Source organism: Ruminococcus flavefaciens 007c, assembly GCF_000571935.1.
Lineage (GTDB): Bacteria > Bacillota > Clostridia > Oscillospirales > Ruminococcaceae > Ruminococcus > Ruminococcus flavefaciens_F.
In genome coordinates this window covers 5001-120343 of record NZ_ATAX01000028.1, presented here as the reverse complement: position 1 = coordinate 120343, position 115343 = coordinate 5001, and the positions used below count along the sequence as shown (strand labels likewise).

Annotated in this window: 123 protein-coding genes and 3 tRNA genes (2 of these 126 cut by a window edge); 85 read left to right on the top strand and 41 right to left on the bottom strand. The window is 47.0% G+C overall.

Annotation, left to right across the window (positions count from 1 at the left end; genetic code table 11):
• The 3 genes from RF007C_RS11390 to RF007C_RS11380 form a co-directional block, all read left to right on the top strand.
• Positions 1-893: the 3' portion of a hypothetical protein gene (locus tag RF007C_RS11390; RefSeq protein WP_037299915.1), read on the top strand. 256 nt of this gene lie to the left of the window's left edge; only the last 893 of its 1149 coding nucleotides appear in the window; its start codon lies beyond the left edge, outside the window; it ends in the stop codon at positions 891-893.
• 163 nt (positions 894-1056) lie between these two features.
• On the top strand, positions 1057-1914 hold the full coding sequence (locus RF007C_RS11385; RefSeq protein ID WP_037299912.1) for a VanW family protein: 858 nt from the start codon (positions 1057-1059) through the stop codon (positions 1912-1914).
• A 131-nt stretch (positions 1915-2045) separates the two neighbouring features.
• On the top strand, positions 2046-2612 hold the full coding sequence (locus RF007C_RS11380) for a haloacid dehalogenase-like hydrolase (protein ID WP_037299910.1): 567 nt from the start codon (positions 2046-2048) through the stop codon (positions 2610-2612).
• Between the two features lie 76 nt (positions 2613-2688).
• Here the strand turns inward: RF007C_RS11380 and RF007C_RS11375 are convergent, their stop codons facing one another.
• Together RF007C_RS11375 and RF007C_RS11370 are read right to left on the bottom strand one after the other, a co-directional pair.
• Positions 2689-3213, bottom strand: a complete 525-nt coding sequence (locus RF007C_RS11375; RefSeq protein ID WP_037299907.1) for a CHAP domain-containing protein — start codon at positions 3211-3213, stop codon at positions 2689-2691.
• Between the two features lie 159 nt (positions 3214-3372).
• On the bottom strand, positions 3373-4521 hold the full coding sequence (locus tag RF007C_RS11370; protein WP_037299904.1) for an MORN repeat-containing protein: 1149 nt from the start codon (positions 4519-4521) through the stop codon (positions 3373-3375).
• A gap of 329 nt (positions 4522-4850) precedes the next feature.
• Here RF007C_RS11370 and RF007C_RS11365 point away from each other — a divergent pair, with 329 nt between their 5' ends.
• The 13 genes from RF007C_RS11365 (at position 4851) to RF007C_RS16610 (ending at position 17516) form a co-directional block, all read left to right on the top strand.
• Positions 4851-5588: a glycosyltransferase gene (locus RF007C_RS11365; protein WP_051456647.1), complete on the top strand. Its 738-nt coding sequence runs from the start codon at positions 4851-4853 to the stop codon at positions 5586-5588.
• A gap of 178 nt (positions 5589-5766) precedes the next feature.
• Positions 5767-5976, top strand: a complete 210-nt coding sequence (locus tag RF007C_RS11360) for a FeoA family protein (protein WP_430344446.1) — start codon at positions 5767-5769, stop codon at positions 5974-5976.
• A 14-nt stretch (positions 5977-5990) separates the two neighbouring features.
• A complete protein-coding gene (locus RF007C_RS11355) occupies positions 5991-6212 on the top strand; it encodes a FeoA family protein (protein ID WP_037299895.1) in 222 nt (73 codons plus the stop codon).
• A 76-nt stretch (positions 6213-6288) separates the two neighbouring features.
• Positions 6289-8700: a ferrous iron transporter B gene (gene feoB, locus RF007C_RS11350; RefSeq protein ID WP_037299893.1), complete on the top strand. Its 2412-nt coding sequence runs from the start codon at positions 6289-6291 to the stop codon at positions 8698-8700.
• A 12-nt stretch (positions 8701-8712) separates the two neighbouring features.
• Positions 8713-8880: a FeoB-associated Cys-rich membrane protein gene (locus RF007C_RS17010; RefSeq protein WP_082316758.1), complete on the top strand. Its 168-nt coding sequence runs from the start codon at positions 8713-8715 to the stop codon at positions 8878-8880.
• A gap of 90 nt (positions 8881-8970) precedes the next feature.
• Positions 8971-9270, top strand: a complete 300-nt coding sequence (locus RF007C_RS11345) for a DUF2325 domain-containing protein (protein WP_019680047.1) — start codon at positions 8971-8973, stop codon at positions 9268-9270.
• Entirely contained in the window at positions 9257-9835 is a 579-nt protein-coding gene (locus tag RF007C_RS11340; RefSeq protein ID WP_037299891.1) for a DUF3793 family protein, read from the top strand. The genes RF007C_RS11345 and RF007C_RS11340 overlap by 14 nt, the downstream gene beginning before the upstream one ends.
• Positions 9832-10236: a flavodoxin gene (locus RF007C_RS11335; RefSeq protein WP_019680049.1), complete on the top strand. Its 405-nt coding sequence runs from the start codon at positions 9832-9834 to the stop codon at positions 10234-10236. The genes RF007C_RS11340 and RF007C_RS11335 overlap by 4 nt, the downstream gene beginning before the upstream one ends.
• Before the next feature lie 12 nt (positions 10237-10248).
• Positions 10249-11766, top strand: coding sequence for a hemoblobin-interacting domain-containing protein (locus tag RF007C_RS11330; RefSeq protein WP_037299889.1), 1518 nt, complete (start codon positions 10249-10251; stop codon positions 11764-11766).
• A gap of 72 nt (positions 11767-11838) precedes the next feature.
• Positions 11839-13179, top strand: coding sequence for an FMN-binding protein (locus RF007C_RS11325; protein WP_037299885.1), 1341 nt, complete (start codon positions 11839-11841; stop codon positions 13177-13179).
• Between the two features lie 241 nt (positions 13180-13420).
• A complete protein-coding gene (locus RF007C_RS11320) occupies positions 13421-14857 on the top strand; it encodes an NPXTG-anchored protein (protein ID WP_037299882.1) in 1437 nt (478 codons plus the stop codon).
• 88 nt (positions 14858-14945) lie between these two features.
• Complete coding sequence (locus RF007C_RS11315) at positions 14946-16274, top strand: FMN-binding protein (RefSeq protein WP_037299880.1); 1329 nt, start codon at positions 14946-14948, stop codon at positions 16272-16274.
• A gap of 387 nt (positions 16275-16661) precedes the next feature.
• The gene (locus tag RF007C_RS16610) at positions 16662-17516 is read left to right on the top strand and encodes a helix-turn-helix domain-containing protein (protein ID WP_051456646.1); all 855 of its coding nucleotides are present in this window, start codon (positions 16662-16664) and stop codon (positions 17514-17516) included.
• Positions 17517-17713: 197 nt separating this feature from the next.
• Here RF007C_RS16610 and RF007C_RS11305 read toward each other — a convergent pair.
• The 3 genes from RF007C_RS11305 to RF007C_RS11295 all read right to left on the bottom strand — a co-directional run bounded on the left by RF007C_RS11305 (position 17714) and on the right by RF007C_RS11295 (position 18036).
• Positions 17714-17789 (bottom strand) — tRNA-His (locus RF007C_RS11305).
• Positions 17790-17850: 61 nt separating this feature from the next.
• A tRNA-Arg gene (locus RF007C_RS11300) sits at positions 17851-17927 on the bottom strand.
• A gap of 35 nt (positions 17928-17962) precedes the next feature.
• Positions 17963-18036: transfer RNA gene (locus RF007C_RS11295), tRNA-Gly, on the bottom strand.
• A gap of 737 nt (positions 18037-18773) precedes the next feature.
• On the opposite strand from RF007C_RS11295, the gene RF007C_RS11290 reads away from it, so the two are divergent.
• From RF007C_RS11290 to deoD, 10 genes are all read left to right on the top strand, one after another.
• Positions 18774-19661 (top strand): carbohydrate ABC transporter permease, encoded by an 888-nt coding sequence (locus RF007C_RS11290; RefSeq protein ID WP_019680080.1) that lies wholly within the window; start codon positions 18774-18776, stop codon positions 19659-19661.
• Positions 19661-20551 carry a carbohydrate ABC transporter permease gene (locus RF007C_RS11285; protein ID WP_019680081.1) on the top strand — a complete coding sequence of 297 codons (891 nt, stop codon included), beginning with the start codon at positions 19661-19663 and terminating at the stop codon, positions 20549-20551. Before RF007C_RS11290 ends, RF007C_RS11285 begins: the two co-directional genes overlap by 1 nt.
• A 63-nt stretch (positions 20552-20614) precedes the next feature.
• Entirely contained in the window at positions 20615-22348 is a 1734-nt protein-coding gene (locus tag RF007C_RS11280; protein ID WP_037299878.1) for an RND transporter, read from the top strand.
• 13 nt (positions 22349-22361) lie between these two features.
• Positions 22362-23627 carry an ABC transporter permease gene (locus tag RF007C_RS11275; RefSeq protein WP_037299877.1) on the top strand — a complete coding sequence of 422 codons (1266 nt, stop codon included), beginning with the start codon at positions 22362-22364 and terminating at the stop codon, positions 23625-23627.
• Positions 23579-25999: an ABC transporter substrate-binding protein gene (locus tag RF007C_RS11270; protein ID WP_037299874.1), complete on the top strand. Its 2421-nt coding sequence runs from the start codon at positions 23579-23581 to the stop codon at positions 25997-25999. Before RF007C_RS11275 ends, RF007C_RS11270 begins: the two co-directional genes overlap by 49 nt.
• A 237-nt stretch (positions 26000-26236) precedes the next feature.
• Positions 26237-26611 (top strand): DUF4190 domain-containing protein, encoded by a 375-nt coding sequence (locus tag RF007C_RS11265; protein WP_019680085.1) that lies wholly within the window; start codon positions 26237-26239, stop codon positions 26609-26611.
• Between the two features lie 3 nt (positions 26612-26614).
• A complete protein-coding gene (locus RF007C_RS11260) occupies positions 26615-27010 on the top strand; it encodes a DUF2752 domain-containing protein (RefSeq protein WP_051456645.1) in 396 nt (131 codons plus the stop codon).
• Positions 27011-27117: 107 nt separating this feature from the next.
• Entirely contained in the window at positions 27118-27702 is a 585-nt protein-coding gene (locus RF007C_RS11255) for a DUF4190 domain-containing protein (protein ID WP_051456644.1), read from the top strand.
• A 141-nt stretch (positions 27703-27843) separates the two neighbouring features.
• Positions 27844-29271: a lipopolysaccharide biosynthesis protein gene (locus RF007C_RS11250; protein ID WP_037299871.1), complete on the top strand. Its 1428-nt coding sequence runs from the start codon at positions 27844-27846 to the stop codon at positions 29269-29271.
• 294 nt (positions 29272-29565) lie between these two features.
• Positions 29566-30276, top strand: coding sequence for a purine-nucleoside phosphorylase (gene deoD, locus RF007C_RS11245; protein WP_037299870.1), 711 nt, complete (start codon positions 29566-29568; stop codon positions 30274-30276).
• A gap of 282 nt (positions 30277-30558) precedes the next feature.
• Here the strand turns inward: deoD and RF007C_RS11240 are convergent, their stop codons facing one another.
• Positions 30559-31899 carry an ABC transporter permease gene (locus RF007C_RS11240; RefSeq protein WP_019680090.1) on the bottom strand — a complete coding sequence of 447 codons (1341 nt, stop codon included), beginning with the start codon at positions 31897-31899 and terminating at the stop codon, positions 30559-30561.
• Positions 31886-32617, bottom strand: a complete 732-nt coding sequence (locus RF007C_RS11235; RefSeq protein WP_242823099.1) for an ABC transporter ATP-binding protein — start codon at positions 32615-32617, stop codon at positions 31886-31888. The genes RF007C_RS11240 and RF007C_RS11235 overlap by 14 nt, the downstream gene beginning before the upstream one ends.
• A 456-nt stretch (positions 32618-33073) precedes the next feature.
• Between RF007C_RS11235 and RF007C_RS11230 the strand changes: the two genes are divergently transcribed.
• From RF007C_RS11230 to RF007C_RS11025, 42 genes are all read left to right on the top strand, one after another.
• A complete protein-coding gene (locus RF007C_RS11230) occupies positions 33074-36001 on the top strand; it encodes an extracellular solute-binding protein (RefSeq protein WP_082316775.1) in 2928 nt (975 codons plus the stop codon).
• 19 nt (positions 36002-36020) lie between these two features.
• On the top strand, positions 36021-37517 hold the full coding sequence (locus RF007C_RS11225) for a hypothetical protein (protein ID WP_051456642.1): 1497 nt from the start codon (positions 36021-36023) through the stop codon (positions 37515-37517).
• Positions 37514-38143, top strand: coding sequence for a Yip1 family protein (locus RF007C_RS11220; protein ID WP_037299868.1), 630 nt, complete (start codon positions 37514-37516; stop codon positions 38141-38143). Before RF007C_RS11225 ends, RF007C_RS11220 begins: the two co-directional genes overlap by 4 nt.
• Before the next feature lie 12 nt (positions 38144-38155).
• Entirely contained in the window at positions 38156-40948 is a 2793-nt protein-coding gene (locus tag RF007C_RS11215; protein WP_037299866.1) for a DUF5696 domain-containing protein, read from the top strand.
• 16 nt (positions 40949-40964) lie between these two features.
• Positions 40965-41906: a carbohydrate ABC transporter permease gene (locus RF007C_RS11210; RefSeq protein ID WP_037299864.1), complete on the top strand. Its 942-nt coding sequence runs from the start codon at positions 40965-40967 to the stop codon at positions 41904-41906.
• A gap of 11 nt (positions 41907-41917) precedes the next feature.
• Positions 41918-42940 (top strand): carbohydrate ABC transporter permease, encoded by a 1023-nt coding sequence (locus tag RF007C_RS11205; RefSeq protein WP_051456641.1) that lies wholly within the window; start codon positions 41918-41920, stop codon positions 42938-42940.
• Between the two features lie 96 nt (positions 42941-43036).
• Positions 43037-44851, top strand: a complete 1815-nt coding sequence (locus RF007C_RS16605) for a glycerophosphodiester phosphodiesterase family protein (RefSeq protein WP_051456640.1) — start codon at positions 43037-43039, stop codon at positions 44849-44851.
• Positions 44852-44950: 99 nt separating this feature from the next.
• Positions 44951-46267 (top strand): acyltransferase, encoded by a 1317-nt coding sequence (locus RF007C_RS11195; RefSeq protein WP_037299861.1) that lies wholly within the window; start codon positions 44951-44953, stop codon positions 46265-46267.
• A gap of 472 nt (positions 46268-46739) precedes the next feature.
• Positions 46740-47054 (top strand): 30S ribosomal protein S10, encoded by a 315-nt coding sequence (rpsJ, locus tag RF007C_RS11190; protein WP_019680098.1) that lies wholly within the window; start codon positions 46740-46742, stop codon positions 47052-47054.
• A gap of 110 nt (positions 47055-47164) precedes the next feature.
• Positions 47165-47797, top strand: a complete 633-nt coding sequence (rplC, locus tag RF007C_RS11185; protein WP_019680099.1) for a 50S ribosomal protein L3 — start codon at positions 47165-47167, stop codon at positions 47795-47797.
• 17 nt (positions 47798-47814) lie between these two features.
• The gene (gene rplD, locus RF007C_RS11180) at positions 47815-48438 is read left to right on the top strand and encodes a 50S ribosomal protein L4 (protein WP_019680100.1); all 624 of its coding nucleotides are present in this window, start codon (positions 47815-47817) and stop codon (positions 48436-48438) included.
• Complete coding sequence (gene rplW, locus RF007C_RS11175; protein ID WP_019680101.1) at positions 48438-48731, top strand: 50S ribosomal protein L23; 294 nt, start codon at positions 48438-48440, stop codon at positions 48729-48731. The genes rplD and rplW overlap by 1 nt, the downstream gene beginning before the upstream one ends.
• Positions 48732-48800: 69 nt before the next feature.
• Positions 48801-49634, top strand: a complete 834-nt coding sequence (rplB, locus tag RF007C_RS11170) for a 50S ribosomal protein L2 (RefSeq protein ID WP_019680102.1) — start codon at positions 48801-48803, stop codon at positions 49632-49634.
• A gap of 22 nt (positions 49635-49656) precedes the next feature.
• A complete protein-coding gene (gene rpsS, locus RF007C_RS11165) occupies positions 49657-49941 on the top strand; it encodes a 30S ribosomal protein S19 (RefSeq protein ID WP_019680103.1) in 285 nt (94 codons plus the stop codon).
• 20 nt (positions 49942-49961) lie between these two features.
• Positions 49962-50297, top strand: a complete 336-nt coding sequence (rplV, locus tag RF007C_RS11160; RefSeq protein ID WP_019680104.1) for a 50S ribosomal protein L22 — start codon at positions 49962-49964, stop codon at positions 50295-50297.
• A 19-nt stretch (positions 50298-50316) separates the two neighbouring features.
• The gene (gene rpsC / locus RF007C_RS11155; protein WP_019680105.1) at positions 50317-51099 is read left to right on the top strand and encodes a 30S ribosomal protein S3; all 783 of its coding nucleotides are present in this window, start codon (positions 50317-50319) and stop codon (positions 51097-51099) included.
• Entirely contained in the window at positions 51099-51524 is a 426-nt protein-coding gene (gene rplP, locus RF007C_RS11150) for a 50S ribosomal protein L16 (RefSeq protein ID WP_019680106.1), read from the top strand. The genes rpsC and rplP overlap by 1 nt, the downstream gene beginning before the upstream one ends.
• Positions 51524-51724, top strand: coding sequence for a 50S ribosomal protein L29 (gene rpmC, locus RF007C_RS11145; protein ID WP_019680107.1), 201 nt, complete (start codon positions 51524-51526; stop codon positions 51722-51724). The genes rplP and rpmC overlap by 1 nt, the downstream gene beginning before the upstream one ends.
• Positions 51725-51743: 19 nt before the next feature.
• Positions 51744-52004, top strand: coding sequence for a 30S ribosomal protein S17 (gene rpsQ / locus RF007C_RS11140; RefSeq protein ID WP_019680108.1), 261 nt, complete (start codon positions 51744-51746; stop codon positions 52002-52004).
• Positions 52005-52043: 39 nt separating this feature from the next.
• Complete coding sequence (gene rplN, locus RF007C_RS11135; protein ID WP_009984984.1) at positions 52044-52412, top strand: 50S ribosomal protein L14; 369 nt, start codon at positions 52044-52046, stop codon at positions 52410-52412.
• 18 nt (positions 52413-52430) lie between these two features.
• Positions 52431-52772: a 50S ribosomal protein L24 gene (gene rplX, locus RF007C_RS11130; protein ID WP_019680109.1), complete on the top strand. Its 342-nt coding sequence runs from the start codon at positions 52431-52433 to the stop codon at positions 52770-52772.
• An 18-nt stretch (positions 52773-52790) separates the two neighbouring features.
• Positions 52791-53330, top strand: a complete 540-nt coding sequence (gene rplE, locus RF007C_RS11125; RefSeq protein ID WP_019680110.1) for a 50S ribosomal protein L5 — start codon at positions 52791-52793, stop codon at positions 53328-53330.
• A 16-nt stretch (positions 53331-53346) separates the two neighbouring features.
• Entirely contained in the window at positions 53347-53532 is a 186-nt protein-coding gene (locus RF007C_RS11120; RefSeq protein WP_009984979.1) for a type Z 30S ribosomal protein S14, read from the top strand.
• Positions 53533-53556: 24 nt separating this feature from the next.
• Positions 53557-53955: a 30S ribosomal protein S8 gene (gene rpsH, locus RF007C_RS11115; protein WP_019680111.1), complete on the top strand. Its 399-nt coding sequence runs from the start codon at positions 53557-53559 to the stop codon at positions 53953-53955.
• A gap of 14 nt (positions 53956-53969) precedes the next feature.
• Entirely contained in the window at positions 53970-54515 is a 546-nt protein-coding gene (gene rplF / locus RF007C_RS11110; protein WP_019680112.1) for a 50S ribosomal protein L6, read from the top strand.
• 19 nt (positions 54516-54534) lie between these two features.
• Positions 54535-54894, top strand: coding sequence for a 50S ribosomal protein L18 (rplR, locus tag RF007C_RS11105; RefSeq protein WP_019680113.1), 360 nt, complete (start codon positions 54535-54537; stop codon positions 54892-54894).
• A 15-nt stretch (positions 54895-54909) separates the two neighbouring features.
• Positions 54910-55410, top strand: a complete 501-nt coding sequence (gene rpsE, locus RF007C_RS11100) for a 30S ribosomal protein S5 (RefSeq protein ID WP_019680114.1) — start codon at positions 54910-54912, stop codon at positions 55408-55410.
• A gap of 14 nt (positions 55411-55424) precedes the next feature.
• Positions 55425-55601 carry a 50S ribosomal protein L30 gene (gene rpmD / locus RF007C_RS11095; protein WP_019680115.1) on the top strand — a complete coding sequence of 59 codons (177 nt, stop codon included), beginning with the start codon at positions 55425-55427 and terminating at the stop codon, positions 55599-55601.
• A gap of 18 nt (positions 55602-55619) precedes the next feature.
• Complete coding sequence (gene rplO, locus RF007C_RS11090) at positions 55620-56060, top strand: 50S ribosomal protein L15 (protein ID WP_019680116.1); 441 nt, start codon at positions 55620-55622, stop codon at positions 56058-56060.
• 1 nt (position 56061) lies between these two features.
• Positions 56062-57402 (top strand): preprotein translocase subunit SecY, encoded by a 1341-nt coding sequence (gene secY, locus RF007C_RS11085; RefSeq protein ID WP_037299859.1) that lies wholly within the window; start codon positions 56062-56064, stop codon positions 57400-57402.
• A 16-nt stretch (positions 57403-57418) separates the two neighbouring features.
• Positions 57419-58057 carry an adenylate kinase gene (locus tag RF007C_RS11080; RefSeq protein WP_019680119.1) on the top strand — a complete coding sequence of 213 codons (639 nt, stop codon included), beginning with the start codon at positions 57419-57421 and terminating at the stop codon, positions 58055-58057.
• Positions 58057-58809, top strand: coding sequence for a type I methionyl aminopeptidase (gene map / locus RF007C_RS11075; protein WP_037299857.1), 753 nt, complete (start codon positions 58057-58059; stop codon positions 58807-58809). Before RF007C_RS11080 ends, map begins: the two co-directional genes overlap by 1 nt.
• 14 nt (positions 58810-58823) lie before the next feature.
• Complete coding sequence (locus tag RF007C_RS11070; protein ID WP_051456639.1) at positions 58824-59063, top strand: KOW domain-containing RNA-binding protein; 240 nt, start codon at positions 58824-58826, stop codon at positions 59061-59063.
• 15 nt (positions 59064-59078) lie between these two features.
• Positions 59079-59297: a translation initiation factor IF-1 gene (infA, locus tag RF007C_RS11065; protein ID WP_009984966.1), complete on the top strand. Its 219-nt coding sequence runs from the start codon at positions 59079-59081 to the stop codon at positions 59295-59297.
• Positions 59298-59348: 51 nt separating this feature from the next.
• Entirely contained in the window at positions 59349-59462 is a 114-nt protein-coding gene (gene rpmJ, locus RF007C_RS11060) for a 50S ribosomal protein L36 (RefSeq protein ID WP_009984964.1), read from the top strand.
• A 34-nt stretch (positions 59463-59496) separates the two neighbouring features.
• Complete coding sequence (gene rpsM, locus RF007C_RS11055) at positions 59497-59865, top strand: 30S ribosomal protein S13 (protein WP_024860932.1); 369 nt, start codon at positions 59497-59499, stop codon at positions 59863-59865.
• Positions 59866-59879: 14 nt separating this feature from the next.
• Positions 59880-60284, top strand: coding sequence for a 30S ribosomal protein S11 (gene rpsK / locus RF007C_RS11050; protein WP_024860931.1), 405 nt, complete (start codon positions 59880-59882; stop codon positions 60282-60284).
• Positions 60285-60305: 21 nt separating this feature from the next.
• The gene (gene rpsD / locus RF007C_RS11045) at positions 60306-60905 is read left to right on the top strand and encodes a 30S ribosomal protein S4 (RefSeq protein WP_019680122.1); all 600 of its coding nucleotides are present in this window, start codon (positions 60306-60308) and stop codon (positions 60903-60905) included.
• A 66-nt stretch (positions 60906-60971) separates the two neighbouring features.
• Complete coding sequence (locus RF007C_RS11040) at positions 60972-61937, top strand: DNA-directed RNA polymerase subunit alpha (RefSeq protein WP_019680123.1); 966 nt, start codon at positions 60972-60974, stop codon at positions 61935-61937.
• Between the two features lie 48 nt (positions 61938-61985).
• The gene (gene rplQ / locus RF007C_RS11035) at positions 61986-62327 is read left to right on the top strand and encodes a 50S ribosomal protein L17 (RefSeq protein ID WP_019680124.1); all 342 of its coding nucleotides are present in this window, start codon (positions 61986-61988) and stop codon (positions 62325-62327) included.
• 164 nt (positions 62328-62491) lie between these two features.
• Entirely contained in the window at positions 62492-63013 is a 522-nt protein-coding gene (gene yajC, locus RF007C_RS11030) for a preprotein translocase subunit YajC (protein WP_019680125.1), read from the top strand.
• Between the two features lie 51 nt (positions 63014-63064).
• Positions 63065-63466 (top strand): TIGR04086 family membrane protein, encoded by a 402-nt coding sequence (locus RF007C_RS11025; protein WP_019680126.1) that lies wholly within the window; start codon positions 63065-63067, stop codon positions 63464-63466.
• Here the strand turns inward: RF007C_RS11025 and RF007C_RS16600 are convergent.
• From RF007C_RS16600 to RF007C_RS11000, 6 genes are all read right to left on the bottom strand, one after another.
• Positions 63460-65058, bottom strand: coding sequence for a S1C family serine protease (locus RF007C_RS16600; protein ID WP_051456638.1), 1599 nt, complete (start codon positions 65056-65058; stop codon positions 63460-63462). The two genes, RF007C_RS11025 and RF007C_RS16600, sit on opposite strands and share 7 nt — an antisense overlap.
• A gap of 3 nt (positions 65059-65061) precedes the next feature.
• Entirely contained in the window at positions 65062-66537 is a 1476-nt protein-coding gene (locus tag RF007C_RS11015) for a sensor histidine kinase (protein WP_242836300.1), read from the bottom strand.
• Positions 66538-66594: 57 nt separating this feature from the next.
• The gene (locus RF007C_RS11010; RefSeq protein ID WP_037299851.1) at positions 66595-67302 is read right to left on the bottom strand and encodes a response regulator transcription factor; all 708 of its coding nucleotides are present in this window, start codon (positions 67300-67302) and stop codon (positions 66595-66597) included.
• A gap of 67 nt (positions 67303-67369) precedes the next feature.
• A complete protein-coding gene (locus RF007C_RS17510; protein ID WP_161634887.1) occupies positions 67370-67510 on the bottom strand; it encodes a hypothetical protein in 141 nt (46 codons plus the stop codon).
• Between the two features lie 70 nt (positions 67511-67580).
• On the bottom strand, positions 67581-68495 hold the full coding sequence (locus tag RF007C_RS11005; protein WP_037299849.1) for a zinc-ribbon domain-containing transport protein: 915 nt from the start codon (positions 68493-68495) through the stop codon (positions 67581-67583).
• Positions 68496-68520: 25 nt separating this feature from the next.
• Entirely contained in the window at positions 68521-69447 is a 927-nt protein-coding gene (locus RF007C_RS11000; protein ID WP_082316756.1) for a TIM44-like domain-containing protein, read from the bottom strand.
• 279 nt (positions 69448-69726) lie between these two features.
• Between RF007C_RS11000 and RF007C_RS10995 the strand changes: the two genes are divergently transcribed.
• Positions 69727-72165 carry a glycoside hydrolase family 9 protein gene (locus tag RF007C_RS10995; RefSeq protein ID WP_019680133.1) on the top strand — a complete coding sequence of 813 codons (2439 nt, stop codon included), beginning with the start codon at positions 69727-69729 and terminating at the stop codon, positions 72163-72165.
• A gap of 249 nt (positions 72166-72414) precedes the next feature.
• On the opposite strand, the gene RF007C_RS17765 is transcribed toward RF007C_RS10995, so the two are convergent.
• The 27 genes from RF007C_RS17765 to RF007C_RS10865 all read right to left on the bottom strand — a co-directional run bounded on the left by RF007C_RS17765 (position 72415) and on the right by RF007C_RS10865 (position 92925).
• Positions 72415-72588 carry a hypothetical protein gene (locus RF007C_RS17765; RefSeq protein WP_019680135.1) on the bottom strand — a complete coding sequence of 58 codons (174 nt, stop codon included), beginning with the start codon at positions 72586-72588 and terminating at the stop codon, positions 72415-72417.
• A gap of 32 nt (positions 72589-72620) precedes the next feature.
• Positions 72621-73316, bottom strand: coding sequence for a PspA/IM30 family protein (locus RF007C_RS10990; protein WP_019680136.1), 696 nt, complete (start codon positions 73314-73316; stop codon positions 72621-72623).
• Positions 73317-73473: 157 nt separating this feature from the next.
• Positions 73474-73743, bottom strand: coding sequence for a hypothetical protein (locus tag RF007C_RS17505; protein ID WP_019680137.1), 270 nt, complete (start codon positions 73741-73743; stop codon positions 73474-73476).
• Positions 73744-73875: 132 nt separating this feature from the next.
• Positions 73876-74496 (bottom strand): hypothetical protein, encoded by a 621-nt coding sequence (locus RF007C_RS10980; protein WP_019680138.1) that lies wholly within the window; start codon positions 74494-74496, stop codon positions 73876-73878.
• A 10-nt stretch (positions 74497-74506) separates the two neighbouring features.
• Positions 74507-75793 (bottom strand): phosphoribosylamine--glycine ligase, encoded by a 1287-nt coding sequence (gene purD / locus RF007C_RS10975; protein WP_037299845.1) that lies wholly within the window; start codon positions 75791-75793, stop codon positions 74507-74509.
• 28 nt (positions 75794-75821) lie between these two features.
• The gene (locus RF007C_RS10970) at positions 75822-76811 is read right to left on the bottom strand and encodes a hypothetical protein (RefSeq protein ID WP_037299842.1); all 990 of its coding nucleotides are present in this window, start codon (positions 76809-76811) and stop codon (positions 75822-75824) included.
• A 53-nt stretch (positions 76812-76864) separates the two neighbouring features.
• A complete protein-coding gene (locus tag RF007C_RS10965) occupies positions 76865-77374 on the bottom strand; it encodes a hypothetical protein (protein ID WP_037299839.1) in 510 nt (169 codons plus the stop codon).
• A gap of 11 nt (positions 77375-77385) precedes the next feature.
• Positions 77386-77901, bottom strand: coding sequence for a hypothetical protein (locus tag RF007C_RS10960; protein ID WP_019680143.1), 516 nt, complete (start codon positions 77899-77901; stop codon positions 77386-77388).
• 469 nt (positions 77902-78370) lie between these two features.
• Complete coding sequence (locus tag RF007C_RS10955) at positions 78371-79552, bottom strand: phosphoribosylaminoimidazolecarboxamide formyltransferase (RefSeq protein WP_037299837.1); 1182 nt, start codon at positions 79550-79552, stop codon at positions 78371-78373.
• Between the two features lie 35 nt (positions 79553-79587).
• Positions 79588-80457 (bottom strand): hypothetical protein, encoded by an 870-nt coding sequence (locus RF007C_RS10950; RefSeq protein WP_037299835.1) that lies wholly within the window; start codon positions 80455-80457, stop codon positions 79588-79590.
• A 23-nt stretch (positions 80458-80480) separates the two neighbouring features.
• Positions 80481-81194 (bottom strand): IMP cyclohydrolase, encoded by a 714-nt coding sequence (locus RF007C_RS10945; protein WP_037299834.1) that lies wholly within the window; start codon positions 81192-81194, stop codon positions 80481-80483.
• A 26-nt stretch (positions 81195-81220) separates the two neighbouring features.
• Entirely contained in the window at positions 81221-81787 is a 567-nt protein-coding gene (locus tag RF007C_RS10940) for a putative ABC transporter permease (protein ID WP_019680147.1), read from the bottom strand.
• 58 nt (positions 81788-81845) lie between these two features.
• On the bottom strand, positions 81846-82427 hold the full coding sequence (locus tag RF007C_RS10935; protein WP_019680148.1) for a putative ABC transporter permease: 582 nt from the start codon (positions 82425-82427) through the stop codon (positions 81846-81848).
• A gap of 4 nt (positions 82428-82431) precedes the next feature.
• Complete coding sequence (purN, locus tag RF007C_RS10930) at positions 82432-83055, bottom strand: phosphoribosylglycinamide formyltransferase (RefSeq protein ID WP_019680149.1); 624 nt, start codon at positions 83053-83055, stop codon at positions 82432-82434.
• A gap of 25 nt (positions 83056-83080) precedes the next feature.
• Complete coding sequence (locus RF007C_RS10925) at positions 83081-83545, bottom strand: DUF3592 domain-containing protein (protein ID WP_141630215.1); 465 nt, start codon at positions 83543-83545, stop codon at positions 83081-83083.
• Positions 83546-83550: 5 nt separating this feature from the next.
• Entirely contained in the window at positions 83551-84420 is an 870-nt protein-coding gene (locus RF007C_RS10920) for an expansin EXLX1 family cellulose-binding protein (RefSeq protein WP_019680151.1), read from the bottom strand.
• Positions 84421-84536: 116 nt separating this feature from the next.
• Positions 84537-85574 (bottom strand): phosphoribosylformylglycinamidine cyclo-ligase, encoded by a 1038-nt coding sequence (gene purM / locus RF007C_RS10915; protein WP_019680152.1) that lies wholly within the window; start codon positions 85572-85574, stop codon positions 84537-84539.
• A 107-nt stretch (positions 85575-85681) separates the two neighbouring features.
• Positions 85682-86134 carry a hypothetical protein gene (locus RF007C_RS10910; RefSeq protein WP_037299831.1) on the bottom strand — a complete coding sequence of 151 codons (453 nt, stop codon included), beginning with the start codon at positions 86132-86134 and terminating at the stop codon, positions 85682-85684.
• 58 nt (positions 86135-86192) lie between these two features.
• Positions 86193-87617, bottom strand: a complete 1425-nt coding sequence (locus RF007C_RS10905; RefSeq protein WP_037299829.1) for an amidophosphoribosyltransferase — start codon at positions 87615-87617, stop codon at positions 86193-86195.
• 3 nt (positions 87618-87620) lie between these two features.
• Positions 87621-88340, bottom strand: coding sequence for a phosphoribosylaminoimidazolesuccinocarboxamide synthase (gene purC / locus RF007C_RS10900; protein ID WP_082316755.1), 720 nt, complete (start codon positions 88338-88340; stop codon positions 87621-87623).
• A gap of 78 nt (positions 88341-88418) precedes the next feature.
• Positions 88419-88634: a DUF6440 family protein gene (locus RF007C_RS10895; protein WP_037299826.1), complete on the bottom strand. Its 216-nt coding sequence runs from the start codon at positions 88632-88634 to the stop codon at positions 88419-88421.
• Between the two features lie 27 nt (positions 88635-88661).
• Positions 88662-88871, bottom strand: coding sequence for a DUF6440 family protein (locus RF007C_RS17760; RefSeq protein ID WP_037299824.1), 210 nt, complete (start codon positions 88869-88871; stop codon positions 88662-88664).
• A gap of 20 nt (positions 88872-88891) precedes the next feature.
• On the bottom strand, positions 88892-89536 hold the full coding sequence (locus RF007C_RS10885; RefSeq protein ID WP_037299822.1) for an HAD hydrolase-like protein: 645 nt from the start codon (positions 89534-89536) through the stop codon (positions 88892-88894).
• Positions 89537-89540: 4 nt separating this feature from the next.
• Positions 89541-90197, bottom strand: a complete 657-nt coding sequence (locus RF007C_RS10880; RefSeq protein ID WP_037299820.1) for a DUF4272 domain-containing protein — start codon at positions 90195-90197, stop codon at positions 89541-89543.
• Positions 90198-90216: 19 nt separating this feature from the next.
• Positions 90217-90717, bottom strand: a complete 501-nt coding sequence (purE, locus tag RF007C_RS10875) for a 5-(carboxyamino)imidazole ribonucleotide mutase (protein WP_037299818.1) — start codon at positions 90715-90717, stop codon at positions 90217-90219.
• A gap of 92 nt (positions 90718-90809) precedes the next feature.
• The gene (locus RF007C_RS10870; protein WP_037299816.1) at positions 90810-91886 is read right to left on the bottom strand and encodes a WG repeat-containing protein; all 1077 of its coding nucleotides are present in this window, start codon (positions 91884-91886) and stop codon (positions 90810-90812) included.
• Between the two features lie 19 nt (positions 91887-91905).
• Positions 91906-92925, bottom strand: coding sequence for a glycosyltransferase (locus RF007C_RS10865; protein ID WP_019680162.1), 1020 nt, complete (start codon positions 92923-92925; stop codon positions 91906-91908).
• Positions 92926-93479: 554 nt separating this feature from the next.
• Here RF007C_RS10865 and RF007C_RS17755 point away from each other — a divergent pair.
• From RF007C_RS17755 to RF007C_RS10805, 12 genes are all read left to right on the top strand, one after another.
• A complete protein-coding gene (locus RF007C_RS17755; RefSeq protein WP_037299813.1) occupies positions 93480-95852 on the top strand; it encodes a hypothetical protein in 2373 nt (790 codons plus the stop codon).
• A 33-nt stretch (positions 95853-95885) separates the two neighbouring features.
• Positions 95886-96980 (top strand): hypothetical protein, encoded by a 1095-nt coding sequence (locus tag RF007C_RS10855; protein ID WP_037299812.1) that lies wholly within the window; start codon positions 95886-95888, stop codon positions 96978-96980.
• A gap of 173 nt (positions 96981-97153) precedes the next feature.
• The gene (locus tag RF007C_RS10850; RefSeq protein ID WP_037299810.1) at positions 97154-97348 is read left to right on the top strand and encodes a hypothetical protein; all 195 of its coding nucleotides are present in this window, start codon (positions 97154-97156) and stop codon (positions 97346-97348) included.
• A 205-nt stretch (positions 97349-97553) separates the two neighbouring features.
• On the top strand, positions 97554-98609 hold the full coding sequence (locus tag RF007C_RS10845; RefSeq protein WP_037299807.1) for a LacI family DNA-binding transcriptional regulator: 1056 nt from the start codon (positions 97554-97556) through the stop codon (positions 98607-98609).
• Positions 98599-99138 carry a DUF5662 family protein gene (locus RF007C_RS10840; RefSeq protein WP_019680166.1) on the top strand — a complete coding sequence of 180 codons (540 nt, stop codon included), beginning with the start codon at positions 98599-98601 and terminating at the stop codon, positions 99136-99138. Before RF007C_RS10845 ends, RF007C_RS10840 begins: the two co-directional genes overlap by 11 nt.
• Before the next feature lie 150 nt (positions 99139-99288).
• Positions 99289-101112 (top strand): excinuclease ABC subunit UvrC, encoded by a 1824-nt coding sequence (uvrC, locus tag RF007C_RS10835; RefSeq protein ID WP_037299804.1) that lies wholly within the window; start codon positions 99289-99291, stop codon positions 101110-101112.
• Positions 101113-101645: 533 nt separating this feature from the next.
• Positions 101646-102842, top strand: a complete 1197-nt coding sequence (locus RF007C_RS10830) for a type II secretion system F family protein (protein WP_019680168.1) — start codon at positions 101646-101648, stop codon at positions 102840-102842.
• A gap of 22 nt (positions 102843-102864) precedes the next feature.
• Positions 102865-104466, top strand: coding sequence for a pilus assembly protein PilM (gene pilM / locus RF007C_RS10825; protein ID WP_019680169.1), 1602 nt, complete (start codon positions 102865-102867; stop codon positions 104464-104466).
• 2 nt (positions 104467-104468) lie between these two features.
• Positions 104469-105266, top strand: coding sequence for a hypothetical protein (locus tag RF007C_RS10820; protein WP_037299801.1), 798 nt, complete (start codon positions 104469-104471; stop codon positions 105264-105266).
• Between the two features lie 67 nt (positions 105267-105333).
• Positions 105334-108165: a hypothetical protein gene (locus tag RF007C_RS10815; RefSeq protein ID WP_037299798.1), complete on the top strand. Its 2832-nt coding sequence runs from the start codon at positions 105334-105336 to the stop codon at positions 108163-108165.
• Positions 108166-108180: 15 nt separating this feature from the next.
• Entirely contained in the window at positions 108181-108672 is a 492-nt protein-coding gene (locus RF007C_RS10810) for a PulJ/GspJ family protein (protein WP_037299795.1), read from the top strand.
• A gap of 14 nt (positions 108673-108686) precedes the next feature.
• Positions 108687-109760, top strand: a complete 1074-nt coding sequence (locus RF007C_RS10805) for a type II secretion system protein (RefSeq protein ID WP_037299793.1) — start codon at positions 108687-108689, stop codon at positions 109758-109760.
• A 69-nt stretch (positions 109761-109829) separates the two neighbouring features.
• Here RF007C_RS10805 and RF007C_RS10800 read toward each other — a convergent pair whose 3' ends face one another.
• Positions 109830-110702 (bottom strand): prepilin peptidase, encoded by an 873-nt coding sequence (locus RF007C_RS10800; RefSeq protein ID WP_019680173.1) that lies wholly within the window; start codon positions 110700-110702, stop codon positions 109830-109832.
• A gap of 137 nt (positions 110703-110839) precedes the next feature.
• On the opposite strand from RF007C_RS10800, the gene RF007C_RS10795 reads away from it, so the two are divergent.
• The 4 genes from RF007C_RS10795 to RF007C_RS16590 form a co-directional block, all read left to right on the top strand.
• Positions 110840-112522 (top strand): GspE/PulE family protein, encoded by a 1683-nt coding sequence (locus RF007C_RS10795; protein ID WP_019680174.1) that lies wholly within the window; start codon positions 110840-110842, stop codon positions 112520-112522.
• Positions 112523-112554: 32 nt separating this feature from the next.
• A complete protein-coding gene (locus RF007C_RS10790; RefSeq protein ID WP_019680175.1) occupies positions 112555-113667 on the top strand; it encodes a type IV pilus twitching motility protein PilT in 1113 nt (370 codons plus the stop codon).
• 493 nt (positions 113668-114160) lie between these two features.
• On the top strand, positions 114161-114679 hold the full coding sequence (locus tag RF007C_RS16595) for a pilin (protein WP_051456637.1): 519 nt from the start codon (positions 114161-114163) through the stop codon (positions 114677-114679).
• Positions 114680-114880: 201 nt separating this feature from the next.
• Positions 114881-115343, top strand: partial view of a prepilin-type N-terminal cleavage/methylation domain-containing protein gene (locus RF007C_RS16590; protein ID WP_051456636.1) — the 5' portion only. 155 nt of this gene lie beyond the right edge of the window; the window shows 463 of its 618 coding nt (coding positions 1-463); the start codon lies at positions 114881-114883; its stop codon lies beyond the right edge, outside the window.

The following is a 115343-nucleotide window of genomic DNA, read 5'->3' as shown; positions in this document are numbered from 1 at the left end:
TTATACTTGTGACAGGACTGGTGATAGGCAGCGTGACGTTTTTCCGCAGAAACAGCAAAGGCGGCGGAGATATTCCGCCTGTTGCCGCTGTTACTACCACAGCTGCATCAACAGTAACAACAGAAGAGATAACTGCTGCCGCGAATACCTCGGAGATCTCAACAACTACCGCTGCGACTACCGCAGAAGAGTATGTTTATACCACAAAGCCTTATAAAGAGCCGGATGAAGTGTTTATCAGCGAGTATTACGGCGATACGGCTGCGGGATTATTCAGAAAAGACGAAGAGATCCTTGGAGCTTCCGGAATAATCGTTAATGGGTATGATACTGATGACCGCCTGAGATTTCAGACAGATCCGGCTTTGGGGTTATATCTGTATGATATCGAAAATAAAGGAGAAATGGTAAAAGATACAGCATTTTATGTTCATATAACCGACAGCCGTTTCCATAGTATCAATGATCTCAGAAACTATTTGAGGACTGTATATTCCGAAGATAATGAGCATATTAAAAACTTCGATGAAAATGTCGGAAGGGCGGGAGAAGACTTCAGTAAGGACAGCGTTCTGAAAAAGATCTACAGGTACATAGAATATAACGACAAGCTCTATCAGTTTTATCCGGGCGGAGTTTCAAGCTGTCTGCCACGTGTTTACAAGGATGATGAACCGATACTGATCGCAGATGCTACAGATAACTCATTTACAGCGTATATCCATGTGTGGTACGGAGAGATAAATGAGAATGATCCCGAGTGGGGTGCGTACTGTGAGGAAGTGGAGCTTGTGCTTGATCCCGAATATAATGAGTGGCGTATTGAATCGGTAACAGAACGTGAGCCTTCGGTTTATGTCAATCTCAGAAGCAAGCTTGTATATGACGGCTGAGCTCCGATATACAGGCAGGTACAGATCAAACGGAAAATTTTTCAAAAAATCTTCGGAAAAAGTGTCACCTTTCGTATTTTTGCATCGTTTCTGTTTATGAGAGACAAAAAAAGAAAAAGATAAGGACAAAAGGAATAAATATAAAACGAAAGAAGACGATGAAATGGGAAGAAAACTGTTCTGTGAGATCTCGCCGTTTACATATGCGATCTCCGAAAAAAAGTGCATAATGATGAGAAACCTCATAAATGCATTCACAGCAAGAAATCTGGCAGATACAAGGCAGGAGAAGGAGCTGGAGTACGTGATCTGCCGTCACAATTCACTTATACGCCGCAGACTTGGCAATGTGAATATGCAGCTCCAGGAAAACAAGGCAGTGAACCTGTCCATTGCAGCTCCCAAGGTAAACAAGGTCATCATACGTCCCGGAGAGATATTTTCCTTCTGGCACCTTGTGGGAAAGATAAGTGAGAAGAAGGGCTACAAGGAAGGACTGACCATATTCGGCGATCATGCATCTTCGGGTATAGGCGGAGGTATGTGCCAGATGACAAATCTTATCCACTGGATGATACTTCACTCGGATATGGAGATAGTAGAGCATCATCACCATGACGGGCTTGATCTGTTCCCTGATTTCCAGCGCAAGATCCCCTTCGGAACAGGCACTTCCATTATGTACAATTATCTGGATTACCGTTTCAGGAATACCACTGATAGGACCTATCAGCTCATAGTTTATACCACGGACGAGTATCTTTGCGGTGAGCTGAGAGCAGACAGCCGTCAGAGGTACAAGTATCATATATCTGCCGAAAACGTGTATTTTTCCAGAGAAGGAAAGGACGTTTACCGCAACAGCGAGGTCTATCGCGACAAGGTCGACCGCATAACAGGCGAGCACGTCGGAAAGGAGCTCATACGCCGCAATCATGCGAAGGTGCTTTACGACACCGCCGGACTTGAAATAAGAGACGATAATGCAGCGGCAGGAGCTGCTCATGTGCTCTGCGCATAAGGAATACCATAAGTCCCGAAGCGATAAGTATTGCTTCGGGATTTTCCGTAAACAGACAGCCATTGACATTTTTGCGCAGGTAACATATAATATAAAGCATAACGGTGCATCTGCGGAGGAAAGTGGAAAAAATGAAGGTCTTTGATTTTGACAACACGCTTTATCACGGAGAAAGTGCAGTTGATCTTGCACTTTACATGATAAGGAACAACAAGAGGATAATACTTTATCTGCCTAAGATATTCTATAATCTTATGAAGTACAAGCTGTGCCTTGCGGACAAGAAAAAGATGGTCAGAGCCATCAATGATTTTATGAAGAATGCTGTCCGCAGCAGGGAGGAGCTCTTCGGCTCGGTGCAGGGCTTCTGGGAGGAAAACAGGCACAAGCTGGACAGGGATATGCTTGCAAGGATAAAGAGTGATGACGTGATAATCTCCGCAGGTCCTGATTTTCTTTTGTACGGTATAAAGGAGCTGCTTTCCACGGATAATATAATATGCAGCCGTATCGATCCGGAAAAGCTGCGGGTAAAGTATCTTAATTTCGGCGGGAACAAGGTCAGGAGATACAGGGTGCTATACGGAGACAGGCCTGTGAACTGCTTTTATACCGATTCCTATAATGATAAAGCCATGATGGACATAGCCGAAAGGGTGTATATAGTCAGAAAAGGCAGAATTAAAAGGATAAAATGATAAAGCAAGCCCCTGAGCGTTACAAAACACTCAGGGGCATTGTGTTTATCAGGCTGCTGATCGAAGTCAGGATCCGTCACTCATCTCTGTACCGATATCCGTCCGGTATCCGGATATACGCACGAATATGATCGTCAATGGGACGCTCGATAATTCCGGAAATATTATTCACATTTCCTTCAGCAGCAAGGATTGTACGCCGCCGTTTTTCAAGAACGATCCCTATATGGTCATGTTCTTTGTTCTCGAATACCCTGTCATAGAGAACAATGTCTCCCGCTTCCGGAGCGTAGCCTTCCGCGCCTTTATGGTATTCGATCCGCTGATCGCCTATGGCATACTCCTCCCAGCCAAGGCAGCCTGCGAGATGACAGGTTTTACATTCCGCAGGTCTGTATGGGATCCCGAATCCCGCTGCCGTGCAGCAATAGTAGACAAATGCCGCGCACCATAACCCGTCAGCTTCCTTGAGATCCCATGTCGGAAACAATCGCACGATCGGCGCAAGATTGGACGCTGTCCCATCAATATCTCCGTGAAATGGGACCTGCGCCATATCCTTTGCAATCCTCGCCAGTTTTTCTTTTGTTGGTTTTTCCATAAATACCTCACTGAACTCCGGTTTATGTTTTTAACGATTATAGCACGACATGGGAGTCCTGTCAATAGAAACGCCATAATACTTCCGACTGTATATCAGAAATATTATGGCTGTAAAAAAATCTATATCAGCACCCGTCTATACTTCCGGGGCTGTTTTTTATTTTGCGGAGCCTGTACCGTTTTCAAGGAGCTCTTCGTTTATTAGCCTGTCATTTTCCCATTTCTGGAGTTTTTTTCTGCCGTCGGGGTAGGTAAAGACGCCCTTGCCGTGACGCATATCCCTGTCCCATTCACATTCGAGAATGCTGCCGTTTTTATAGTAATAGATACCGTGGCCTTGTCTGAGGCTTTCGGAATAGCAGCCGTCATAGCGGTCGCCGTTGCCGTAATAGAAGACGCCGTGGCCGTTTTTGACATTGTCCTTCCATTCACCGTCGTACCTGTTGCCGTTTATGTAGGAGTACACGCCGATGCCGTTTCTCATATCGTTTTCGTATTCGCCTTCGTAAACATTGCCGTCAGCCCAGGTGAAAACGCCTCTGCCGTGCTTGACGCCTTCCTTGAAGCTTCCCTCGTACTTATTGCCGTTGGTGTAGGTGAACACGCCCTTGCCGTGGATCTTTCCGTTGAAATCCACCTCGCCGATATAGGTGCCGTTGTCAAATTTCAAGTTCCTCTGCGCGTCGGGAGATATTCTGGGAGTACCGCTTATAAGCTCTTCGCTGAGCATCCTGCCGTCCTTATATATGCGCTTGTAGACGCAGTTATCGTGCATTTTCAGCATAGCCTCGCCGGTGAGCATACCGTCTGCCCATTCGCCCTCGATAACGTCGCCGTTCTCGTAGGTATACACGCCTTTGCCCTGGTATCTGCCCCTGTTCCATGAGCCAACGAATTTAGGTCTGCCGTTCTCATAGTATTCGGTGCCTTCGCCGCAGCGCCAGCCGTCTATCCAGTCGCCGTCGTATTCGAGCTTGCCGGTTTGTCTGTACTGTTTGCCTTTTCCGTGAAATCTGTCGTCCCTGAACTCCCCTGCGTATACCAGGGACTTGCTGGCGTCGTCGTCATTTCCCTGAACGACGTCGTAATAACCCTTGGCATATTTTCTGCCGAAGCCGCAAAGCCTGCCGTTCTGCCATTCCCCGTCATATTCAATTTCCAGGGCGTTAATGAAAACACCGCGGCCCTCGGGCAGCCTTGAGGAGTTTACGTGGCCTGAATAAAGGCCTGAGCCGAGAGTATCGCTTGTAAAGCGGATATTGTTTGCGATGCCGTTGCTAACCTTCAAAAAATCCAACATTCCCATAGTATCATTTCCTCATAATCAGTTTATATCTTTAACGGAGGAGCTAACGATCAATTTATATGATATATTGTATCATATAACAATGACAAAGTCAATAATATAATGTGTCCCAAACAACCGCCGTACAGCGGTCATTGCCCGGACTTCGTCCGGTGAGTGAGATCCTTTTATACGAGAGTAAAAGCTTGCTGACATTTCTATACAGGGCTCTGACAGTCGCCCTGCCTGAAGAATGCCGAAGCCGGAATTCTTGACTTTTGACGGCAGTGAAGTGTATAATATGGATAGTACAAAGGTTACTTTAACAGATCGGGATTCAGAGGTGTGTTATGAACAGAATAAAATTTTCCGTAGTTATACCTGCTCACAATGAAGAAAAGTATATAGGCAGATGTCTTCGTGCAGTTATCGGTGCATCAAAATATGTCAGACCTGATAACGTGGAGATAATTGTTGTTGCAAACAGGTGTACCGACAAAACCTGTGCGATAGCCGCGCGCTATGGTGCAAGAGTGCTTGAAAACAATGACAAATGTATCGCTGCCGTCAGGAATACGGGCGTGAGGGCGGCAAAAGGCGAGATAGTGGTAACGGTAGATGCAGACAGTCTGATGACAAAACACTCGCTTGCGGAGATAAGGGAAAAGCTTGAAAGCGGGAAATATATCGGCGGCGGCACTAATCCGAAGTTTGAAAGAATGTCATTGGGGATAGCATTTTCTTCTTTGTATGTAGTTTTCAATCTTTTGCCTGTTATGATAAAAAATGGCGGTTACCTCAGCGGAGCTATGTTCTGGCTTTACAAGCGTGACTTTGATGCTGTGAACGGATTTGACGAGAGTCTGGTAAGTCTTGAAGATATGGATTTCGCTGCACGGCTGAAAAAATACGGCAAAAAGAAAGGAAAGAAATACGGAACGCTCAAGCGCTCCTATGTTTTGACTTCATCGCGCAAATTCGATGAATTCGGTGACTGGTATCTTATTAAGAACCGAAAACTTACAAAACGTATCTTCACAGGAAAAGACCGTCAGGCTACGGATAGTTTTTATTATGATGTACGCTGACTCAAAAGCTCATGACAAGGCAGTATATTAACAAAAATTGTGTTAGCGCGTACTCACATTTTGTTATTATGTACAAACTTCGGATTTTTCTTTTCTTTATGTCTTGACAAATGAAACGCAAAGTGATAATATTTCATTGTTATAGGACACTAACTTTAATGAAAAGGGTGAGAAAATGATGCCGCTTAGTTTAGCAGAACCCGAAAAGGAACTGACTATCAAGAAACTGGGAGGAAGTCCCGAGATACGTCAGCACCTTGAAAATCTCGGATTTACCGTGGGCGGAACAGTTAAGCTCATAAATGTACTTGGTGAAAACGTCATTGTCAAGGTCAAGGAGTCACGTATCGCCATCGGTGCGGATATGGCTCGGAGAATAATGGTCTGATAGAGGTGAGTATAATGAAAACGCTTAGAGAAACGGCTGTGGGAGCAACTGCAAAGGTGAAGAAGCTTCACGGAGAGGGTGCGATAAAGCGCCGTATAATGGATATGGGACTTACAAAGGGGACAGAGGTGTTTGTCCGTAAGGTGGCACCTCTCGGCGATCCGATTGAAATAAAGGTGCGCGGCTATGAGCTTTCACTGCGAAAGGCAGACGCCGAGCTTATTGAGGTCGAATGATTAGGGATAAGGACTTTTTTAGTCCTTATGTTTTTGATTTTGCGTTAGCTAATAATAACCTGAAAGGAAGATATACATGGAACTGCGAATAGCACTTGCAGGCAACCCGAATGCAGGCAAGACCACCCTGTTCAATGCACTGACGGGTTCAAACCAGTTCGTCGGCAACTGGCCCGGAGTTACTGTTGAGAAAAAGGAGGGAAAGCTGAAAAAGCACAGTGATGTCATTATTACTGACCTGCCCGGAATCTATTCATTGTCGCCGTATACTCTCGAAGAAGTCGTTGCAAGAAACTACCTTATCGAAACCAGACCTGACGCTATACTGAATATCATCGACGGCACAAATCTTGAAAGGAATCTCTACCTCACAACGCAGCTCGTAGAGCTGGGAATACCTGTTGTCTGTGCCATAAATATGATGGATGTCGTGAAGAAAAACGGCGACAAGATAAACATTCCTCAGCTTTCAAAGCAGCTGGGATGTCAGATAGTTGAGATATCCGCGCTGAAAGGCACCGGAGTTGATGAAGCTGCGGAGGCTGCAATAAACGCTGCAAAGAACAGCAAAACTATCCCGCAGCATACCTTCAGTGGCCCTGTCGAACACGCTATCGCTCATATTGAGGAGGCTGTTCTCCATGATATGCCGGAGGAGCAGCAGCGCTGGTACGCTATAAAGGTATTTGAGCGTGACGAAAAAGTTCTTGAAAAGCTGAATATCCCCGAGGGTACAATGAAGCATATCGAAGAAGATATAGCTGCTGCTGAAAAAGAGCTTGACGATGATGCTGAGAGTATCATCACAAATGAGCGCTACATCTACATAGCCGATGTTATCAAGGCTTCATACAAGAAGAAAAACGCAGGCAGTCTTACAGTCTCCGATAAGATAGATAAAATCGTTACCAACCGCTGGCTGGGACTTCCTATCTTTGCGGTCATCATGACACTTGTATATCTTATTGCTATGAAAGGCCCGGGAGCCTGGGCTACTGACTGGACAAACGACAATCTTTTCGGTGACGGCTTCCATCTGTTGGGTATCGGTTCATCAAAGTACTCAGAGATAGCTGACGAGTATGCCGGCGCACAGCAGATAATCGACGGCTATGACGCATACATTGAGGAAAACGGAAGTGCTCCCGTTGGAGAGTTCACCTACTCTGTAGAAGACGAGGAAACTCTTGAGACCACCGATGAGACTGCAACTATCGAGGATTACAATGATGCGCTTGCCACTGTTGAGCGTATCGGCGAGGAGCCCGATCCCGCGGACTACGGCGTGTTTGTGCCGAGTATCCCTGCACTGGCAGAAAGCGGACTTGACAAGATAGGCGCAGCTGACTGGTTGAAGGGTCTTATCATCGACGGTATCATTGCAGGCGTGGGCGGTGTCCTCGGATTTGTACCTCAGATGTTAGTGCTGTTCTTCCTGCTTGCAGCTCTTGAAGCCTGCGGATATATGGCACGTATTGCATTCGTCCTCGACCGTGTGTTCAGAAAGTTCGGTCTCTCGGGCAAGTCCTTCATACCTATGCTCGTAGGCGTAGGCTGCGGAGTTCCGGGTATCATGGCAAGCCGTACGATCGAAAACGAGCGCGACAGACGTATGACTATCATGACTACCACATTCATTCCCTGCGGTGCGAAAGTACCCTTCATTGCAATGATCGCAGGAGCGATATTCGGCGGCTCTCCGCTTATCTCGGTATCTGCGTACTTCATCGGCATGGCTGCTATAATCGTTTCGGGTATCATGCTCAAAAAGACAGCAATGTTCTCAGGCGAGCCTGCACCCTTCGTTATGGAGCTTCCCGCATACCATATGCCTACACTCAGCAACGTTCTCCGCTCGATGTGGGAGCGCGGTTGGTCATTCATCAAAAAGGCCGGCTCGATAATCCTGCTTTCCACTATCGTTATCTGGTTCCTGTCACGGTTCGGAACAGTGGACGGCAACTTTAAAATGCTTGATGAGGATCAGCTTGACAGCTCTCTCCTTGCAGGCTTCGGTTCAATTATCGCATGGATATTCTCGCCTTTAGGCTGGGGCAACTGGCAGGCAGCCGTTGCTTCTATCACGGGACTTGTGGCAAAGGAAAATATCGTCGGAACAATGGGCGTTCTTTACGGCGGCGGAGACGGCACTGTATGGCAGACCCTTGCTTCAAAGTTCACAGGTATCACAGGCTTCTCGTTCCTTGTGTTCAATCTGCTGTGTGCTCCCTGCTTCGCAGCTATCGGAGCTATCAAGCGTGAGATGAACAACGCAAAGTGGACAGCATTTGCTATCATTTATCAGTGCGGTTTCGCTTACGCTATCGCGCTTATGATAACACAGTTCGGCGGACTTTTCACAGGCGAGTCAAACATAATCGGCGTTATCGCAGCAGCTCTGATACTTGCATTCATGTGCTATATGCTTTTCATTAAGAAGTATCACGAGGCCTCGACATTCAAGGGCGATGTAAAGGTAAAAGCTTAAAGGAGTGATATTATGCTCGCATGGCTGGCTGAAAATCTCGGAACTATCATCGTATCGCTGATACTCATTGCTGTAGTGACGTCGGTAATAGTAAAAATGGTAAAGGATAAGAAAAGCGGCAAGGGTTCTTGCGGCTGTGGCTGCGAGCACTGCGCTATGCACGGAAAATGCCATAAGTAAAGATCACATAAAACATAATAACGGGGCGGTGCAGGCATCGCCCCATATAAAAACATTGGAATTAGCATCAACTAACAAAAAGGAGGAATTATGAGCATAGTAATCGTTGGCGGCAATGACCGCATGGCAACACGTTATCAGGATATCTGTAAATCATTCAATCACAAGTCCAAGGTCTTCACACAAATGCCTGCGGACTTCGAGAACAAGCTTGGTACTCCTGATCTTATGGTGGTTTTCACAGGGACCTGTTCACATAAAATGCTGGGAGCTGTCAAGAAAAGCTCCGAGAAAAACGGCGTGCCTGTTGAGCACGTCCACAGCTCCAGCGTAAGTGCGCTGAAGCAGCTTCTTACTGATATAAAGGGGAGGAAATATGTCCGAAGTTGAGCGCAGAAGTATTGATAGTGACCTTGCTTTCCACAGTGCTCCCACGCTTCTGGGAGTAAAGTGCGCAAACCTTATTTCCTTTGATATGAGTGAGGGAACTATTAAGGAATATCTGCGTGAATTTGCAGATAATATGGCCGGAAACGGACTTACAGCAATTCAATTATGCAGATGCCGCAAGCGTACACTTGTATATATCTACAACAAGAAAATGCTGACTGCATGGCTCGGTATGCCAAAGATTCAGCAATTCCTTTCAGAATACGGCTATACCTGCGATATGAGCCTTGAACAAAAGCTCCGCAGGCTTTCGGGCCGTATAATCTGCGGCAGCTTTCCACATGAGATAGGGGTATTTCTCGGCTATCCCGTTGAGGATGTCAGAGGATTTATAGGCAATCACGGCAAAAACTGTCTGCTGTGCGGCTACTGGAAGGTGTATGAAAACGCTGAAAAGGCACGGCAGACATTTAAAACTTACGATCGCTGCAGGGCTATCCTGTTCGATAGATTAAAAATCGGTCTGAATTTGTTTCAGGCTATTTCCAAGGAGGAAAATATATGAAAACAGCAGTAATTTATTGGAGCGGCACAGGCAATACCGAGGCTATGGCAAAAGCAGCAGCCGAGGGCGCAAATGCAGAGCTTTTTGAGGTATCAGAGTTCAATGGCAATGCAGCAGACTATGAGGCATTTGCTTTCGGCTGCCCTGCAATGGGTGCTGAGGTGCTTGAGGAAGATACATTTGAGCCTTTCTTCACAGGTATTGAGGGTTCACTCAGCGGCAAGAAGGTTCTTCTCTTCGGCTCATACGGCTGGGGCGACGGCGAATGGATGCGTAACTGGTACGACCGCACAAAGGCAGCAGGTGCAGAGCTTATCGGCGATGAGGGCTTTATTGTTAACGAAGCAGCTTCCGATGATGACCTTGCAAAGCTGAAAGAGCTTGCCTCAAAGCTTGCGTAAGGAGATACCGAAATGAAGAGATTTACATCAATTCTATGTGCCGCAGCCTGCATGGCAGCTGCCGCAGTTCCCTTTACAGCTAACGCTGCCGAAGGCGATAAGGTATACGGCACTATGAATATCCCTTACGCTGATTTTTACGCTGCAGAGCTGAATAACAGTATTCCAGTTGACGCAGTTTCTTCCGCAACTACAAACAAGTGGAAGGGCAATAATACGGGAAGCATGGGCGAAGACGGAAAATGGCAGAGCGGCGGACTTGCAGCAGGTACTTTCAGTACCGAGACTGAAAACGGCGGCGGAAAGATTCTCGGTGTCACTTATCCTGTAGAGATAGCCAGGTCAGATCTTGACAAGCTCAGCGACAAAATGGGATTTACGGAGCTTTCAGAGAAGCCCAAGGCATACAAGCCTGTTACGGTCGAAAACGGCAAGGCTGCTTTCGGCAAGCTTGTAGACGCTGACGGTGAGGAAGCTCTCAGCGGAGAAATGACAGTAACAAGCCTTTCAAGTTGGGGTGACTATCAGATAAATGTTAAGGGGATACCTGCAAACTGTGATATCTACGGTGTTATTGTAAAGACAAAGGAGGGTACGGACTACGGTATGCGTGCTCTTGAAAACATCTGGCGCAACGGACAGATAGCATGGGGCGCAGGCGTAAAGGAGAAGGAGCCCCACGGCAATACCCTCTCCTCCGAGCACTACAAGAGCTCCAAGGGACAAACTATCAGTGAAGTAACATTCATTACGCTCAACGGCTACAGCACTCTTTCGGGACAGAACGGCTATCTGCCGATCAAGTTTACAGACAGTCTTACAGTTGAAAGCGGCAAGTCAGGCAAGGGCTCTGTTACCTTTGATAATTCAGTATTCCCTGCCGATTACAAGATAAAGGGTACAGTTGCAGACGGCTTTACAGTATCGGGAAACACTGTAAGTTACAATAACGCACAGCCCGGAAATTATACGCTTACTGTTTCCGATGATGGGGGGAAATACTCAGATGTCAGAGGAAGCTTCACACTTACAACAGACGCTGTCCCTGTAAAGTATTCCGACGGAAAGCTTGTTGCAGCTGACGGAGCTTCATTAACAGACGCAGCAAATTACCTCAAAAACATCACAGCCGTAACAGTTGGTGACAAGAGATACGCTACAGGCAGACGAGGAGTTACCGTAATCGACTCTCAGACTGGCGAGATAAAGCTTGACGCAAAGTCGGGTGAGGAAAATGTATTCGACGGCTCCGGCAAGTACAAGCTCACAGTTGAAGCAACAGGATATGAGAAGAATTATGAGTTCGAGATAAACGATCAGGCTGCAGTAACCACAACTTCCACAACATCAGCTAATTCAAATTCAACATCCAAGACAACAGCAAAAGCAACAACTACTACAGCTAAAAAGACAACAACAGCTTCAAAAACAGACAGCCCTAAGACAGGAGCAAACGGCGCAGTACTTCCTGTTACATTCCTTGCACTTGCAGGAGCATCTGCATTTGCATTCAGAAAAAAGAGATCCTGATATACTCTCCAATAAATCACGGCCTCTGCAGCTTATGCTGCGGAGGTCAACTACTGCAAAGAGGTAAGTTTTATGTTATTTTTAACTGCAATTCTCATAGCGGTTCTTGTTGCTTTTTGTCTTGATAAGCCGCTGAAAAAATGTCCTGCGGCATTTTATATCACGGCAGCTGTGCTGACTGCTGCTTCTGTTGTGATTACACAATCAGATGTGACAATATCCAGCAGATTTGTCCGTGATTATGCTTTGGGGATATTCTCCCGCGGAGCTCTCGGCACTGCATTCTGGGCAGTTGTCATGTGGGCAGGAGCGCTGCCCGGCGGCACGGCTCCCATAAAGAAGCTAATGCCCATACGCGGGGAACTTTCCATAACTTCGGCTATACTTACATTTTCCCATATCATCATATACGGTATGATGTACATATCCAATCTCATCAAGGGCAGAACAGGTTCGGACTTTGTTATTACAAGCATCGTATGTATCGCAATGGTGCTGATAATGACACCGCTGACTGTTATGTCCTTAAAGAAGATACGCAAAAAGATGAACGCTAAAACATGGAAAAAGATACAGCGTCTTGCGTATGTGTTTTATGCGCTGATATATGTACATATAATGGTGCTTTTGGTACCGAAGGCTCGGAAAGGCAGAGATGGCTGCTTCCTCAGTATCCTTGTGTACAGCGCAGTTTTCATCGGTTATGCCGTAATGCGTATCAGAAAGTATTACATTATGCGCAAAAAGCCCGAAAAGAAGCTCGTACCCAACACGGTATGCGCCTGTGCTTTTGCGCTGCCCGTAGCTCTTGCAGGAGCTGTCTCTCACGGTACAGGTACACAGTCTGAAAAGCCCTCTGCAGTTACCGGGGAAAAGGCGGCGACATTTACATTTGCTTCCGAAACTACAACTGTTACGGAAGCCTCTGTAACTACTGTCAATGGCAGTAAAAAGTCCTCCGTTACCACAGCTGTCACGACCACGGAAACTACTGCCACAGAGGCTGTAACTTCCAATAAAAAGGACGAAAAGAAATCCTCAGATGATGAAGAAAAGCAGAATGAACAGGAGCATAACGACGAGCCCGAACATGAGCAGCATGAGGAAGAAGCTGCCGCAGTCGAGCCGCAGCCGAGCTATAAATACCGAAACGGCGAATACGAGGCGGAAGCCGAGGGCTACGCAGGCAAAGTACACGTAAAGCTTTCTATAGAAAATGATGCCATAACAAGCATTTCCGCATGGGCTGACGATGATGATCCTGAGTATTTCGGAGATGCCATGAACACAGTTATCCCGCAGATAGGTGCAAAGGCAAGTGCCGACGGTATAGATGCCTGCTCGGGAGCAACATACAGCTCAAACGGTATAATAGAAGCTGCGCGCAAGGCTTTGGAACAGGCAGTGAACTGAAGAAAAGATATCAGATCGGTATCGACAAAAAAGAATAATAATACAATAAGCCACCGCACTCGCGGGGGCTTATTATTTTAGAACTTGCTATGTTTAACCAAAATTTTATATATTCAAATACTTATGTTATTAAAAACTTACATTGACACATATGGCTGTTTGTTGTAAAATAAAATATGTATTTGTAATTCTTTTATAATACTATTTATTCTATATTTTTACTACAAAAGGAGAATTTCACATGAAAAAGATCAATTCTATCATCAGTGCAGCTGTCTGTACATTAACACTTACTGCTGTTCCGCTTTCGGTATCTGCTGCTGAAGAAAAAGTATACGGTACTATGAATATACCCTATGCCGATTTCTACAAGGCAGAGATAGAAGACGCATATGAAGTTGACGCAGTTTCCTCCGCTACAACAAAGGGCAAATGGGGAATGAACGGTCAGGGTGAGATCGTTGAAGGTACATACAATAATGGAAACGGTACTATCCTCGGTGTAAACTTCCCTGTTGAGGTATCGGCTGACGCTGTTGATGCTCTCAAGGAAAAGTATAATTTTTCTCCCCTTGACAGCAAGCCTGCCGCATATAAGGAAGTATCGCTTTCAGGCGATTCCCTTAGCGTATCAAAGCTTGTTGACACAAACGGCGAACAGACTGTTGACGGCTCGGCAACTGTTTCAACAAACAGCTATTACGGCGACTATCAGATCAAGGTAACGGGTTATCCCGAGAATACCGTTCTGTACGGTGTAATTGTAAATACAAAGGAAGGTGACCGCTATGCTATGCGTCATCTTGAAAATATCTGGAGAAATGGTTCATACGCATGGTCAGCAGGCATCAAGACTGTTGAATATCACGGAAATCATGTCAGCTTCGAGGATTATGAAAGCTCAAAGGGAAAAACAGTGACTTCCGTAACATTCATCACACTTGACGGCTATACTACTGTCAATGTTGGTGAGCAGTATCTTCCTATCAGATTTGCAGGCGAAGTAAAGGCAGAGGATGCTTCGGCAGGCACAGGCAAAACATCTCTTTCACTTACGGGTTTCCCAGAAGATTACAAGAAGGTCATCACTGCTGATGAAGGACTTAATGTTACTGAAACAGAGATCAGCTATACAGACGCAAAGCCTGGTAAGTATAATGTCAATGTAACAGACGAGAGCGGAAAGTATGCTCCTATGACAGCACAGTTCATTCTTTCAACTGATGATATTCCTGTCAAGTTTGCTGACGGTAAGCTCAAAACAGCCGACGGATTTACAGACGATGACAGGGCAAACTTCCTGAACAATCTTGCCACTGTTGATATAAACGGCACTTCTTACAGGGCAACAGGCAGCAAAGCTATAAAGCTTTTCAAGGAAGACGGTTCTATTGATTTTGACGTGACCGTAAGCGATGCAAAGGTATTCGAAAACAACGGCACTTATAATATCACTCTTAACTCAACAGGCTACAATTCACCATACAGCTTTGAGGTAAAGAAGGATGTTCAGAATACAACTGTAACAACTACAGCAAAAACAACTGCAAAAACTGCCAAGACTACAACATCTGCTTCAAACAGTCCTAAGACAGGTGTAAACGGAATGGCTTTACCTGTAGCAGTTCTTGCTCTGGCAGGTGCTACAGCGTTTGTACTCAGAAAGAAAAACGATTGAGATATCAATTCCTGACAGATAAATTTTAATGCAGATGACCCCTGGAGCTTTTTGCACAGGGGTCAAGTGCTGAAAGGTCGTAATATATATGTTATTTATTATATCACTTGTTATCGCGTTTTTTATTGCATTTTGCCTTGATAAACCACTGAAAAAATGTCCTGCTGTGTTTTATATTGCGGCAGCTGTTCTTACGGCTGCTTCAGTAGTTGTTGCACAGTCTGATATCACTATATCAAGCAGATTTGTGAGAGATTATGTACTTGGAATATTCTCCCGCGGAGCTCTCGGAGCAGCATTCTGGGCGGTTGTAATGTGGGCAGGTGCGCTTCCTAACGGTTCAGCTCCTATAAAGAAGCTCATGTCTGTACGCGGAGAGCTTTCAATAACAGCAGCTGTTCTTACACTGGCACATATCATTACATTCGGTATGCAGTACATCAGGAATATTATTGACGGCAGAACAGGAAGCGGAGATGCATACAGAGACTTTGTCATTACGTGTATTTTATCTATTTCAATGACAATGATAATGGTACCTCTTGCAATTATGTCATTCAAAGCTGTAAGAAAGAAGATGAATGCTAAAACATGGAAAAAGATACAGCGTCTTGCTTATCTTTTCTATGCAATGATATACATTCATATCATGGTGCTTTTTGTTCCGAAAGCTCAGAAGGGCAGAGAGGGATATTTCCTCAGTGTTCTTGTATACAGCGCAGTGTTTATAGGTTATGCGGTTTTCAGACTCAGAAAGTATTATCTTTCAAAGAATGAAAAATCATCAAAGCTTATCCCGAATGCAGTCTGCGCCTGTGCTTTTGTTATCCCGCTATGCTTTAGCGGAGTAATATCACGAAATACAAATACAAAGACAAAAGCTGTAAGCGCATCACCTAAAGCTGCTGTTGAAGCTCCTGAAAAAGAGACTACTCAGACTTCAACTACCGCAGTTACAACAGCTGACGGAACAAAGACTACAACAACAGTAAAGTCGGGTACAACAGTTACAACTTCCGTCGATAAAAAAGAAAAAAACACCGAAACAGTGACTGATGCGGCAAAGGAAGAAGTTACAGAAGCTGAAAATACTGACGAGCAGTCAGGCAACAATGAACAGGAAGAAGCTCAGGAGCAGAGCTGCAGATTCAAGAACGGTACCTTTGAGGGCACAGGCGAAGGCTATTCAGGAAAGGTACACGTTTCGATAACTATTGAGAATGACACGATAACTTCATTTTCGGCAAATGCTGACGATGATGATCCGGATTTCTTTGATGACGCCAAAAGCAAGGTGATACCTCAGATAAAGGACAGTCTCAGTGCGGACGGAATAGATGCCTGCTCGGGCGCGACATACAGCTCAAACGGTATCATAGAAGCTGCAAGAAATGCTCTTGAACAGGCAATGAACTGAAATAGAGATATCATATCGGTACTGACAAAGAAGAATAAACAAAGAGCAGGTGCTTCTTATAATGGGAGCACCTGCTTATGTTATACATACTTGCTTATCACTTCTCATGGCAGCAGCCTTGACTTTGGGCGGCAGTGTAGTGTATAATTTTAATGTGAAAGAATAGTATGGAGCTTATGTATTATTAAAGCGATGATTTATATGAAGAAAAAATGATTTTATGATTTTGAGTAATAAGGTGACGATAGTATTCGATTTTGATTGGATATATCGGCAAAAATTGTACAAGACAAATCATGTCCGGTAACAAAACACGGCATTTCTCACTTTGTGTCGTTGACTGTTCCGGGACGGCATGGTATTCTTGTGACGAAAGGAGGCGACGGAATGGATCAGATTAGGATCGGCAGCTTCCTGAAGGAGCTTAGAAAAGAAAAGGCTCTGACTCAGGAGCAGCTGGCAGAGCATTTTGGGGTATCCGGCAGGACTGTAAGCAGATGGGAAAATGGTAATAATATGCCGGATATCAGTATTCTGGTAGAGATCGCAGATTTCTACGATGTTGACATTCGCGAGCTTATCGACGGTGAAAGGAAAAGTGAGACTATGAACGGAGAGATGAAGGATACTCTTGTAAAGGTAGCTGACTACTCAGAGACTACCAATAAAAAGAAAACGGTGAGGATAGTTGTACTGATGTCACTTGTGTGTGCAGTAATGTTATTGTCTCTGATAGTTGTGTTGACAAGCAGGGAAGTTGCAATATTGCCGGACAGGTACCCTGCGTATGAGCGGGTATATATAGACGAAAAAACAACCGACGGCTTGTTGAAGGACCATATTCTCAGCGAGGTGCTCGCGCCAGAGTATTATGTTGTTGATTCGGAAAATGCTGCGAACTTCTGTTCAGTATCGGTGTTTTCTTCAGAGAAGGCGGCGGAGAATCGCTATTATGTGTATGCATGGGTGAATGAATGCATATATTCATATGACGGTGGAGTTCTGAATGAAGACGCAGGTGGTTCTTATCCGTGTCGGTTTGAACTTGTAAAGGAAAATGATTCTTTAAGAGTAGTTTCCTCAGAGAGCCCCGGGGATGGTGCCCAGTATAATGAAGATATAGAAAAATTGTTCCCAAGATATGTAAGGGATAAGATCTATAGTGTTCATGATGACGGTACTGTCGAAAATCTTATTGCGGAAAACCTAAAACAAGCAAAGCTGTACTTTAATGTAGGATAGGTTGCATACATATCGAACAATAATCGATCTACAATGAAATGAGAAAAAGATGATATAAGACTTGAATTGAGTGACTTTGTTGAGACGATTTAAAGCAGGTAAATAATAATGATATAGAAAGTCCCCGCGATTGCGGGGACAATTTTTGCTCATATATGATTCAAGCCCCTCGGCTTTTGCCGAGGGGCTTTGTTAGAGGGTGGGAGATGGGATTCGAACCCACGGTCTTCGGGACCACAATCCGACGCTTTAACCAGCTAAGCTACACCCACCATATAATAAATAAAAACGAAGCTCTCCATTAGATGGAGTCAAGTAACGGAGAGTCTCGGAATGGCGCGCCTTGCTGGATTCGAACCAGCGGCTTACTGCTTAGAAGGCAGTTACTCTATCCAGCTGAGTTAAAGGCGCACAGAAAACTTTAGCAGCGAATGCTGCTAATAAAATGGAGCGGGTGATGGGAATCGAACCCACGTAACCAGCTTGGAAGGCTGGAATTCTACCATTGAACTACACCCGCACGGCGTTTCAACAGAAAATATTGTATCATAATAAGAGCGAATTGTCAATAGCGGTTTTGAAAAACAGTCACATTCACTAAAAAAAAGCAATAGTCGCCTTTTATCAATGGCAAAATGCCGATTATGGCAGCTGTCCGAAAAAAATATGTCACATTAGAGCCTGAATTAACGTCTAATATAGTAGTAGAAGGGGAATTGCAGCATAAAAAAACAAAGTGACGGATTTGTAATTTAAAAGTCACGTTAATGTCATCTTGACAGTGTAGAATATAGGAGAACTGTGAAAAAGGACACTGTGAAATGCTGCATAAATACCTGCCGCAGACCTGCACTTACAGCAGATCTGCGGCAAAGGTAAAAAAAGAGTAAAAATGCAGCGGCGGATATTGACAAGTCTTTGTCAATGATGTATTATATTAAAATGGAATGGGGAGAACCCTGTAACGTGCTTTCTTTATTCATAGTCCGCTGCAAAAAAATTTCTGTCTTGTGCACTGAAATGAACTTTTCGGTTGTTTATATAATGTGTAAGCAGCTCCTTGCGGTCACTATGGGCAAAGAATAACACGGCTTTTTTATGGACAGGAGCTGTTATACTTCGGTGGGATCATAGTTAAAATAAAAAAATATTTCTGACCTTCGTCTTTTTTCCGTCTTTCAGGACACTTATATACAGAGGCAGAAACATGAATATAATAATCAGAGCAAAAGAATTATTTTGTGAGGTAGTATCCAAATGAAAAACAAGACAAAAAACCAGTGCGGAAGGAAGGGCGAAAGGATATTCAGCAATGTATGTGTCCTGCCGAGCTTGATAGGCGTAATGATATTCTTTTTTGTTCCGTTCTGTATCGTAATATACTATTCACTCATAAACAATCCGGTCATGAAGGAATTCGTGGGACTTGAAAACTACGGCAAGCTTTTCAAGAATGCGGCGTTTATGAAGTCTGTAAAGAACACGGCGTTCTTCTCGCTGGTATCCGTACCGCTTTCGGTGATACTTTCACTGGGGCTGGCAATGCTCCTTGAAAGGAAGATTCCCGGAAAGAGCATATTCAGGACCTTTTTCCTGAGCCCGCTGATGGTGCCTACCGCATCGGTAGTGCTCGTATGGCAGGTGCTCTTCCACAATCACGGAACCATAAACCAGATAATCGAAAAATTCGGCGGCCAGTCCGTAGACTGGATAAAGTCCCCATACGGACAGGTAATAATAATATGTATGTTCCTGTGGAAGAATCTGGGATACAATATGATACTTTTCATGTCGGCGCTGTGTACCATCCCCCGTGACATAATCGAGGTCGCAGACCTTGAGGGTGCAAGCTCATGGTACAAGTTCGTACATATAAAGCTCAGATACCTTTCACCCACAATACTCTTCGTGCTTATCCTTTCATTGATAAACTCATTCAAGATATTCCGCGAGGTCTACCTTCTCACGGGAAATTATCCGCAGGATAAGCTGTATATGCTTCAGCACTTTATGAACAATACCTTCAACAGCCTGGATTATCAGAAGCTGTCTGCTGCGGCAGTACTCTTTGCGCTGGTCATGATAGTGATAATGGCCATCCTCCTTATCGCGGAGAATATCTTCGGAAAGGATGTGGAAAGCTGATGAACATCAAAAAGCGCAGAAAGACACTGGATATAATAGTGTTTGTGTTTATACTGTTTGCAGCGTTCATGTTCCTGCTGCCTACGGTACTGACCATAGCCAACTCATTTATGACGTCCAACGAGATCTCGGCCAACTACGGAGCCATGTTTTCAAATATGACCGAATCCAAGAAGGTGTTTATCTCCAAGGATGTAAACCTGAAATTCATACCCGATAAGGTCACATTTGAACAGTACAAGGCTGTACTGATACAGAATTCCGACTATCTTATGAAGTTCTGGAATTCCGTTATGCTGACAGTACCCATAACGGTGTTTCAGATGATAGTAGCCATACTTACTTCCTATGGCTTCTCGAGATACCCGAACAAGTTCAAGGGCATAATCTTTTTCTCATACCTCATACTTATGATAATGCCCTATCAGGTAACACTTGTACCTAACTTCCTTGTTGCGGAAAAGTTCAATATGCTGGATACGAGAAGAGCGATAATACTTCCCGCAATATTCTCGCCTTTCAGTATATTCCTGCTGACAAAGGTAATGAAGCGTATCCCCATTTCCTATGTTGAGGCCGCCAAGCTTGACGGCGCGGGAGAGCTGAAGATACTCACAAAGATATACATACCCCTGTGCAAGGGTGCCATAGTTTCCATTGCCATGCTGGTATTCGTTGATTACTGGAACATGGTGGAGCAGCCCATAGTTCTTATGAAGGAATCCGCACTGCATCCTCTGTCGGTGTTCCTGTCGCAGATAAATACCGAGGATGTGGGCCTTGCCTTTGCGGTGGGCGTCGTCTATATGATACCCACAGTGCTTATGTTCCTGTACGGAGAGGATTATCTCGTGGAAGGAATAACCTATTCGGGCGGCATAAAGGGCTGATCCCGGGCAAAGATCACAGCAGATCACAGATCAGAATCATTCTCTCAGAAGGAGTAACATAATATGAACGAATCAAAAGAACTAAAGGAAATACTTGCGGAGGACGATGAAAAAGAAAAAAAGTCCCCTGCAAAAAAGAGAGAGCTGATAAAGACTCTCATAATCATTTTCCTTGCAGTAATGCTTATACTGACATTTTTCTCGAATACCATAATGAACAAGTCGCTGCCCGAGATCACTACCGAGACCGTAAGTTCCGGAAAGCTTACAGAGCGTATCAGAAAGGACGGCACAGTCGAGTCCAATCAGGCCTATGACGTAATGATCGACGGCAACAGAACAGTTGAGAAGATACATATAAAGCTGGGTCAGGAGGTAAAGAAGAACGACGTTCTCTTCACTGTCAGCGCTGTTGACAGCGATACCCTCGAGGCAGAGGAAAAGTCCCTGGACGAACTGAAGCTGGCCTATGAGACCGCTCTCCTCAAGGAGCCCCTTGATTATTCAAAGGAAGACCAGGCAATAAAGGCTGCCCGTGCGGAGCTCAACGAAGCCATTGCAAAGCGTGACGCCGCAAGGAACAATTCCGGCAATGCAGCTTACGAAAAGGAGCAGTACAACCGCAATAAGAACGAGCTCACAAGGCTCACAGCCTTACAGACAAAGCTTGAGGACACCATAAAAGCCATAGACAGCGATTCCTACTCCGAAGCAGCTCCTGAATTCAGCGGCGACCTTGCTTCACTCTGTTCCGAATTCAATGCGGCAGAGCAGGAGTATGAGACAGCCAACAGCCTCCTCAAGGTGGCTATGGAAACAGGCAACGGCATAGAAGAGGCAAGAGCAGACAGTGATGCCAAAGAGGCTGTAAGAAACGAAAAGAGAGATGCCTACAACAACGCTAAGAACAGTATCCGCGGCGACCTCATCTCAAGACTGAGCGATGTGAGCAATTCCGTAAACGATCTCACAAACGCAGTTAATTCATACAGTTCCGACAGCGGCGAGGGCGGAACTTCCGATAGCTATGAAACTCTTGCGGCAGCAGTTACCGAGAAGCAGAATGCCCTTGAAGTACTGATAATAGAACTCAACAAGACAAAGCGTACCGACTCCATTACAAACCAGAAGGAAGCCCTTGATCTCGAGTCCAAGAAAAAGGCTGTAGACAAGCAGAAGGAAAAGGTCGACAAGCTCAAGAAGGAGGCCAAGGCCACCGAGATCAAGTCAAAGTATTCGGGCATTGTAAGTGCTATAAATGTACAGCCCGATGACAAGACCACAGAGGGCAATCCTGCCGCTACCATAGATCTTGCCGATGAGGGGTATACAGTATCCATATTTGTTGAACCCGAAAAGGCAAAGAAGGTCAAGAAGGGCGCAGAGGCTGATATAGTAAACAACTGGAACGGTGATATAACAGCGGTTCTTAAGGAGATAAAGAACGACAATTCAAATGGTTCGAGACAGAAGAAGCTCATATTCAGCGTCTCTGGCGACGTAAAGTCGGGCGAAAGAATAGACCTTTCAGTCCCCTGCGGAGGCGGCAACTATGACGCTATCGTTCCGAAGAGTGCGGTAAAGCAGGATACAGAAGGATATTATGTGTACACTGTCCGTTCAAAGAGCACTCCTCTCGGCAACCGTTATTACGCCGATAAGGTCACTGTTGAGGTGGCAGCCTCCGATGATGTATCAAGCGCTGTAATAGGCAATATCAGCAGAGGCGATTATGTTATAACTGCGGGAAGCAAGGTTTTCGGCGCAGGTGATCAGGTCCGCTTGAAGGATAAATAAGGCGGTGGACCTTATGAGAGCAAAATTCAAGAAATGGCAGATAGTAACAGCGGCTGTTAACGCCGCAGCCATTGTCGGCGCTCTGGTGCTGACGGCTGTGGGAGCCTCAGCGGCAAAGTCGCAGAGCTACAATAACGCAGCAGACCGCTGGAGAAACGGCACCAAGGGAGAATACACCCAGATCAGCTGCTTCTTCAGCAACGATGCAGGCTTTGATATAAACAGCATGAATAACCTCAGGGGAAAACTGCTTAACAAGCTCAGTGAGGCTTCGGTGACTGCCGAGCCGGGCAGGACACTTGTCCCCGACGGCTACAGCCTCAGGGCGGGAACAGCTCAGGTCACCTGTGACGTGACGGGGCGTTCCGAAGCTGAGATAACAGCTGTGGGCGGGAATTTCTTCCTGTTCCGTGATTTCAGGCTGGCAAGCGGCGCATTTTTCTCTGACCGCGATCTGATGCAGGACGGAGCTGTCATAGACAAACGTCTGGCCTGGTCGCTTTACGGCTCGGAGAACATCGTCGGAAAGAATATATACATAAACAATGTCCAGCTGTTTGTTTCCGGAGTCATAGAGACTCCTTCAACAGAAGCCGAGGAGCGCTGCGCAGGCGACGTTCCGAAGGCATATATATCTTACTATGCAGCAGGCCGTATATTCGGCAGCGAACTCACCTCCGGCCGGGATATGGGCATGGAGGGGGAGCAGTCCGCCGAGGTCACTAAGATAACCTGCTATGAATGTGTAGTTCCCGATCCCGTTGAGAACTTTGCATACAACTGTATCAAGGAGAATGTGGAAGAGACTAACAAGGGCAAGGTGAGCATAGTAAACAATACAGAGCGCTTCCGGCCAAAAAAATACAGGAAGCCCCTGGAAAAGCTTGACGGCTATGCGGTGCAGAAGGACGGGATATCCTACCCCTTCTGGGAAAACGCTTCAAGAATGGTCGAGGTCAGGCTCTCATTTATCTACGGAGCACGAAAGCTGCTCCTTATCATACCTCTGCTGACGCTGATATGCCTTGTGATCACGGCATTCAGACTGTATCAGCGGAAAAAACAAGACCTTAAAAAAGCCGTTGTTTCTTTCGTATCGGCGAAATGGAGAGCGCTGAGGAACAGAAAGGAAAATGAGGCGGTAAAGGCAAAAGAAAAAGAGACCGAGGCATTAGCCGAGGCAGACAAAAGAAAGCTTAAAATAAAAAAATCTGAAAAAGAGGGATTATTATGGAAAAAACAATCTTCAAAAGAATCACAGCATTCACAGCAGCATTAATGGTCATCACAGGGGCGGCAGCGTCCTGCTCAAAGAAGAGCGAGACCGAAAAGGGCGTTTCCAAGAATTCTCAGAAGCTTATGAATGCGGCATACCGTGCTGTTGAGGTAGAAACAGACATCAGCAATGTCCGCAGCATAAAGAGGCTCAGTGACGGTTCTGTACTGGTTACTGCGATAGCAGATGGAAACAGTCAGCCTACATTCTATATCACAGATGATAATTTTGCCGAGACAAAAGAGATAAAGTATGATCTCGGTGAGAAACTGGAATCCGATACTTACGTTTCTGCTTCTGTTGCTCCCGACGGAGACATCTTCATGATGGCTACCTTTGAGGATGCAGGAGATATGGAAAAGCCGAATTACGATGATCCGAACTTTGATTACGAGAAGTTTGACTTTGAAGAGTATTACAATAACATAAAGTATACCTACAAGCTCTACGTTGTGGACATCGACGGCAATGTAAAGACCTCAGGCGAGATCTCAGGTCTTGACAAGTATATCTCCGAAGACGACGGCAATGCAGGTGTAGGTGATCTTCAGGCTATCGGCGGCGGAAAAGCTTTAATGACCATATACAATGAAGATTCAACAACTGTCATTGTCAATTCGGATGGCAAGATCGAAGATGAGCTCGGACTTGATGTAGACTATATCATGGGAATTGCTCCCCTCAGTGACGGAACTGTCGCTTTAAGCGGATATTTCGGCACAAAGGACGCTGTAAAGTTCGTTGATACTTCCACTATGAAGGAAACAGGCAGTGAAATAGAACTGGATAATATGAGTATGATGGGCGGCCCCAGCTCTATCTTTGAAGGAACAGGCGATTACAAGCTGTTTATGAACAGCAGCAGTGCTCTCTACGGCCTCAAGGAGGACGGAACCAGCGAAGAGATCATCAACTGGGTAGACTCTGATATGGGAGAAGGCGGCGTAGAAGGCCTGCTTCCCCTTGATAACGGCGAATATATCGTAAGCTACAACGATTACAGCAAAGGCGACGGCATGATGAGCGGCAGCAAGCTTTACAGACTTACAAAGCGCGATGCTTCCGAGCTTGAGAACATGAAGGTCATCACTGTCGGCGTAATGTACGACGCTTACGCTATGTCAAGCAAGATCTCGGAGTTCAACAAGTCACATGAGGGCGTCCGCTTCAAGATGGTGGATTACAGCAAGTATGATGAATACGATGAAGAATCGAGAACAGCGATCAATACAGGCGCTTCGCAGCTCAAGAAGGACATAATCGCAGGCAATGCGCCCGACATCATCGTTACAAACGATGCAGGTCTTGTGGCAGGACTCCAGAACAAGGGACTCTTCTGCGACCTGTATGAGTTCCTTGACAAGGATTCCGATCTCAGCAAGGAGGATTTCCTCGAGAATGTCCTCAAGTGCGGCGAGTACGACGGAAAGCTTTATTCGATCACTGATTCCTTCAGCATAGAGACATATGTAGGAAAGAGCAAATTCGTCGATAAGGAGAACTGGACACTGGACGACCTTATCGAAAAATATAATAACCTTCCCGACGGTAAGAGACTGACAGAAATGGATTACAAGGAGCAGATCCTTTCACTCCTTTTATACAACTCAACAGATTTCGTTGACTACAAGAACGGCGTATGCCACTTCGATGATCCCGAATTCAAGAAGCTGGTTGAGTTCTGCGACAAGTTCCCCTCAATGGAAGGAACTATTGACTGGGAAAATCCCGAAGATCAGGAAATGCTCATGGAAATGTTCAGCGATGACAATATCGTAAACGACAAGATACTTATCACAAGTATGTGGATAGGCAATTTCCGCAGCTATACAGAAGATCTCAAGGGCAGATTCAAGGGCGAGGATATTACATTCGTAGGCTTCCCCTCCAATGACGGAAAAGGTGCTCTTATCAGCCCCAACCAGAGTTTCTCTATACTCCGCAACTCAGACGATACACAGCTTTGCTGGGAGTTTGTAAAGTCATTCTTCTCCAAGGAAGATGACGATTCCAATACCTATAGATATAGTTCCGGACTTTCTTCACTCAAGGTTAAGTTTGATAAGGCTGCTGAGGAAAGCACAAAGAAGCCCACATACAAGGATCCCAACGGCAAGGAGATCGAGGAGGATCTTACCTACTACGATTCAAAGAGCCAGAAGGAGATCAAGATCCAGCCCCTTACAAATGAAGAGAAGGACAGGATCGTTGAATACATCAAGTCTGCAGACAGATGCGCCGGCAGCTTTGACCCCGACGTAGAAGCTATAGTTCAGGAAGAAATCACAGCTTACCTCAAGGGTGAAAAGAAGTCGGATGAGATCATCGGCAATATCCAGAACCGTGTATCTCTCCTCGTAAGCGAGCAGAGCTGATTGGTTCACGCATAAAATACATGATTTTCAGATATTTTCGTATATAAATACAACCTCCTTAATTTTCGCGCTGCCGCTGCCAAAAGCGGCGGCGCATTTTCCTTTTTATTGGGATTTGTTGATAAAATAAATATATGAGTGTATAATTTTTTCAAATATTTTTCCGCTAACTATTGACAAAAAAATGTAAAGATGTTATACTTTAGATATTATAATACCTTTAGGGAGGATTTTAACATGGATAATAATTACAACAACAACAATCAGGGTGGATACGTTCAGGATCCATACAACAACGGCGGCGGTTTTGAGCCCCAGGGAAGCAAGGGTATGTCAATTGCTTCAATGGTACTCGGTATCTGCGCTGTAGTTTTCGGCTGCTGCATCACTGCTTATGTAGGTCTTCCTTGCGGCGTTGCAGGTCTTGTTCTCGGTATCCTTTCTCGTAAGAAGGATCTCCCCGGCAAGGGAATGGCTATTGCAGGTATCGTCTGCAGTATCGTTGCACTCGCACTCAGCGTTCTTGGCATTATCATCGCTCTCGTTGTTGGTGACAGCCTTAAGGAGTGGGCTGAGAGCCTTCAGAATGCAAGCGCTCTTTTCATCAAGTAAGATATGTCTAAACGTCTGAGAATAATCATTGGGGCGGCGGCTCCTCTTGCTGCTGTTATCCTTTTGTGTCTCAGAGATCATATAATCGGGCTGGAAAAGTACTTTCCCGAATGCGCTTTCCATAATGCTACGGGTCTGTGGTGTACAGGCTGCGGAAATACCCGCAGTGTAAATGATCTGTTCCATGGCCGTATACTGACGGCTTTCCGCGATAATGCGGCAATGCCCGTCATAGCTCTGCTTCTGATATTGCTGTATCTGGAGACAGTTATCGGCATATCCGGAAAAGATGTAAAGCTTCTTCCGCGCAAGGGGGCGTTCTGGGGTTGCTTTCTGGGAGCTTTCGGAGTGTACTATATACTGAGGAACATTTTTCCCGTGCTCGGTCCGGTATCTTAAAGATGACTCATAAGTCTCTGCTTCGTGCAGAGACTTGTTTTTTATTGACAAAATCCGCCTAAAATGGTATAATTAGGCTGTTAGTACAATTTCAAGGAGGATGGTTTATGGATAACAACTACAATAACGGACATAATGACGTTGATCAGAATGTAACTGACAATAACGATAACATTACGGGATATATAGACGGCCCCGATCCCAATGCTCAGGCAGATCAGCAGGGAGGCTACCAGAACGGCCAGCAGGGAGGCTACCAGAACGGTGCTGCACCCTACGGTCAGGGCTATCAGGGACCTAATCCCTATGGTCAGCCGGGCTATCAGAACGGCCCCAACCCTTACGGTCAGCCTGGATTCCAGAACCCTAACTACTATGGTCCCCAGAATCCCTACGGCGCTCCCGGATACGGACAGGATCAGGGCGGCTCGGGAATGGCTGTGGCTTCAATGGTGCTTGGTATAATCGCATTCCTGGGAGTATGCTGCTATCCTGTATCACTGCTGCTCGCAATCATCGGACTTATTCTCGGTGGAGTCGCTATCAAGAAGAATACTCCGGGCAAGGGTATGGCTATCGCAGGACTTATACTCAGCCTTATTTCACTGTCAGGCGCAATAATCCTTATCATTCTTGCTCTTTCAGCAGGTTCTTTTGCTGCATGGGAAAATCTGGCAATGTTTATAAGATAAGTACGTTAAAAGCTTCGGTATCGGCACTTTGCCACTATCGGAGCTTTTGGCTTTATCAGTGCTGATAAACAGGGGAAATATTGATTTTTGCGGTTTTGTGTGATATAATATTTTTATATTACTTTATTCGGAGTGTGGAAAATGAATAAATATAAAAAGCTGGTCTTTAATACGGGTATCTTTGCCATCGGTACTTTTGGCTCAAAGATACTGGTGTTCCTGCTGACAAGACTGTATGCTCACAACATAGATCCCGAGAACAACGGCGTCAAGGAGCTCCTCGAGACTACGCTGTTGCTTCTCCAGCCCGTATTCACCTTTGCTCTTCAGGAGTACCTTATCCGATTCGGACTGGACAAGGAATACGACAAGCGTGAGGTGTTCACCACATCGGGCGCAATAACTATGATAGGTATGCTGATAATGGCCTTTACGGTGCCGTTTCTGAGAGTTATACCCGCACTGGATTACCTCAGGGGTTACACCGTACTGTTCATATTGTATGTGGCCATGTCCTCCATACGAATGTTATGTCAGAACTTCGTACGCGCAAGGGATATGGTGAAGCTTTTCTCCATTGACGGAATACTTGCCACACTTACCTTCTTCATATTCAATGTTATATTCATACCCTGGATGCATATGGGAGTAAAGGGCTTCCTGCTGGCGGTCATACTCTCCGACGGCTGTTCGGCACTATTCCTGTTCATAGCGGCGAGACTGAAGGAATTCGCAGGTGCCGAATACTTCAACAGAGCCCTCGGAAGGGAAATGATGCACTTTGCTATGCCGCTGATCCCCACTATAGTAATGTGGGCCATAACCTCCCTGTCGGACAGAATGTTCATCAAGCAGATGCACAGCGACTATCATGAACTTGGCAAGGGAGCGGTAGCTATATACGGCTTTGCAAACAAGATACCGAACCTTATCTCTCTTGTCTCCACCATATTCTTTCAGGCATGGAGTATGTCAGCTATAACGGAGAACGCCTCCGCAGACAGAAACAAGTTTTATGAGAAGGTCTACTCAGCTTATGAGGCCATAATGTTCATGGCGGCGGCAGGACTTCTTCTTATAGTCAAACCCGTGACGGCATTCCTTGTGCCCTCGGACAAGCACGCAGAGTACGCGGATGTGTACATCTATACCCCTGTTCTTATAGTAGCGGTGGTGTTCATGTGCTTCAATCAGTTCCTCGGAAGTATATACTCTGCCACAAAGCACTCCAAGAACTCCTTCTGGACTGCATTTGTAGCCTGTGCGGTGAATATCCCGATGAACTACTTCCTGATACCTGCATGGGGCATTCAGGGGGCTGCTGTGGCGACCTTCCTCAGCTATGTCATCTGCTTCTGGGCAAGGATAATCGACGCAAGATACTATGTGCCCTTCAGGTTCGATGCGGTTAAGTCTCTGGTAAATACGGGAATACTCCTGATAATGAGCGTACTCATTATCGGTTCTCCGAAATTCGGCGGAGTATTTGTGTTCCTGCTGTTTGCAGTTATTATGGTTATGAATTATCAGGCTATCATAGATACTGCAAAGAAACTGCTCAAACGATGATCAGCAGGCGTTGTCGGGCAGGAGCTGCGTGCACACTGCGCTCCTGCGTATACTATATATAATACAGCGCTGTATAAAGGCCTCCGTGTAAAAATGGGAGAGCCGTTTATCACCCCTTTCTGTATACAGGCAGAAAAAGGCTGAAATTCAACGGAAAACCATTGAATTTCAGAATGAAATTTTCAGATTTCTATGTTTTGTACAAACCGCAGGTCAAGGATTTGTGCAATCTGCGGATATGATGCTTTACGGCGGACGCCGTTCCACGATAATATCAAAAAAGGAGGGCTTATTATGCCGACACCTCACAACAATGCTAAAAAAGGCGATATTGCCAAGACTGTTCTTATGCCGGGAGATCCCCTGAGAGCTAAGTTCATTGCCGAGAATTACCTGGAAAATCCCGTATGCTACAACGAAGTCAGAGGTATGCTGGGTTATACCGGCATCTATAAGGGCGTTCCCGTGTCAGTTCAGGGCAGCGGTATGGGTATGCCGTCTATCGGTATATACTCATGGGAGCTTTTCAACGAGTACGGCGTTGAAAATATCATCAGAGTAGGCACGGCAGGTGCTGTGGCTGATAATGTTCAGCTCCGCGATGTAGTCATAGGTATGAGCGCAAGCACAAATTCTGCTTACGCTTCACAGTACAGGCTCCCCGGTACTTATGCGCCCACGGCTTCGTGGAATCTTATCTCCGCTGCCGTAAAGGCTGCTCAGGCAAAGGGCAAGGCCTTCCATGTGGGAAATATACTCTCAAGCGATACCTTCTACGATGACGCTGACAGCCTTGCGAACTGGCAGAAGATGGGTGTCCTCGCCATCGAGATGGAGGCGGCTGCTCTTTATATGAACGCTGCAAGGGCAGGGAAGAATGCGCTCTGCATACTTACAGTTTCAGACTGCCCGCTGAAGGGGCTCTCTACGACTGCCGAGGAGAGACAGACTACTTTCCGCGATATGATGGAGATCGCACTTGAGGCTGCGTACTCGGTTAACTGATGGAAAAATTTTATTTTATTTTAAGGTAACTTTAAGATTATTTTAAGGTTGGGGCGGTATATTATAAATGGATTAAGTAATCCCCCAATTCCCCTTCTATATTTATTCATTTTATTTTTGCTTAGCTATGCGATATCGCATAGCTTTTTACTTTTTATGGTAAAATGGTGATATTTTGCCCTCGTACAATGTACAATAATGCAGGTATAATTGAAATATAAAAAGGCGCAGCAGCTCCCAAGCGGAAACTGCTGCGCCTTTTCATGGGGAAAGGGAAGAGGATCAATCCTCGTTGGTTTTGCTTGATCTTCTGAATCTGGACTTCTGTCCGAAGTTCAGTGACATCGTAAGTATCTTGTCCGACTTGAAGAGTCTGAGAGCAAAGAACATTACGACTGCGAATACTATTATCTGATACCCGAGACCTATCCAGAATTCGGTGGTATTTCCGAACATGAGATTCGGTATCGCGGTAAATGTGTGTGTGAAGGGGATGGCATATACGATGAGCTTGGGTACTGTGGAAAGTGAGTTCACATCTGTGAACATTGATACGAACCACGGTATCATTACCATCATCATTATGGGCAGAAGCATTGTCTGCGATGACTTGGAGTCATTTACCAGTGCTCCCAGTATTATGGAAATGGCCAGACATATCATTATTGTAATGAAAAGCTGTACTCCCACAAGTATATAATCAGTTACGCCCAGATTGAGCCCCAGCTGTCTGAAAGCTTCGTCAGTGGAAAGATTATCCTGAAGGATGCCGTTTACATTGAGGTCGCTGGTGACAGCTCCTGTCATACCCTTTGAGTATGCCGAGAAGCCGAACATCATAACTCCTGCGTTTACCAGTGCGACTATTGCTGCTGCCAGCATTTTCGCTGTTATTACAGAGCCTCTTGAAACAGGTGCGGAAAGCAGTGTCTCCAGAGTCTTGTCGATCTTTTCGTTTGAGATAGACGCTATGAGCGACTGTGAGGTCATCATTATGAGGACCAGAATGATTATGGGAAGGAGAAGGTTCTGTGAGGTTATCTTTCCGATGATAGCGCTGCTTGAGATCTTTGCCGACTTATCGGATACCACCGTCTGATCCACCACATTTATGGCAGATTCGATAACGCCCAGTTCTTCTTCGGTAACGCCCTGCTGACCTGCCAGCTTGCCGGTCACGAAGTTGTTTATGAGGGCTACCGATGATTCCGTACCGCCTGTCATTCCGCTGAATGCGGAGGCTGACTTGACTTTTGTAACGGATATGAGCTCGGGCTTCTTTCCGCTTTCAACAGTATCGGAAAAGCCCTGGGGTATAATAACGAAGCTCTTGAAATCCTTACCCTTCAGCGCTGCGGCGTAATCATCACCGTTTACGGTGACTCTGTTCACCTTGGCGCCGTCCGATTCAAGCTTGCTGAGAAGCTCTCTGGTAAGATCGGAGTCGTCCATATCACATACATACACGTTTGTGTTTTTGGAATCCTCTGCAAGCTCTTTGGTAACGGACTGCATTACATTTCCCATCAGCCAGAAAAGGGAGAGGGACACTACAAGTCCGATTATCATCTGTGCATTTATGAGCTCCGAGAGCTCTTTCTTGAGAAGGTTAATGAACTTCATTCTCTTTCACCACCCTTTCAAATACTTCCTCGAGGTTGGGAGCGCTGTAGCGTTCCTTGAGTTCATCGGTGCGTCCCGTTACCATGAGGTGACCCTTGGATATGATACCTACACGGTCGGAAACGAACTCGATCTCGAGCATATTATGTGATGAGAGAAGGAAGGACATTCCCTCTTCTTCGGCGAGCTTCTTTATGGTCTTGCGTATCTCTATGGCGTTGAGCACATCGAGTCCGCTGGTAGGCTCGTCAAGTATGGCAAGCTTCGGCTTTGTCATTACTGCTCTCGCAAGGAGGAGCTTTCTTATCATGCCTCGGCTGTAGCTTCCTATTTTATCGTTAAGGCGGTCTCCGAGTCCGCAGATATTCTTTGCGCGATCCACATAGGAATTGAGCTTTTCAATGTCCGATGTGAAAAGTCCCGCCATGAATCTGAGGTACTTGATGCCTGTCATCTGTTTATATGCGCCTGCCTCGTCGGGGAGGTAGGTGATGGATTCCCTTACTTTTTCGGGCTCCTTGATTATGCTGTAACCTGCCACCACGGCATCGCCCGATGTAGGCTGGAGCAGAGTAGAGATCATTCGTATCGTAGTGGTTTTACCTGCACCGTTTGGACCGATAAGTGCGAATATCTCGCCCTTGCCTATCTCAAATGATACCTTGTCGGCTGCAAGTACCTTGGAGTATTGCTTGGACAGCTCTTTTACTTCGAGCACATTTTCCAAAGTTATCTCCCCTTTATTATGTTGAATTTTATGTTATATCTGGTAGTTTTCTACACTTTTATCATAACACAAAAAAATTCGGATGTCAATACAAAACGTAAAATCCCGATAAGATTTTACAGTTTTTTAATATTCGCGATTTCAGGTGGTTTCGGTTGACGTATGAGGGGAAGATACTTGTAGGAAGTTACAGTTATCAGATTATATTATTGTACAAAGTATATGCATAAAAACATAATTTAGCTAAATGTTCAGTAGTAAAATATATTATTTATAATGTAAAGCTGCTGCATTTCTTGACATTCCACCTTGAATTTGATATACTGATTTTGATAGAAATATGCAGTTTGACAATACTGCGGCAGGCTGACTTGGCGCATGATCCCGACGCAGGGAGCCTGCGCATTTTTATTTATTTTACGGAAAGGCGGTGAGGGCGCAGTGAAGATGTCATTCGGAAAAACAGCGGCAGCTGCCGCTGCTCTTGTGATAATGTTTCAGGCGTCCTTCACGGCTGCGGGCAGCGCCTGCGCTTACGGGGCTGCTGCGGAAAAAGCAGCCCTTGCAGAGGATTACTATTCCTTTGAGGCTCCCGACAGCGAGCTTATGTCCTTCGGCAGGTATTACGACAAGTATTCCGCCGAGGATCGTCCCGACAGGAGGATAACCATAAGCGGCGGAGACTTTTTTCCTGCAGAGGACGGAGATGTGAAAAAAGGCAGCTTTACCGACGATAACGGCGAAAAGCGCGATGATGTCCTGCTGTGGGAGAGCAGCGGCGGAGAGGTGTCCTATCGTTTTGAGGTGCCAGAGAGCGGAAATTACTGTCTTGCCGCTGATTACTGTCCCATGATCTCAAACAGCACGGATATAGAGTTTTCCATGGAGCTGGACGGGAAACTGCCCTACGATACGGCTTCAAGGCTCACTCTCGGAAGAGTGTGGGTGAACGAAAAAGATATTTACACGGATATGCGCGGAAATCAGGTCCGTCCCGCGCAGGTGCAGAAGCAGCTCTGGCAGAGCTGTTTCTTCGGTGATGTTGACGGACTTTTCAGCGAGCCTCTGTTCTTTTACCTTGAAAAGGGCAGCCATGTGCTGAAGCTCTCCTCGGAGCGTGCTCAGCTGGCGTTGGACAGCCTTTGCTTCTGCAACAGGGAAGAGCTCCCCTCGTACCGCGGATATGCGGACAGTGCGGGGGCTGAGATAAGCGCGGAGGAGACTCCGTCGGCGCTGATCAGGATAGAGGGGGAGAATGCGGCCTTCAAGTCGGATCCCACACTGTATCCTACATTTGATAACAGCAGCTATCTTGCTTCACCGTCGGATCCTACAAAAATGGTGTACAACACCATCGGAAGCGGCAACTGGAAAAAAGCACTCCAGACCGTCACCTGGGAGATACCTGCGGAACAGATCGGCGCAGGGGGCTGGTATAAAATAGGTATAAAGGCAAGACAGGACAAGATAAGAGGCTTTGACTCCAACAGACGCATATATGTGGACGGGAAAGTGCCCTGTCAGGAGCTGGAGCGCGTCAGATTCGGCTACGATACGGAATGGTCGGTGACTGTTCCGAAAAGCGGCAGTGAGCCGGTATACATCTGGCTGGAGGGCGACCGCAGCCATACGCTCTCGATGGAGGCTGTCCCCGGAGAGATAGGCGATTATCTGCGCAGACTGGAGGATGTGGTCAGGGAACTGAACACCTACTACCGCAAGGTACTGATGATAACGGGACCGGCTCCCGATAAATATACGGATTATTATGTACATGAGAAGATACCCGGGCTGGTGGAAAGGTTCGGCGAGATCTCGGCGGAGCTGAAGGACGTCAGGGCAGGCATAGAGTCACTGACGGGCCAAAAGGGCACCGAGGCCGCTGCCATAGAGAATATGGCGGTCATACTGGATAAATGCACCGCAAAGCCCCTGAGGATACCTTCTTATCTGAAGCAGATAAAGGACGGCAGCGCTTCCCTTTCGGCATGGATGAGGGATAACCGCGATCAGCCACTTGAAATTGATTATATAGAGCTTGCCTCTGCGGACAGGAGCTTCTCAGACTGCAGGGAAAAGCTTGGAAAGTCGCTGAAATTCGGCTTTGACGCTTTTATAGGCTCTTTTTTTGAGGATTATACCACTCTCTCAGATGTTACGGGAGAGGAAGCGGTCAATGTCTGGGTGGCTCTCGGAAGAGATCAGGCTCAGGCTGTTAAGGAAATGACCGAAAATCAGTTCATGCAGGAAACAGGTATACCCGTTTCCGTAAACCTTGTTACAGGCGGTATCGTGGAGGCTTCTCTTGCAGGCAAGGGACCCGATGCGGCTCTCTTTCTGGGAGGAGAGTTCCCAGTGAATCTGGCTGCCAGAGATCTCCTTGTTGATCTTTCGCAGTTCGATGACTTCGGCGAGGTAAAGGAGCGTTTCCAGGAGAACGCCATGACGCAGTACAGCTACAACGGCGGCTGCTACGGCCTGCCGGTTAGCCAGAGCTTCCCGATGATGTTCTACCGCACTGATGTGCTTACGGAGCTGGGATACAGCTCTCCTCCCGAAACATGGGACGGGCTCAGGGATATGCTGCCGGCTCTTCAGAGGAACTATATGTCCGTGGGACTTGTACTGCCTCCGAATGATATATCTCCCGCCACCGAGTCGGGCCATACCTTTGCGCTGCTGATGCTCCAGAAGGGAATGACCTACTATAATGAGGACCTGTCTGCGTCTGTACTCGATTCGACAGAGGCGGTGCAGTCCTTTGAGGAATGGACGGATTTCTATACCAAATACAGCTTTGAGCAGACCTATGACGCTTTCAGCCGCTTCAGGACAGGTGAATACCCCATAGTTATTGCCAATTATACGTTTTTCAATCAGCTCACGGCGGCTTCTCCCGAAATAAAGGGGCTGTGGGACTTCTGCCCGGTGCCTGCAACCGCGGGGGAGGGCGGCAGCCTATCCCATGCGGCCAATTCCAACGGCTCGGGAGCTGTTATATTCAAAAAGGTGAAGAATAAGGAAAATGCCTGGAAATTCATAAAATGGTTCACGGATAACGATACCCAGGCACAGTACGGTGCTCAGACAGAGGGACTTATGGGAACTCTGGGACGTTTCGATACGGCTAATACCGAGGCGCTGGGCAAGCTGTCATGGTCGGAGGACGAGTTGGCAAGGCTCCGCGCTCAGCAGAAAGAACTCAGGGAGATACCCGTTACTCCTGCTTCCTATGCGGTGACGAGAAATATCATGAACGCCTTCCGCGAGACCATAAACGAAAAACAGAACCCGAGAGATACCCTTATATGGTACAACAGGGACATAAACGACGAGATAGCACGAAAACGCAGAAATCTCGGGCTTGACAGATGATATGAAAGGAGTGAGGCAAGTGCATAGATTTTTTAAAAGGGCTGCAGTCGCTGTACTTGCCGCACTTGCAGCCTCGGTGTGCTCCCTGGGAGCTTCGGCTTCGGGAGAGCCCTATGAGAGCTATAACTATGACCGCTGGGGCGACGCTGTCCCCTCACAGGCAGGCTATACCGCGGAACGTGCGGTATCGGGCTACGATCTGGGAGTGGGAGCTCTCAGCGATCCTCAGGATCTGTTCTTTGACAGCGATAATGTGCTGTATATCGCCGATACGGGCAACAACAGGATAATCGCCGCAGACAGTGAGCTGAGGGAGACTGTCCATGTATACGACAGCTTCACTATGCCCGATGGCTCGGAAACAAGGCTGAATAAACCCATGGGCATCTTTGTATCCGCTGTGAACGGCAATATCTACATTGCCGACAGCGATAATTCCCGTGTGCTCATTTCCGACAAGGACGGCAATGTTCAGGGGGAGATCACCAAGCCCCAATCAGAGGTCTACGACCAGAGGCGTACCTTCCTGCCTCAGAAAGTCATCGCCGACAAGGCGGGAAATGTGTATGTGGTGCTGGGTAATATAACCACAGGTGCTGCCATGTTCGCTCCCGACGGCAGCTTCAGCGGCTTTTACGGTGCGAACCGTGTGGAGCCTACGGCTGCGATAATCGGGAATTATATCAGGAGCATATTCATGTCCGACGAGAAAAAGACTCACAGGACAAGAACAGTCCCCACAGGTATTACAGGCTTTGATATTGATAGAGATTTCATCTTTACCTGCACAGCTTCGGGCACTCAGACTACCGATACGGTCAAAAAGCTCAATGCGGCAGGAAAGAACATATTCGCCGACCTGGAGCTGTCCTTCGGGGATAATACTCCCATGTACGCCACCACAAAGAACAAGATAATGGCGCCTTCCATAGTGGATATAGATGTATCCACGGACGGCTGTATAAACTGTCTCGACTTCACCACGGGCAGAGTCTTTCAGTATGATGAGGACTGCAACCTGCTGTTTATCACCGGCACCCTTGCCAAGCAGACAGGAGGCTTTGATCATGTGGCGGCGGTGGAGTCACTGGGCAGCGATCTCTATGTTCTGGACTCAATGAAGGATACGATCACCGTATTCAGGGAGACCTCCTTCGGAAAGATCGTCCATGAGGCGGCGGCTCTCCATAATTCGGGATATTACGAGGAAGCCCTCGGTCCGTGGCAGGAGGTCCTGAGACGGGACGGCAACTACAACAGAGCCTATGAGGGCGTGGCTGCCGCTCTTCTTCGCAAGGGCGACTACAAGGGCGCTATGAAGTATGCAAAGCTTGCGGACGCAGGCAAAATATACAACAAGGCCTTCGAGGGAAGGCGAAGAGAGTTCCTGAAGGAACATTTTACAGCCATTGCCGCTGTGCTTGCGCTGATGGTAGCCGCTTTGTTCGCAGGAGGCAGATACAGAAAAAAGCACGGCAGCAGATCTGACGTGAAAGGAAAGGAGGAGCAGCCATGATGGATCTCACACAGAAGCAGTGGGTGAAGCACGCAGTCATGCACCCTGTCGAGGGCTTTGAGGATATGCGCTGGAAGAAGTCGGGTTCCCTTAAAATAGCCCTGTTCATCATATTGCTGCTCTTTTTCGGAGAGATAGCCTACGGCAGGCTGTACGGCTTTCAGTTTTATATCTCCTATGACAAGAACTTCAATATAATCCCGTATATCGTCAGGAGCTTTGTGCTCTTCGGTGTGTGGACGCTGGGCAACTGGGCTGTGTGTACCCTCCTTGACGGTGAGGGCACTCTGAAGAATATCTGTATTTACAGCGCCTATGCCCTTATACCCTATACGGTGCAGCTGTACCTGAACGTTATACTGTCGCATCTGCTCATACGGGACGAGATGGTCTTTATGGATATTATAAAGATAGCGGGGGTGTGCTGGACGGCGATGCTGCTGTTCTCGGCGGTAAAGTCCGTGCATCAGTATTCCTTCGGCAAGACGGTATTTGCTATAATACTGACGGTAGCGGCAATGTTCGTGATGCTGTTCCTGCTGGTGCTCTTCCTTTCACTGATACAGCAGGTGATAATATTCATATCCACCCTTTATACAGAGCTCTCCTATCGGGCGAGAGTCTGAGAGGCGGTGCGTATGAGCAGAAGTATAAAACAGCTCCTGCTGTGCCTTGCAGCGGCTGCGGCTATGACTGTATCGGGTACCGTCTATGCAGAGGATACCACGGAGAATACTGCCGCTGATACCGCGGCGGAGGAGGAAAAGCCCGCCGAAAAGGCAAAGCGGACGGAAACAAAGGAGAAAGCGGAGCTCTCGGCAGAGGACGCTGAGAAATATCTGGATAAGATAGGCTCTGCCGACGGCTTTGACGTTTATCACAAGGATAAGGACTTCGACGATGCACTCTGGGAGAAGGCAGGCGGCAAGCCCGAAAACAAAAAGGACTATACCGAGGAGCAGCAGCTCCTTGCGGATAAGATCACCTCGCTGAAAAAGCTGGGGGAGCTTGTGATCATAGATAAGAAAACAGGAAATGCCGCGGCGTCCTTCAAAAGCGGCAGCAAATGCAGCGACGGGAAGTTCTGGCTCAGTGAAGCGGGCAGATTTTTCATTGTCACCGACGAAAAGGCTTCAAAGGTGGTAAGGCTGCGTCAGATAATATCGTCTCTGGACAGCAGCTGCGCCTTCCTTTCGGAGGACAGAAGGACGCTGGAGCTTCTGGACAGGGATATGAAAGGCAACGGCGAGGTGTTCCGCTTCGGGGGCACCGAGGACGGCAGGCGTGTATACAAGTCCGACAAGGGCTTTGCCTGGGTGACTGAGGATAAAAAGCATTTCCTCGGTGCCTTCAGATATGGTGCGGAAAATGATGAGCTCCGCATGATAATCGACGACAGGAGCGCCGTCTTCGGCATAGAAGTCAGAAAAACAGGCTATATCTGGTGGTCGTCCCCTCTGGAGGCTTCGCAGGACAGAGCTGCCACGGGACTGCTGGCAGAGGAACTGCGCTCCTCGAATATGCTCAGATACGGCGTACCTCTGAGCCGTTCGGGCAACAATGTGCTGCGCTCGGGCAGCGATAGCGACTGTAAATTCACGGTGAGCGACATAAAAGACGGCATAAGGATAGTTTACGATTATAACGGAGCAGGCTTCAGTGTGCCTGTGGAGTATACCCTTGAGGGTGATCATCTCAGGGCTGCTGTGAAGGTATCTGAGATAAAGGAGACAAAATCCTCCAATGTGGCCACGGAAATGACCGTTCTGGGCAGCTTCGGTGCGGCTTCGGACAAGGAAGAGGGATATTTCGTCGTTCCCGACGGCTGTGGTGCGCTGATACGCTTCAACAACAACCGCTCCTTCCAGAACAATATCTATCAGCAGAGAGTTTACGGCGGAGACGTCACGGCTGTCCCCCAGACCAGAGGAGCTGTCACGGAGCAGATATATCTGCCTGTATACGGCATCGTCAAGGAGGACAACGCTCTGCTGGCTGTGGCTGCAAAGGGCGATTCCAACGCCTATCTTACCGCCAATGTGTCAAAGCAGTCCAACAGCAGCTATAACATATGCAATTTCACCTTTGTGCTCCGCGGCACCGACAGCTTCTATATGTCGGGCAGCAGCAACGAGAGATATACGGTATTCGAGAGCGGCGGCATAAAGTCCGACGATATTGAGATGCTCTATTACCCTATCTCTGAGAAGGGGGCGGATTACGCGGATATTGCCGCAAGATACCGTCAGTACCTCCTGGAGGAGCAGGGTGTGAGGATAAGGAGCAGGGCGGATGATGTCGCAGTGTATCTCAGGCTTTACGGCGGAGTTATGAAGAAAAAGCCCATACTCGGCATACCCGTTGCACAGAAGACTTCCGTTACGGGCTACGGTCAGGCGGCTGATATTATCAGCAGTCTGAGCAACGGCGGAGTTGACAATATGGTGGTATCCTATAAGAACTGGACCGACGACGGTATCAGGAACAAAGTGGATACCGACGCAAAGCCTTCGGGGAGACTGGGAGGCAAAAAGGACTTCGGAAGGCTCACCGGCCTCATGGAGGAAAAGGGCTTCAGCTTCTATCCCGTGTCAGACAACAGGGATTTCTGCTCGGGTAACGGCTACTATTCCTTTACGGATACGGCTGTGAGGATCTCGGGCTCCTATTCAAGGATAATGAGCTACGACAGAGCCTACGGCATACCCAACGGGTTCAGGAAGAATATGTCTCTGCTGTCACCGAGGTATTTCGGCAGGGCCTTCGGCGATATAGAGAAGAATTACAGCAAAAAGGGGCTGAAGGGAGTATCCCTTTCCAGTCTGACCACTTCGCTGTACGGAGATTACGGCAAAAAGAGCATTTCACGCGCAAAGGCCGAGACTATGCTTGAGGAGGGCTTCTCGAAGCTTGACGGCAGTCTCGGGGAGGGCATACTTGCAGAGGGCGCCAATGCCTACGCTCTGCCCTATGTGAGCCGCATATCGGACGTTCCCGTGAGCTCCAGCCGTTTTGACCTTTTTGATGAGGATATACCCTTTTATCAGATGGTACTCCACGGTGTTATACCCTATTCCGCGGAGGCTGTCAACAGCAGCCCCGATCCCGAAAAGCTGGCGCTTCTGGCAGCTGCTTCGGGAAGCTGCATAAGCTTTGACATGATCTGTGAGGACGCTGACGTACTGAAGGACACGGAGTTCGATGGCCTGTACTATGCAAATCACAGGTACTGGACCGAAACGGCGGCCAAGGAATACAGCCTGCTGGAGCCGATGCTGGCATCGGTGTCGGACAGCTTCATTACAGATTATACCAGAGACGGGAATACCATAACCACGGTCTATTCCAACGGCACGGAGACCGTGACCGATCTCGATGAGTGTACAGTCAGCTGGCAGGGCGGAGTAATCGATCTTAACGGAATTTCATAGGAAGGAGGAGAGTTCTATGAGCGGAAAAGCAGGAGCTCCTGCTGAGAAAAAGGAAAAAAAGCACCGCCTTATTTCGTATGAAAGGCGGAAATCGCTGTATGGCTACGGCTTTATAAGCCTGTGGCTGGTGGGGACTGTAATATTCTTCCTTATACCTCTCGGCAAGTCATTGTGGTACTCCTTCTGCGATGTTTCGGTTGAGCCCGGAGCCCTCCGTACAAAATATATAGGCATGAAAAACTATTTCAGCGTACTCAGTGAGGATCCGTACTATACGGACTATCTGCTGGATACTCTCCTGGAAACTCTGTGGAAGACCCCGCTGATACTTATTTTTTCACTGTTTATCGCTGTCATACTCAATCAGAAGTTCAGGGGAAGAGCTCTTGCGAGAGCAGTATTCTTCCTGCCCGTTATCATAGCTACGGGACCGGTATACAGGATAATCAGCGGCGATATGGAGTCTACGGGCAATTCGGGAGCAGAGCAGTTCTCGACTATGTTCTCCACAAATATGGTAGGGGATCTGTTGAGCTTCCTCGGCGTATACGAAATAAGCCAGAGCATGACCGAATTCATAATCGCTGTTGCGGACAATATCTTCGGCATAGTGTGGAGCTCGGGAATACAGATACTTCTGTTTCTGGCGGCATTGCAGAACATCCCCTCCTCCGCAAGGGAAGCGGCTCAGCTGGAGGGCGCCACTGCATGGGAATACTTCTGGAAGATAACCTTCCCGTATGTTACTCCGTTCATTCTGGCAAATCTCATATTCACGGTGATAGATTCCTTTACAAATCCCATGAACAGTGTCATGAACCGTATCGTGGCAATGAAGAACCAGTGGGAATTCGGCGGCGCTTCTGCCATGGCATGGGTGTATTTCCTTATAGTTCTGGCAGCTGTCGGCATAATATCGGCAATAGTAAATAAGTTCATTTACTATGAGAATGACTGAGGAGGTGCGTTATGGCTGAAAATATCAATGCACCTGCGCCTGTGCAGGAGAAAAAGCACCCCGGCAGCAGGGAGGCAAAGCGCATACGCAGAGAGTCCATGTCAGCGGAGGAGAGGAGCTATCTCCGCCGCAAGGCTGTAAAGGACAGGATATGGCCTTTTTTCAGAACTGTCATTCTCCTGGGACTGGGCTTTGTCATAATGTATCCTCTTATATATATGGTAAGCTGTGCCTTCAGGGAGCGGAGCGATATGAGCGATCCCACCGTAATGTGGATACCCCGTCACTATACTCTTGACGTCATACGCGAGACCATGGACGCTATGGACTTCCGCAGGACACTGTTCAATACACTGGTACTGAATGTGGGCTGCTCTCTGGTGCAGGTCATCTCCTGTGCGGTGACGGGCTACGGCTTTGCAAGATTCAGATTCAAAGGCAAGAAGATATTCTTTGCAATAGTTATCATGATGATACTGGTGCCGACACAGGTAATATCCCTGCCGCTGTATACCCAGTTCAGGTATTTCGGAATAAAGGGACTGTTCTCGGTGAACCTCATTGACAGCAGGCTGACCATGTACCTGCCTGCCCTTACTGCCAACGGCATACGCGCGGGACTTATGATACTCATATTCAGACAGTTCTTCAAGGGACTCCCCCGTGAGATAGAGGACGCGGCATACATCGACGGCTGCGGTCCCTTCAGGACCTTTGTGAGAGTCATGGCGCCCAATGCGGCCCCGGCCTTCCTTACGGTGTTCCTGTTCTCGGTGGTATGGTACTGGAACGACTACTATGTGAGCAATACCTTCTTTACGAACACAAAGACAATGGCACTGATGCTCACGAACCTTGACAACGAGTTGAAAATACGTCTTTTCAACGATCCGACAGTACAGATAAGTCCCAGGGAGCAGATCGTCTGGAAGGAGGCGGGCTGTCTGCTTTCCATAGCTCCCATACTTCTCATGTATGTATTCCTCCAGAAATATTTTACCGAGGGAATAGAGCGTTCGGGCCTTGTGGGATAAAAATGATCCGCTTTTCATGTGAAAGGCGGATTTTTTATTGACATCGGAGCCCGTTGGAAGTATAATAGAAATATATCTGTTTTTCGGAGTAAAGTGATGAAGAAATATTTCAGATCTACGGGAGTTTTTCTGAGGGCGGCTCCCCATTTCCTTGCTTTTGAACTTGTTTTCAAGCTCCTGCTGCTGGCCATAGGCACTCCGGTGCTGGCTCTTATGCTGAAGCTGACTATGAAGTTCTCGGGCATAAATTATCTAAACGATGAGAATCTGCTCGTTTATCTCAAACATCCCTCAACCATTATTGTCATTATAATGATGCTGTTCTGCTATGCGCTGTTCTCCTTTGTGGAGCTTTCTGCACTGGCGGCCTGCTTTTCGTGCTACGAAAAAGGGAAACGCATATTTATCGGCGGAATGTTCCGCACGGGTGTGCAGACCTTCAGAAAGGCCTTCAAGGGCACGGGAATACTGAGCTTTCTGGCTTATATGGCTCTTATGCCTCTGGCACAGTTCTCGCTGTCCTCAGGTATGTTCATGGCTCCGCTTATGCCTGTGCTGAGGAGGATATTCTACTCGGTGAACGCGGGTATGGCTGTTGCTGCCTATATCCTCATACAGCTGCTGTTCATAATACTGATGATCGGCGGAAGCTACAGTATCCACTATCTGCTGCTCACAAAGAATTCATTCCGCGAAAGTGTGAAGAAGAGCAGGGAAAAGATCGGCGGTCATCGCTTCAGAATGATCATCTCACTTTTCCTGTGGACTCTGGCGGTAGTTCTGATAATAGGCCTTGCGACCTTCGGACTCAGCTTCCTGATAATATTCATTATCAAGGGCTTTTCGGCTCCGAGAGCGGCCTTCGGTGCGGCTCTTAAAGTGCTGAAATACGCCTGGAGCGTATTTACTGCCATATCTGCCTTTTTCTCGGCTCCTGCGGTAATGTGGTGGCTGACGGAGAAGTTCCTGAAGGATAACGAGAAAGAAGAACTGGTACTGCCCGACAGGAATGAGAACAAGATCGGCAGGAAACGCGGTGCCGTCATCGTATGCTGTCTGACAGCTGCGGCACTGGTGATGAACATATCCTACCTGAAGGCGCTCAGCCGCGGCAATATCAGCCTGAACGTGGGCGTTATAAGCCGTACACAGGTAACGGCTCACAGAGGCTTTTCAAAGGTCGCTCCAGAGAATACCATGCCTGCCTTCAAGGCTGCTATGGACAGCGGTGCGGATTATATAGAGCTTGATGTGCAGCTTACAAAGGACGATCAGCTGGTGGTCTTCCACGATGACAAGCTGGACAGGACTACGGACGGAAAAGGTCTGCTCAGCAGGTATACCTACGAGGAGCTGCAGCAGTTTTCGGCGGGCTCGTGGTTCAGCAAGGACGGCGAGTTCGATGACGTAAGGATACCTCTGTTCAGAGAGGTTCTTGATCTTGTGGGTAAGGACATAATGCTGAACATAGAGATAAAGCGTTCGGGAGATCCCAAGCATACCGCTGAAAAGGTGGTAGAGCTGATAGAGGAGTATGGCATAGTCAATTCCTGCTATGTGACATCCTTCTCTTATCCTGCGCTGAAAAAGGTCAAGCAGCTCAATCCCAGGATAAAGACCGCTTTCATAGCAAATCTTGCAACTGCAACGTCTTATGCGCAGCTCCCGTATATCGACGGAGTCAGCATGAATTACCTCTTCGTCAATCAGAGCGTTGTCAATTCAGCCCACCATAACGGAAAGCGTATTTTCGTCTGGACTGTCAACCGTCAGAGCGAGATGCAGAAGATGATGGCGCTGGGCGTTGACAATATCATCACGGATCGTCCCGACAGCGCTCAGGAAGTGGTCAATTCCAAGAAGGTAGGCGACACTGTCCTGACTGTGCTGAAATATATTTTCGGAAGCTGAGAGTTCCGGAGACTTCATTCGTCAAATAAATGTGTGATATGTGCGGACATTCAAGTCGGGACATAAAATTATATTAATAAAAACCAAGGAGGTACAGTAATGAGTAAGTCTGTAAGTTCTGCTGAAACTGCCGAGAAGGCGGAAAAGCAGATAAAGAATACAGGTGAAAAGACTGTAAATAAAGCAAAAAGTACGGCGGCGAAGTCTGCTGCCAAGACCGGTACAAAGAAAAAAGGTGCAGCCGACAGCAAGGCTCCTGCGGCGGAAGCAGTTCCCGCAAAGCCGTATTTCGCAGGTATAGACATTGTAAAGATACTTGCGGTATTCTTAGTAATCTGTATCCACTTCTTCCTTTACAACGGCTTCTACTATACGCCCCTGACAAATACCTCGGCATACGGTCCCATCGCTTTCAGATGGATAGCTTATACCTGCGTGCCGCTGTTCATGATCTCAACGGGCTACCTTATGAAGAACAAGACCTTCAGCGGAAGCTACTATAAGGGTCTTATAAAGATCATAGTGATATATCTCATCATCAGTGTGATATGCCTGAAATTCAAGCAGAATATACTCCATTACAATCTCACCGGCTGGGATATTTTCAAGGGCTTCCTTGAGTACAACAACGCACAGTACGGCTGGTACATCAGCTACTATATCAGCATATTCCTTATAATACCATTCCTTAATCTTGCGTTCAACGGCTGCAAGAGCACAAAGGAGAAGCTCATACTGGTGCTTACAGTTACAGCCCTGACTATATTTGCAAGAAGCCTGGTCCTCGGATTCAACAGGGATACTCAGGCCAAGCTGTTACCTGATTACGCAAATCTTGGTTTCCCTCTGGCTTATTACTTCACAGGTGCTTTCATACGCGATTGTCCGCCTAAGAGAAATGTAAAGAACAAGCTCATAGTTTTTGCGCTGATGTGTCTGTCCATCTGGTTCATTACATACAGCACATACAAGCAAACCGTAGCAGACGAGGTGAACGATCATCACTTCGTTTCATGGCACTTCAACGACTACGGAACATATCCCGTATATATCATTGCTACCTGCATATTCCTGCTTCTCTTTGATATAACTACGACCAACAAGGGCGTGAAGTTCGTGCTCCGTCAGCTCTCGGGAGTTACTCTCGGCACATACCTCATTTCATATTGCTTTGACAATACGTTCTATAACTCGTGGCAGAAGTCGCCTGATTCGGTGCGCTATATAGGCTTCAACGAGAAGTACCTTGAGGTGGGTGACCGCCTTGCACACTGGTATGAGGCGATCCCGAGGATATTCATCCTCTCGCTGATCAGCGGTATAATCATACATAAGGTGTACGACCTCGGCGCTTTCCTTGTAAAACAGGGCGTGGAGGCTGTAAAGGCCGAAAAAGCCGCTACCAAAGAAGAATAACAATGCTGTTCCCGGGGATCTGTAAAGGTTCCCGGGAGGCTGTTTTATGCAGATGAACATATATAGTAAAAACATAATTATAGTTCATCAAAAATTTACAAATACAATTTCTGCAAATTGTTGATTTATCCCTATATATGTGGTATAATGGTTTACGTTGAGTGCGCTGGTATGCGCACTGACTGCAGAAGATATGCGTTGAAACGGAAGGTTGCTGTCGGTATGACAGGTAATTTCCGTGGAGTATGTCCGATTTTAAACCGGGCGAATGGGATATCGAACACAGTTTGTGGTTATTCTTCACGCAGCTTGCGTATGCGTGGATTATGCTCTTTTTGTGCTCATATTTTGTTAAGACGGCTCGGAAAACATCGGTTTTTCGAGTTTTTTTATCAGATGAGGCATGAAACACACGGAAACGTGTGATATTCCAATCTGCGTCCCCGTAATTAATTCCAAGGAGGCGAAAATAATGGCAGTCAACGAAAAGATCAGATTCAAGATCAAGGGCTACGATCACGCTACTGTTGATATTGCAGCAGCTAAGATCGTTGAGGCAGCTAAGAGAAGTGGTGCAAGAGTTTCGGGACCTATCCCGCTCCCCACAGATAAGGAAGTTGTTACTATCCTTCGTGCTGTACACAAGTATAAGGACAGCCGTGAGCAGTTCGAGATGAGAACTCACAAGAGACTCGTAGACGTTATCCGTCCTACAGAGAAGACAACAGCTGCTCTTGACAAGCTTGAGATCCCCGCAGGCGTAGACGTTGTTATGGAGGTTAAGTAATTAACCGATATTACGCTTGGAACTACCGCAAGGGAAGCGGAATGACGGTGATCCGTCGGTCATGTTGATGTGTAAATCATCAACCAATAACCTAACAGGAGGAAATGAAAATGCAGAAAGGCATTATCGGTAAGAAGATCGGTATGACTCAGATCTTCGACGAGACAGGAAAAGTTGTTCCTGTAACAGTAGTAGAAGCCGGCCCCTGCGTCGTTGTACAGAAGAAAACTGTTGAGAACGACGGCTATGCAGCACTTCAGCTGGGCTACGGCGACGTAAAGGTACAGAGAGTTAACAAGCCTATGAAGGGTCACTTCGATAAGGCTGACGTAGCTTGCAAGAAGGAACTCAAGGAGTTCAGACTTGACGACTGCGACGCTCTTAACGTAGGCGACATCATAAAGGCTGATACATTTGCTGTTGGCGACGCTATCGACGTTGTCGGCACCAGCAAGGGTAAGGGATTCGCAGGTGCTATCAAGCGCCACAATCAGCACAGACTCAAGGAAACTCACGGTACAGGCCCTGTTCACAGACAGGCTGGTTCAATGGGTGCTTGCTCATCCCCTTCAAGAATCTACAAGGGCAAGGGCATGGCAGGTCACATGGGTGCTGAGCAGGTAACGGTTCAGAATCTCGAAATCGTTAAAATAGACACTGAGAACAATCTCATCGCTATCAAGGGCGCTATCCCCGGTCCTAAGGGCGGTATCGTTTATATCGTTGACAGCGTAAAGGCTTAAGGAAGGAGGAAGCGTAAATGTCTACAATTTCAGTTTTTGATATGACAGGTAAGCAGGTTTCCGAGACAGAGCTCAACGATGCAGTTTTCGGAATCACTCCCAACGAAGGTGTTATGCACGCTGCAGTTGTTAATTACCTTGCAAACCAGAGACAGGGTACACAGTCCACACTTACAAGAACAGAAGTAAGCGGCGGCGGAAGAAAGCCCTGGAGACAGAAGGGTACAGGCCATGCAAGACAGGGTTCGACCCGTGCTCCTCAGTGGGTACACGGAGGAATCGCTCTCGGCCCCAAGCCCAGAGATTACAGCTATTCCCTTAACAAGAAGGTAAAGAGACTCGCAATGAAGTCTGCGCTTTCTGCTAAGGTTCTCGATAACAACATGATCGTTCTTGACGCTCTCACACTTGAGGACTACAAGACAAAGACAGTTGTTGAAATGCTCAAGGCTCTCGGCGTTGAGGGCAAGGCTCTCATCGTAACAGCAGAGACTGATGCAAAGGTTGTAAAGAGCGCAGCTAACATCCCCGGTGTTAAGACTGCTGCTGTAAATACACTTAATGTATACGACATACTCAACTATGACAAGTTCATCGTTGTTAAGAATGCCGTTGGAAAGATCGAGGAGGTGTACGCATAATGAAAGCAGCTCAGGACATTATTCTGAAGCCCGTTATCACCGAAAAGTCAATGGATGAGCTCCAGAACGGAAAGTACACCTTTAAGGTTGCTAAGGACGCTAACAAGTCTGAGATAAAGAAGGCTGTTGAGCAGCTCTTCGGCGTAGAGGTTGCTAAGGTAAACACAATGAACTGCAACGGCCGTCAGAAGAGAGTCGGCAGATTTGCCGGCAAGACACCTGACTGGAAGAAGGCTATCATCACTCTTACAGAGGATTCCAAGTCAATCGAGTTCTTCGAGGGCATGGTCTGATCCGCTAACACAAGTCAGAAAGTATGGGAGTAATGCTCCCGCGAAAACGCATTAAAGGAGAAAGTTAAAATGGCTATTAAAACATATAAGCCTACGACACCTTCGAGACGTCAGATGACTGTAACTGACTACTCGGTTCTGTCAAAGGTTGAGCCGGAGAAGAGCCTTCTCGAACCCATGAAGAAGAAGTCGGGAAGAAACAGCTACGGCCGTATAACAGTTCGCCACAGAGGCGGCGGTAACAGAAGAAAGTACCGTGTAATCGACTTCAAGAGAGACAAGGACGATATGATCGCAGTTGTACAGACTCTTGAGTACGATCCTAACAGAAGCGCATTCATCGCTCTCGTACAGTACGAGGACGGCGAGAAGAGATACATCCTCGCTCCCAACGGCCTCAAGGTAGGCGACAAGATCGAGTCCGGCGCAGAGGCTGACATCAAGCCCGGCAACGCACTCAAGCTCGCAGACATTCCCGTTGGTACATTCATCCACGCTATCGAGCTTTATCCCGGCAAGGGCGCTCAGCTCGTAAGAAGCGCAGGCAACCAGGCTCAGCTCATGGGTAAGGAAGACAATTATGCACTTATCAGACTTCCTTCCGGCGAAATGAGAAAGGTTCCGATCGGATGCAAGGCTGCTATCGGTCAGGTTTCCAATATCGATCACGAGAATGTAAACTATGGTAAGGCAGGCCGTGTAAGAAACATGGGCTGGAGACCTACAGTACGTGGTTCTGTTATGAACCCCTGCGATCACCCTCACGGTGGTGGTGAAGGTAAGTCACCTGTCGGCCGTCCCGGACCTGTAACTCCTTGGGGCAAGCCTGCTCTTGGTTACAAGACTCGTAAGAAGCATCACAGAACAGATAAGTTCATCGTAAAGCGCCGCAACGGCAAGTAATCTGAAAGGAGGAACTGATTAAATGAGCAGAAGCGTTAAAAAGGGACCTTATGTCCAGGAAGTTCTCCTGAAGAGGGTCGTTGCAATGAATGAAGCAGGTGAGAAGAAGGTCCTCAAGACATGGAGCCGTTCTTCAACAATATTCCCTGATTTCGTAGGTCACACATTTGCTGTACATGACGGTCGCAAGCACGTGCCGGTATATGTTACAGAGGATATGGTAGGTCACAAGCTCGGAGAGTTTGCTCCTACAAGAACTTACAAGGGCCACGCAGGCTCAAAGACATCAAACAACGGTAAGAAATAAGCGGAAGGAGGAGTTCACAGATGGAAGCAAGAGCTTATTTAAGAAATGCTCGTATATCACCCAGAAAGGTGCAGATCGTTCTGGATCTTATCAGAAACAAGCCTGTTGATCTCGCTTTAGCCACTTTAGATCTTACTCCTAAGGCTGCAAGCCCTATCGTTGCAAAGCTTGTTAAGTCCGCTCAGGCAAACGCTGAAAACAACTTCAGCATGGATAAGGATAACCTCGTAGTATCCGAGTGCTTCGTAACACCCGGACCTATCATGAAGAGAATCATGCCGAGAGCACAGGGCAGAGCATATAGAATTTTAAAGAGAACATCACATATCACAGTTGTTCTCAAGGAAAAAGAATAATCCCAAGGAGGTTTGAATAATGGGCCAGAAAGTTAATCCACACGGTCTTCGTGTCGGCGTAATTAAGGATTGGGATTCTCGTTGGTATGCAAACAAGTCCGATTTCGGCAACACACTCGTAGAGGACTACAACGTTCGTAACTTCATCAAGAAGAGCCTGTACGCTGCAGGCGTTCCGAGAATCGAGATCGAGCGTTTTGCTGATAAGGTAAGAATTCATATCCACTGCGCAAAGCCCGGTATCGTTATCGGAAGAGGCGGCGCAGAGATCGAGAAGCTCAGAGCACAGCTCGAGAAGATGATGAACAAGCAGGTTTTCATCAATATAATTGAAGTAAAGCAGCCCGATATCGACAGCCAGCTCGTTGCTGAGAAGATCGCTCTCGACCTCGAGAACAGAGTATCATTCAGAAGAGCTATGAAGCAGTCTATCGGCAGAACAATGCGTCTTGGCGCAAAGGGTATAAAGGTTAAGGTATCAGGCAGACTTGCAGGTGCCGAGATCGCAAGAAGCGAGAGCTACCACGAGGGTACAATTCCGCTTCAGACAATCCGTGCTGATATCGATTACGGTTTCGCTGAGGCTGATACAACATACGGCAAGCTTGGCGTAAAGGTATGGATCTACAAGGGCGAAGTTCTCAAGGGCGATGCTGCAAAGGCTGCTGCTCAGAGAGAAAAGAACGAGCGCAAGGCAACAGATCAGAAGAAGTTCGACAAGCGCCGCAATGAGCGAGCTAAGGATAATCGCAGAGATTTCAACAAGACTCGTTCAATGAAAAGAGAAGGAGGTAATCAGTAATGCTTCTTCCAAAGAGAGTTAAGTACCGCAGAGTCCACAGAGGACGTCTGAAGGGTAAGGCATACAGAGGAAATAAGGTAACTTACGGTGATTACGGTCTTCAGGCACTCGAGCCCGCATGGATCACATCCAACCAGATCGAGTCTGCCCGTATCGCTATGACACGTTACATCAAGAGAGGCGGTCAGGTATGGATCAAGATATTCCCTGACAAGCCTATCACAGAAAAGCCCGCTGAAACACGAATGGGTTCAGGTAAGGGCTCACCCGAGTACTGGGTAGCAGTAGTAAAGCCCGGCAGAGTTCTCTTTGAGATCAAGGGCGTAGCTGAGGAAACTGCAAGAGAAGCTATGCGTCTGGCTATGCACAAGCTTCCTATCAAGTGTAAGTTCGTAACAAAAGCAGAGCAGGAGGTTGAGCAGTAATGAAGGCATCGGAAATCAGAGAAATGTCAGTTGATGAGCTCAACGAGAAGCTCGCCAGCCTCAAGGAGGAGCTCTTCGCTCTTCGCTTCCAGCTGGCAATCAATCAGCTTGATAATACAGCTCGTCTCAAGGCTGTAAAGAAGGATATTGCACGCATCAAGACATCTCTGCGTGAGGCAGAGCTTGCTGCACAGCAGTAAGAAAGGGAGGATTTAGCTAATGTCTACTGAGAGAAACCTTAGAAAAACAAGAGTAGGTAAGGTTGTAAGCGATAAGATGGATAAAACCGTCGTAGTTGCTATCGTTGATAACGTTAAACACCCGCTTTATAAGAAGATCATCAAGCGTACCGTTAAGCTTAAGGCTCACGATGAAAACAATGAGTGCAGAATCGGTGACCGCGTTGAGGTTATGGAAACACGTCCGCTTTCCAAGGACAAGAGATGGCGTGTAACAAATATCATTGAAAAGGCTAAGTAATTTTGATAGAAGCTTAAAGCTTGAAAGGAGGAACTCGCTGTGATACAGATGCAGACTTATCTTAAAGTCGCTGATAACACAGGCGCTAAGGAGCTTATGTGTATCAGAGTTCTGGGAGGTACACGCAGAAGATATGCAAATATCGGCGATGTAGTAGTTGCTTCAGTTAAGAAAGCAACACCCGGAGGCGTTGTAAAGAAGGGCGATGTTGTAAAGGCAGTTATCGTTCGTTCAGCAAAGGGTCTCAGAAGAGAGGACGGTACTTACATCCGCTTTGATGAGAACGCTGCTGTAATTATTAAGGAAGACAAGAACCCCAAGGGTACCCGTATTTTCGGACCTGTTGCTAAGGAGCTCCGTGAAAAGGAGTACACAAAGATCCTCAGCCTCGCCCCTGAAGTTCTTTAATGGAGGTGTCATTCGATTATGAATAATTTACATGTTAAAACCGGTGACACTGTAATCCTTCTCACCGGCAAGTATGAGGACAAGTTCGACAGCAAGGGCGACAGAAAGACCGGCAAGGTCGTAGAAGTAAGCCCCAAGGAGAACAAGGTCATCGTTGAGGGAATCAACATGATCACAAAGCACGTAAAGCCTACAAGAATGGGCGAAAAGGGCGGCATCATCAAGACAGAGGCTCCCGTTTACGCCTGCAAGGTACAGCTTGTATGCCCCAAGTGCGGCAAGCCCACAAGAGTAGGTCACGTTATTGAGGACGGCAAGAAGCTCCGCGTTTGCAAGAAGTGCGGAAAGTCTTTTGAATAATAGTAAAGGAGAAACGACATGGCAAGTTTAAAGGATTTATATGTTAGCGACGTTGCTCCTGCACTTATGAAGAAGTTTGGCTACAAGAGCGTTATGCAGATCCCGAAGCTCGACAAGGTAGTAATCAATGTCGGCGCAGGCGAAGCTAAGGACAACGCAAAGGTCATCGATGCGATCATGACCGATCTCGCAGCAATCACAGGTCAGAAGCCCGTAGTGTGCAGAGCTAAGAAGTCTGTTGCTAACTTCAAGCTCCGTGAGGGTATGCCCATCGGTGTAAAGGTTACTCTCAGAGGCGAAAGAATGTATGAATTTGTAAACAAGCTCTTCAACGTTGCGTTCCCCCGTGTACGTGACTTCAGAGGAATCAGCGCAAATTCATTTGACGGCAAGGGCAACTACTCAACAGGTATCAAAGAACAGCTCATCTTCCCTGAGATCGAATACGACAAGATCGACAAGGTAAGAGGTATGGATATAAACTTCATCACAACAGCTAAGACCGATGAAGAGGCAAGAGAGCTCCTTTCACTTATGGGCGCTCCGTTCATCAAGTAATCAGGGAGGAAATAAAATGGCTAAGAAGGCAATGATCAATAAGCAGCAGAGAACTCCCAAGTATTCCACAAGAGCTTACAACAGATGTAAGATCTGTGGCAGACCGCACGCATATCTCAGAAAGTTCGGCATCTGCCGTATCTGCTTCAGAGAGCTTGCACACGACGGTCAGATTCCTGGTGTTAAAAAGGCAAGCTGGTAAAATACAAGAAGGAGGTCATTCGGCATGCAGATAACTGATACAATCGCTGATCTTTTAACAAGAATTCGCAATGCGAATACTGCAAAGCACGCCACTGTTGACGTTCCCGCTTCAAGAGTAAAGAAGGACATCACACAGATCCTCGTAGACGAGGGCTATGTAAAGGGCTTCCAGCTCATCGAAGACGGAAAGCAGGGTGTTATCAGGATCACGCTTAAATACGGCGACAACAAGTCTCCCGTTATAACGGGCCTCAGAAGAGTTTCTAAGCCCGGTCTGCGTATATATTCAAGCTGCGCAGATATGCCTAAGGTAAGAAAAGGCCTTGGTATTGCAATCGTTTCAACTTCAAAGGGCATCGTAACAGACAAGAAGGCAAGAGAGCTCAATGTCGGCGGCGAAGTTCTTGCATACATCTGGTAAGGAGGAAACTGATAATGTCAAGAATCGGTAGAATGCCCATCAGCGTTCCTGCAGGTGTAGAGGTAAAGAATGAGAACAATCTTCTCACTGTAAAGGGACCTAAGGGCCAGCTTTCAAGACAGTTCAGTGCTGAGCTCGGCATAGAAGTCGACAATGGCACTATAACAGTTACAAGACCTAACGATGATAAGCGTCTTCGTTCACTTCATGGTCTTACAAGAACACTTATCAACAATATGGTTGAGGGTGTAACAAACGGATATTCAAAGACTCTCGAGATCGAGGGTGTCGGCTACCGTGCTGCAAAGAGCGGCAACAAGGTAACACTTAACCTTGGCTTCTCACATCCTGTTGTATTCGAGGATACAGACGCTATCAAGCTGGAAGTTCCTCAGCCCAACAAGATCGTGGTAACCGGTATCGACAAGCAGGCTGTAGGTCAGGTTGCAGCAGAGATACGTGAAAAGCGTCCCCCTGAGCCGTACAAGGGCAAGGGTATCAGATACGAAGGCGAGCATATCATCCGCAAGGAAGGTAAAGCTGGTAAGGGCAAGAAGTAATTAAAAGGAGCAAATTGCTATGATTAAGAAATTTGACAGCAATAAGGCAAGATTAAAGAGACATCGCAGAGTTCGCGCAAAGATCTCTGGAACTTCCGAGCGTCCCCGTCTGAATGTGTTCCGTTCAACAAAGCACATCTATGCTCAGCTCATCGATGATGTAAACGGTGTTACTCTTGCTTCTGCATCAAGCATGGATAAGGGCTTTGAGGGCAACGGCGGCAACGTTGAGGGTGCCCGCAAGGTCGGCGAGATGATCGCTAAGAATGCAGCTGATAAGGGTATCAGCGAAGTAGTTTTCGACAGAGGCGGCTACCTCTACCACGGCAGAGTCAAGGAACTCGCAGAGGGTGCTCGTGAAAACGGATTAAAGTTCTAAGAGGGAGGTTAAACAATGGCTAATATTGAAACACAGGCTCCTGAGTTCGTTGAGAAGGTTGTAGCTATCAACCGTGTATCAAAGACCGTTAAGGGCGGCCGTATCATGAAGTTCTCCGCACTCGTAGTAGTAGGCGACGGAAATGGTACAGTCGGCTTCGGACTCGGAAAGTCAGGAGAAGTTCCCGATGCGATCCGTAAGGGCATCGAGGACGCAAAGAAGAACCTTGTAAAGGTCGCTCTCAAGGGAACAACAATCCCCCACGAGATCGTTGGCGCATTCGGCGCAGGCAGAGTTCTCATGAAGCCCGCTGCACCCGGTACCGGCGTTATCGCAGGCGGTCCTGTTCGTGCCGTAATCGAAGTAGCAGGCATCAAGGACATCAGAACAAAGTCTCTTCGTTCAAATAATCCCTGCAACGTAGTAAGAGCTACAATCAACGGCCTCGTAAACTGCACTTCCGCTAAGGATGTTGCTGCTAAGAGAGGCAAGACCGTTAAGGAAATTTTAGGTTAAGGAGGCAGTAAGAAATGGCAAAGAATATCAAGCTCGTAAAGAGTCTCATTGGTAGAAAGCAGGACCAGATCGCTACTGCTCAGTCACTTGGCCTCAAGAAGGTCGGAGATGTAACAACACAGCCCGACAATGAGCAGACAAACGGAAAAATAAAGAAGATCTCACACCTCGTTGAGGTTACAGAAGCGTAAACAAGGAGGTGCAACCAAATGAAAATTCATGAATTAACACCTGCACTCGATTCCAACAAGGCTGTAAAGCGTATAGGCAGAGGCCACGGTTCGGGTAACGGCAAGACAGCAGGTAAGGGACACAAGGGTCAGAATGCCCGTAGCGGCGGCGGCGTAAGAATCGGCTTTGAAGGCGGTCAGATGCCCCTCGCAAGAAGAATCCCTAAGAGAGGCTTCAATAACATCTTTGCAACAAAGTATGCTATAGTTAACGTTTCTGATCTTAACAAGTTCAAGGATGGCACAGTAGTAGACACTGAGCTTCTCGTAGCTTCCGGTCTCGTTAAGAAGGTATATGACGGAGTCAAGATCCTCGGCAACGGTGATCTTTCCGCAAAGTTAACTGTAAAGGCTGCTAAATTCTCACAGAGCGCTATCGAAAAAATAGAAAAGGCTGGCGGGAAAGCAGAGGTGATGTAATGTGTTTCAGACCTTGAAAAAGGCATGGGGTGTCCCCGAGATCAGAAAAAAGATCTTATACACATTATTCATGATAATTGTTTTCAGATTCGGATGCGCAGTTGCGGTTCCCTTCCTCAATACGGACGTTGTTAAGTCCTGGATGGATGCAAGCGGTGCCAATAACGGCGGCTTCCTCGATTACATGAATACAATCACTGGTGGCGCTATGTCACAGGCCACTATGTTCTCACTTTCAATCACACCGTTCATCAACGCCTCCATCATCATGCAGCTGCTGACCTATGCACTGCCTCCTCTCGAGCGTATGCGCGACGAGGGCGAAGAAGGAAGAAAGAAGATCGACAAGATCACAGCTTTCGTTGCTATGGTTCTTGCAGTAGTAATGTCCTACGGATATTACCTCATCCTCAAGAACAGGGCGCACGTCGAGAACGAGAACGGTATCACCTATGCTCTTAAGTATTCGAGCGGCGGAGAAGGCGTATTTGCTGCCTTCGTTATCATCGCCTGCTTCGTTGCCGGAGCACTCATCGTTGTATGGATGGGTAACAGGATCAGCGACAAGGGCCTCGGAAACGGTATCTCTGTACTACTCTTTGCAGGTATCGCAGCAAGATTCCCTACCGATGCAGCACTTCTCGTTAAGCTCACCAAGGATAACCCCAGCAAGTACCTCTTCGTATCACTGGGTTACCTTTTATTCATCATCTTCGAGATCGCTTTCATCGTATTCATGAACGAAGCAGAAAGACGTATCCCGATACAGTACGCAAAGCGCGTAGTCGGCAGAAAGCAGTACGGCGGCCAGAAGACTCATATCCCGATAAAGGTAATCATGAGCGGCGTTATGCCTATCATCTTCGCAATGTCGTTTATGTCACTTCCCCAGACAATTGAGCTCTTCGCAGGTGACCCCAAGAAGGCAAGCGGTTTCTATTACAACTTTGTAAAGTTCTTCAGCACAAGAGGCTGGGGCTATGCAACAATCTACTTCCTGCTCATCATTGCGTTCAACTACTTCTACGTATCGATACAGTACAATCCTGTTGAGATCGCAAACAATCTCCGTCAGTCAAACGGCGGTATCCCCGGTATCAGGCCCGGTAAACCCACTTCCGATTATATCCAGAGAGTACTCAACAAGATCTCTCTCGTGGGTGCGATCTTCCTGGGCTTCATAGCTGTAATCCCGATCTTCATGGGTATGGCAGACAAGCAGCTCCAGGCACTTTCAATGGGCGGTACTACGATCCTTATCGCAGTAAGCGTTGCGCTTGAAACAACAAGAACACTTGAATCACATCTTATGATGCGTCATCATAAGGGCTTCTTACAGTAAAGGAGGACCGAGACATATGAACCTTATCTTTTTAGGCGCTCCCGGCGCAGGCAAGGGTACTCAGGCTGAGGTGGTTTCCGACGCTCTGAATATTCCTCAGATCTCTACAGGCAATATTCTCCGCGAGGCCGCTAAGAACGGCACAGAGTACGGCCTTAAGGCTAAGGCTGCTATGGACGCGGGTGCTCTCGTATCAGATGATATCGTTATCGGTATCCTGAAGGAGAGAATTGCTGAGGACGACTGCAAGAACGGTTTCATCCTCGACGGTTTCCCGAGAACGGTACCTCAGGCAGAAGCTCTTGATAATATGAACATCCGTATCGACAAGGTAATCGAGATCCACGTTCCCGATGAGACTATCAAGCAGAGAGTTTCAGGCAGAAGAGTCTGCCAGGGCTGCGGAGCTTCTTACCATATCGAGTACAAACCTACAAAGGTAGAGGGTATCTGCGACAAGTGCGGCGACAAGACTATCGTTCGTAAGGACGATCAGCCCGAAGTCGTTCTCGACAGACTCGCAACATACCACGAAAAAACAGCTCCTCTGAAGGACTATTACGAGAAGCAGGGCAAGCTTGTTACTGTTATCGGTCAGGAAGAGGTCGCTGATACTTCAAAGCTCACACTTCAGGCAGTAGGAGTAGAGAAGTAATGAGCATAACCATTAAATCAAAGTCCGAATTAGCCATAATGCGTGAAGCAGGTAAGATTACCTGCGGCGCAATATGGTATGCGGGCGAAAGATTAAAGCCGGGAATGTCAACACTCGATGTTGACAAGCTGATAGGCGAGTATTATGCCCGCCATAACAGCAGATCCTGCTTCAAAGGGCTTTACGGATTTCCTGGGAACGCTTGTATCTCTGTAAATGAAGAGATAATCCACGGTATCCCTAAGGCGAGCCACAGATTAAAAGAAGGCGATATAGTAAGCATCGACACGGGAGCTGCGTATAACGGCTTCAATGCGGACAGCTGCTGGACCTTCCCTGTGGGTAAGATTTCTGATGAAGCTAAAGCATTGCTTGAGGTTACAGAGGCAAGCCTTTTCGAAGGTATAGCCAAAGCTCAGGTTGACGCAAGAGTCGGAGATATTTCTCATGCTGTTGAAGAGTATTGTGCTTCACGAGGCTACGGAATCGTAAGAAATTACTGCGGCCACGGAATCGGCAGAGAAGTCCATGAATCACCCGAGATACCGAACTGGGGCAAGGCCGGTCACGGTCCCCGACTGGTAGCGGGTATGACGATATGCATCGAGCCGATGATAAATGTCAGGGGCGACGATGTAAAAGTCATGAAGGATAATTGGACAGTCGTCACAAAAAGTGGTTCACTTTCAGCTCACTTTGAGCATATGATCGCAATAACTCCTGACGGTCCCGTTATATTGACACAGCCCTGACGGAGGACAACATTGTGAAGCTGCTGAAAGGCTCTGTTGTAAGAGCGGCGGCAGGAAGGGACGGCGGAGGATACTTCGTTGTTACCGATGCTGATGAAAAATATTGCTTTATAGCGGACGGCAAGAGCAGAAAGCTCGTAAAGCCCAAGCGGAAGAATATAAAGCATATCCGCGTTACAGACAGTATGATTGATCTAAACGATATAACTGATAAAAAACTCAGGAATATACTGAAAGAATTCGGTGCTGAGTAAAGGAGGTTATGCAAAGTGTCAAAAGAAGATGTAATCGAGGTTGAGGGCGTTGTAACTGACGCTCTGCCGAATGCGATGTTTAAGGTTCAGCTTGAGAACGGACATGAGGTATTATCTCATGTATCAGGCAAGCTCAGAATGAATTATATCAGAATCGTTCCGGGTGACAAGGTAAAGCTTGAGATGTCACCATACGACCTGTCAAAGGGACGTATCACCTGGCGCGTTAAGTAATATTTACAGGATATAACATATATCCGTTATCCGCTAAAGGAGGTATTTTCAATGAAAGTCAGACCTTCAGTAAAACCTATTTGCGAAAAGTGCAAGGTTATTAAACGTAAAGGCAGAATCATGGTGATCTGCGAAAACCCAAAGCATAAGCAGCGCCAGGGCTGATAACCCCGCGCATTAATGGAGGTGCAATTATAATATGGCAAGAATAGCCGGTGTTGACCTTCCCAAGAATAAGAGAATCGAAATCGGTCTCACTTATATCTACGGAATCGGTCGTCAGACTGCAACAAATATCCTCGCAGCAACAGGCGTAAATCCTGACGTAAGAGTAAAGGATCTCGCAGAAGAGGATGTAGCTAAGCTTCGTGACTATATCGATGAGCATTACACAGTTGAGGGTGACCTCCGCCGTGAAGTTGCTCTTAACATCAAGAGACTTGTTGAAATAGGCTGCTACAGAGGCGTTCGTCACCGTAAGGGTCTGCCTGTAAGAGGTCAGAGAACAAAGACAAACGCAAGAACCCGCAAGGGCCCTGTAAAGACTATCGCTAACAAGAAGAAGTAAGGAGGTCATGAGCTTTGGCACAGCAGAAGGGTAAAAAAGTTACTACTGTCAGAAGACGTAGAGAACGTAAGAATATCGAAAGCGGCGCTGTTCATATCCAGTCCACTTTCAATAACACGATCGTTACGATCACAGATACAGCCGGAAACGCTATCTCTTGGGCAAGCGCAGGCGAACTCGGCTTCAGAGGCTCAAAGAAGTCTACTCCTTTCGCAGCACAGACAGCTGCCGAGACAGCTGCAAAGGCAGCTATGGAGCACGGCCTCAAGAATGTTGAAGTATACGTAAAGGGACCCGGTGCAGGTCGTGAAGCAGCAATCAGAGCACTTCAGACTGTAGGCCTTGAGGTAAGAATGATCAAGGATGTAACACCTATCCCGCACAATGGCTGCCGTCCGCCTAAGAGACGTCGTGTCTGATCAAATTGGAGGTGTATTAATATGGCAGTACAGAAAGAACCAATTCTTAAGAAGTGCAGATATCTGGGCATCAGCCCCGCTGTAATGGGCGTTTCCAAGAAGGAGTCAATCCGTTTCAAGAACGCTAACAACAGAAAGAAGATTTCTGAATACGGACTCCAGCTCAAGGAAAAGCAGAAGCTGAAGTTCATCTACGGCGTACTCGAAAAGCAGTTCAGACACTACTTCTCGATCGCTGAAAAGATGGAAGGTAAGGCCGGTGATAACCTTATCACTTGTCTCGAATCCAGACTTGACAGTGTTGTATACAGAATGGGCCTGGCTCTCACAAGAAGAGAAGCAAGACAGCTCGTTGTACACAGCCACTATACAGTAAACGGCAAGAAGGTAAACATTCCTTCCTATAGAGTTAAGGTTGGCGACGTTATCGCCCTCAGAGAAAAGGACAGAACTTCCGAAAAGTTCAAGGCAACAGTAGAAGAGACTAAGGACAGACTCGTTCCTGTATGGCTCACAGCTAATAAGGACGACTTCTCTGCTACAGTAAATCGTCTTCCCTCAGCTGAGGATATTGACTACGAGGTAGCTACTCACCTCATCGTCGAGCTGTACTCCAAGTAATCAGAAAGATATACTTGAGACGTCAGTATTCGAAATCAACATTAATTGCGAAATAGGAGGGTTTTTATGCTGGAAAAAATTAATAAGCCTGATATTGAGATCGTCGAGCTTAAAAGTGACGGCAAATACGGCAAATTCGTTTTAGCACCGCTGGAGCGTGGATACGGTATTACACTTGGAAACAGCCTCAGACGTGTGCTGCTCTCCTCACTTCCTGGCGTAGCTGTAACATCTGTAAAGCTTTCGGGCAAGGATGGTACGGTACACCATGAGTTGTCAACTATTCCTGGCGTAAAAGAAGACGTTACGGAAATAATCCTCAGTATCAAAGGACTGACTGCCAAGCTTTACGGCGAAGGCCCTAAGACAGTATATATAGAGGCAGAGGGCGAATGCGAAATTACCGCCGGCGATATAAAAACCGACTCTGAGGTAAATATCCTCGATCCCGGTATGCACATTGCTACACTGGGTAAGGACGCAAAGCTCTATATGGAAATAACGATCGACAGAGGCAGAGGCTACGTTTCAGCAGAAAGAAACAAGAAGCAGATCAACCTCCCCGTTGACGTTATTGCCGTAGACAGCATCTATACTCCTGTACTCAAGGTAAATTATACCGTAGAGGATACGCGACTCGGTCAGGTCACCGACTATGATAAGCTTACCATGGAGGTATGGACAGACGGTACCATCTCCGCAAAGGAAGCTTTATCACAGGCAGCCAATCTCCTCAACGAGCATCTGAAGCTGTTCATTGACCTCTCTGAAGAGGCAGGACTTGCTGAGGTCCTTGTTGAAAAGGATGAAAAGGGTAAGGAAAAAATCCTTGAGATGACCATTGAGGATCTTGACTTATCTGTACGTTCCTTCAATTGTCTGAAGCGTGCAGGAATCAACACCGTGGATGACTTGATCAATAAGTCTGAGGAAGAAATGATGAAGGTTAGAAACCTTGGAAAGAAGTCCTTCGACGAGGTCAAGGAGAAGCTCCAGTCACTGGGCTTTGACCTCTCCTCCGAAGAGGAATAAACCATAAAACGTGCGTACAGCGCACCACTATAAAAAGGAGTGAATACAATGCCGGGTACAAGAAAACTGGGCAGAACATCTGATCATAGAAAGGCTATGCTCAGAGGCATGGTTACTTTCCTGCTTGAGAACGGTCAGATCGAAACAACCGTTACAAGAGCTAAGGAAGTTCGTGCAGTTGCAGAAAAAATGATCACTATCGGTAAAAATGATGATCTGCACTCCAAGCGTCAGGTGTTCTCTTACATCACAAAGGAGTCCGTTGCTAAGAAGCTTATCGACGAGATTGCTCCCAAGTATGCAGAGAGAAACGGTGGTTACACACAGATCGTTAAGATCGGTCCCCGCCGCGGAGACGCTGCTGAAATGGCTATCATCAAGCTCGTTTGATCGCAGATATAACAATAAGAGCCGTTCCCGGAAAGGGAACGGCTTTCTGTTTTCTTCTGTGCAAAAAAATGCGGGAATTCGATGAAAAATACTTGCAAAGTCAATCTATATGTGGTATAATAGCTATTGTATGAAATACAATCCGGAACGATAGGAGAAATATCATGAAGAAAAAAATAGTAAGTTCTCTTGCTGCAGCTGTATTTACATCGGCTATGGCAGGTTTTACATCTCTCAATGCTTTTGCTGAAGATGCTGCAGCTGCATCAGGTTCGGCAGAGGGACAGCAGGCCGGTTTGGGAAGCCTGCTCTCGATGCCTCTCATGCTCATCGTAATGTTCGTGCTGCTCTACTTTATGGCTATCAGGCCTCAGAAGAAGCGTGACAAGGAAATGAAGGAAATGCAGGAAAGCCTTCAGGTAGGCGATGAGATCGTTACAGGCGGCGGTATCGTCGGTATCGTTGTAAGCGTAGGCGAGGACACAGTCGTTATTGAGACAGGCGGCGCAAAGCATAAGCTCAGAATAAAGAACTGGGCTATCACAGAGAATGTATCTGCTGCCGAGCGTATCAAGGAAGCAAAGGCTGCGGGCAAGAAGTCTTCATCAGTTGCTTCTGCTGCTGTTGTAGACGATGATGACAGCAAGCCAAAGAAGAAAAAGAAAGACTCCGAAGAGGAAGAATAAGTATAATGACCTCCGCATAGGATTAATAAGAATTCTATGCGGAGGTTTTTTATGCGCAGACATCGTGAAAGCATATGGACTAAGGCGGCTGTGAGCATGGCTGCGGCAGTGAGCTGCGGACTGCTCTGTACCATGGCGGCATTGCTGCTGTCTGCGGCGGTGATATTCTATGTGCTGAAGGATATAGGCACCGCAGGTGGCTTTGCAGCTGTGTCGCTGGCAGCAGGAGCATATACGGGAGCCTTTATATACGGAAAATACAGGCGGAAGAGGGGAATGCTCTGCGGTATGCTCTGCGGTGCTGTCATGTTTGGAGTGATTGCAGCCTGTACTTTTGCAGTCATCGGTGACATACCGGGTATAAAAAAGCTCCTTCTGCTGACCGTATCCGGTGCAGCAGGAGGAGTTGCAGGCGTCAATTCAAAACGCCCTAAAGGTCTTATGGATCAGTAATTTCCGGAAGTGTCTTCCATAAGCTTGAACTTTATCTGATAGTAGCGGAGCTTGCCGCCCTTTTCAAGATGAGCGCAGGTAGCAGGTACGGTGTCGCCTGCCTGGAACTGGCTGCTTATGGTGTCGTAAAGCTCGTCATAGGTGCTGACGGTCTTACCGTTTATCTCGGTGATGAAATCGCCTTCCTTCAGCTCGGACTTGGCTATGTCAGCATCCTGATCTATCTTTTCGATGTATACACCCTTGAAGTCGTCGGGAAGCTCAAAGCCGAGCTTTTCCTCGATAACAGCGATCTTTGCGTCGCTGGCCATATCCCTGAGCTGTATGCCTATCCTGAAGCGTCCTGCCACAAAGCCGTTCTTTACCAGCTGCTCGATAACGGGATAAGCCTCATTGATGGTGATAGCAAAGCCAAGGCCTTCAAGGTCGTTGCTGACGTATTTTGAAGAGGTAATGCCTATTACCTGACCGTACATATTTACAAGTGCTCCGCCGGAGTTGCCGGGGCTTATCTCGGCATTTGTCTGGAGACAATCCATTTCAAAGCCCGAGGAGTCGCTTTTTATCTTACGGTTTACAGCCGAAACTATACCGTCCGTAACAGTACTGGAGAGGTTAGCAGGGTTTCCGATAGCGATGACCTGCTCGCCGACCACAGCCTCGTCGGAGTCACCGAGAATCGCGGGTTTCAGGCCCTTTGCGTTGACCTTTATCACGGCGATGTCCGTTTTGGCATCTCTGCCGACTATCTTGGCGTCGTAGAAATCGCCGTCCATGGTCTCTATCCTGTGATAGCCCTCGGCCTCGAGAACATGGGCATTTGTGGCGATATATCCGTCCTCGTTGAGAACGATGCCCGAACCTGTTCCCATAGGTCTCTTGGCTGAATATGCGGAATAATCGCTGTAGGTATATATCTTGACTATGGAAGGTCTTACCAGTGCGGCAGCACCCTCGGGAGTGTATTTGCCGTTTTCGTCCTTGTACTTTTCCGTGTCGTCATAGCCCTTGGGTTTTGACTCCTTATAGAGCACCACCTGCTGCTGAGGGCCTATCTTTTCCACTATGCTCTTGCTTGTTACAATATCGTGTACAATACCGAATATACTCAGACCTCCCGCTACTATAAGGAGGGCTGCAAAAAGCTTTACAGCGGCAGTCTCGGACTTGCGGCGCTTCTTTCCGGAGCTGAGCTCCTGATCTGCGAGGGGAGCCTTTGCGCGTTCAAGTTCCTCAAAGCCTATGGGCTCATACATGAAGCGGTCGTATACGGGACGCCTTGGCTGATCGTAGCCATTTGGCTGATTATAACTGTTCTGACTGCCGTAACTGTTCTGCTGACCGTAGTTATTCTGACGGCTGTAGCTGTTCTGCTGATTGTAACCGCCGTTATAGGGACGATCGGAGTAACCGTTCTGCTGCTGTTCGTAGCTGCTGCGGGGCTGTTGCTGTCCGTAGCCCTGACTGCCGTAGCCCTGCTGAGGCGGCGGAGTCTGGGTGCTGCCGCAGGACGTTTCAGTAGCAGGTTTCTCATGCTGTGGAACATAGGGCTGCTGAGAGTCATTCCCATAGAAATTGTATCTGTCGTCCATTGTTTATCCTTTCTTTTTGGGTTGTTTCTCGGGTATCTGTATGAGAAACTCCGTGTATTCTCCGTAAACGCTTTTGACAACGATATGACCGTGATGGAGATGAACGATCTTGCGTGAGATGGCAAGTCCCAGTCCCAGACCTGTGGTGTCCTTGCCTCGTGATGAATCTGTCTTGTAGAATCTGTCGAACACCTGCGAGATCTCATCGTTTTTGAGTCCCTCGCCCGTGTTCTTTATACCTATGGTACATATACCGTTGATAGATCTTTCAAATCTGAATGAGAGAGTACCGCCTGTATTTATGAATTTTACGGCATTTTCCACCAGATTGTACACTACCTGCTGTATAAGGTCGGGATCCACTTCTGCTGACATACGGTCGCTTCCCAGGCCTTCCACCTCAAGGTTCTTATCCTCGATCTTTTTCTCGAACATGAGTACGGTCTGGATAACTATTTCCGTGAGGTTTACATCGCGGAAATTAGGTCTGAGGGTACCTGTTTCGAATCTTGACATATTGAGCATTGAGGATATGAGTATTCGCAGGCGCTTTATTTCCTTTGAAACGAGCACAAGGTACTCGTTCTGTCGTGTTTTGGGGATAGTACCGTCAAGTATTCCGTCTACAAAGCCGCCTATGGTAGTGATAGGCGTTCTGAGCTCATGGGATACATTGGCGATGAAGGTCTTGCTGGTCTCCTCGCTCTTTGCGACATCCGCGGCCACGGCATTTACGTAGTCTGCGATCTCGGGAGTGGTATAGGGGACATTTGTGGGGATATGCTCTGAGAAATCGCGCTTTGCATACATCTCGCTTATGCGTCTGAACTCATTTTCATAGGCAGAGAGCTTGTTGAGCCTGCGTTTGATAATGAGGAGCTGTCCCGTAACGCTGAATATGCAGAAGATAGTATAAAAGAGGGCTATCTTTATGGAAAAATCATCAATGGAATTGGATTTTCCATATATCTTAGCAAACATTCTCGTAGGGATAAGGTCGTTCTCGCCCTTCAGGAAAAAGAAGGTGCCGTAGAGCATATACGGTTCATTGGCGGATATACTTTTGGTCTCAATGCCAAGGTAATCCTTCTCGTTAAGTGAATTTATCTCTGCTGCCGAGATCCTGTCGCTGTTCTTAACGACCTTTTTAGGATCCGGATTATAGTCTGCGTCGGAAAGGACGCAGTTTCCGTTCTCGTCATATATGTATATCATCAGGTGATATTTCGTCGAGAATTTTTTGTGGAGGTTCTTGGTCATAGCAGAACGGGTATCCCTTGTTTCGGCATAGTCGTCCTGCATACAGTTTATAAACAGGTCTCCGATGGACTGGAGCTCGTCCAGCTTGGTCGATTTATACACCGAGGAGCTGACGGTTATAAGGATAACGCCCACAAGTATATTTATAGAGAGAACGATGAAAACGATGAATATAAAAAGCTTGTAATAAGAGCTTTTTTTGCCTTTCAAGGAGATCACCTCTATACAAAATAAGGGGACGGAGCGTCCCCTTCAGGCTTTGAAGTTAATGAGAGCTTATTCCTCTTCTTCAGCTTCGAACTTATAGCCGACTCCCCATACGGTCTTGAGAGTCCACTTGTCGGAGACGCCCTCAAGCTTTTCACGGAGACGTTTGATATGAACATCTATGGTTCTTGAGTCACCGTAGTACTCAAAGCCCCATACTTCATCAAGAAGCTGATCGCGGGTATAAACTCTGTTGGGATTGGAAGCAAGGTAGTAAAGAAGCTCAAGCTCCTTGGGAGGAGTATCGATATTCTTTCCGTTGACCTTCAGCTCATAGCTGTCCATATTCACAGAAAGCTTATCGTAGTGTACTTCCTTGGACTCGGGCTCGGCCATACCTGTACCAACGCGGCGTGTAACGGCATTGATACGTGCGATGACCTCCTTTGCGTCAAAGGGCTTTACTATATAGTCATCAGCGCCCAGCTCGAGACCGATTACCTTGTCTATGGTCTCGCCCTTGGCGGTTATCATTATGATCGGAACGTTTGAGATCTTTCTGATCTCGCGGCAGACCTGCCAGCCGTCCTTTCCGGGGAGCATTATATCAAGAAGCACCATATCCGGGCTTAAAGCTTTGAATTTAACAACAGCATCGTCGCCGTCATGGCAGAGCAGGACGCTGTATCCGTCTTTTTCAAGATAAAGTCTGAGAAGATCGCATATGTTCTTGTCATCATCTACGATCAGTACCTTAGGATTTTTATCGTTGGCCATTGTTTTATACCTTCCTTCCGTATCAAACGTTACATTAAGTTAATTATACCGCAAAGAGAGAAAAAAGTCAATCATAATCCGCTAAATTTTTAAATTCAGTAAACTTTCTGAATTCGGTCTCGTGCAGCATCGCAAACATATCGCAGACGGCACGGAGAAGCTCGGCATTCGCAGGTTTTTCGGCAAATCTGCCCTCGGTCAGCTCCATAAGGATGCCGCTTTCACCGAGATGCTCGCCGAGGTTTCTGAGCGATCTTTTTGTATCTGTATGTCATAGCTTATACAGTGCGCTGTGAAATACCCTTGATATTGCTTACAGCCCAGTCAAAGGTATCGGTATGCAGTACTGAACCGCAGTACTCGCAGACAGCAGACTGATTTATATCCACATTTGCGCCGCAGTAAGGACAGGTCTGTGATGTGGTGCCCGAGGAGTGTCTTGTCATTACTCCGGCAGTTCTTATCAGTGACCATTCATAGGTCATAAACTTCTCTCTGGTATTGCTTCCGCGGATTATCCTGCCTGTGCGGTCGTCCTTAACGTAGTCGACTATTCTTGTATTAAGCCTTGCAACCATGACGTCGTAGCCGTTTTCTTCCTTCCAGCCGAGGAGATCTACGCCGAGCACGGCTATCCTCTCAACATAGTTGGTCTGACAGCTCCTGCGGTAGTTATCCAGCTGTCTGTCCATCTGAGCGAACATCGCATCAGTGAGGTAAGGACGGAGGGAGGATATATCCTTGCGCTGCCATTCATTCTGGAAGCGTACATAAAGATTTGAGAGCTTTTCCCTGAACTCGGAGGGGGAGAAGTCTGGATCTTTGGTCAGATATGAATCTACCGGACGCAGAGGCTCTTGTCTCTGATAGTTTGTGGAAGGACTCTGATTGCCGAAATTTGAGGTGGTTTTATTGGCCTTCACTATTCCGTATACGATGAGAGCGCCGATAAAGATGATGAATATCAGGGCGCTTCCGTCAGCCGATCCGCTGCCGCCGCCTCCGCCGTATGAGTAACCGCTGTCATTGTCCCAGCCGCCGCTGTCCCAGTCGCTTCCGCCGCTGTCCCAACCTCCGCCGAAGTCGGAGTCACCCGAGAAGTCACCGAAATCCATTGCTCTGCCCTTTAACGGCAGTATGACAAGTCCCAGTATCATAACGATAACAGGAATAAACCTGAGTATTTTTTTCATAGTATTGATCCCCTTTTCAAGTTTTTCAGAGCGTTCTCTGAGAGATTCCCTTTATATTGCTTACAGCCCAGTCAAAGGTATCTGTATGCAGTACAGAACCGCAGTACTCGCAGACAGCAGACTGGTTCATGCTGATCTTTGCGCCGCAGTGCGGGCATATCTGTGTCCCTGCCGGACTCTTGCCCGATGATGATCTCACCAGTGTCCATTCGTAGCACATGAGCTTTTCGCGTGTAGTACTTCCGCGTATCAATGCGCCAGTGCGGTCATCACAGACATAGTCCACTATCCTTGTGTGCAGTCTTGCAATGATTATCTCAGATCCGCTTTCGGACTTCCAGCCTGTCAGGTCGATATTGCTTACTCTTATATTATCAACATAGTTTGTCTGGCCGTTCACGCGGTAGTTATTAAGCTGAGCGTCCATCTGAGCGAAATAGGGAGCGGTGAGATACTGCCTGAGAGACGATATATCCTTTCGCTGCCATTCTTTCTGGAACAGTACGTAAAGCTCCGCCAGCTTTTTCTTGAAGTCCTGAGACGAGAATTCGGGATGCAGTGAACGGAATTCGTCCATACTGCGCATATCCTGATTGTCAGGGTAGGTAGCGGTATGCTTGATTTCGTTCAATCCGAGCTGTTTGAAGATGTAAGCCAGTGATGCCACAGCTGCCAGGCAAACGCCTATAAAAGACACCGTGAGTATCATTGCGATCTCTAATTCCTCCGGATCGCTCAGATCCGTACTGCTTCCGCGGCTTCTTCTGCTGCTTCCGCTGTCACTGTCCCAGCTGTCATCACTGTCCCAGCCGCTGTCCCAGCTGTCGTCACTGTCCCCCCAGTCGGAATCACCCGAGAAGTCACCGAAATCCAATGCCCTTGAACTCATCGGAATGCTCATTAACCCCAGGATCAGAGCGATGACAGGAAGGGCTCTTAAAAAACTTTTCATAGTGAAAACCCCCGTTTATATCACATATTGCCTATATTATAGCATACTTTTATTGATTTGTCATTTGACATACCCTTGTCACTTTATACAAAAAAATCTCCGATGATTTGGCTATTGCTATAAAATAAACGCCTGTTTAACGAAATACCGTTGTTTCTGCACTGCCAATGACTTGACATTTCAGAGGTTATATGGCATAATTTATTATGTATAGCTATGGTATACTCGTGAGGAAGCTCCGTTTTACGGGGCAAAAAATAATGAGAGGAGAGTTTTACTATGCTGAAAAAAATGGCAGGCGGTATATTATCCGCTGTCCTTCTTGCTTCGTCCACTGTTTCGGCGATGCCCGTAGATGTTATGAGCACTGCTGTTGCTGCGGACAGTAAGTATAATTATGCCGACGCACTGGACAAGTCACTGTTTTTCTACGAGGTGCAGCAGGCAGGACCGCTTCCGGAATGGAACAGAGTAGAGTGGAAGTCGGATTCCACCATGAGTGATCCCGTTCTCGGCGGCTGGTACGACGCAGGTGACCATGTCAAGTTCAATCTCCCTATGGCCTATTCGGCTTCAATGCTGGCCTGGGGAATCTATCAGTATCCCGACGGTGTTGAAAAGGCAGGACTGAAGAAAATATACGAGAACAATCTGGAGTTTGTACTCGATTATTTCGTTAACTGCGATAAGGGCACCGAGGTAGTCTATCAGGTAGGCATCGGTAAGCACGACCATACATGGTGGGGAGCTGCCGACCTTCTGGAGTACGGTATGGAGGACAACTCACATTCCATTGCAGAGTCCCGTGCGGCTCTGAAGTCATCAAAGGGCTGCTGTGCAGTATTCGGTGAAATGGCAGCTGCTCTTGCATCGGGTGCCGTTGCCCTCGACGGAAGCATATCAGCTTCAAAGAAGGCCGACTATCTGAAGCACGCAGACAGCATCTATGAACTCGCTAAGTCATCGCCAAATGATACGGTATATAATGAGAGCGACGCTCAGGGCTTCTATATGTCCCATCACTGCTACGATCAGCTCTTCTATGCAGCTAACTGGCTCTATATAGCAACAGGCGATCAGTCCTACCTTGACGACGCAAAGAGCTTTATCCCTAAGCTTGATAAAATGCGCGGAGAAGGCGATGTTATCGCATACGGCTGGGGACACTGCTGGGACGATAACCTCCAGGGCGCAATGCTGCTCTACGCTATAAATACAAATGACGCTGACGCTATCGCACACGTAAAGAAGCACTGCGACCGCTGGGTAAACTACGGAGAGCCCAAGAAGTGTCCGGGCGGCCTTCGCTGGCTGGACAGCTGGGGATCTCTCAGATATGCAAATGCAGCAGCCTTCATTGCGACTGTTGCATCAGATACGGTACTCAAATCAGAGGCTGATACATATATGGAATTCGCAGAGACTCAGGTTAATTTCGCTCTCGGCGACAACCCCGACAAGCGCAGCTATCTCATAGGCTTCGGCGATAACTATCCTCAGTATCCGCACCATCGTACAGCTCACGGTTCATGGAAGAATTCGGTATACGATCCTGTTCATACCCGTCATATCCTCTACGGTGCTCTTGTAGGAGGCCCCAATCAGGACGGCTCATACAAGGACAGCCGTGATGACTTCATCAACAACGAGGTCGCTACGGACTATAACGCAGGCTTTACAGCTATGCTCTGCAAGATGATAGACAAGTACGGCGGCACAAAGGATCCTTCCTTCCCGCAGCCCGAAAAGCATGACAGTCCCGAGTTCTATGTTGAAGTGCTCTCAAAGGGCGGCGATTCAAGCGGACAGACTGTCAGCTTCAAGATGACCAACCACTCCGCATGGCCCGCAAGAGTTCAGGATAACCTTTCCTTCAGATACTTCATGGATCTCAGCGAGGTAATCGCAGCAGGCAAGAAGCCCGAGGATCTCGTTATCCGCTGTGACCGCGATCAGGCTGGTATGTACGCAGGCAAGGGCTATAAGCCGGCAGAGATATCCAAGCCCATACAGTACAGCGGCAATATCTACTACATCGAGGTAACATTCCCCGACGGCCGTGTAGTTCTTCCTATTTCCGAAGGCCAGCAGCAGTGTGAGGAGCTCATTGCATTTGTAATGCCCGATTACGGCAGCGGCTGGGATTCATCAAATGATTTCTCGGCAAAGGGACTCGGCAAGACAACCACAGGCGCAGACGGTTCTTCAAAGGGCGTTATGTCTCCTTATGTGCCCGTTTATATAAACGGTAAGCTTTACTACGGCGAGGAGCCTGACGGCACCAAGGCTGACGGTATGGGCAGCACAGGCAGCGACGCTCCCAAGACTACAACGACTACAACAACAAGTCCTGTTACTACTACAACTACCACATCAGACAGAACTACCACAACAACTACTGAAACAACAACTACGACCACTTCTGATACAACAACTACAACCTCTACTACTTCAAACCATGGCGGCAGTACAAATGTCACTTACGGTGATACCAACTGTGACGGAAAGATAGACCTTGCTGATGCTATCCTCATCATGCAGGCTCTGGCTAACCCCAACAAGTACGGCGTTGGCGGAACAGCTGATAAGCCTCTCACAGAGCAGGGCAAGCTCAACGGCGACGTTGACCTTACTACAAAGGGACTTACAGGTGATGACGCAGTAGTTATCCAGAAGTATCTGCTTCACGTATATACAACGCTTCCTGTAAACGGTTAAGCAACAATAACTTATCAAAGCTCCCCGATAAGGGGAGCTTTTTCTTTTGTCCCTGCAACAGATCAGTATTGGCCTTCAACGGCTCATCTGATCAAATATCAGTATTATAACTGCGCTGTTTGCGGCAGAAGACTTGGAAAAACAGGATACTGTCAAAGAAAGACGGTATCCGCATTTAATTACCTTATTGGCAATTATTGATAAAGAAAAGCTCCGAAGCGTTATGCCTCGGAGCTTTTATGTTTTTATTCAGATACCGCAATCCTCATATTCCTTCCATTTTTCATAATAGAGCTTGTTGCTCCAGCTGCGGAAAAGGATATATGCTACGGAAACCATTGCAAGGAAGATCGCACCCAGTATGGGCAGCGAATCTCTGAACATTTTTTTTGCGGGATAAGTATTGTCTTTTTTGCGGCTCATAATAAAATTCCTTTGCTGTTAGTCAGCCGAGATCAGTTGGAGCTGCCTCCGTTCATCTCAGCCATAAGTCTCTGGAGCTCTGCGTCTACCTTAGCGTCAGACTCGAGCTGATCGAATGAATCTGTGAGCTCGTCACCGCTGCCGCCGTTGAGAGTACCGCCTGCGATCTCAGTGAAAGCGTCAGCCTCAGCCTCCTTGCGCTCAATCTTTTCTTCCATTCTCTGGAACTTATCGAAAGATGAGTTAGGATCGAAAGCACCTGCTGCCTTAGCGAGGTTCTTCTTGGTATCAGCCATCTGTGAACGCGCGATGAGCATAGCCTGACGGCTCTTAGCCTCTTCGAGCTTGGACTTGAGCACCTCTACCTGATCGCCGATAGCATCGGTCTGAGCAGAGATGGAGTCATACATTTCCTTATAGTTTGCGAGGTCCTCATCAGCTCTGACTTTTCTTGCGAGAGCCTGCTTAGCAAGGTCCTGATCGCCCTTTGAGAGAGCCATCTTAGCCTTAGCCTCCCAGTCAGAAGAGATCTTCTGAGCTTCGAGGTATTTCTTCTCGGCGAGGCGTTCGCTTGCCTTAGCCTTACCGTAGTTCTGAGTAGCCTTTGTGAGCTCGGTCTGCATATCGATGATGATCTGCTTTACCATTTTCTCGGGATCTTCAGCCCTGTCGATAATGTCATTAACATTTGCCTTGAGAAGATCGCTTAATCTCTTGAATACACCCATTTTCATAATCCTCCTGTTTCATGTAATAATGTTTCAGGCACACCCCTTGTGCCACAACCATATTATATGGCAAAATATTGCGGTTGTCAAGAAATTTGCCCCCGATTTCATCTGATTTTCATCAATGAAGCGGCTTTGTGAACGCACTATTACAAAATTATTCCTCGTTTTTTGACAGTTCATTAATGATCCTTCTGAGCTTGTTGAAATCTGTTGATTCCGTACTCAGTTCCTCATCGCCGTCAGCAGCGAGCATTTTTTCACGGAGATCGAGCTTTTTCTTTCTGCGTTGGAAAGCATCAGCGGTCATGACTATCATATCCTTGCAGTTAGCATTGACAAGCTTCAGCGGTTCTGAGGTTATATCGCAAAGCTTTGCGAAGAGCTCGTAATTTTCCGCGAAATCCTCCTGCTTGATAGAAATCATGATAAACGCTCCTTTCGATGCAAAATATGATCCCCTTATTACTATTTTAACCTGATTTGAGAGATTTGTCAATATTTTTTAGTGAAAAAGCTGTATACATCAAAAAAGCTCCCCGATAAAGGGAGCTTTTTATTATTCATCGAAAAATGTACTTTTATATTCCGCAACGCGGGCTTTGTCACCGTGGCAGTCTATTTCTATCTCCTCACGCTTGATATGGCGTATGATGAAATAATAAAGTATCGAATAGGCGATGCCGTTGACGATGATACTGAAGTATATTCTCAGACCGAGGATATTGCCCAGCATACCGGCGAATATTATCGCTATGCATATGACCACCGAAAGCTCGAGTTTTTTCTTGTTGGGATCGAGCTGAAGAAATGTAAGGCATACAAATCCCGATACAGATGCGTGAACTATTGCCAGTAATAGAGAATAAGGTTTGTAGAAGGAGATCTGGTAGGAATTGAGCTCAAATATCATCATTACCGCCTCAAGGATGATATACAGCAGGTAGCTGACCTTCATCAGCATCCTGAATCTTGCGGCAGTAATAAACAGCCAGTGTCCCCAGAGCAGCAGTGCGAATCCGCCGAATTCGCAGGCGTATGCGATTATCTCTATGAGCTTTGAGAATGCCGAGTCCGGAGAGTAGACGTTGTAGTATAAGAGACAGACCAGACCGAATGCGATAAACAGCAGGTTTCCGAAGAGGCAGTTTTTAAACCCCGTATTTAACCTATCATGCATAAAACGCTCCTTAGCTGAGAGCCTTCAGTGCTCTCTGTCCGATATCTTTCCTGTAATGAGCGCCCTCAAAGCTTATTTTTGAGACGCCCTCGTAAGCCTTATCAAGTGCGGCCTGAAGGTCATTGCCCTTAGCGGTAACGCCGATGACTCTGCCGCCGTTGGTGAGAAAATCACCCTTTTCGTCAAGTTTTGTGCCTGCATGGTAAACGAAGCAGCCCTCGACCTGACCTTTTTCGTCGAAGCCGTTCATTTTAATGCCCTTGGGATAGCTTTCGGGGTAGCCGCCGCTTGCCATGACAACGCAGGCGCAGCTGCCCTTATGCCACTTTATGTCCACCTTGTCCAGCTGGTGGTTGTATATAGCCTCGAATATCTCATAAAGGTCGGCGTCCAGCATGGGGAGAACCACCTGTGTCTCGGGATCGCCGAAGCGGCAGTTATACTCGATGACCTTGGGACCCTTGGGAGTTATCATAAGTCCGAAGTAGAGGCAGCCCTCAAAGGTGCGTCCCTCGGAGTTCATAGCGTTCATAGTGGGGAGGAATATCTTCTCCATGCACTCCTTGGCGATGTCCTCTGTATAGCAGGGATTGGGAGAAACAGTACCCATACCGCCGGTATTGAGGCCCTTGTCGCCGTCGAGAGCGCGCTTGTGATCCATAGAGGAGATCATAGGCACCAGAGTCTTGCCATCGGTGAAGCTGAGAACGGATACTTCGGGACCTGTGAGGAATTCCTCGATAACGATACGGGCAGAGCTCTTTCCGAACTTGAGCTCATCTATCATCTCATGAACTGCGGCAACAGCTTCCTCCTCGTTCTGAGCTATGATAACGCCCTTTCCGAGAGCCAGACCGTCAGCCTTGATAACAGCGGGGTAGCTGTTCTGCTCTTTCAGATAAGCAATAGCCTTTTCCGATTCGGTGAATACCTCATAGAAAGCAGTAGGTATGTTGTATTTCTTCATGAGCTCCTTGGAAAATACCTTTGAGCCCTCTATTATAGCCGCATTGGCTTTGGGACCAAAGGTCATGAAGCCTTCAGCCTGCAAGCTGTCGACCATTCCGAGGACCAGCGGATCATCGGGAGCAACAACGACCATATCAGGTCTGAGCTGCTTTGCAAGAGCGACGATCCCGTCAACATCAGTGGCACCTACGCTGAAGCACTCGGCATACTTTGAGATGCCTCCGTTGCCCGGAGCGCAGTAGAGCTTTCCCACATGGGGGCTCTCTGCCAGCTTCATGATGATGGCGTGTTCGCGTCCGCCGCCGCCTACTACTAATACGTTTTTCATTGGGGTATTCCTCCTGTATGTAAAATAGTTATTTATCAATATCCTTTATGGTGATATTTCCGAGCATTTCACGTGCGTCTGCTTCTTCCGAACTGTTGCGGTAATTTGCGGTCACGTTGTACAGATACTTGCCGTTCCTGAAGAAGTACAGATCATAGAAGTGGATAATAGTATCGTCGTCCGACGACGGCTTTGTCTCATAAAAAAGGCGTTCGCAGTCATAGCCGAACATATTTACCTGTTCTCTCTTGATGGAGTTATACTTATCCTTGTTTTCCATTCGTTTGTTATAGCTGTCATCTGCAAGGTCAGCAGGGGAGGCGTCGGCTTCCACTACGGTCAGTGAGATGGTGGGAGAGTATGTTTTCACATAGGTGTCCGCTTCTGCATAGACCTCGTTCATTACGAACTTTATGATGGGCTTTTCCTTTTTTTCCTCTTCGGTCTTATCCTTGCAGGTGTATTTTTTGCCTGTATTTACAGTTGCCCATTTGAAGTCATAAGTCTCGGGTTTGTCGGCTATACGGAAATCCGAGGTATATACTGCGGACTCTGCGATCTTGTCCATTGATTTTTTCAGGAGCTTTGATTTTAAAGAGCCGCAGATACAGGACACGTTGAAGTAATGGGTGTCTGTTCCGAGGATGTAGGAAAGACCGGTTTCTTTTTTGCCTTCGGAATTGTTGTCCGATGAACGGAAGAAGCCTGTATACTGAGAACCTGTAAAGGATTCCACCTTTATGTTTTCATCACCGTCATAGTAATAGAGAAAAGCCTCTGCTGTTTCGGGAGTACAGTTGTAGGTTATGTCTTCCACATATATTTTTTCACCAAGGCATCTGAATACGTAGGTATTGCCGTCCTTCATGGTGTCGAGGCCGAATCCGCCGGGGACGCTGAAGCTGAAGTTTTCCGTGGTGTATTCATCGGAGGGGTGAGTCATGTAATATGTCACACCGAAGAAGGATGCGGCTGAAATAGCGATCAGAACTGCGAGAATTATAAGAAATTTTTTCATGGGAAAGTATCTCCTTTCATGTTGACCAGTCGCCCATGCGATAAGTTCTGCTATTATCCGATATCTTCGGGCAGGGACTTTTTTTCTCCGCCGTAAATCTCCACAGCCGCGCAGCTTATCATCATAACTGCTGCAGCGTGTACGAGGAAATCGGTAACGCCGAGGGTGCCGTTGAGTGAAATTACATAGCTGAGTATTTTGTCACCGTAGAATCTTGATGTCAAAGAGAAGAGAATGCTTTTTATAAGCGGAAAGCCTAAGATATAGACCGCATAGAATATGCCTGTTACGATAACAGTGGAAATACCGCGTTTCTGGGACATATCCTCCTTTTTGTAGTTGATCGCGGCGGCTATTCCGAGAGGAGCCGTAGCCAGCAGGGATTCGGCGATGAAGAACATTTTTATCCCTATGGGGAGGACTTCCTTGCCGAGATTGCCGACAACAGCGGTATAAAAGGTTATATGGTTATTGATGATGAAGAATATATCAAGAGCCAGCTTGACTGTACAGAGTAATGCTGCGATAAGTAGTGTGTTTTTTAGTGCGTTTGGTTTTTTCATTTTGATGCTCCTTATTTATATTTTAGATGCTTTACATGACGGTCCTCATCAATACCGAGAGCGGCAGCGGTGCATATGAGCACCAGAGCTCCTACCAGGATAATGCTGAAAAAGAAGGTAACGTATTCGGTGCGCTGTATAAGCCATGCCTCAGATGTATGCTTCATCATTGAGGAGTGTGATATAAGGAGCGCTATGATATGTTCGGCGATGAAGCCGAGGAGCCACAGTGCAGGAGCTGCTTTAAGAGTTCTTCTACATCGCTTTGCAGAGAAAGCCCAGCCTGTACAGCTGAAGATGTATATGATAAAAGGCAGCCATACCACTTCCGAAAGGCACAGAAAAGCCTTGCATTTGCCTGAGATAGCCATATCAGGGTGAGCTGCACGGAACGAGTCACCCGACAGTGCATTGAATAACGTACCGGAAAGAATATAAGCGAGGATAGATGCTATGATATACAGCCCGCAGAATACAGCGGCTGTAATGTACAGTTTTTTCAGTGATATTGAATGATAGCTGCTCATAAGTTTTCCCCCGTCCCGGAAATAATATAACTTTCCGTACAATTTGTAAAATTATAACTGTACATTATAGTATAGCACAATGCGGTCAATATTGCAAGAGATTTATTGCCTGTTTTTCTAAGAGAACTGACAAATGGCGCTGCAAAAGGCATACACGTAAAAAATAAAGTTGTTAACAGGGGTTAATGAGCAGAAAAAAGCGGAGAGAGCGGCACTTTCCGGCCACAGGAGCTCCCTGTAAGAAAATACGGATAAGTCTTTGTTTTTCGGACACAGGTATTATGGTCACAGCGTACAAATGTCTGCGGATTTTTTTGTGCACAACATAGAAACGCAGAATTATTTTTTTGAAATTCAATGGTTTTCCGTTGAATTTCAGCACTTTTCCGCTCTCTTACAGAGGGGGATGAAGGTGCGGAACAAAAAAGCTGCGGTCAGTTCATGGCCGCAGCTGTAAGAGTTATTGTTATCAGTGGTGGAAAAGACGGATGCCTGTGAATGCCATAGCGATGTTGTACTTGTTGCAGGTCTCGATAACGTTGTCATCACGGATAGAACCGCCGGGCTCTGCAATATACTCAACGCCTGACTTCTTTGCTCTTTCGATATTGTCGCCGAAGGGGAAGAAAGCGTCAGAACCAAGGCAGACGCCTGTATTCTTGGCAAGCCATGCCTTCTTTTCCTCGCGGGTAAATACAGCGGGCTTGACCTTGAAGATGTGCTGCCACTCGCCTTCGCGGAGAACGTCCTCGTACTCGTCGCCGATGTATACGTCGATAGCGTTGTCACGGTCGGCACGGCGGATGTCGTCAACGAACTGGAGCCCCATTACCTGCGGAGACTGTCTCAGCCACCAGTTATCGGCCTTCTGACCTGCAAGACGTGTGCAGTGGATACGGGACTGCTGTCCTGCACCGATACCGATAGCCTGTCCGTCCTTTACGTAGCAGACAGAGTTGGACTGAGTATACTTCAGAGTGATGAGAGAGATAAGGAGATCGTCCTTCTTGTCGTCGGGGATATTTTTATTCTCAGTAACTATATTTGCAAGAAGCTCGCGGTTGATGTCGAGCTCGTTGCGTCCCTGCTCGAAGGATACGCCGTAAACCTGCTTTGTCTCGATGGGAGCGGGCTTGTAGTTCTCGTCCATCTTGAGTATGCAGTAAGTGCCCTTTCTCTTGGACTTGAGTATCTCCAGAGCCTCGGGATCGTAGTCGGGAGCGATAACGCCGTCTGATACCTCGCGCTGTATCATTTTTGCTGTGCAAACGTCCACCTTGTCGGAAAGGGCGATGAAATCACCGTAAGAGGACATTCTGTCAGCGCCTCTTGCTCTTGCGTAAGCGCTTGCAAGGGGAGAGAGCTCGCCCAGGTCGTCTACCCAGTAGATCTTCTTGAGATCATCGCTGAGAGGTCTGCCTATAGCAGCACCTGCGGGCGAAACGTGCTTGAATGATGTAGCTGCACACATACCAGTAGCAGCCTTCAGCTCCTTTACCAGCTGCCAGCCGTTGAAGGCATCAAGAAGGTTGATATAGCCCGGCTTGCCGCAGAGCACCTCGATAGGGAGCTCGCTGCCGTCAGCCATATAAACTCTTGAAGGCTTCTGATTGGGGTTACAGCCGTATTTTAACTGCATTTCATTTGACATTGTTAATGTCCTCCTTATATTGATTCATAATTTGTTTATTTAACGGTCTCATATTCGTATAAGGTCTCGGAATAACCGTCAGTCTCGCGTATTTTGCGGTTATGAGCATCATATTCATAGGATATGACCTTATCTGCTCTGCCGTCGCTGAAGCTTGACTCTTCCCTGATAAGATTGCCGCGGCTGTCGTAATCACATTTGCGGCTGCTTTCAAAAAGAGTTTCTTTTTTTGAATATCTTCTGCGGTTTTCTGTAAGCATATTTCCGTCATCGTCATAGGTATACGTATACTCTTCTGTCTCATGTTTTGACGATGAATCATCCTCGGTTTTTTTGGTGATATTGCCTTTGTCGTCAAACTCATACGAATACTTGCAGACACCGTGAATGCCATTATCTGCTTTGGCTTTGATCCACTCGGTCTCATTGCCGTGCCCGTCATACTTCATTTCATAGTAGAGGTACTTTTTGGGTTGACCGTCATAGTTGTAATACACAGCTATACTTGTTCGGTTGCCGTTTTCATCATAGGTATTGATAAAAACTCTGTCGACAGTTTTTTCGTCCGGACCATACCATATACCCTTTACCCAATTACCGTCCACGTCATACTCATTGACGTGTTTTCCATGCATAGCAGGTATTGTTTCACCTGTATCTACATTGAATTCGTCACTCGATATCATATGGTCATGCTCATCATAGAGCCTTTCTTTTTTTTCTTCAAGTTTGCCATTCATATAATGCGATTCGATGCATTTGTAAGACGGCTCGTTCTCAGCAATGTTCAATTCGTCATCAGAAAGAACATCAGGCATAGCAGCAAAGTTTTTTGGCATTTCTTTTTTACAGCCCGAAAGCGAAAGAAGCAATGACGCAGCAAGCAATATACAGTATTTTTTCATTTCCCCAAAAATATCCCTTGCAATTACTTGTTCTTGTTTACGATGCGAGTTTCCTCGGCGTTTGTTTCGAGGTCAACATAACGTACAAAGAGAGAAACCTTATTGTCGGCGTTGAGATTGTTCCAGAGCATATCAGTGAACTCATCTATATTTCCGCTTATGCCGACCAGCTTGGGCTCGCCCTCAAAGCTGGGCAGGGGAGAACCGTCACCCATATATGTGTGTATGAAATGTCCCTCGCCTGCAATGGGATTTGTATAGCTGAAGGTATATCTCTGACAAGACTCGGGATTGCCGTTAGCGCTCTTGAGTATGGACATTGCGTAGTTGAAGCCCTCCTCGCCGAAGCGGAGTATACCCGAGATACGGGGAGTGAAGTTCGGAGCGTCGTCCTCGAATTCACGTGTGCGGAGAGCCTGCTCGAAGGTGTACTGCTTGTCCATGAGCTCGTAGATAGTATCGGTCTGGTCGCCGTTGGTAACGATGAGCTTGTTGCCGAGAACTCTTACGGGAGCATAGATTATAAGGTGGGGATCGGTGAGCTTGGAAGGATCGAAGGCCTCAGTGCGGATGCCTCTGCCCTCCTCGATGAATACGCGGTTGCGGCTGTTCTCGCTTCTTCCCATGATGAAGTAAGCTGTAACAGCAAACTTTCCGCAGTCCGACTTACCGATGACGATACCTCTTCCGGGGTAAGCGTTTGTGCTGAGTTCCTTTGCCAGATCAAGCTTTTTCATAATAATTACTCCTTTCGGATAATGTTTTAGTATCTTAAAATAAGTGTGAGTATGAAGTCTGTCACAACGATCACCAGCACTGCAAGGGTGATGATGTTGAGGGTTTTGCGTTTCGGCTTTGCAAGAAGCCAATCGTAGAAGGGCTGTACGAAATACAGGAACAGCAGTCCGCCCATACCGAATCTCAGTGAGGGAGAGAGTGCTATTCTTGCCTGAAAGTTTATATCATAGTCCGCATAGGTGTTCCACGGCCATGAGCCCGTGAAGTATTCAAGGATATATGTGCCTGTGAGCTCCACGGCGGTTGCCACGGCCATACTTCCGAAGAATATTATGAACGGACGGGTTATCTGCAGGAGACGTCCTCCTTCTTTTTTCATCAGCCTTCCGAAAAACAGCAGGAACAGCAGTGCTCCCACCGCGTATATAGGGCAATAAGGCCCGAACATTATGCCAAGGTTGGTGAAACCCCATTTATAGACCACTACTTCGAGGAAGACCTCGTAGCACCAGCCCAGTATCGCATACATCCAGAAGCATAGAAAGAGCTTCTGAACAGTTTGTTTTTCCAATAATTCCTTTATCTTAGTCATAGCTAAAAAAACAGATGTCTTCCGGCTTTTTGTCGGATCATATGCCGCAAGACGGGATTTATGCAAGCTTCGGGGTATAACCCGTTGCATTTGTAAGTATGAAATCCGCCGCAACTATCACCAGCACTGTTATGGCGATGATGTTGAGGGTGTTTCTTTTGGGTTTTGCAAGGAGCCAGTCAAAGAATGGCTGTACGATGTAGAGAAACAGCATACCGCCCAGTCCGAAGCGTACTGAGGTGCTCAGGGCGATACGCGCCTGGAAATTGTACTTGTACCGTGAATAGGTCTGCCACGGCCATGAGCCCTGGGTGTATTCCAGTATGTATGTGGCCATGAGCTCGACGAATGTGGCTATTGCCATACACCCCAGGAAGATAAGGAGCGGTTTGACTATATTCAGCCATTTAACGTCCTTTTTCCGCATGAGCCAGCCGAAGCACAGCAGGAACAGCAGTGCTCCCACTCCGTATATCGGACAGTAGGGACCGAACATATTGCCTCTGTTATGGAAGCCCCATCTGTAGACAACTACCTCCAGAAAGACCTCATAGCACCAGCCCAGAACCGCGTACATCCAGAAGCAGAGAAAGAGCTTCTGCACGGTCTGCTTTTCCCATAATTCTTTTAATTTAGCCATAGCCTTACTTTACATAAGCTTTTCCGCCGATCACTTCTATCCTGTCCTGACAGAAGAGTGAAACGGCTTCGGGGAGTATCTTCCACTCGGCCTGCTCCATAATGCGTCTCTGGAGCGTTTCGGGCGTGTCGTCGTTTTCGACGGGAACAGCCTTCTGTATGATTATGGGGCCGCCGTCGCAGACTTCCGTGACAAAATGTACCGTTGCGCCCGAGAGCTTTACACCCGCTGCCAGCGCAGCCTCATGGACGTGCAGCCCATAGAAGCCCTTTCCGCAGAATGACGGTATCAGCGCGGGATGAACGTTCATCATCTTATATGGGAACGCCTTTGTTACCTGCTCGTCGAGAATGGTCATAAATCCTGCGTAAACGACAAGATCAGCCTTTTCCTCATTAAGAGCTTCAAGAATGGCTCTGCTGTAGCTTGCGATGTCGGAGTATTCCTTACGTGGAATCACTCTTGCGGGTATACCGTTGTTTTTTGCGCGTTCAAGGGCATAAGCGCCTTCCTTTGAAGAGATCACGCAGGTGATCCTGCCGCCCTTGATGATACCCGACTTTTCTGCGTCGATAAGAGCCTGAAGGTTGGTACCGCCGCCGGATACGAGAACTATTATATTTTTCATTGATATTTCCTCCATGAGACATGGTTTATGTTAAAGATGCGACTACGATCAGCACTAAGGCTATGATACCGCCTATTATGAGAAATCTCTGGTAATCTCTGGTGAGCTCGTCCTCACGTCCCGAAAAATAGAAAGACATGGGATCGCGGGGATCGTAGCAGATCATTTCCTCGCTGCCTATCTCGTAGCGTTTCTTGTTATCCTGCACGGAATAGGTTGAGGTGACATCTCTGCCCTCCTCTGTGGTATACTTTACGACAGGATAGAAGTGTCTGCCCTTATCCTTGATGAAGTAGTCGGTGATAGTCCCGTATACAGCGATATTGTTTTTCAGTTCTTTTTTTACGGCTATGATATGTCCTATGAATATCAGCGCCATAAGGGCGTATACAGCCACAAGTCCGTACAGCAGATGACCGTGCAGATAGGAAAATCCTATTATGAACATGGAGACTGCCGCCCACGCAAGATCTATAAGTTTTACTTTCATGATGATTATTCGGGGAACTGGACGTGTCCCGGGATTATCTCGGTATCATCGTAGGAAAGGGGGATATCCCTGTCGATGACCACCTGTCCGTAGATATCCGTGATCCGGAAGGTAAAAGGTCCTTTGCCCATATCACGGGATTCAAAGTAATTGTACGGGCGGCGCTGTATCTCCACGAATTCGCCGTTTGAGTCCAGGTATTCCAGCTTTGTTATGGGGTAGCGGTGGTTGCGGACCTGAATTCCGCACCAGAATTCCGTGCTGCCCTCCTTATATTTGAATGAAATGGGAGCATTTTCTGCGCTGTCCAGAGGGATTATCTTCCAGCTGACGGGGACTCTGCCCTTCTCAACGGGAGCGATGAGGGGAAAAGCGTCCGTATACAGGTCAAGATCTCCCTTTTTGCCCTCGGGAAGCTCATCGGTGACGAGCATTTTTATAGTGCCCAGCTCGCCTGTGACCTCGATATAAGCTCCTGCAAGCTGTGCCTCATTGTAGTCGTAGTGATTCATGGCCACTATCCAGTAATCCCTCGATACGGGATCCAGCATTGCGTGACCGCCCGTATATCCGCCGCCGTAGAAGGTGCCCTCGCCTGTATGTACAGTGCCCTTGGGCTCGAGGATACAGCTTTCGTCTATGGGATAATCGGGTATCTCGAACTCACTGCTGCCCTTGCCCAGGATAAAGTCCTGAAGGCTCCTGAGCTCGTCCTTAGAAGCGCCGCTCCTGCGTGCAGCCACCATGTCGAGGCTGTCAACGCAGCCGTCCGAGTTATAGTCCATAGGAATATCGGAGGCTGCTCCGCCGTATAACGGCGAGGCTGCAAGAAGTGCAAAAGCCATTCCTGCAGCTGTCAATCTGATCATTTTCATAAACATCACCGCCTGTGAAATAATTCCAAATCCCATCCCTCTGAAGAACGTACTTTTGTGTGAACCCGGATATTATTGCGGATATTGCTATGATTACTGAAGTATATTATGATTTGTCAGCAGATGATAACGCCTTCCTCTGACTCTGTAAGTTCGCCAAGAACGTAAGCGTCTTCGCCGGCAGCCTTGATAGCTGCAACTGCCTTGTCTGCGTCATTCTTGTCAACAGATACTATCATGCCGACACCCATATTGAAAGTATTGAACATATCTCTCTCGGGGATATCGCCTGTTCTCTGGATAAGATCAAAGATTGGGAGAACCTGTACTGCGTTCCTCTCGATCTTTGCAGCAAGATTCTTCGGGAGAGAGCGGGGGATATTCTCATAGAAGCCGCCGCCTGTGATATGGGATATAGACTTTACCTTTACAGCGTCAAGAAGGCTCATTACAGCCTTTACGTAGATACGTGTAGGTGTGAGGAGGCACTCGCCGAGAGTAGTACCGAGGTCGTCGAAGTGCATACTGAGGTTCTGCTCGTTTACGTCAAATACTCTTCTTACCAGTGAGAATCCGTTTGAGTGAACGCCGCTGGACTTGATAGCGATGAGAACGTCTCCTGCCTTCTGTGTATCGGGCTGAAGGATCTTGTCCTTGTCAACAACGCCCACAGAGAAGCCTGCAAGGTCGTATTCGTCCTCGGGCATAAGGCCGGGATGCTCTGCTGTCTCTCCTCCGATGAGAGCACACTGAGCCTGAACGCAGCCCTCTGCAACGCCTGATACGATAGTAGCTATCTTCTCGGGATAGTTCTTGCCGCAGGCGATATAATCAAGGAAGAACTGAGGCTTTGCACCGCAGCAGATTATATCGTTGACGCACATTGCAACGCAGTCGATGCCTACGGTGTCATGCTTGTCCATGATAAAAGCAAGCTTTATCTTGGTGCCAACGCCGTCTGTGCCCGAAACGAGAACAGGTTTGCTGATGCCTGTCAGGTCAAGCTCGAAAAGGCCACCGAAGCCGCCTATGCCGGAAAGAGCGCCCTTTATCATGGTACGGGCGATATGCTCCTTCATCAGTTCAACTGACTTGTAGCCTGCGGTAACGTCAACGCCTGCCTTCTTGTAGCTTTCGGAAAAACTGTTGTTCATTAATTTACCTCCATGAAATAAATGTAGGGGACGACGTCCTCGGCGTCCCGCAAAGCTTATGGATTTTACGGGCTGCCGAGGACGCCAGCCCCTACAATAAGTTAAGATCAGAAAGTGATCGTGTCTGTTTTTTTCAGGCTGCCGCTGTCGGCAGAGGGAGAGTTTATCATGTATACGTCTATTCTTGCGTCACCCTCGGGATATCTTGCATAAACGTATTTATCATCATAAACAACGGAATACTGAGCTCCGGGGGTCAGTATATCCTTATAGGGATTATCTGTGACCTCGCCGCTGTTTTCGTCAGTGTAGTTTATTTTTACATCTCCGCCTGCTGTGCTGACGGTGAAGTAGCAGCTGTCAGCCTTTTCGACCTTGCTGCTTCTGCCCGACGAATACCTGTACACATTATTATTGGCGTAATAGTACAGTTCTCCGTTGACAACAGCCATTGAACCGTAACGGTTGCCGTTTATTCTTTTTCCTCTTGCCCTGAAGCCTGTAAATACTCCTGTGCCGAGCAGTACCAGTGCGCATAGGGCGGCAGCGATCTTTTTCATGTTGTTTATCTCCCGTTACCGGAAAGCGCAATGCGTTTAAAGCCGTATTGTTTCGTTGTTATTCCTTGCCGTTCCAGCAATATGTGCAGAGCTTGCAGGCGTCAACGCCTACGGCCTTTTCTGTGCCTTCAAGGGTCTGGAATTCCAGTGAGGTAAGGCGGAGCCTCTTGCAGATCTCGTCTCTGAGCCTGCGTCCTCTCTCGGTGGCGGAGTTGCTGTACTCCTCGATATGTCTTACGCCCACGGGACCTTCAAACTCGTCGATGATCTGTCTTGCGATGAGCTCCATTTCCGATGTGCTGCGTGAGAAGTTGAGGTATTTGCATCCGTACATGATAGGAGGACAGGCAGAGCGCATATGCACTTCCTTGGCACCGTGCTCATAGAGGAACTCAACTGTTTCCCTCATCTGTGTGCCTCTTACGATACTGTCGTCCACAAAGAGGAGCTTCTTGCCGTTTATGAGGTCATGAACGGGTATGAGCTTCATCTTTGCCACCTGATTTCTCATGCTCTGGTTGGTGGGCATGAAGCTTCTGGGCCATGTGGGAGTATATTTGATGAACGGTCTTGCGAAGGGGATGCCGCTTCTGTTGGCATAGCCGATGGCATGGGGAGTTCCCGAATCGGGTACTCCGCAGATGTAGTCAACATCGGGGAGCCTGCCGTTCTTTATATCATTTTCGGCCATTATCTCGCCGTTGCGGGTACGCATGACTTCAACGTTCACGCCCTCGTAGACCGCATTGGGATAGCCGTAGTATGTCCACAGGAATGTGCATATCTTCATCTTTGAGGGATCGCCCTCTGCGATGGTCCTGCATTCGTCTGATGTGAGCTCCACAATCTCGCCTGCCTCAAGCTCCTTATAGGTAGCATAACCCAGCTTCTGGAAGGCAAAGGACTCGGTGGACAGGCAGAAGCCGTCGCTTCTCTTGCCTATGATTATTGGAAGTCTGCCGAAACGGTCTCTTGCGGCGATAATGCTGTCCTTTGTGAGGATTATGAGGGACATGGTGCCCTCGATCTTGTCCTGAGCGTAGCGTATGCCCTCTACGAAGCTGTCCTTCTGTGCGATGAGAGCGCCGATTAGGTCGCCGGAGTTGATATTGCCGCTGCTCATTGCCTCAAAGTTAGCGCAGCCCTTTTCAAGGAGCTCGTTAACGAGAGTGTCTGCGTTGCGGATTATTCCTACTGAGCATACCGCATACAGACCGAGCTTTGAGCGGACAAGTATAGGCTGGGGATCCGTATCGCTGATACAACCGATACAGAGCTTGCCTCTCATATTTACAACATCATTCTCGAATTTGGTACGGAAGGGGGAATTCTCGATGCTGTGGATATTCCTCTGGAATCCGTTTTCCTCGGAATAAGAGGTCATGCCGCCTCTTCTCGTACCGAGGTGAGAGTGATAGTCTGTTCCGAAAAATACGTCGGTAACGCAGTCATTTTTAGAGGCTGCACCAAAAAAACCGCCCATAAATTATTCTCCCATAAGTCTCTTCATGATTTCCTGATAAGCTTCTTCTACGCCGCCCATATCTCTGCGGAAGCGGTCCTTGTCCAGCTTCTCGTGAGTTGTGGAATCCCAGAAGCGGCAGGTGTCGGGAGAGATCTCGTCAGCCAGGATGATAGTGCCGTCAGAAGTCTTACCGAACTCGATCTTGAAGTCGATGAGGTCGATGTTGAGACCCTTGAAGAATTTTACCATGAACTCATTTACCTTGAAAGCGTACTTGGCGATAGTCTCAAGCTCTTCCTTTGTAGCAATGCCGAGAGCCAGTGCATAGTAGTCATTGATGAAGGGATCGCCCAGATCGTCGTTCTTGTAGCTGAACTCAAGGATAGGACAGAGGAGCTGCTTGCCTTCCTCAACGCCCATTCTCTTTGAGAAGCTGCCTGCTGCGACGTTTCTGATGATGACCTCAAGGGGAACGATGGAGACCTTCTTTACGATAGTCTCGCGGTCGCTGATCTCCTCGACCAGATGTGTGGGAACGCCTTCCTTTTCGAGCATCTTGAACATGAAGTTTGTCATCTTGTTGTTGATGACGCCCTTGCCTGCGATAGTGCCCTTTTTTTCACCGTTGAACGCAGTTGCGTCGTCCTTGTAATCTACGATCACGAGGTCGGGATCATTTGTAGCATAGACCTTCTTGGCCTTGCCTTCATAGAGCTGTTCCTTCTTTTCGATGTTTGACATTTTAAAATTCCTCCTTGAGATATATAAATGATTATATATGCAATCCCGCAGCATTGCGGAAATTGTAGGCTTTGAAAATTATCTGCCGCCGTATCTCGGATCGATATAGGGCTTTCCGTCCCTGTCGAGGAGAGGCTGCATGATAGTGGATGAATCCAGAGTATGTGTTACGCTCACATAGGTAACGCCTGTGACTGTGTCCACAAGAGTAACATATGTGGAATTGCTTATGCGCTGTTCCGACAGCATTTCAAAACGCTGCGGAAGCTGAGGTTTGTTTTGATTGCCGAACATTTCTTTTTCCCCCTTTACCGAAACTGTTTATCTGCTGCCGAAGCGCGGATCGACGTAAGGCTTGCCGTCTTTGTCAAGCATAGGGGTTATCCTTGTGCCTTCGCGCATGGTCGCCATATAGGTAACACCTGTTACCTTGTCCACAAGGACGGTGAACATTGTGCCCCAGTAGTATTGCTCCGAAATGAACTCAAAGCGGTTTTCGTTTTTTTCCTTGTCAATTTTGATACCTGCCATATTATTTCCCCCTTATAATCTTATGAGAGCAGCATATCTGCTGCTTCTTCAGGTGTTCCCGCTATGTAGTCCGCACCTGCTTCGGTGAGCTCCTCCAATGAGCCGAAGCCCCAGAGTATGCCCATGCACTTCAGACCTGTTTTATGAGCGCCCAGGACGTCCTGTTTACGGTCGCCTATCATAAGGACCTTACTTCTGTCGGAAATACCTGCTTTTTCAAGAACGTATTCGATTACCTCGTCCTTGTCGTTGCGGGTGCCGTTTATATTTGCTCCGCCAACGATCTCAAAAAAAGGCGAGAGCCCGAATCTGTCGAATATACGTACTGCGTATACCTCTGGCTTGCTGGTGGCGACCATTATCCTTTTGCCGCCCTTTGCGAGCCTGTCCAGCATTTCGGGTATGCCGTCGTAGACGCGGTTCTCGAAGAGCCCTACGGCGGAGTACCTTTCGCGGAATATCCTGACAGCCTCATTTACCTGCTCACTGTCCATTCCGCAGAACTCCGCAAAGGAGCGGTACAGCGGCGGTCCGAGAAATTTGTTCATATCCCCGGGGACTTCATAACCCATACGCTCAAGGGCATGAACAAGACATTTGATTATGCCTTCGGTGGAGTCTGTGAGTGTGCCGTCAAGATCGAATAAAAGAGTATCAAAATCCATAATATTATGTATCCAGTGATATATCGTGCCAGTCTTCGGTATCGGAGATCAGCCATTCGAGGCCGCGTCTGCGTTCAAAGACCACCTCGCTGTTGAGATCCCCTGCGGAGCAGGCGGGATCTATATTGTCATGCTGTACCACAGCCCAGTGATAGCGGTAGTAGAGGTCCAGCATATCCAGTATATCGTCAGCGCTGCGGAGAGAGCATCTGCTTTTGAAATCATCAAGGCCTTCGCACTGTGAAACGAAGCGTATAGACTGTATACAGTCGCATATGCTGCTTGCGTCGGTGATATCGTCCACCAGTCCCAGAGCCCAGAACAGAGCCCAGCAGCATTCGTATTCCCAGACTATGTCGATGACGTCCTGCCTTGAAGCTTCGCCGTTGAAGAGCTTTGACTCCTTGGCATTGAGGTTATCGCTCACATCGAAGTGCTTGATAAGATTGAAAAATCTGCCTGCTTCTTCGGTATGATCCTCATTGAGCTCAATGGCTACCTGAGTACAGAGCAGAGCAGCAACGGCTCTTCTGCACACGGCGTCGAAGCTTTTGAGCGTGATCTCCCCGGCGGGCTCGGTCATGGGCAGACCGGCGAGAAAGCTTATGCCCTTTTCAGCCAGTATCTTCTCGGAATTTTCTTTTCTTTTTTCGGGAGTCATATTTTTCCTCCTTATTTGCTCAGAGAGCAGCTATCTGCTCCTGAAGCGCCTTATCCTTAGCGATAACGCCCTCAGCCATAGCCTTCTTCTCGGCAGCAAGCTTTTCAGCCAGTTCCTCATCAGCTATAGCCAGCATCTGTACAGCCAGTACAGCGGCGTTCTTTGCTCCGTCGATACCCACTGTGGCAACGGGTACTCCCGGAGGCATCATTACTGTTGCCAGAAGAGCGTCTACGCCCTCCAGAGCCTTTGATTTCATAGGTATGCCGATAACGGGCAGGGTGGTGTGACCTGCCACAACGCCTGCAAGGTGAGCAGCCATGCCTGCTGCGCATATGATAGCGCCGAAGCCGTTTGCTCTTGCGTTTGAAGCAAATTCGCAGGCCTCTGCGGGAGTTCTGTGTGCGCTCATGACGCGGCACTCAAACTCTACGCCGTACTTTTTGAGCTCTGTAAGAGCTGATTTTACAACAGGGAAGTCGCTGTCGCTTCCCATGATAACTGCAATTTTCTTAGCCATGATAATTCTCCTTGATCTTGTTTATGTGAATGCGGGAGACAGTTATGTCTGTCCGCAGTTTTCTGCCGTGCGTTTCCGCAGGCGTTTTTCATTCAGTTACGTTCTGCGGTGCTGTCGGGAGCTGCCCCGGATGTTGAAGGCTCAGGTGCGGGATAGTCGGGTTTGTCCTGGATAAAGCTGCCTGATACAGCTTTGAATTCTCCTGAGGGGAAAAGCTCGAATTCCACAACGGCCTTGTATTTATCGCGCAGACGTCTGGACTTGCCGTTCTCCTTGTAGGATATTGAGGTATCGGCTGTGACCGAAACGGCGTAGCGCGGATTTTCCCCGGCGGATTTCGCGGAATAAACGAAAAGATCGGATATTCCCATGAGCTTTGCCGAGGTTATGGAGTGCTCCTCGGGGAATATAGTGAGGAACACGGAGGATTTGTCGGTGTTCATTCCCGCAAGCACCTTGCTGTTGCCTGTATAGGCGTATTCTATGTATCTGCTCACTCCCGAAGCCATCTGTTCAAGCATGGACACCGAGAGCTTTGAAAGCAGGACTCTGCTGGTGACCTTCAGCTCGTAGGGGAAGTTCATGCAGCTTCCTTTGAGACGGGCTTCCTTGAAGGTAAGTCCGTGTTCTCCTGCGGAAAAGGTATAGGAACCGTTGTCGGAGGTGAGCAGAAGCTCATTCCTGCTGGCATTGAGACCGGTCCATGTTCCCGACAGGCAGGGGATGAAATTCTCGTCATAGAGGACGATGGTATTCTTATCGAAGGTGTTTGCGGAATAAAAAGTCTGTCCGCCCGCCTTGACGGGGGAGATGGAGGAATAGACGAAGGGAACGATGATATTGCCCTCGTAGTCTATACATCCGAAGAGGTTCTTGCCTCTTATCCTTTTTGAAGCTATGCACGTATTCTTTCCCGCAAAGGACAACTTCTGCCATTCGGGAGAGACTATGACGCGCTCACGGAGGTCTATGACGCCGTAAAGCTCCGGGCCGCCGCGGAATATGCGGTTGCCCTCGTTGTCCGTATCAAGCTTTTCTTCGATGACCGGATAGGTATCGCCCGTATCGGTGCTTTTTGCCGAATTTGAGTAAAATCTGGTGATGGCCACCGCAAGGACGATTATGACGATGAAAAGTACGGAGACAACAAGTCTCGTGTGCTTATTCAATGTCTCCGCACCTCCTCATTCATTTGTTTTCCTTTTCGGGAACTGAGGGCTGCTGCGCAGTTTTCTGCTGAGCTTCAGCCTTGCGCTGACGGTAGATGTCCTCTGTCTCCTTGGTTATGTATATCGGACGGTTTTTCGTCTCAAGGTATGTCTTTGAAAGGTACTGTCCCAGTATACCCACACAGAAGAGCTGAAGGCCGCTGAAAAGGAATATCAGGCACAGCATGGTGGGATAGCCGTCGGGAGCGTCCAGCCATCCGAAGATGGAGCGGATTATGGTTATAACTATGAGCACGAAGGCAATGAAGCAGGTGATTATTCCCAGCAGTGAGGCTATTGCCAGCGGAGCTGTGGAGAATGCCATGATGCCTTCCAGCGAGTATTTGAAAAGTCCCCAGAAGGACCACGAGGAGGTGCCTGCGGGGCGCTCCACGTTTTCATATTCGATATAGCGGGTATTGAAGCCTACCCAGCTGAATATGCCCTTGGAGAAGCGGTTGTACTCCGACATATCCAGTATGGCGTCCACCATCTGCCTTGTCATGAAGCGGAAGTCCTGAGCGCCGTCCACGATCTCTGTCTGTGAGATCTTGTTCATTATTTTATAGAACAGCCTTGCGAACCATGAGCGCACCTTGGACTCGCCCTTTCTGCTGACGCGTCGGGTGGTGGCACAGTCGTATTCGCCGTCTCTTACATAGCTGTACATTTTTGGAAGGAATGACGGGGGATGCTGAAGGTCTGCGTCCATTACGACCACATAGTCGCCCTTGGAGTTCTTCAGGCCTGCATACATACCTGATTCCTTGCCGAAATTTCTCGAGAATGAAATATATCTCACACGCTTGTCCTTGTCTGCGAGAGAACGAAGTATATCAAGCGTAGTATCCTTGGATCCGTCATTTATAAAAAGGTATTCGAAGGTGAGCTCAGGGTAATCCTTTGACATCTGAGCTGTTACCTTGGTTATCTCCTCGTAGAACATGGGCAGGACTTCCTGCTCATTATAACAGGGAACTACTACTGAAACGAGTTTCACGTTTTTTCCTCCTTCAAAGAAGCTTATGCAGACACCTGCGAAACTGCTTTCTGTGCCTGCCAATACACTATTAATAATACAACAAAATCGGCGATAATGCAAGAGCAAATTGCAGGTTTTTGTAATTTTTTACGTCTATATAAAATAATACACCCAACGGGGCATGATTTTGGGCTATCTGTTGTGTAGGCAGCTGTGGAACACAAATCGGTGGGATTTCAAATAAACGGCTGTATCACGCTTTTAATTTAGATAATTTAGATTAAACAATGTAAGTAGAATTTGACAAAAAAATCAATAACGATTTGTTATTTTCACCGAAAATTTTAAAATGGGTATAATTTTGGCCTTCATTTCTTAAGAAAGTGTTGATTTTTTTTGAAGTATCATGTATAATATACTTGTATAGTTGTTCGCATCAGGAGCTGCGGGACACGGTGCCCCTTCAGCTGTGTCCTCGGAAACAAGACAGAGCTTATCCGTGCGATCTGGGAAATCGGCGATCCGCTGCCGTAAAGCGGAGACCGCGGTTCTGCTGCGGAGGGGAGAGGACTATGGATATAACATTGGTAACGTCTTCGTATGACAAGGTGGTTCACGGGACCGAGAATGAGAAAAAAACCGGCTGCGGAATAAACCTTCTCAGGCCCGAAAATGTAACTCGGTATCACAGGACATCCATGATGACCGACCTGAAAGAGATAACCTGTGAAAAATGTAAGGCCAGTCTTGCAAAAAAGATGATAAAGGCCGATAAAAAGGAAATGACACGCCTTCTCAAGGAAGAGAAGCAGCGTGAAAAAATGGGTATCAGCGATGAGGGCATAGTTCCTCTCGGTAATACCACTGCAAGGATCACAAGAGATCCTGATGCCAAGAGGAAGGAAGAAGAGGCAAGAAGAAAGGCTGCCGAGGAAGCAAGAAAAGCTGCCGAGGAAGCAAGAAAGGCTGCTGAAGAGGCTGCTGCTCAGGAGGCTGCAAACAATCTCTATGAGCAACAGAATGCTGCCGCTGAGCCCGAGGTTCCCAGAAATACTATCCCGGGCACAGGCGTAGCTATCGATGACAGTCTCGCACAGTTTGCAATAAACGTGCCTCAGAAGGAAGAAGAAGCCCCCGCTCCTGCGGTGGAGGACGATTTCCTGGCTCAGTTCGCTATTCAGAAGCCCGACGCAGAGCCTGCTCAGGCTCAGGTCCAGCCAGAGGATGATTTCCTTGCACAGTTTGCTATTCCCGCTCCCAGTTCGGAACCCACAGTGCCGCAGGATATACCTGCTGCCTACGAGGAGCCCGATGAGATGGACGGCGTTGATTTCGGTATGCAGAACGGACCTGCCTACGGTGTGCCCGATCCTGCTGTACAGGCAAGGAACGAGGAAGACATCATGCAGATGTTCTCCATTGATAATCCCTCTGCCGATGATATGGTATATGGTCAGCCCGTATACGGAGAGCCTGTCTACGGAGAGCCGATATATGCTCAGCCTCCCGTACTTGACGGCAGTCAGCAGATAATCGACGCGGACGTACAGGGATATACCCCGGCAGACGGCTATCAGGAGTACGTTCAGGGCAGCGCGTGGGATCAGGTCTCGGATCAGCTCTTCGGCGCCGACGGCATTGCACAGCCTATATCCGCTGATGAGCCCGCACCCGTTTATCCCGCATATGACGAGAATATGCCCAAGGAAATGGACGAACTTTCAATACCTGTAATAGAGGATATCGCAGCACCTGTTATGGGTGAGCTCCCTGCGGCAGGCGAGATGGTAGCACCCATTCTCGATGATATTCCTGGTGTTGAGGATATTACAGCATCCGTGCTGGACGAGATACCCTCCGCTGAGGAAATTGCAGCACCCGTGATCGACGATATATCCTCAGTTGAGGACATTGCAGCGCCTGTGATCGACGATATACCCTCTGTCGATGACATTGCAGCGCCTGTGTTTGATGAGATACCCGCAGTTGAAGATATTGCAGCACCCGTGCTTGACGAGATACCCTCCGTTGAGGACATTGCAGCACCTGTGCTCGATAATATGGCAGAGCCCACATTTAATCAGCCGGTTATGGCAGAAGAGGAGTTTGAAACTGATATGAGTGATTATAATTATGTAGCACCCGGAAGGAGTGCAGAGACTAATAATACAGAGCAGCCCAAGCAGGCAGCTGCACAGCAGCCTCAGGTAATAAAGGTACCTCAGCTTGCAGGCTATGATTCAAATAACCAGCCTGTTTACAAGTACATCCAGATGAGACTTGCAGGCTACGATCAGAAGGGTCAGCCCGTCTATGTTCCGCTTCAGGCAGCTCAGAACGCTGCAAGACCTCAGGCTCAGGCAGCTCCTCAGCAGGCAGCAGCCGCAAGACCTCAGGCTCAGGCGGCTCCCCAGCAGGCAGCAGCTCCCGCTCAGCAGACAGCAGCACAGGCTCAGAGAGCCGCAGCAGCTCCCGCTCAGCCCGCAGCTGTAAAGTCGGTAGTTCCCAGAAAGCCTGTTCAGCAGCAGGGCGTTCCCACAGCGAATATCTCAAAGATCGCTGTAAACCCCCACAGCAAGTCAACATCACAGGCATTCATCAACGCTATCGCAAGCTCCAAGGAGTATGCTGACAAGAACCTCATCGAGACACAGGGACTCAAGGCTAACAGCCCTGTACTCACATCCGTTGAGGACGTTCTTTCCACAATGGGTGACGACAGCGTAAAGAGACAGAAGGTGGCTCAGGCTCAGCAGGCTGTACCCGTATTCGATGAGTACAAGACTCCTGCAAGAAGCAATATGAGAAGCAATCCCGCTCCCAGACCTCAGCAGCCTATGGACAAGGACGTTCGCTACATGACAAAGTCCGAGCTCAAGCAGAAGAAAAAGCAGGATAAGATAGAAGCCAAGTTCAGAAAGGAAATGTCCAAGAGAGGCTTCTGATCATATCATATATAAACGAAATGGGGAAAAATAATGGCAGAAAACAAGATCCTTGAAGATCTGAGAGCAAAGCTCACCGATTCTCTTGATGAGAATAACGACTTTCTCCGCAGTGAGGCAGAGCGCTTCGCAAAGGAGAAGAACATCGAGGGAGTTGCGGCAGCAACACAGCTTATTGCTGAGATAATGCCTCAGTCACAGAAGGACGAGGTCGAGAGACTTACCCATATGGACGGTATGCGCCTCGATCAGGTACAGGAAAAGATAGTTGCGCTGGTAGGCGAAAAGAAGCTGAATGAGGCTAAATCCCTTGCGGAGCGCCTCTACAAGAAGATCATCCTCGATTACAGCGAGGGCGAAAAGTCAAAATTCGTCTCTCTCAGAAATCCCTTTGAGGACAATCTTTATCAGCTGAGATACAAGTCGGACAAGGTGCTCAACCGTTCACCCTTCGACTTCGGAACCATGCTTACCACATACGCTTACATACTCGTTGAGACAGGCTCTCCTCTGGACGCTATACCCGTTCTCGAGAAGGCTATGGAGTACAATCCGCTGGACTGCGGCCCGAGATTTGAGCTGGCAGAGGTGTATAAGCTCCTGAAAAACAAGCGAATGCTCATTGAAACTACCAAGGAGACTCTCAAGGTGGCTTCTTCACCTGTGGCTATCGCAAGATGCTACGCTAATGTGGGATATTCTCTTACCGATATGGGCGAGTTTGACGACGCGGCTACATTCCTTACGGCAAGCGTGATGTTTGCGCCTCACCCTGCTATCCCCGCTGAGATGAGAGACCTTGCCCAGCGTAAGGGTTCTCCCATAAAGCAGCCCAACCGTGATGATATCATTGCGGTCATGAAAAAGTACGATATCCCCTTCGGTCCCAATGAGGACGTAATTTCGGTAGCTGCTCAGCTTGCTGCAAATTACCTTATGGAGAAGGATATACCCAATGCGCTTATGGCTCTGAAGCTTACCTATAACCTCACCCTCGATGAGGATATAAAGAAGCTGATACTCTCTTACGAGCCCAATGCTCAGCAGATAGTTCCCGGTCAGGAATCTGCAGAAGAGGGAAATAAGCCGAATATAACGCAGACGGTAAATAATGATCCCGAGGAATGATATCATGGCACTTCATTAAGTGAAGCGTCTGTTTAAGATCATAAAGCCATAGTGTTTCCGATACTGAGTCGGAGATGCTGTGGCTTTTCTGTTTGCTTTTATACTGCCTGCGGAAGTGCCGTATGTGCATAAAACCGTTTTTTACGCGCATAATAGTCTCGGGAGATGATTTTATGAAGAGAAAAAAGAACGATATACCCGTTCCAGAGCCCGACAAGAACGAGGAGTATCTCTGTCCGTCAGCTTCATGGGGGGATATGACGGGACTTATCCCTTATAATGCCGCAGAGGACACCTCTGAAAGCTCCTGCCGGGAGGCATATCCCTATCTGTCCGGATACGAAGGCAGAAAAGAAGAAAAAAGCTGAATCCGCGGAGGTACTGCCTCCGCGCTTTTTATGTTTTAGACAATAGAAACGCACAATAATTGACATTTCCTACAAAATTTTCAAAACTGCTTTATTTATCACTTAAACCATGATATAATATGTAAAGTTAATTTAATGTGCGGCTGCTTCTTATGCGGCTGAATCGGCGCAGGGATGTTACTGCTGCTTAAATATGGGGGAGAAAATGAAAAACGGTGTAAAAATGCTGGACATCGCTACCAAGCTGGGAGTAAGCGTGGTAACGGTCTCAAATGCTCTCGCAGGCCGTGACGGCGTAAGCGAGAAAATGAGGAGAAAGATTTGCGAAACTGCTGAGAAAATGGGCTATAAGCCTTCAAATACAAAGAGTGAGAAAAGGCGTATCGCCATACCAAAGATAGGAAAAAATGTTGGTATACTTACCTCGGAGCGCTTCGTGGGCGCAAGAGGTACTTTCTACTGGGAGCTGACTGCAAGTATATCCAATCAGCTTTCACAGCTTAATATATGCACGGTGTACGAGTGCGTTACCGCTGACAGCGAAAAGAACGCCATACTGCCGAATATGGTCACGGATAACAAGGTGGACGGCATTATCGTCATCGGACAGGTACACAGAAGCTACATAGAGTGTCTCAGCAAGCTGACCTGTCCGCTTATGTTCGTTGATTTCTACGACAACAGGTACAATATAGACTCCGTTATCTCGGACAGCTTCAACGGCGGATATATGCTTACGGATCATCTGGTCGCAAAGGGACACCGCAAGATCGGTTTTTTCGGTACTCTTAACGCTACAAGCAGCATCAATGACCGTTACCTCGGCTACGTCAAGTGCATAATGGAAAATGAGCTGGAATTCCGCAAGGAATGGATAATCGGAGACAGAAACGAGCGCGGTATACTCTTTGACAAGATAAATTTTCCCGAGGAAATGCCGACTGCCTTTGTCTGCAACTGCGACGAGACGGCTTTCAGAGTCATTTCCGCACTTAAATCCAAGGGCGTGCGTGTTCCCGAGGATATAAGCGTTGTGGGATATGATAATTATACGGTATCAAGCATATGTATACCCACGATAACTACCGTAGAGGTGGATCTGTCCAGAATGGCTGAGGTCTCAGTGGGCATAATGGCGAAAAAGCTGGCCGATCCCGGATATTCCGAGGGCAGGCGCATCATCAGCGGAAAGCTCATCGAAAAGGAAAGCGTCCTCGATATAAACGGAAGCTACAGTGAGGAGCGTTCTGATGCTGTTTAAAAATCTGATCGGACATCTGAGTACTGTACGTCAGCACAGAAAACAGGTGCTTATACACTGTATCAAAGCAGGTATACCACGGAGAGGTCTGGTGCACGATCTTTCCAAGTATTCTCCTACGGAATTCATCCCGGGGGTACGATACTTCCAGGGGGATCGCAGTCCGAATGAGCGTGAACGCGAGGTCTCGGGCTATTCAAGAGCATGGATGCACCATAAAGGCAGGAACCGTCACCATTTCGAGTACTGGACGGACTACAACATGACAACGAGACGCCTTGAACCTGTGAAAATGCCCGATATATTCATATTTGAGATGTTCTGCGACCGTGTTGCGGCTTCAAAGATATACAACAAGGGCAATTACAATGATTCCATGCCGCTGGAGTACTTCCTGCGTTCAAAGCATAAGAGGATCATAGAAAAGACTACATCGGCAAAGCTGGAGTTCCTGCTCACTATGCTCCGCGATAAGGGTGAGGAGGCTACCTTCAGGTATATCCGCAGACAGGTGAAGAAAAAGAAATAAGCGGGATCTGCTGCTGTTTTGTGCGGATACCGTCTTAAAGACAGATCTAAAGGATTCAGGGCGCACTTTGTGCGCCCCTACTAATCACTGACCGAATAAAACGGGGCGCCTGTGGGCGTCCTGTGTGTTTTCTGAGAAAGGGGAGCACATATGAACCCGAGATTACCTTATCTCCGCGAAAAGACCGCGAAGCTGACCTCTTCTCCCGGCGTATACATAATGCGGAAAAAGGACAGCTCCATAATCTATATCGGCAAGGCAAAGAACCTGCGCAACCGTGTCAGCAGCTACTTCCGCGAAAATCCCGACCATACGCCGAAGGTAGCCGCAATGGTGTCGAATGTATACGATTACGATTTCATAGTCACGGACAGTGAATATGAAGCTCTGCTGCTGGAATGCAGCCTCATAAAGCAGCATAAGCCCAAGTATAATATCCTGCTGAAGGACGACAAGGGCTACCATTATATACGTATCTCTGATGAGGAATATCCCCGTATCACCAACGAAAAGAATACAAAGCAGCCGGGACGCTATCTCGGTCCGTATACGAGCGGATTCATCACAAAAGAGGCGGTAAACGAGGCAAACCGCGTATTCATGCTGCCTACCTGCCGCAGAAAATTCCCTCAGGATTTCGGAAAGAGCCGCCCCTGCCTGAATTATCATATCAAGCAGTGCATGGGCGTCTGCCGTGGAAGGATAAGCGCGGGAGACTACCGTGAGGCAGTGGAACAGGCTGTGGAGTTCATCAGAAGCGGCAGCGCTCAGTCCGTTGAACGCATGGAGGCGGAGATGCTCCGCGCAGCCGATGAGCTGGATTTTGAAAAGGCTGCTATGCTCCGTGACAGGATAAATGCGGTAAAGAAGGCTTCTGAAAAGCAGAAAATAATCAACAGCGGCGTGGAGTCCGCAGATGTTATAGGTATCGCGGAATACAGCGGCGGTCTGTATGTTTCGGTGCTGATGTACCGCGAGGACAGGCTGTTTGACAAGGCTGTGTTCGAGTTTCCCCTCCCTGACGGCGGCGAGGATATACTCAGCCTGTTCATGATGCAGTTCTATTACAAAAAGCCCGATATTCCCAGAAATATCATAATTGACCATATCCCCGAGGACGACTTGCTCATCACGGAAATGCTGGAGGGACAGGCGGGCAGGAAGGTGAAGCTCCATGTGCCGCAGAAGGGCAGACAGCTGGAGCTGCTCAGACTTGCCAAGAACAACAGTGCGGAGTATGCCGCCATAAAGAATGACCGTACAGGCAAAGAGGTCATCGCACTGGAACAGCTGGGGCAGAGTCTGGGACTTGCCAAGCCGCCGCGATATATCGAGGCTTACGATATATCGAACCTTTCCTCGGAGTCGATGGTCGCGGGAATGGTCGTCTTTGAGGACGGCAGACCGCTGAAAAAGGCTTATAAGCGCTTTACCGTAAAGGAGCAGGAGCTTCAGAACGATTACGGAAGTATGCGGGAGGTGCTTAAAAGGAGACTTATGCACATAGTCACGGGAGAGGGGGACGAGTTCTTCACAAGGACTCCCGATCTTATACTCCTGGACGGCGGAAAAGGCCATGTCAATGCTGTAACTCCTCTTATGAAGGAGCTCGGACTGGATATACCCCTTTTCGGCATGGTCAAGGACGACAAGCACCGTACAAGGGCTATCGCCACAGGCGGCAGGGAAATACAGATAAACGGCCTGAGACAGGTCTTTGACCTTGTTACAAGGATACAGGACGAGGTCCACCGTTACTCAGTAAGCTTCATGCACCTGAAGCACAAGAAAAAGACATACAGCTCAGAACTGCTGAAAGTGCGCGGTATAGGCGAAAAGAAGGCGGCAAAGCTGTTTATGAAGTACAAGACCATTGCCAATCTGAGAGCGGCTTCCGCGGAGGAGCTGGCACAGACTGCAGGAGTCAGCACTGACGTTGCACAGGAACTGAAAAAGGTCATATCGGAGCTCTGAGAAATCTGTGGAATAATGGCTATAATAAAAATATATATTATAATAGTATACGGAATTATTTGCTCAAAAGCGGTGTGATTATGGTAAAAACTATAAACTTGTCCACAGTCTTCAACTCGTTTTTCGCCTAAAGACCGTAGTATTTTCAAGGGATAACGGTCAAAATGACTAAATTACAGTTAATGAAATTGCCGCAGTTTACAATTCTGTAAAAAAAAGATGAAAAAATGAGCTTTTATGTTGCAATTTAAAAGCGGGTGTGATATAATTATTGTGGAAGTTTAACAATGTTTGGTAGAGGTGTGCTGATACCATATATTGTGCTGCCTTCAGGCGTTTTGTTTTTGTAGAATAAAAGCCGTTCCCTGTAGCCAGTATTACCGTTTGTATAATTCTTGGTAAATATTGATAAAAAACGGTTGATTATTTATGTAAAAAAAGCGATTGAAAAGTAACTCTTAAAATGGTATAATTGTTATTATTAAGGCAGTGAGAAACGTTCATCACAAGTAATTAATTTTGGAGGTGGTTTCATGAAGAGTTATTCCTATATTGCTCAGGATGCGCGCGGCAAACAGACCAAGGGCATAATGAACGCGGAGAATGAGCAGGAATTCTTACAGAGAGCCAAGGAAAAAGGCTTGTATGTCAGGGATTTCAAGGAAGGCGATTCAGGTGACGGAAAATCGATCTACAAGTTTGGTACAAAGGAGCTTGCGTTCTGCTGCAGACAGCTCAGCGCCATGCTTACTTCAGGTCTCACACTTGTAAAAGCGATCGATATTCTTACCAAGGAACAGGAGAACGAAAAGGCGAGAGCCATATGGCAGGACGTCTACGAGAACGTGCAGAAGGGTGAATCATTCTCATCCACTCTCGAAATGCACGAAGGATCTTTCCCTCAATTCCTGATCTCAATGGTCGGTGCGGGCGAAAGTTCCGGTTCGCTGGACATTATCATGACACGTATGGCAGATCACTACCAGAAAGAAAACAAACTCAAGAACTCTATCAGAAGTGCTATGATCTATCCTATAATCCTTCTGGTACTCTGTATTGTAGTTGTTATCTTCCTCTTTACGTTTATCATGCCTGTATTTATTGAAATGTTTGATGACAAGAGCAAGATGCCCTTCCTCACGAAGGTCATGGCAGCAATCAGTGACTTCCTGACAAAGAGATGGTACATACTTCTTATCATAGTCGTTGCAGCTTTCTTCGGCTTCAGGTACGCTATGAAGATACCAAACTTCCGCAAGAAGGTACACAGAATGCTCATCAAGGGCCCCGGATTCGGTCCGCTCATTACAAAGATCTACACAGGAAGATTCGCAAGAACACTTTCTTCACTTTACTCCAGCGGTATCCCGATGGTAGAGTGCCTTGAAAGATCATCAGCTATACTCGGCAATTCGTATATCGATGAAAAATTCGAGAGCGTTATCGACGAGGTTAAACAGGGTGAGACACTTTCCTCAGCTATCACACGTACCGAGATATTTGAGCCTATGTTCTGCTCGGTTATATACGTTGGTGAGGAATCAGGTGCGCTTGACTCTATCCTCGAAAAAACATCAGACTATTATGAAGAAGAATCAGATGCCGCTGTTCAGCGACTGGTTGGTATCGTACAGCCTGTTCTTCTCATATTCATGGGACTTATCATAGGAATGGTAGTTATCGGCGTTTACCCCGCTCTCTACGGTTCACTGGAAGGTCTCGAAAACTAATAAGGAAAGGTGGAAAAGATAAATGCTTTCATTTGATATTACCGATAGAAATATACGAGTTGTTAAAGGCGTTGAGAGCAACGGAAAGATCAAGATCAGCTCCGCTGCAACAGTTAATGTAGAAGAGGGTTACATAGTTAACGGACACGTTAAGGATGTTCCCGCAGTTGCTACACTTATCAACAACGTTCTTAAGATGCACAGAATGCCTGATAAGGAGGCGATCGTTTCGATCTCGTCCAACCTTACGATCTTCAAGGAAATGACAGTTGCAAAGAGCAACAGAGGTCAGGATCTCCAGAAGACTGTTAAGATGCAGATGCAGGCTGAGCTCAATCTCGATGATTCATACAGCGTGTCATACATCATAGTTGGTGACGCAGACAGCAGCGAGGCAAGCGAGCCTTCATACAAGATACTCGCTACAGCCTGCCCCTATGAGATCGTTAACAGCTACAGAGAAGTGTTCAGACTCCTTTCAACTATCTCACTGAGATCAGTAATGATCGGATGCAACTGTATCACAAAGGTTCTTCTTGCTGATACAAAGATCAGATCCAAGATGCCGCTCCTTGCTGTACAGATCGACAACAACTTCATCTCCCTTAACCTCTATGAGCAGGGACAGCTTTCATTCTCACGTTTCGCTTCCATCGACGCAGCCGACTACGGTTACTCCGATGACTACGTTTTTGAAGCTGTAAACGAGAATATCTTCCGTATGCTTCAGTTCCACAGAAGCCGTAATACAGGAGAGTCCATAGAAAACGTTATCTTCTACGGAGATACACATGAGTACGTAAGACTTACAGACGAGCTCGAAAAACTCGACCTGAAGACAAGTCTTATCAACGTTCCTCCGCAGATTCACGGTCATGAAAATCTTGAGTTCTCACTTTACGCAAACGCTATCGGCGCTATGTTCAAGAGAAACAGAGAGATCGAGAAGATCAACCTTCTCGAAACTGATCTCGGAACAGCTGTAAAGAACAAGATCAAGAACGAGAGCTCGGGAAATATTGCAATGCTTGCAGCTCTTATCGGTTCAGCAGCTATCGTTGGTCTGGCATTCCTCGGATTTTTCCTCCGTGATCAGGGAATCAAGAGCGATATCAGAAAGTGCGACGAGTACCTGAACAGTGCAGATACACAGAACAAGCTTGCTCACCATAAGAAGCTCACAGAACTTCAGAAAGTAGTTGAGGCATACAATACAAAGATAAACAACGCAAGCGATGCTTATCTTTCAATGCCGAGCATTACCGGCGGCGCTTACGACGAGGTTGAAAAGATCCTTGAGGATACCTGTAAGGATGAAAAGATCGAGGAATTCAAGATCAAAGATCCCAGATATCAGGACGGAAAGCTCGCGTTCGCTGTTGAGTGTGACGTCAATAAAGACGAGTTTGCACAGAAGCTTCCTGCTAAGTTTGTCCAGAATCTCATTGACAGTGATATGTTCAAGGGTGCCGGTTACAGCGGATACCAGGTAGTTACAGTTGCTGATGAAGAGACTAAGGAAGAGAAGGATCAGATCCGTTTTGATTCTATGGTTACTCTTGTGGGTAACAAGAGCGCTTATCATCCCGTTGAAAGCGCTGATAAAGCAAAGGAGGCTGAATAAGAATGAAACTTACTTACAGAGATAAGATTGTAGCTGCGATACTCATCGCCATCGCTATATTGCTCATCGGCTTTTTTGCACTTATCAGGCCGACAATAAATCGCATAAAGGATGACAAGGCAATCCGTACGACCAGAATGGCGGAAAAGGAAAAGACAGAAAATACTATCGCTCAGATCCCCGGACTCAAGGAAAACATCATTAACATCTACACTGATACAACAAATACTGCAAGAGTATTTGTTCCACGTGAGGAGGTAAAGGATACTGCAGTGATCGACCAGACCATGCAGGACTTTGCTGATAAGACAAAGGTAACTCTCAAGAGTGTTGAGCTTGCAAATTCAACACTTGCACCTATCGATTATTACTATGAAGCTACAAGTGATACTTTTGTTGACCTTCGTAAGTCAGCCGATGTAAACGGTGACCTTCAGACTGAGTATGATGCTTCTGTAGCTGAAAGTACTTCTCTTACACAGAGAGCTAAGGAGTCTATCATCCAGACACAGTATGGCATAAAAGTTGAAGGTACAAAGAAAAATATCTATGATTACCTTGAAGAGCTTAAGAATTATGACAAGGCAATGGTTATCAATTCAGTAGCTATCACCGATTATACATTCGGTAAGAATGCGGCTGATGCTGCAAAGGTATCCCTTCCCGATTCAAAGGATGGCGAAAAGGTAGAAGTTTCAGCAGGTGAAGGTCAGAAGATCACTAATACCTCTGAAGCACAGATCGTAATTACACTTTATTCAGTATACGATATGCCCGAGCCTAATGTGGAGGCAAACTAAATACGAAGAAAACTCTACATCACACGCTATAGTTATTAAAAATATAACTTGAAAGGCGGTTAGAAAAATGAAAACAGAGAAGAAGAAAACATTACGCGGATCAGTGCTGTTTACAGTTGTATGTGTAATGGCATTGCTTATAATCTTTCTGACCGGTACACTGGCGCTTGCGTCTGCTGCTGGCAACCGAGCGCATAAGTCGTACTCGACGTCTCAGGCAAATTATACGGCAAGAGCTGCCATTGATTCATTTACTACAGCTATGTCGCGTGATCTCGGTCTGGAAGTAGCGGTCGAGAACCTCGGTTCAGGAACTCAGACTTCAATGCACCCAAAGGTTGTTATCAATGATAAGACTCTGGGTGAAGTAGGTTATTTTAATGGAAACACCTGGGTACCTGATCGTATCGAAGTAGCTGCAGTTCCGAATTCGGAAGGCTATGCTTTCTTTGATTCGGATGGTAACGGAGCTACATGGAATAAGACTGAGCTGGTAAGAGTTACTGCTACCTGTAAGGTAGGTAGGGAATTTGAGACAGTAACAGCTTATATACGCAAGCAGCCTGCAAGACAGGCTCCCAATAATCCCGGCGGCATCAACGGACTTCAGGAAGCAGGAGGTAATCACTTCCCCAACGGTGCTATTATTACCGGTGGTCTGGGTGTTGGTATCTCAAACGATGACCAGAATGAAGTTTTCCATACACATAACAAATCAAATGTTGAGACTACACTTACATACGTAAACGGATCTCTTTCAAGTGCTACAAGCGGATATAAATTCTGGGTGAAGAAGCCCCAGGATGATAGTAAGGCAACAAAGCCTTATTCACAGACTGTTATTGACGGAAATCTTTCGTTTACAAATAACAGCGGATTCTACCTTGACTATGAGATGCCCGGTGCTTATACTCAGAAGGATGTACCGTATCTCTTTGTAAATCAGGCTCTGTGTGGCCCGACATCATCAGGTGTAGAAGTTGTTAATGTAGATGCTCGTGTAAAGAATGCTGTTCCTCCGTTCAATATTTTTGCAGGAACAATGAAATTTAATGGACCTATTACAATGTATGCCGATCTTTATTTAATGGATAACAAAGATGGCAGTTCATACAATGTTATAGGCTATGATAACCAGGGAAGAAACGCCAGTTATGATATGACTGTCCAAAAGGGCGTGAATTACTTTGGTGGCCAGAACGGAAGTGGTAATAAGCTTTATGCCTGGACACGTTCGGTAGTTCAGAAGCAGGATACACAGTTCAACTCCGCAGGCGGAAGCATTTATTGCAAGGGTGATCTTAATCTTAGACAAGCAACTATATACGGTGACGTAAGAGTTGAAGGAAACTGCACAGTACAGGATGGTGTAACAATATACGGCAATCTGGTTGTTGGCGGCAATCTTGATTTACAGAGTGTACCGTCCATAATCGGCGGCAGCATTTATAGCAGCATCAGCTCAGGAAATGGTACAAGACAGATCAAGGATGGATATTCATGGCATGAAAATGAGATTCGTCCTGACTGTATCGAAGTTGCAAATGTAATGTATGAAAATACAGAGGTTCCTAACGTTGAAGAACGTTCGTCAGTAAAGATGGATCATGATCCTTGGCACAATGAGATCAGATATCCTGACGGAACTGTTGAAGACCTCGAATGGGGCACAAAGACCATTTATATCATGCCTAACGGTACTGATTATTATGAATTCAAACCTTATTACAGAACCGATGAAAACGGTTTCGATGATACATCAACAATCGTAGAAGGTCAGTATTCAAAGTATAAGGCTGATCCAAACGGAAATGTTACTTCGGATTCAACAGATAAGGATTCAACTTTCTACAGAAAGCCCACTGATATCGGCGGCGAGTATGTTGAGGTTGCTGAAAGAGATGCAAGAGGTTCTTTCTATCTGAAGGATTCAACAAATGAAGTTGTTCCGGAATCAGAGGCTGTAAGAAATGCAACATCATCAGATCTTTACAAGCCTGTATCGGATTATTTCCAGAAGACCGGACAGACATCTATTTATCCTACTAACATGGAAAGAGAAGTTATCTGGGGCAAGAAGGAAAATGGCAACTTTACAGTAACTGACCAGCCCGAGATGAAGCTCATAAAGAATCTTGATGAGGTAAGAGAAGATCTTCACTATGATGCAGAGCATGGTAGGTTTGAAACCGAGACATATCCTCATGAGCTCCCGGAAAACCTCCCTTATGCATTTAGCAACGGTCAGAAGACAAGCGTATGGGAAGACGGATATATAACCACTTCTTGTATTCTTGCTGATGAGTCTAATCCTGACAGCTATGTTGTTGATGAAACTATTAAAATCAAACCTGTCAATGAAGATATATGGATAGGTCTGAAAAATGTAACAATGAATGCAAATAACCCGGTCAATAATAAGCCTGCTTTTAAGGAGATCGTTTGTTATCCCGGCGGCGGTACTGTAAAGTTTATGATCGATGGAACTCTTACAATGAAAAATTCACTTATAAGAGCAAGCAACTTTACAGAAGGCTGTACAGTAAGATTTGACGATACATGGGGTATGGAGTTCTACGCTACCGAAGATGCTGATCTTGATATGGATAACAATTGTACATTTACCGGTACATTCAAGGCACCTACGCTGACAATACACAATAAGTGCGGTGGTAAATGGGCTGTAAAGTATATAGACGAGTATGGTACTATATGGCCTAAGCCGGGCGACGGTGAGTTAATGCCTGTTATTATAGGAAGTGCTCTTGTTGAAAAGGTTACAGAAGCACAGAATGATTTCAGCGTTATCAACTCTGGCGGCGGCGGAAACCAGAACAATAATAATGTTATCAGAGGTCAGAGACACTGGTATCAGGTTTCGTACTATATGGGCGTATAAAGGAGGAGTGTTCTTATGAAAAAAAGCAGAAAGAAGCTCAAGGGCATGACTCTTATCGAAATGATCATTTCAATTGCAATTTTTGCTATGATGGGCAGTCTGCTCGTACTGGTAGGAATGCATATTGATTCTGCAAATAAGGCTTCAAACAGTCTTAGGAACAAGATAGTTGAAGAGTCTCCTTATGCAGCTAATCATGTGACGAAGTATAATGATTCCACAAATACTCTCAAGGATATTTCTACTGCAAATCTCGCGATAACAGTCGAGCAGGATGATATACCCGGAGTGTTTGAAAATGAAGAATATATTGATCCAAATGATCCTTCAAAAGGAACTCATAAGGTTCAGTATAATCTTAATACCAAGGTTGATATGACTGCAAAGAAGTATCAGACCAGAGATGTCCTTCTCGATGGTAAGACACCGACTCAGAAAAATGAGATTCTGAACGGAGCAAATTCAAATCTTAATCTTGAATTCTTCGAGATCGATGACCTACCTTGAATGGAGGCGATACTATGAATAGAAAAGTTAAAAAGGGTTTTACCCTTGTAGAGCTTATAGTAGTTATGGCGATCTTCTCCATTCTTATGGTCGGTGTTATGGCAATTACAAAGCCTGTCTCGGCAATATTCAGAAATACGTCGATCTCAGAGAAGACTTATTCCTACGCAAATAATATTCAGACTTACCTTCAGGGCAAACTTGAATATTCTGAAAACATCATTGTTGCTACAACAAGTAATATGGACACAGACGGTGATGGCGATGTTGACGATGCTGATATTGCAGCTTGGGCTGAAAGGTATCGCGCATCACATTACCAGCCTACAATAGGCGGTAATCAGATGTCAGCTGTTGGATATAACGGTCATGATGTAGTTTATCTTAAGGGTAAGGTTCATGTTCTTCGTCTTTTAAATAATGATGACACGACATTAAATTTAAAACGCGGAGAAATAACACATCGTGTTTTTGATTTCGATACAAAAACACCGATCGCTACATTAGCGCCATACCCTGCTGAGAAATCTGAGCTCAATCCCGCATTCTTTGATGCTCAGGATTCAGCATATAACTTCAGTTATGCTCTTGGTGCTTCAAACCTTACGGTGGTACCTACACCTACTGGCGGCGACAGCAATGAGATTTACAGAGCTCTTGATAAGGATTATGAAAATGATAATTCCGGTATAAATGCAAATAAGCTTGATCTTACGATCGTACTGGATAAGAAAACCGGTGGTTCTGTAGATGAGACACGAGTAAAGAATTCATCAACTTTCAGCTACAGAGCCTTCAGAAGTCCTGTTGCTATACAGATAGCAAATCTCCCGCTTACGAATATAGCCGCAAGAAACAGAAGAATTGCTACACCTGTTGGCGTTGCAAGACCATTATTCAACAACTCAACAAAGGTAGTTACGGAAGCAGATCCTTCTGATGCTGTACAGTGTGGAAAGGGATTTGCATGGGGAGATCAGTATTTTAGTAATACTGTTTTGCCACCTAAGGTAGACTTTGATGATGATATTTACTTCATCTATTCCTACACAGATGAGATTGAGCTTTCAAGTTTAGTTGCAAACTGAGAAAATCTCATAAATATGTAAAAAAACAGGCAGCAGTTTTATGCTGCTGCCTGTACTTTATTTTATTGATTATTCATGCGGCATCAAGCTTATGTACCACTGAGCTATCTGATTGCCCCAGAGTGCTCCCGCTGCAATACCAATTGCAAGGAAGGGGCCAAAAGCAAATTTTGAGTCTTTGGTGACTGCTTTGACTATCAGTCCTCCAAGGGCTGCAGCAAGTATACCAATGAATGTTGAAGCGATAACAGCTTGTGTTCCGAGAAACGCACCTGCAGCGAACATCAGCATACTGTCTCCCAGTTCTATCGCTCTGAAGTCCTCACCGAACTTCTTACGTATGATTGGACGGCTGACTTCACCGATTATAAAGAACGGGACGCTGATGATAAATGCTCCGATTATACGGCTTTTCAGAGTAACATCTTCATTCTCGCGGGAGTAGAAAAGATGCAGGGGGATCGCAAGGATAAGTATTACAGCCACCATGCTGACGTATATGTCCTTTGTATCCCAGTCGATAAATCCTATAACGATAAGGAACGACATAAGAACGCAGGTTATTATGGATTTAACATTAATGTCCAGAACAAAAAACGTCAGAACGTAGAGAAGACCGTTAAGTGCCTCTACAATCGGATAGCGCGGAGAGATCTTCTGACCGCAGCTATGACATTTTCCTCTCAGCATAAGCCAGCTGAAAACCGGGATAAGGTCGATAGGTCTGATCTTTGCACCGCAGGTCATGCAGTGCGAGGCTTTTTCCTTGTCTTCCTTGCTTCCGCCTATGCCGAGTACCGATTCACCGGCAGGAAGTCTGTAAATGACAACGTTAAGGAAGCTTCCGACACATATGCCGAAAAGGAAAATAATGACGTAAAACATGATCTTGAATGGCAGCTCGGTAAATTCACTGTGGAGCATATCTTCAAAGCCGAACATGATTTTACCCCTCCTTCATATTTAAAATGTACATAATATTATTATAACATAAATTATGGAAAATTCAAGTAAAATTTTAGAATATCGGGCTGTATGACGGATACGGCGGATATTCAGAAAATAAGCGGAGGTTTTTTATGAGAAACGAGAGAATTGGTGACTACTTAGTCAATCAAGGGCTGATCACAAGCGAACAGCTTCAGCAGGTTCTTGACGCCCAGAAAGCATCAAACGGTTCGAAGAAATTCGGTGACGTTGTAGTTGAACTGGGATTCATGTCTGAAGTAAACTTCGCAAAGGCACTGGCTGGAAACCTGAGAGTACAGTATGTTGACCTTGACAATGTTGAGATCAATACTGAAGCGGTACAGATGGTTCCCGAAGCTCTGGCAAGAAAGCATACCGTTATCGCTATCAATGTACAGGGCAAACGTCTTACAGTTGCAACCAACGATCCTGTAAACTTCATCGTACTTGAAGATATCAAGGTGTCAACAGGTATGGATACAGTTCCTGTGCTTGCAACAACTTCAGCTATCAACAAGGCTATCGGTAAGTGCTACTCAATGCAGAACGTTGACAGCGTTCTCGAGGGTGTTGCCGGAATGGGCGGCGACCTCGGTGAAATGAGTGAGGCAGACCTCGAGTCCAAGGACAGAGTTGAGAGTGCTCCTATCGTTAAGCTTGCTACAACTATCGTAGAAAACTCATACAGAGCAGACGCTACCGATATTCATATCGAGCCCTTTGATAAGTATACAAGGATCCGTATCCGTGTAAACGGCGATCTCGTTGAACTCATGAATATTTCCAGTGCTGTTCACAGCGCACTTACCACACGTTTCAAGCTTATCAGCGGAATGAACATCGCTGAGAAGAGAATACCTCAGGACGGCCGTTTCACACAGGTCGTTGACGGTACAACTCTTGACGTCCGTGTATCTTCACTTCCTATGGTACACGGTGAAAAGATCGTTATCCGAATTCTTTCAACAGGACAGATCGCACTCCGTAAGATCACTGATCTGGGTATGTCCGATTATAACTATACACTGTTTGAGTCAATGCTGAGAGTTCCTCACGGCGTTATCCTCGTAACAGGACCTACCGGTTCCGGTAAAACAACCACTCTTTACGCTGCTCTCGGTGAGATCGCTAAGCCTAATGTAAACGTTGTTACCGTTGAGGACCCTGTCGAAAAAGCTATCGACGGAATCAATCAGTGTCAGGTTAATATGAAGGCCGGCATGACCTTTGCCGCAGCCCTCCGTTCTATCCTCCGTCAGGACCCTGACGTAGTAATGATCGGAGAGATGCGTGATACCGAGACAGCTGACATCGGTATCCGCGCCGCTATCACAGGTCACTTGGTTCTCTCCACACTTCATACCAACGACGCTGCTTCCACTGTTGTTCGTCTGGTTGATATGGGCGTTGCTCCTTACATGGTCGCTACTTCACTTATCGGCGTTATCGCTCAGCGACTTGTCAAGGTTCTCTGCCCTGATTGTAAGAAGCCGAGAATGACAACTCCCGAAGAAAACGAGCTTATGGGTCTGGATCATTCAATACAGATCTTCGAGCCCGGCGGATGCCCTGCCTGCAATAACACAGGTTACAGAGGCAGAACCGCTATACATGAGATAATTCACTGTACTACAAAGGTTTCATCCATTATCGCAGGCGGCGGTACTAAGGAACAGATCGAAGCAGCTGCAAGGGAACAGGGTACAAAGCTGCTCCGTGACAACGCTTCCGAGCTGGTACAGGCCGGCGAAACATCCATCGATGAGCTTGTAAGAGCAACATACACAGTATAATGGTTTGTACCTAAATAGGGAGGATAATAAATATGGCAATCGAAATTCATAGAATACTTGACGAGGTCAGACTCCTCGGCTGTTCGGACCTTCATTTTACAGACAGGATCGCTCCTGTTGTACGTCTCAACGGTACACTGAGAACCATGCGTTCACAGTATCCCGAAATGGACGAGGAGGAAATACTCAATATCGTTCATCAAATGACTAACGACGCACAGCAGACAAGTGTAAACAACCATCACGATACCGATTTCTCGTTCACAACAAGAAGCGGCTACCGTCACCGTGTAAATGTATACTTCCAGAAGGGCAAGCCCGCAATCGCTATCCGTCTTCTGAGAAATGATATACCTACTCTTGAGGACCTCGGACTTCCTCCGATACTTGCTGATTTCGCAATGCGTCCCCGTGGACTGGTTCTCGTAACAGGTCCTACCGGTTCAGGTAAGTCTACTACCCTGGCTGCTATGATCGACTTCGTTAACCTTAACAGAAGTGCTCACGTTATCACAGTTGAGGATCCTATCGAGTACGTTCACGAGCATAAGAGATGTATGGTAAACCAGAGAGAGATCGGCGATGACGTTCCGTCATTCGCACTCGCGCTCAGAGCTGCCCTCCGTGAGGACCCCGATGTTATCCTCGTAGGAGAAATGCGTGACTTCGAGACTATCCAGGCTGCCGTAACCGCTGCCGAAACAGGACATCTCGTTATGTCAACACTTCATACAACATCTGCAGCTGATACCATCAACCGTATCATCGACGTTTACCCCGAGCATCAGCAGCAGCAGATCAGAACACAGCTGGCTAACAACCTCGTTGCTGTTATCTCTCAGACACTTATTCCTAAGAGAGACGGTTCGGGACGTATCGCTGTAATGGAAATACTTAACTGTACAGACGCTATTTCCGCTATGATCCGTGATAACAAGATCCACCTTGTACAGTCTGCTATTCAGACAGGTAAGCAGCAGGGCATGATGTCTCTGGACATGGAGCTCGCAAGACTGGTATACAAGAATGTTATCAACGAGGTAGACGCTCTCGAGAAGTGCCTCGACAAGCAGGAATTCTATCGTTTCCTCTCTCAGATGGGCGGAGCAAGACCTGCAGGTATGCCAACAGGTATGCCCGGCTGATAAAACCGAAAAAATTTCCCGTCGGACCTTTTGTCCGACGGTTATTTTTTTAGGATACCATTTATATAATAAGGAAGAAAACTTTCAGGAAAAATTTTTCCGTGAAAAATAAAAAACCGGATAAAAAAACATCAAAAAAATCTTTCAAAGCAAAAAAATTTCTTGAAAAAAGGGGCATATAATACTCAAAATACCCCTATACGAAAAGTATAATTAACTGTGAATATAACAAAAACAAGATAAATGAGTTACATTATTCACAAAAACTTGTGCAGTTCGACGAAAACGCTAAAAAAAATGTGCCTATTTACCGTTCTAATGTAAAAAGTGCCTTGATATATGGATTTTTTTTAAAAAACTGTTGACATTATGTGAATAAGGTGGTATACTATAATCACAGGGAAGGGAAAGGGAGATCAAAAATCCCTGAACCTAAAAATTGAGTGAAAGCAAAGGACTTTCACAAATCTATATTTTTAAGGAGGGTTTTCTTATGAAAACTACAAAGAAAGGCTTTACACTTATTGAGCTCATCGTTGTTATCGCTATCATCGGTGTTCTCGCAGCAATCCTCGTTCCTTCAATGCTTGGTTACGTTAAGAAGTCAAAGGTTTCTTCAGCTAACTCAACAGCAAGCACACTTCAGAAGGCTATCAACACAACTCTGATCGAGCTTGATGAAGAGACACAGGACGCTGGCAGCGTTACAGGTATCGACCACACAAAGAACGCTAACACATGTACAGTTAACGGCACAAATCTTCCTACTGGTATCACTGGTGCTACAGTATGGACAAAGATCAAGAACTACATGGAGAAGGCTACAAAGCTTGAGTTCAAAGCACAGTGCGAAGGCGCAGCTTGTACAGCAGTTGCAGTTGCTCTTGACAACACATACACAGGTACTTGCCCTGGTGGTGTAGTTACAGTTGATAACTACAAGTCATACAAGCTCTCAGTTAACAATGCTCTGACAAATGCTCTCAATGCAGCAGCTGCTAAGGCATCGTAATCAAGAGTTTCTTGAATTGAAAATAATGCTCCTTCCTCACGGAGGGAGCATTTTTTTACAAGAACCTTTAGGCGAAAATGATTGGCTAAATGCACAATAAACAGGCTGAAAAATTGTCGCCGACGTTTCATTTTATTATTGACAAAAAATGAACTTTTTGATATAATATAAATGAAAATTGATTTAGGAGGTGCATTTTCCGTGAAGACAAATAAGACCAAAAAGGGCTTTACTTTGATGGAGCTCGTTGTGGTTCTTGCGATCCTGGGAATCCTTCTTGCTATTATTGTACCTTCTTGGGGGTATTTTCTGAGAAGAGCTCGAGAAAGATCAGCTAATGCAAAGGCGAAGATTGTTTTCAATGCTGCTCAGACCGAGATAACAAGGATTAGTATGAAAGAAAGACCTGACCTCAACCTTTCAAAGGACAGCACTGCTGATTCTCAAAAGAGGGCAGATGCCGCTGCAAGGCTTTATGTTGGTGAGGGCGATTTCTATTTCTACTGGAACAGCACTACACATACTGGTTATAAAACCAATGCTGCGGGTACGCAGGGTGCTGTAGCAACTGATGCCAATAATAATAATTCGCTTTCGCGTGCAATTAATAATATCAATAATAATGGCGAAGGTTTCTATAAGATCTATGTAAAAGATTATAATG

Coding starts and splice junctions, on each gene's coding strand:
- RF007C_RS11385 (WP_037299912.1), top strand. CDS start 1,057: ATGGGAAGAAAACTGTTCTGTGAGATCTCGCCGTTTACATATGCGATC.
- RF007C_RS11380 (WP_037299910.1), top strand. CDS start 2,046: ATGAAGGTCTTTGATTTTGACAACACGCTTTATCACGGAGAAAGTGCA.
- RF007C_RS11375 (WP_037299907.1), bottom strand. CDS start 3,213: ATGGAAAAACCAACAAAAGAAAAACTGGCGAGGATTGCAAAGGATATG.
- RF007C_RS11370 (WP_037299904.1), bottom strand. CDS start 4,521: ATGGGAATGTTGGATTTTTTGAAGGTTAGCAACGGCATCGCAAACAAT.
- RF007C_RS11365 (WP_051456647.1), top strand. CDS start 4,851: ATGAACAGAATAAAATTTTCCGTAGTTATACCTGCTCACAATGAAGAA.
- RF007C_RS11360 (WP_430344446.1), top strand. CDS start 5,767: ATGCCGCTTAGTTTAGCAGAACCCGAAAAGGAACTGACTATCAAGAAA.
- RF007C_RS11355 (WP_037299895.1), top strand. CDS start 5,991: ATGAAAACGCTTAGAGAAACGGCTGTGGGAGCAACTGCAAAGGTGAAG.
- feoB (WP_037299893.1), top strand. CDS start 6,289: ATGGAACTGCGAATAGCACTTGCAGGCAACCCGAATGCAGGCAAGACC.
- RF007C_RS17010 (WP_082316758.1), top strand. CDS start 8,713: ATGCTCGCATGGCTGGCTGAAAATCTCGGAACTATCATCGTATCGCTG.
- RF007C_RS11345 (WP_019680047.1), top strand. CDS start 8,971: ATGAGCATAGTAATCGTTGGCGGCAATGACCGCATGGCAACACGTTAT.
- RF007C_RS11340 (WP_037299891.1), top strand. CDS start 9,257: ATGTCCGAAGTTGAGCGCAGAAGTATTGATAGTGACCTTGCTTTCCAC.
- RF007C_RS11335 (WP_019680049.1), top strand. CDS start 9,832: ATGAAAACAGCAGTAATTTATTGGAGCGGCACAGGCAATACCGAGGCT.
- RF007C_RS11330 (WP_037299889.1), top strand. CDS start 10,249: ATGAAGAGATTTACATCAATTCTATGTGCCGCAGCCTGCATGGCAGCT.
- RF007C_RS11325 (WP_037299885.1), top strand. CDS start 11,839: ATGTTATTTTTAACTGCAATTCTCATAGCGGTTCTTGTTGCTTTTTGT.
- RF007C_RS11320 (WP_037299882.1), top strand. CDS start 13,421: ATGAAAAAGATCAATTCTATCATCAGTGCAGCTGTCTGTACATTAACA.
- RF007C_RS11315 (WP_037299880.1), top strand. CDS start 14,946: ATGTTATTTATTATATCACTTGTTATCGCGTTTTTTATTGCATTTTGC.
- RF007C_RS16610 (WP_051456646.1), top strand. CDS start 16,662: ATGGATCAGATTAGGATCGGCAGCTTCCTGAAGGAGCTTAGAAAAGAA.
- RF007C_RS11290 (WP_019680080.1), top strand. CDS start 18,774: ATGAAAAACAAGACAAAAAACCAGTGCGGAAGGAAGGGCGAAAGGATA.
- RF007C_RS11285 (WP_019680081.1), top strand. CDS start 19,661: ATGAACATCAAAAAGCGCAGAAAGACACTGGATATAATAGTGTTTGTG.
- RF007C_RS11280 (WP_037299878.1), top strand. CDS start 20,615: ATGAACGAATCAAAAGAACTAAAGGAAATACTTGCGGAGGACGATGAA.
- RF007C_RS11275 (WP_037299877.1), top strand. CDS start 22,362: ATGAGAGCAAAATTCAAGAAATGGCAGATAGTAACAGCGGCTGTTAAC.
- RF007C_RS11270 (WP_037299874.1), top strand. CDS start 23,579: ATGGAAAAAACAATCTTCAAAAGAATCACAGCATTCACAGCAGCATTA.
- RF007C_RS11265 (WP_019680085.1), top strand. CDS start 26,237: ATGGATAATAATTACAACAACAACAATCAGGGTGGATACGTTCAGGAT.
- RF007C_RS11260 (WP_051456645.1), top strand. CDS start 26,615: ATGTCTAAACGTCTGAGAATAATCATTGGGGCGGCGGCTCCTCTTGCT.
- RF007C_RS11255 (WP_051456644.1), top strand. CDS start 27,118: ATGGATAACAACTACAATAACGGACATAATGACGTTGATCAGAATGTA.
- RF007C_RS11250 (WP_037299871.1), top strand. CDS start 27,844: ATGAATAAATATAAAAAGCTGGTCTTTAATACGGGTATCTTTGCCATC.
- deoD (WP_037299870.1), top strand. CDS start 29,566: ATGCCGACACCTCACAACAATGCTAAAAAAGGCGATATTGCCAAGACT.
- RF007C_RS11240 (WP_019680090.1), bottom strand. CDS start 31,899: ATGAAGTTCATTAACCTTCTCAAGAAAGAGCTCTCGGAGCTCATAAAT.
- RF007C_RS11230 (WP_082316775.1), top strand. CDS start 33,074: ATGTCATTCGGAAAAACAGCGGCAGCTGCCGCTGCTCTTGTGATAATG.
- RF007C_RS11220 (WP_037299868.1), top strand. CDS start 37,514: ATGATGGATCTCACACAGAAGCAGTGGGTGAAGCACGCAGTCATGCAC.
- RF007C_RS11215 (WP_037299866.1), top strand. CDS start 38,156: ATGAGCAGAAGTATAAAACAGCTCCTGCTGTGCCTTGCAGCGGCTGCG.
- RF007C_RS11210 (WP_037299864.1), top strand. CDS start 40,965: ATGAGCGGAAAAGCAGGAGCTCCTGCTGAGAAAAAGGAAAAAAAGCAC.
- RF007C_RS11205 (WP_051456641.1), top strand. CDS start 41,918: ATGGCTGAAAATATCAATGCACCTGCGCCTGTGCAGGAGAAAAAGCAC.
- RF007C_RS16605 (WP_051456640.1), top strand. CDS start 43,037: ATGAAGAAATATTTCAGATCTACGGGAGTTTTTCTGAGGGCGGCTCCC.
- RF007C_RS11195 (WP_037299861.1), top strand. CDS start 44,951: ATGAGTAAGTCTGTAAGTTCTGCTGAAACTGCCGAGAAGGCGGAAAAG.
- rpsJ (WP_019680098.1), top strand. CDS start 46,740: ATGGCAGTCAACGAAAAGATCAGATTCAAGATCAAGGGCTACGATCAC.
- rplC (WP_019680099.1), top strand. CDS start 47,165: ATGCAGAAAGGCATTATCGGTAAGAAGATCGGTATGACTCAGATCTTC.
- rplD (WP_019680100.1), top strand. CDS start 47,815: ATGTCTACAATTTCAGTTTTTGATATGACAGGTAAGCAGGTTTCCGAG.
- rplW (WP_019680101.1), top strand. CDS start 48,438: ATGAAAGCAGCTCAGGACATTATTCTGAAGCCCGTTATCACCGAAAAG.
- rplB (WP_019680102.1), top strand. CDS start 48,801: ATGGCTATTAAAACATATAAGCCTACGACACCTTCGAGACGTCAGATG.
- rpsS (WP_019680103.1), top strand. CDS start 49,657: ATGAGCAGAAGCGTTAAAAAGGGACCTTATGTCCAGGAAGTTCTCCTG.
- rplV (WP_019680104.1), top strand. CDS start 49,962: ATGGAAGCAAGAGCTTATTTAAGAAATGCTCGTATATCACCCAGAAAG.
- rpsC (WP_019680105.1), top strand. CDS start 50,317: ATGGGCCAGAAAGTTAATCCACACGGTCTTCGTGTCGGCGTAATTAAG.
- rplP (WP_019680106.1), top strand. CDS start 51,099: ATGCTTCTTCCAAAGAGAGTTAAGTACCGCAGAGTCCACAGAGGACGT.
- rpmC (WP_019680107.1), top strand. CDS start 51,524: ATGAAGGCATCGGAAATCAGAGAAATGTCAGTTGATGAGCTCAACGAG.
- rpsQ (WP_019680108.1), top strand. CDS start 51,744: ATGTCTACTGAGAGAAACCTTAGAAAAACAAGAGTAGGTAAGGTTGTA.
- rplX (WP_019680109.1), top strand. CDS start 52,431: ATGAATAATTTACATGTTAAAACCGGTGACACTGTAATCCTTCTCACC.
- rplE (WP_019680110.1), top strand. CDS start 52,791: ATGGCAAGTTTAAAGGATTTATATGTTAGCGACGTTGCTCCTGCACTT.
- RF007C_RS11120 (WP_009984979.1), top strand. CDS start 53,347: ATGGCTAAGAAGGCAATGATCAATAAGCAGCAGAGAACTCCCAAGTAT.
- rpsH (WP_019680111.1), top strand. CDS start 53,557: ATGCAGATAACTGATACAATCGCTGATCTTTTAACAAGAATTCGCAAT.
- rplF (WP_019680112.1), top strand. CDS start 53,970: ATGTCAAGAATCGGTAGAATGCCCATCAGCGTTCCTGCAGGTGTAGAG.
- rplR (WP_019680113.1), top strand. CDS start 54,535: ATGATTAAGAAATTTGACAGCAATAAGGCAAGATTAAAGAGACATCGC.
- rpsE (WP_019680114.1), top strand. CDS start 54,910: ATGGCTAATATTGAAACACAGGCTCCTGAGTTCGTTGAGAAGGTTGTA.
- rpmD (WP_019680115.1), top strand. CDS start 55,425: ATGGCAAAGAATATCAAGCTCGTAAAGAGTCTCATTGGTAGAAAGCAG.
- rplO (WP_019680116.1), top strand. CDS start 55,620: ATGAAAATTCATGAATTAACACCTGCACTCGATTCCAACAAGGCTGTA.
- RF007C_RS11080 (WP_019680119.1), top strand. CDS start 57,419: ATGAACCTTATCTTTTTAGGCGCTCCCGGCGCAGGCAAGGGTACTCAG.
- map (WP_037299857.1), top strand. CDS start 58,057: ATGAGCATAACCATTAAATCAAAGTCCGAATTAGCCATAATGCGTGAA.
- rpmJ (WP_009984964.1), top strand. CDS start 59,349: ATGAAAGTCAGACCTTCAGTAAAACCTATTTGCGAAAAGTGCAAGGTT.
- rpsM (WP_024860932.1), top strand. CDS start 59,497: ATGGCAAGAATAGCCGGTGTTGACCTTCCCAAGAATAAGAGAATCGAA.
- rpsD (WP_019680122.1), top strand. CDS start 60,306: ATGGCAGTACAGAAAGAACCAATTCTTAAGAAGTGCAGATATCTGGGC.
- RF007C_RS11040 (WP_019680123.1), top strand. CDS start 60,972: ATGCTGGAAAAAATTAATAAGCCTGATATTGAGATCGTCGAGCTTAAA.
- rplQ (WP_019680124.1), top strand. CDS start 61,986: ATGCCGGGTACAAGAAAACTGGGCAGAACATCTGATCATAGAAAGGCT.
- yajC (WP_019680125.1), top strand. CDS start 62,492: ATGAAGAAAAAAATAGTAAGTTCTCTTGCTGCAGCTGTATTTACATCG.
- RF007C_RS11025 (WP_019680126.1), top strand. CDS start 63,065: ATGCGCAGACATCGTGAAAGCATATGGACTAAGGCGGCTGTGAGCATG.
- RF007C_RS16600 (WP_051456638.1), bottom strand. CDS start 65,058: ATGGACGACAGATACAATTTCTATGGGAATGACTCTCAGCAGCCCTAT.
- RF007C_RS11010 (WP_037299851.1), bottom strand. CDS start 67,302: ATGGCCAACGATAAAAATCCTAAGGTACTGATCGTAGATGATGACAAG.
- RF007C_RS17510 (WP_161634887.1), bottom strand. CDS start 67,510: ATGGAGCTGACCGAGGGCAGATTTGCCGAAAAACCTGCGAATGCCGAG.
- RF007C_RS11005 (WP_037299849.1), bottom strand. CDS start 68,495: ATGAAAAAAATACTCAGGTTTATTCCTGTTATCGTTATGATACTGGGA.
- RF007C_RS11000 (WP_082316756.1), bottom strand. CDS start 69,447: ATGAAAAGTTTTTTAAGAGCCCTTCCTGTCATCGCTCTGATCCTGGGG.
- RF007C_RS10995 (WP_019680133.1), top strand. CDS start 69,727: ATGCTGAAAAAAATGGCAGGCGGTATATTATCCGCTGTCCTTCTTGCT.
- RF007C_RS17765 (WP_019680135.1), bottom strand. CDS start 72,588: ATGAGCCGCAAAAAAGACAATACTTATCCCGCAAAAAAAATGTTCAGA.
- RF007C_RS10990 (WP_019680136.1), bottom strand. CDS start 73,316: ATGGGTGTATTCAAGAGATTAAGCGATCTTCTCAAGGCAAATGTTAAT.
- RF007C_RS17505 (WP_019680137.1), bottom strand. CDS start 73,743: ATGATTTCTATCAAGCAGGAGGATTTCGCGGAAAATTACGAGCTCTTC.
- RF007C_RS10980 (WP_019680138.1), bottom strand. CDS start 74,496: ATGCATGATAGGTTAAATACGGGGTTTAAAAACTGCCTCTTCGGAAAC.
- purD (WP_037299845.1), bottom strand. CDS start 75,793: ATGAAAAACGTATTAGTAGTAGGCGGCGGCGGACGCGAACACGCCATC.
- RF007C_RS10970 (WP_037299842.1), bottom strand. CDS start 76,811: ATGAAAAAATTTCTTATAATTCTCGCAGTTCTGATCGCTATTTCAGCC.
- RF007C_RS10965 (WP_037299839.1), bottom strand. CDS start 77,374: ATGAAAAAACCAAACGCACTAAAAAACACACTACTTATCGCAGCATTA.
- RF007C_RS10960 (WP_019680143.1), bottom strand. CDS start 77,901: ATGAGCAGCTATCATTCAATATCACTGAAAAAACTGTACATTACAGCC.
- RF007C_RS10955 (WP_037299837.1), bottom strand. CDS start 79,552: ATGTCAAATGAAATGCAGTTAAAATACGGCTGTAACCCCAATCAGAAG.
- RF007C_RS10950 (WP_037299835.1), bottom strand. CDS start 80,457: ATGAAAAAATACTGTATATTGCTTGCTGCGTCATTGCTTCTTTCGCTT.
- RF007C_RS10945 (WP_037299834.1), bottom strand. CDS start 81,194: ATGAAAAAGCTTGATCTGGCAAAGGAACTCAGCACAAACGCTTACCCC.
- RF007C_RS10940 (WP_019680147.1), bottom strand. CDS start 81,787: ATGACTAAGATAAAGGAATTATTGGAAAAACAAACTGTTCAGAAGCTC.
- RF007C_RS10935 (WP_019680148.1), bottom strand. CDS start 82,427: ATGGCTAAATTAAAAGAATTATGGGAAAAGCAGACCGTGCAGAAGCTC.
- purN (WP_019680149.1), bottom strand. CDS start 83,055: ATGAAAAATATAATAGTTCTCGTATCCGGCGGCGGTACCAACCTTCAG.
- RF007C_RS10925 (WP_141630215.1), bottom strand. CDS start 83,545: ATGAAAGTAAAACTTATAGATCTTGCGTGGGCGGCAGTCTCCATGTTC.
- RF007C_RS10920 (WP_019680151.1), bottom strand. CDS start 84,420: ATGAAAATGATCAGATTGACAGCTGCAGGAATGGCTTTTGCACTTCTT.
- purM (WP_019680152.1), bottom strand. CDS start 85,574: ATGAACAACAGTTTTTCCGAAAGCTACAAGAAGGCAGGCGTTGACGTT.
- RF007C_RS10910 (WP_037299831.1), bottom strand. CDS start 86,134: ATGAAAAAGATCGCTGCCGCCCTATGCGCACTGGTACTGCTCGGCACA.
- RF007C_RS10905 (WP_037299829.1), bottom strand. CDS start 87,617: ATGGGCGGTTTTTTTGGTGCAGCCTCTAAAAATGACTGCGTTACCGAC.
- purC (WP_082316755.1), bottom strand. CDS start 88,340: ATGTCAAACATCGAAAAGAAGGAACAGCTCTATGAAGGCAAGGCCAAG.
- RF007C_RS10895 (WP_037299826.1), bottom strand. CDS start 88,634: ATGTTCGGCAATCAAAACAAACCTCAGCTTCCGCAGCGTTTTGAAATG.
- RF007C_RS17760 (WP_037299824.1), bottom strand. CDS start 88,871: ATGGCAGGTATCAAAATTGACAAGGAAAAAAACGAAAACCGCTTTGAG.
- RF007C_RS10885 (WP_037299822.1), bottom strand. CDS start 89,536: ATGGATTTTGATACTCTTTTATTCGATCTTGACGGCACACTCACAGAC.
- RF007C_RS10880 (WP_037299820.1), bottom strand. CDS start 90,197: ATGACTCCCGAAAAAAGAAAAGAAAATTCCGAGAAGATACTGGCTGAA.
- purE (WP_037299818.1), bottom strand. CDS start 90,717: ATGGCTAAGAAAATTGCAGTTATCATGGGAAGCGACAGCGACTTCCCT.
- RF007C_RS17755 (WP_037299813.1), top strand. CDS start 93,480: ATGGATATAACATTGGTAACGTCTTCGTATGACAAGGTGGTTCACGGG.
- RF007C_RS10855 (WP_037299812.1), top strand. CDS start 95,886: ATGGCAGAAAACAAGATCCTTGAAGATCTGAGAGCAAAGCTCACCGAT.
- RF007C_RS10850 (WP_037299810.1), top strand. CDS start 97,154: ATGAAGAGAAAAAAGAACGATATACCCGTTCCAGAGCCCGACAAGAAC.
- RF007C_RS10845 (WP_037299807.1), top strand. CDS start 97,554: ATGAAAAACGGTGTAAAAATGCTGGACATCGCTACCAAGCTGGGAGTA.
- RF007C_RS10840 (WP_019680166.1), top strand. CDS start 98,599: ATGCTGTTTAAAAATCTGATCGGACATCTGAGTACTGTACGTCAGCAC.
- uvrC (WP_037299804.1), top strand. CDS start 99,289: ATGAACCCGAGATTACCTTATCTCCGCGAAAAGACCGCGAAGCTGACC.
- RF007C_RS10830 (WP_019680168.1), top strand. CDS start 101,646: ATGAAGAGTTATTCCTATATTGCTCAGGATGCGCGCGGCAAACAGACC.
- pilM (WP_019680169.1), top strand. CDS start 102,865: ATGCTTTCATTTGATATTACCGATAGAAATATACGAGTTGTTAAAGGC.
- RF007C_RS10820 (WP_037299801.1), top strand. CDS start 104,469: ATGAAACTTACTTACAGAGATAAGATTGTAGCTGCGATACTCATCGCC.
- RF007C_RS10815 (WP_037299798.1), top strand. CDS start 105,334: ATGAAAACAGAGAAGAAGAAAACATTACGCGGATCAGTGCTGTTTACA.
- RF007C_RS10810 (WP_037299795.1), top strand. CDS start 108,181: ATGAAAAAAAGCAGAAAGAAGCTCAAGGGCATGACTCTTATCGAAATG.
- RF007C_RS10805 (WP_037299793.1), top strand. CDS start 108,687: ATGAATAGAAAAGTTAAAAAGGGTTTTACCCTTGTAGAGCTTATAGTA.
- RF007C_RS10800 (WP_019680173.1), bottom strand. CDS start 110,702: ATGTTCGGCTTTGAAGATATGCTCCACAGTGAATTTACCGAGCTGCCA.
- RF007C_RS10795 (WP_019680174.1), top strand. CDS start 110,840: ATGAGAAACGAGAGAATTGGTGACTACTTAGTCAATCAAGGGCTGATC.
- RF007C_RS10790 (WP_019680175.1), top strand. CDS start 112,555: ATGGCAATCGAAATTCATAGAATACTTGACGAGGTCAGACTCCTCGGC.
- RF007C_RS16595 (WP_051456637.1), top strand. CDS start 114,161: ATGAAAACTACAAAGAAAGGCTTTACACTTATTGAGCTCATCGTTGTT.